The organism is Kitasatospora viridis, assembly GCF_007829815.1.
Lineage (GTDB): Bacteria > Actinomycetota > Actinomycetes > Streptomycetales > Streptomycetaceae > Kitasatospora > Kitasatospora viridis.
In genome coordinates this window covers 5263594-5378936 of the sequence record NZ_VIWT01000001.1, presented here as the reverse complement: position 1 = coordinate 5378936, position 115343 = coordinate 5263594, and the positions used below count along the sequence as shown (strand labels likewise).

Genomic DNA, 115343 nt, shown 5'->3' with positions numbered 1-115343 from the left:
CGTGCTGACGGGTCGCCAGGTAGGTCGCGCCGGAGCCGATCGCCAGGCCCAGCACGCCGGCCACCGCCGCCGCGACCATCGCCTTGCGGCCGAGCCGGGCGGCCAGCGAGGGCTTCTTCGGCGCGGCCGAGTAGGGGTACGGGTAGGGGTGGCCCTGCTCCGGGTGGGCGGCGCCCTCCGCCGCGCCGTCCACCGCCTCCGCCGGCGGTTCGGGGAAGCGCACGGTGCCGTCGTCGGCCAGCACCGTGCCCTCCAGCACGGTGGTCGGCTCGCCGTCCGGGTCGGTGGCCGGGGCGCCGGGGCCCGGGCGGGTGGTGGCCGTCCAGCCGTTGCCGTCCCACCAGCGCTCGGGGCGGGGGACGGTCGTGGTGTCCTTCGGGTCCGGGTACCACCCGGCCGGAATCTTCGTTTCGCTCACACCCGGAAATGTATGGCCCGATGGTTAAGCGGGAAATCAAAGCGACGGCACAATCGGCCCAATTCACCTGAGTTTTCCGTGAGAGTGCGCAGCGGGCGACGGGTGTGGCCGGGGTGGAAAGTGGAACGACAACGGTCACCAGTGCAGCCTTTGGATCTTTCTCCGATCTGGGGTTCACTTCCCTGCAGGACACCTGTCCTCGACCACCTTCGGCGTTTCAGGAGACCCCGCGATGGCCGGCCACCTCGACCAGCAGTCCGCGCTCGGCTCCGACCACGGGCACGAGCACAGCCACGACCACGAGGACGGTCACGACCACGAGCAGGAGCACGGCCACTCGCACGACCACGGCCACGGCCACGGCCACGGCCACGGCGGCCACTCGCACGGGGTCGCCGCCGACGCCGACCGGCGCTGGCTGACCAGCGCGCTCGCCCTGATCACCGCCTTCATGGCGGTCGAGGTGGTGGTCGGCTTCGCCGCCCGCTCGCTGGCGCTGATCTCGGACGCGGCGCACATGCTGACCGACGCCGCCTCGATCGTGCTCGCCCTGGTCGCCATGCGGCTGGCCGCCCGGCCGGCCCGCGGCGGCTACACCTACGGGCTCAAGCGGGCCGAGATCCTCTCCGCCCAGGCCAACGGCGTCACCCTGCTGGTGCTGTCCGCCTGGCTGGGCTACGAGTCGGTCCGGCGGCTGGTCTCGCCGCCCGAGGTGCACGGCTCGCTGGTGCTGATCACCGCGCTGGTCGGGATCGTGGTGAACATCGCGGCCGCCTGGTGCATGTCGAAGGCCAACCGCAGCTCGCTCAACGTCGAGGGCGCCTTCCAGCACGTGCTGACCGACCTCTACGCGTTCATCGCCACCGCCGTCGCCGGTGCGGTGATGCTCACCACCGGCTTCGCCCGGGCCGACGCGATCGCCTCGCTGATCGTGGTGGCGCTGATGCTGCGGGCCGGCATCGGGCTGGTCCGGGACTCCGGCCGGATCTTCCTGGAGGCCGCCCCCGCCGGGGTGGACCCGGACGCGCTGGCCGACCGGCTGGTCGCCACCGAGCAGGTGGAGGAGATCCACGACCTGCACGTCTGGGAGATCACCTCGGGCCAGCCGGCCCTGTCCGCGCACATCCTGGTGGCGCCCGCCGGCGACTGCCACGCCGTCCGCCGCGACCTGCAGCGCAAGCTGCGCGAGGAGTACCGGATCACCCACACCACCCTCCAGGTGGACCACGTGGGCGAGGACGACGACCAGCGGCTGCTGCAGATCACCGACCCCGGCGCGGGCCCCGCCGCCGACCACTGCGCCGACTCGCACGGCCCCGTGCACCGCAGCGGCCCGCACGAGCACTGAGTAGCCTGACGGACCATGACGGAGATACTGCGGTACGCGGCCTTCACCACCGATCCGGCCGGCGGCAACAAGGCCGGTGTGGTGCCCGCCGCCGACGGGCTGACGGACGAGCAGATGCTCGCGATCGCCGCCGAGCTGGGCTACTCGGAGAGCGCCTTCCTCACCGAGCTGGGCGAGCGGCACTACCGGGTGCGCTACTTCGCCCCGGCCATGGAGGTGCCGTTCTGCGGCCACGCCACGATCGCCACGGCGGTGGCGCTCGGCGAGCTCACCGGACCCGGCGACCTGGTCTTCGAGACCGGGGCCGGCACCGTGCCGGTGACCGTGGCCGCCGGCCCGGACGGGGTGCTGCGGGCCACCCTGACCAGCGTCGAGCCGCACACCGAGCCGGTCTCGCCCGCCGACCTCGCCGAGGCGCTGGCCGCGCTCGGCTGGTCCGAGGCGGAGCTGAACGCCGAGCTGCCGCCGCGGATCGCCTACGCCGGCGCCCGCCACCTGGTGCTGGCCGCCGGCACCCGGGAGCGGCTGGCCGACCTGGACTACGACTTCGACCGGCTGGCCGCCTTCATGACGGCCCGTGACCTGATCACCCTTCAGCTGGTCTGGGCGGCCGGGCCGACCGTCTTCCACGTGCGCGACCCGTTCCCGGTCGGCGGCGTGGTGGAGGACCCGGCCACCGGCGCGGCGGCGGCCGCCTTCGGCGCCTACCTGCGCGAGCTCGGCGCGGTGCCGGAGCAGGCCGAGCTGACCCTGCACCAGGGCGAGGACCTGGGCAGCCCCGGCGAGTTGCGGGTGGCCCTGCACGCCGGCGATCCCCGGGTGCGGGTGACCGGCGCGGCGGTGCGGCTGCCCGACTGACGGTGCGGGCCGCGATAATCGGGCCGTGACCGCACCGCGCCTGATGCTCCTCGACTCCGCCAGCCTCTACTTCCGGGCCTACTTCGGCGTGCCCGAGTCCATGAAGTCCCCGGACGGCATTCCGGTGAACGCCGTCCGGGGACTGCTGGACTTCATCACCCGGCTGGTCCAGGACCACCGCCCCGACCAGCTGGTCGCCTGCATGGACGCCGACTGGCGCCCGCAGTGGCGGGTGGACCTGATCCCCAGTTACAAGACCCACCGGCTGGCCCCCGAGGGCGAACCGGGCGAGGAGGAGGTGCCGGACACCCTCTCCCCCCAGGTCCCGGTGATCGAGCAGGTCCTGGACGCCCTCGGGATCGCCCGGATCGGCGTCCCCGGCTACGAGGCGGACGACGTGATCGGCACCCTGGCCACCAGGGCCGCCGGCCCGGTGCGGATCGTCACCGGCGACCGGGACCTCTTCCAACTGGTCGACGACGCCCGGGGCGTGCAGGTCATCTACCCGGTCAAGGGTGTCGGCAACGCCGAGGTCGTCGACGAGGCCGCCCTGCGCGAGAAGTACGGCGTCACCGGCACCGAGTACGCCGACATGGCCGCGCTGCGCGGCGACCCGAGCGACGGCCTGCCGGGCGTGAAGGGCATCGGCGAGAAGACCGCCACCCAACTCATCCGCGAGTACGGCGACCTGGCCGGCATCCGCGCCGCTGCCGCCGACCCGCTGTCCAAGCTCACCCCGGCCCGCCGCAAGAACATCCTCGAAGGCGCCGCCTACCTCGACGTCGCCCCCACCGTGGTCCGTGTCGCCACCGACGTCCCGCTGCCGGCCTTCGACCCGGCGCTGCCCGCCGAGCCGCTCGACCCGATCAGCCTGGAGGAACTCACCGCGCGGTGGGGCCTGGGCACCTCGGTGACCCGGCTGCTGGACACCCTGGCCGCGGGTTCTGTGTGAGGCCGGTGTTGGCCAGACAACTGGCCCTCCATCAGGGTGCCCTTGTACGGACACCTTCCCGCGGGGAAGTCGTCGTTTGCCGTTCGTCGGGAGGTACCCGCGAGTAGCTACGGTTCCGGGCGTCATGCACCGCTCGCCCCACACCCTCGGAGCCCTGACCCCATGACCCTGCGCCGCACCGCTGCCGCGCTGTTCGCCGCCGCCTCCGCCACCGCGCTGCTCAGTGGCACCCAGACCGCCTCGGCCGACACCCCGCACACCCTGTCGGTCTTCGCCTGGAACGTCGACCTCGGCACCTCGGTGGTGGACTGGAGCCAGAACGAGCAGGCCGCCACCCGGACGCCGGTGATCGAGTCGATCATCCGTCAGCACAGCGCCGACGTGGTGATCCTGGACGAGGCGTTCAACGACTCCTCGAACAGCGACATCAACAGCAACCTGGCCGACCTCTACCCCTACCGGACTCCGGTGGTCGGCGGCACCTGCTCGGGGGGCGGCTGGAACGGCACCAGCGGCAACTGCTCCAGCTCCCCGTTCGTGATCAACGGCGGGACGATGATCCTGTCGAAGTACCCGATCACCGCGCAGTACCAGCACGTCTTCTCGAACTCCACCTACGGCACCTGGGACTACCACGCGGACAAGGGCGCCGCGCTGGTCCAGGTGGACAAGGGCGGGGTGAAGACCTGGGTGGCCGGCACCCACCTGCAGGCCGACGAGTCGGACACCTCCACCGACACCACCCAGGCCACCCGGCTGGCCCAGCTGGGCGAGATCAAGGGCTGGGTCAACGGCATCGTCGGCAGCACCGCGCCGGTGCTCTTCGGCGGCGACCTCAACGTGGAGTACTACAACGGCCAGTCGCGCGGCGACTACGCCAACGCCCAGGCCGCGGTGGGCGGTGTGCTCGGCACTCCGGCCACCAACCCGAACACCCAGCTGACCACCATGGACTGCACCGTCTCCTCCTGGTGCCAGTACATGTCCGGCATCGAGACCTTCCCGTCGAACTACGACGACGACCTGGACTACCTCGGCTACCTCAACGCCCCGGGCCGCCCGGTGCCGGTGGCGCTGCCGCAGGTGAGCACGCTGTTCGACCCGCAGTCGGGCTGGACGGCCGGCCAGCTGGACACCAACGCGCCCAGCGACCACTACCCGGTCGAGGCCACCTTCCAGCTCGGCTGAGCGGACGTCGAGGGCCCCGGGTGCACGCACCCGGGGCCCTCGTGATGCCGCGTCAGCCCACCGAGGAGTAGGCGATGATGCCGCGCCGCAGCCCGTCCACCGCCTTGCGGGCGGTGCCGCGCAGCTCGGCGTCGTCGCCGGCCGCGTCCTGGATCTGGCCGAGCACGTCGATCAGCTGCTTGGTCCAGCGGACGAAGTCGCCGGCCGGCATCTCGGCGTCCCGCAGCACCTGGTCCAGCGAGTGGCCCAGCGCCCAGCGGTAGGCGGCCCAGGCGAAGCCCAGGTCGGGCTCGCGCTGGCCCACGCCCTCGGCGGTGCTGATCCGGTGCTGCTCCTCCAGCGCGTCCAGGTGGCCCCAGATCCGCACCATCCGGCCCAGCGCGTCCTTGGCCTTGCCCTCCGGCAGCCGGGGCGCGCCGGCGTCGTCCGCCTGGCGGGCCTCGTAGACCAGCGCCGAGGCGCAGGCGGCCAGTTCGGCGGCGGCCAGGCCCTGCCAGACGCCCTCCCGGATGCACTCCGAGGCGAGCAGGTCCAGCTCGCCGTAGAGCCGGCCGAGCCGCTTGCCGTCCGGCGTCACGGTGTCCCCGGAGAGGTAGCCGAGGTCGCCGAGCAGCCCGCAGACCCGGTCGAAGGTGCGCGCGATGGTGTGGGTGCGCGAGCGCATCCTGCGCTCCAGCACCTCGGTGTCGCGGTGCAGCCGGTGGTAGCGCTCGGACCAGCGGGCGTGGTCCTCGCGGTCGTTGCAGCCGTGGCAGGGGTGGGCCCGCAGCTCGGTGCGCAGCCGGGAGATCTCCGGGTCGTCGGCGGCCGCGGCCCGGCCCTTGCGGAACCGCTCGGGCTCCAGGTGGCCGGCCTTGGTGCGCAGCGTGGAGGCCAGGTCGCGGCGGGACTGCGGGCTGCGCGGGTTGAAGGACTTGGGGATCCGCAGCCGCTCGATCGGCACCACCGGGTGCGGGAAGTCGATCATCGCGAGCCGCTTGACCTGCCGCTCGGCGGTGAGCACCACCGGGCGCGGCCCGTCCTGGTAGTCGGGGTGCCGCAGGCCGCCGCGCGAGCGGCTGACCGGCGGCAGGCCCGGGTCGAGCACCAGGGCCAGGCCGGCGAACCGGCCGGTCGGCACGTGGATCACGTCACCCGGCTTGAGCGCCTCGATCGACTCGATCGCGGCGGACCGGCGCTGGCTGCTGCCCTCCCGGGCCAGGTCGTTCTCCCGGTCCTTCAGCTGCCGGCGCAGGCCCATGTACTCCTGGAAGTCGCCGAGGTGACAGGTCATCGCCTCCTGGTAGCCGGCCAGGCCCTCCTCGTTCTTCTGCACCTGCCGGGAGATCCCGACCACCGAGCGGTCGGCCTGGAACTGGGCGAAGGAGGTCTCCAGCAGCTCCCGGGAGCGGTGCCGGCCGAACTGGGCGACCAGGTTGACCGCCATGTTGTAGGACGGCTTGAAGGAGGAGCGCAGCGGGTAGGTGCGGGTGCCGGCCAGACCGGCCAGCACCTCCGGGTCCAGGCCGCGCTGCCAGAGCACCACGGCGTGGCCCTCGACGTCGATGCCGCGCCGCCCGGCCCGGCCGGTGAGCTGGGTGTACTCGCCGGGGGTGAGGTCGGCGTGCGCCTCGCCGTTCCACTTGACCAGCTTCTCCAGCACCACCGAGCGGGCCGGCATGTTGATGCCCAGCGCCAGCGTCTCGGTCGCGAAGACCGCCTTGACCAGGCCCTTGAGGAAGAGCTCCTCGACCACTTCCTTGAACCGGGGCAGCATGCCGGCGTGGTGCGCGGCGACCCCGCGCTCCAGCGCGTCCAGCCACTCGTAGTAGCCGAGCACGTGCAGGTCCTCGTCCGGGATCGCGGCGGTGCGCTCCTCGACGATCTCGCGGACCTGGCGGCGCTCCTGGTCGGAGTTGAGCCGCAGCCCGGAGTGCAGCACCTGCTGGACGGCGGCCTCGCAGCCGGCCCGGCTGAAGATGAAGGTGATCGCGGGCAGCAGGCCCTCGGCGTCCAGCCGGTCGATCACGTCGGCCCGGCCCGGGGTCCAGACCCGGTTGGGCCGGCCGTTCGGCATCGAGCGGCCCCGGCCGCGGCCGGCGAACCGCGGGTTGCGGTCGGCCTCGGAGCGGGCCAGCCGGACCAGCTCGGGGTTGACCGCCTTGCCCGGGTTCTTCTGGTTGCCGCGCGGGCGGCCGTCCTCGTCCGGGTTGGAGAACAGGTCGTACATCCGGTTGCCGGCCATCACGTGCTGCCACAGCGGCACCGGGCGGTGCTCGGCGACGATCACCTTGGTGCCGCCGCGCACGGTGTCCAGCCAGTCGCCGAACTCCTCGGCGTTGGAGACGGTGGCGGAGAGCGAGACCAGGGTGACGGACTCGGGCAGGTGGATGATCACCTCCTCCCAGACCGCGCCGCGGAACCGGTCGGCGAGGTAGTGCACCTCGTCCATCACCACGTAGCCGAGGCCGTCCAGGGTGCGCGAGCCGGCGTAGAGCATGTTGCGCAGCACCTCGGTGGTCATCACCACCACGGGCGCGTCGCCGTTGACCGTGTTGTCGCCGGTGAGCAGGCCGACCTTGGCGGCGCCGTAGCGCTTGACCAGGTCGGCGTACTTCTGGTTGGACAGGGCCTTGATCGGCGTGGTGTAGAAGCACTTGCGGCCGCCGGCCAGCGCCAGGTGCACGGCGAACTCGCCGACGATCGTCTTGCCGGAGCCGGTGGGGGCGGCGACCAGGACGCCCTGGCCCGCCTCCAGGGCCTGGCAGGCCTCCAGCTGGAAGGGGTCGAGCGGGAAGTCGTAGAGCTCCTGGAAACCGCGCAGCGAGGCGCTCTGCTGCGCGCGACTACGGGAGGCCGCATAGGCCTCGGCGGGGCTCATCTCTTCGGCGGACAGGGCGCTGCTCCTGGGGTCACGGGTGTGCTGTTCCTGCATCTCAGCCTGAGGTTACCCGCCTGGGCTGACATCGATCACACCGTTTTGCCCACCGCTGACGGTCACTTCCGGGCACTCCCGGTCGCAATCGGAACAGCTGTGTTCATCCGTCAACTCCGCGTTGCCGTGCTCCCTACAGTCGGGGCAGCCCGCAATCGAGGGCACCCGTGATCGAGAGGGGAACTGCCGTGGTGAACGTGGAGAGCGCGCTCAAGGACGCGATGACCATCGAGGGCGCGATCGGGGTGGCCCTGGTGGACTACAGCAGCGGCATGGCGCTGGGCACCCTCGGGGACAACGCCGAGCTCAACCTGGAGGTGGCCGCGGCCGGGAACACCGACGTGGTGCGGGCCAAGATGCGCACCATGGAGCTGCTCAACCTGCACGACAACACGATCGAGGACATCCTCATCACGCTCACCGGGCAGTACCACATGATCCGGCCGCTGACCCAGCAGACCAGCCGCGGGCTCTTCCTCTACCTGGCGCTCGCCCGCAGCCGGTCCAACCTGGCGATGGCCCGCCACCAGCTCAGGCAGATCGAGGCCACCCTGGAGGTGTGAGCAGCGCACCGAGGCCCTCGGCCAGCCGGCGGTACTCCGCGGGCCGGTTGTAGACCTGCGCGCTGATCCGCAGCACCCCGCCGCCCGGCCACGGCCGGACCGCGACCCGGGTGCCCAGTTTCGCCAGCACCTCGGCCATCAGCGGCCGGACCTGTTCCTCGGTCTCGGCCACCCCGGCCGGCAGCCGCACCGCGGCCATCGAGACCCCGGCGGTGGTCGGCAGCTCCCCCAGGCCCGCGTGCTCGACCAGCAGTCGGCGCCCGTACTCGGCCAGCCGCGCGTTGTGCTCGCGCACCCGCTCCGGGCCCAGCCGCTCCAGCAGCGCCAGTGCGGCGGGCGCGGCCAGCCAGCCGGTGTAGTCGGCGGTGCCGCGCCACTCGACGTTCCCGGGGAAGCCGCCCCCGTGCTCCCAGGAGTAGGTGAGCGGGCGCACCCGTTCGCGCCAGGCCGCGGAGACCGCGAGCACGGCGGTGGGGCGCGGGGCGAAGGCCCACTTGTGCAGGTTGCCGAACCAGAAGTCGGCCGGTTCGACCGCCAGGTCCACGGGCAGCATCCCGGGCGCGTGCGCGGCGTCCACCAGGGTGGTCACCCCGCGGTCGGCGAGGGCCCGGAGCAGGGCCGGGGTGGCGATCTCCCGGGCAGTCGGCGAGGTGATCCGGTCCAGCACCGCCGCCCTGGTCCGGTCGGTGACGGCGGCCAGCACGGCCTCGGCCGGGTCGGCGGCGTCCAGCGGCACGGCGGCCACCCGGACGGTGGCGCCGCACTCGGCGGCCCGGCGCTCGGCGGCCAGGTTGACCACGCCGTAGCCGTGGTCGGTCACCAGGATCTCGTCGCCGGGCTCGAACGGGATGCTGTCCAGCGCGACGGCGGCCGCCTCGGTGACGTTGGTCAGCAGCGCCAGGCCCGCCGGGTCGGCGCCGAACAGCCCGGCGACCGCCCGGCGGGCCTCGGCCACCCGGGCGGGGGCGGTGAGGAAGAAGCCGTCCGGGTCGGCCTCCTGCTCCCGGCGCAGCGCCTGTTGGGCCGCGGCGACCTCGCGCGGGACGGTGCCGTAGGAGCCGTGGTTGAGGTGGGCGACGGTGGGATCGAGGTCGAAGAGTCCGGCCGCGTCGACGATCGGCTCGGGCGGCTCTCCAGCAGTTGCTGTGTGACATTTCACACTGCACATTTCTAGCCGAACGGCCCGCACTGGGGCAACCATCGGGCCGTGACTGTTGACGACCACTTTCTCGCGCTGAGCGCCGCCACGGGCCGATTCAGCTACGGCGCGCCCCGCGCCTTCAGCTTCTCCGCCGACGGCGAGCGGCTGCTGCTGCTCCGCTCGGCCGGCCCCCGCGACGCCCACGACCGGCTCTGGCAACTCGACCTGACGACCGGTCAGGAGCACCTGCTGGCCGACCCCGCCCAGCTCCTGCCCGGCCGCACCGGCGACCCGGCCGACCTCCCCCCGGCCGAACGCCGACTGCGCGAGCGCACCCGGCTGTTCGCCCGGGGCATCGGCAGCTTCGCCGCCACTCCCGACGGGCACACCGCCGTCTTCGCCCTCGACGGCCGGCTCTTCCGGGCCCGCCGCGAGGGCGTCGAGCCGATCCCGGCGGCCGGCCCGGTCTTCGACCCGCGCCCGAACGCCGACGGCTCGGCGATCGCCTACGTCTGCGCCGACGCGCTGCACCTGACCGGCCGCGAGCAGCCGCTCAGCCCGGCCGACGGCGCCCGCTGGGGCGTGGCCGAGTTCGCCGCCGCCGAGGAGCTCGGCCGGCACCGCGGCCACTGGTGGGCGCCGGACGGCCGCGCCGTGCTGGCCGCCCGGGTGGACGAGTCCGCGCTGCCGCTGCGGCACTTCGCCGACCCGGCCCACCCGGACCGGCCCGCCGAGTCCTTCGCCTACCCGCAGGCCGGCGGGCCCAACGCGGACGTGCAGCTCTGGGTGCTCGGGCTGGACGGCATGGGGGCACCCCCGGCCGAAGGCTGGGGGAGGGTGCGGCTGGACTGGGACGCCGAGAGCTACCCGTACGTCTGCGCGGCCGACTGGGACGAGTCGGGAGAAATCCTGCTGACCGTCGCCGACCGGCTGCAGCAGCGGGTGCTGCTGCTCGGCGCCGACCCGGCCACCGGCAAGACGGTCGAGCTCTCCCGCACCGAGGACGCCTGCTGGGTGGACGACCTGCCCGGCACCCCGGCCCGGCTGCCCGGCGGTGCGCTGCTCACCTCCGCCGACACCCCGGACGGCGCGGCCCGCGCCCTCGCACTGGACGGCCGGCTGCTCACCCCGGCGGACGTCCAGGTGCGCCGGGTGGTCGGCCGGCTCGGCGGGCGGCTGCTGATCGAGGCCACCGACGGCGACCCGGCCGACCAGCAGGTGCTGGCCGTGGACCCGGCCGACGGCAGCCTGGAGCGGCTCACCGCGGGCCCGGGCCTGCACTGCGCGCTGGCCGCCGGCGAGAGCCTGCTGCTGATCTCCACCACCCCCGACGGCACCAGCCGCCGGGTCCTGCGGGCCGGCCGGGCGGTCGAACTGGCCGACCTCTCCGAGCCGCTGCCCTACCCGGTGCGCCCCCGGCTGGCCCGGCTCACCGAACTCGGCCTGCCCAGCGCCGTGGTGTTCCCGCGGGACCACCGGGCCGGCGAGCGGCTGCCGGTGCTGCTGGACGTCTACGGCGGGCCCGGCTTCCAGGCCGTGGTCAACGAGCCGCGCCGCTGGCAGCTGCGCCAGTGGTGGGCCGACCAGGGCTTCGCCGTGGTCACCGTGGACAACCGGGGCACCCCGTTCGTCTCGCCGGCCTTCAGCAAGGCGGTCTTCCGCGGCTTCTCCCAGGTCACCCTGGACGACCAGGTGGCCGGGCTGCTCGCGCTCGGCGAGCGGGAGCCGGACCTCGACCTCGGGCGGGTCGCGGTGCGCGGCTGGTCCTACGGCGGCTACCTGGCCGCGATGGCGGTGCTGCGCCGCCCGGACCTGTTCCACGCCGCCTCGGCCGGCGCCGGCCCGACCGACTTCCGCACCTACGACACCGCCTACACCGAGCGCTACCTCGGCCTGCCGCAGGAGCACCCGGAGGTCTACCAGGCCGACTGCCTGCTCCCCGACGCCCCGTCACTGTCCCGCCCGCTGCTGCTGATCCACGGCCTGGCGGACGACAACGTGCACCCCTCGCACACCCTGCGGCTGTCCGCCGCGCTGCACGCCGCCGGCCGACCGCACAGCGTGCTGCCGCTGCCGGGGATCAGCCACCTGACCCCGGAGGGCAGCAACGAGCTGATGGTCGCCGCCGAACTGGCCTTCCTGCGCTCGGCGCTGGGCCTCTAGCACGCACGGAAGGGGGCCCGGCCGATCGGCCGGGCCCCCTTTCGCGTTCGGTCGATCACCGACGCAGCGTCAGCAACGAGCCGCGCGGCGCCGTGACGGTCAGTTCGCCGCCGCAGTCGGTGACGTACTCGCTGAGCACCTCGCCCCGGGCGCCGTGCACCAGCACCGTCACCCGGCCCGGCGGCTCCGGGAAGCTGAGCCGCACCCCCGGATCCGGGTCGGCGTTGGCCACCAGCAGCAGCGACCACTCGGCGTCCGCCTCGATCGGCACCGGCGCGTAGCGGCCGAAGGCCCGGGCCGCGCCGTCCGCCGACTCCAGCAGGGGGTAGCCCAGTTCGGGGCGGTAGGCGCGGAACCGGCCGCGCTGCAGCAGTTCCACGTGCTCGCGGGCGACGCCCAGCCAGAAGCGCAGCGCGGCCAGCTGCTCCGGGCCCTGCGCCCCGAGGTCCACCGACACCTGCGGGGTGGCGAACAGCACCTGCTGGAGCAGCACCGCGATCTCGGTCGGCGACTCGTCCGGGTGCCAGGTCAGCGGGTCGGCGTGCACCGCGAGCGGGCCCGCGGTGAGCCGCAGGTCGGTGGTGCGCTGGCGGTTCTCGGCGGCGTTGTGCGGGCAGTCGGTGGCCCGCACCATGGTCGCGTACGGCCACAGGCCCGGGCCGACGTAGGGCTGGCGGTGCTCGACCAGCAGCCCGGCCGGCAGCACCTCGGCCAGCTCGGCGAGCAGCAGCCGCACGCCCTCGACGTCGCCGCCGCAGCGGGCGAAGGTGTCGATGAAGTCGAGCTTGAGCCCGTCCAGCCCGTACTTGCCGACCAGTTCGCCGATCCGGGCCACCAGGTGGGCCCGGACCTCGGGGACCGCCGGGTCCAGCACCGAGGTGTCCAGCTCCTCCCGGTGGGCCAGGTGCCGCCCGGCGAACCGCCGCCCGAGGGCGCTGCGGTCGCCGGCGAACGGCAGCGCGCACCAGAGCAGGTAGGCCAGGCCCAGGTCCTGCACCCGCTGCACGTGCTCGCCGAAGTCCGGGAAGGCCGGCTCCCAGTCGCCCGCGGTGGCGTAGCTGCGGGTGGTCTCCGGGGTCTGCCAGCCGTCGTCCACGATCACCGCGCCGAAGCCGAGCGGGGCGGCCAGCGCAGCCAGCCGCTCCACCTCGGGGGCGGTGATCTCCAGGTGCCTGGCGTACCAGGTGCAGAAGACCGGGTCGAAGGCCTCGTCCGGCACCCGGACCGTGCTCAGCGCCTCCCACCAGCGCACCAGCTCCCGCACGGTGTCGCTGAAGTGACGGCCCGTCAGGTCCAGGCGCAGCCGGAGCCGGCCCTGCTGCTCGACCCAGGCGGTGAACTCGCCGGTCTCCTCGACCACGCCCTCGCCGATCCGCACCGGGCCGACCGGCTCGGCCACCGCGTAGCTGCACAGCGCCGCGTCGCCGGCCCCGACCAGCGAGCCGATCGGGGCGCCGGCGGCCAGCGAGGCCTCGCGCGGCGTGCTCCAGGAGGGCGGCAGCCAGCGGCTGTCGGTGTTCGGGCGCCAGAGCGCGGTGGCACCGGTGCAGGGCAGCCGCCAGTCGATCCGGACCCGGGCCGGCAGTTCGTCCGTGGCACCGACCGGGTCGGCCTCGATCAGCAGCAGCCGGTCGGTGCCGGTCACCGTGACGGCCAGCTCCGGTGCGCCGATCGCGGTGGCCCGCAGGCGCAGGCCCGGGACGGCGGTGGCCAGCTCCCGGGTGGTCTCGGTCCGGCCGGAGGGCGGTGCGCTGCCGTCCCAGCTCAGGGTTGCCACAGGGGTGTTGCCTCTCTCGGGCTTGCTCGGGACGGATCCCGGTCGGGCGCGGTCCTCGTCAGGGTCCCCACCGCGCCCGACCGGGAGTGTGCGGGGCCGGGTGGGCCCGTCGTCCTCGTGTGGGGGGAAGTAGAAGGGGGCGCGGTACCCGGCCCGTGGGATGGCCGGGCCGGGTACCGCGTCGGTCAGCTCGCCGCGCTGTCCTCGTTCTCGGGGAAGTGGCAGGCGACCTGCCGCTCGCCCGGCCCGGAGGTCAGCTGCAGCAGGGGTACCTCGCTGCGGCAGATCTCCTGGGCCTTGGGGCACCGGGGGTGGAAGGTGCACCCGCTCGGCGGGTTCGCGGGGCTCGGCGGGTCACCGAGCAGCACGATCCGCTCCCTGGCCCGCTCCGCCGCCGGGTCGGGCAGCGGTACCGCGGAGAGCAGGGCCTTGGTGTAGGGGTGCGCCGGGTCGGCGTACACCTGGTCCTTCTCGCCGATCTCGACGATCCGGCCGAGGTACATCACGGCGACCCGGTGGCTGAGGTGCTTGACCACCGCCAGGTCGTGCGCGATGAAGACGTAGGCGACGCCCAGCTCGCGCTGCAGCCGCTCCAGCAGGCCGACGATCTGCGCCTGGATCGAGACGTCCAGCGCCGAGACCGGCTCGTCCGCCACCACCAGCGCGGGCCGGGTGGCCAGCGCCCGGGCGATGCCGATCCGCTGCGCCTGGCCGCCGGAGAACTGGTGCGGGTAGCGCTCCAGGTGCTCGGGGGCCAGGCCGACCAGCTGGATCAGCTCGCGGACCTCCTTGGCCTGCTGGGCCTTGGACACGCCCTGGGCCCGCAGCGGCGCGCTGATGATCTGCTGGACCGTCTGCCGGGGGTTCAGCGAGGCGAACGGGTCCTGGAAGATGATCTGCAGCTTGGCCCGCAGCGGGCGCAGCTCGCGCTGGCTCAGCCCGCTGATGTCCTGGCCCTCGAAGCGCACCTGACCCGCCGTCGGGTCGAGCAGCCGCACCAGCATCCGCCCGGTGGTCGACTTGCCGCAGCCGGACTCGCCGACCAGGCCGAGCGTCTCGCCGGCCCGGACCTCGAAGTCGAGCCCGTCCACCGCCTTGATCCCGGCGCCGCGCCGGCGGGCGGGGTAGGTCATGCCGAGGCCGCTGACCTGCATGAGGGGGGTCGTCATTCGGTCACCTCGGGGTGGCTGCAGGCGCTGCGGTGGGCCGGGGCCACCGTGATCAGCGGCGGGCGCTGGGCGGTGCAGGCCTCGTGCGGGGACTGCGCGTAGACGGCGCAGCGCGGGTGGAAGACGCAGCCGGCCGGCGGGGTGAGCAGCGAGGGCGGGCTGCCCGGGATGGCCCGCAGGGACTCGCCCTCGCCGTCCAGCCGGGGCAGCGAGTCCAGCAGGCCGCGGGTGTACGGGTGCCGGGGCGCCCCGAACAGGGTGTCCGCACCGGCCTGTTCGACGGCCGAGCCGCCGTACATCACCAGCACCTCGTCGGCCACCCGGGCGATCACCCCGAGGTCGTGGGTGATCATGATGACGCCGAGGCCGCGCTCGTCCTTGAGCTTGACCAGCAGGTCGAGCACCTGGGCCTGCACCGTGACGTCGAGCGCGGTGGTCGGCTCGTCGGCGATGATCAGCTCGGGCTCGCAGGCCAGGGCCAGCGCGATCATCGCGCGCTGGCGCATGCCGCCGGAGAACTGGTGCGGGTACTCCCCGGCCCGGCGGGCCGGCTCGGGGATGCCCACGTCGCCGAGCACCTCGACGGCCCGGGCCCAGGCCACCTTGCGGCTGGAGCCGTAGTGCTCCCGGTGCGCCTCGGCGATCTGGTCGCCGATGGTGAAGTACGGGTGCAGCGCGGTCAGCGCGTCCTGGAAGACCATCGCCATCCGGCGGCCGCGCAGCTTGCGCACGGTCTCCTGGGGGGCGCCGATCAGCTCGGTGCCGTCGAACTTCACCGAACCGGTCACCTTGGCGCCGCGGTGCAGGCCCATGACGGCCAGTGAGGTGACGGACTTTCCGGAGCCGGACTCGCCGACCAGGCCGAGCACCTGCCCCCGGTCGACCGAGAAGTCGACTCCCTTGACGGCCTTGACCAGGCCGTCGGGGGTCTTGAACTCGACTTCGAGGTTGTGGACTTCGAGCAGCGTCACGACAGCCTCGCTCGCGGGTCGATGAAGGCGTAGAGCACGTCCACGACCAGGTTGGACACGACGATGAAGAACGAGGCCAACAGCGTCACGCCCATCACCACGGGCTGGTCGGAGGTGCCCAGGGACTGGGCGAAGAGCTTGCCGACCCCGGGCAGGCCGAACAGCTGCTCGGTGATCACCGCGCCGGCCAGCAGGCCGCCGAGGTCCATGCCGAGCATGGTGACCACCGGGGTCAGCGCGGGCCGCAGCCCGTGCTTGCCGACCACCCGGCGCTCCCGCACGCCCTTGGCCCGGGCGGTGCGCACGAACGGCTCGTTCAGCGTCTCGATCACCGAACTGCGGGTCATCCGGGCGTACATGGCCGCGGTGGCCAGCGCCAGGGTGAGCCAGGGCAGCAGCATGTTCTGCGCCCACCCGCCCGGGTCGTCGGTGAAGTTGACGTACCGCGGGTACGGGATCCAGCCGAGCTGCGTGCAGAAGACGTAGAGCAGCACCATCGCGGTGAAGTAGACCGGCACGGCGGCGGCGCCGATGGTGCCGACCATCAGCAGCCGGTCGATCCAGCCGTTCTTCTTCAGCGCCGAGACCACGCCGGACAGCAGGCCCATGACCAGCCAGAGCACGGCGGAACCGATGGCCAGCGAGATGCTGACCGGCAGCCGACTGGTGATCATGGTCCAGACCGGCTGGCCGGTCTGGAAGGAGTAGCCGAAGCACGGGAACCCGCACTGCACGGCGTAGCTGCCGCTGCCCATCGTGCGGCCGGCGAAGATCGCCTTCACGTAGTTGGCGAACTGCTCGATCAGCGGCTGGTTGAGGCCCATCTGCTGGCGCACCTCGGCCACGTGGTCCGGGGTGCAGCTCTTGCCGCAGAACGCCAGCGCCGGGTCGCTCGGCAGCAGGTAGAAGATGCTGAAGGTGGCCGCGCAGATCACCAGCAGCGTGAACGCGATTCCGGCGAGCCGGCGGAGCAGGAAGGTGGTCATCCGTTACCGCCCTTCGGGTCGAGGACGTCGCGCAGTGCGTCGCCGAACAGGGTGAAGCCGAGCACCACCAGGAAGAGGCAGGTACAGGGCAGGACGAAGAACATCGGGTCGGACTTGTAGTACGTGTAGGAGTCCGAGATCATCTGGCCCCAGGACGGGGTCGGCGGCTGCACGCCCACGCCCAGGAAGGTCAGACCCGCCTCCGCACCGATCAGGCTCGGGATCGCCAGGGTGATGTAGACGATGATCGTGCTGCTGAGGTTGGGCAGGATCTCGGTCAGCACGATCCGGGCACTGGTGGTGCCGCTGGCCCGGGCCGCCTCCACGTACTCGCGGTGCTTCAGCGAGATCGTCTGACCCCGGATCACCCGCGCGATGTACGGCCAGGTGAACAGGCTCATCACGATGATCAGCAGCAGCACCCGGTTGATGTCCTTGGCCACCGAGAGCAGCGCCATCATGAAGATCAGGCTCGGGAAGGACATCATGATGTCCATGAACCGGCTGATCAGCATGTCGGTCTTGCCGCCGAAGTAGCCGGCCAGCACGCCGAGCGTGACGCCGACCACGGTGATCAGCACGGCGGCGCTGAACGCCACCAGCAGCGAGATCTGGGCCCCGTAGAGCAGCCGGGCGTAGATGTCGTGGCCGAGCCCCGGCTCGACGCCGAGCCAGTGGGCCCCGCTGATCCCGCCGAGGCTGCCGCGGGGCAGCCCGGCCAGGTAGGGGTCGACGGCCGACTGGTCGGTGTCGGTCGGCCCCCAGCCGGACAGGCCCGCCAGCACCGGGGCCAGCAGGGCCGCCAGCACGAAGAGGACGATGATGCCGAGGCCGAGCATGGCGATCGGCCGACGGCGCAGGTTGCGCCAGGCCGAGCGCCAGGGCGAGGCCGCGGCCTGCTCCTGACGCTCGGTCGGCTCCTGCAGGGCAGGAACGGTGGTGGTCACCTTTTCGCGGTCCCTCGGGCTACTTGGCGGACTTCAGGCCGATGGTGGCGTAGTCGATCTCGCCCTCCCAGATCGGGCTGCCGAACGCACCGGCGATGTTGGAGCCGACCAGCAGCGGCTTCTTCTGCCAGGACACCGGGATCTCGGGGGCCTCGTCCATGATCTTGGCGTCCAGCGCCAGCCAGGCCTGGTTGGCCGCGGTGGCGTCGGTCATGGCCGAGATCCGGTCGATCTCGGCGTCCACCGCCGGGTCCGAGAAGCGGCTGGTGTTGCCGCTGTTGCCGGTGTCCGTGATGATCCGGCTGTCGAACAGCATCGGCAGGAAGGTCGAACCGGCCGGCCAGTCCGGGCACCAGCCGTTCAGCGACATCCCGGTCTGCTTGTCCTTGTCGCCGATCGTCGCGGTCGCCACGCTGGCGTCCACGATGTTCAGGTTGACCGTGATGCCGACGTTCTTCAGCGCCGCCTGGATCGCCTCGGCCTGCGGCTTCTGGGCGTTGTCCGCGGTCAGGTCGGTGGAGAAGCCGTTGGGCGTGCCGGCGGCGGCCAGGTACTGCTTGGCCTTGGCCGGGTCGCCGGTGGGCGGGATCTTGAAGTGGTCCACCCCGGTGCCGCCGGTCAGCTCGGGCGGCAGGTAGGTGGTGGCGATGTCGGAGAGCGCCGGGCCGCCGACGGCGGTCTGGTAGGCCTGCTTGTCGAGGCCGTACTCGACCGCGAGGCGGGCGTTCTGGTTGTTGAACGGCGCCTTGGCGGTGTCCAGCGCCACCATCCCGGTGCAGTTCTCGCTCTCGCTGACCAGCCGGGCCTTGACGTCCGGGTTGGTGATCACGTCGGCGACCTTGGAGGCCGCCATGTCGGCGAACATGATCGCGCTCTGGTCGTCGCCCTGATCGGCGATCAGACGGTCGGCGATGCCCTCGGGGCTGCCGGTCTGGTCCATCACGATCTTGTCGGGGTAGGCCATGCGGACCGAGTCGGTGGACGGGTCCCAGTTCGTGTTGCGGACCAGGGTCAGCTGCTTGCCGCGGTCGTAGCTCTGGATCTTGTACGGGCCGGAGGAGAAGACGTGGGCACCGTAGGTGGTGCCGCCCTCGTGCGCCTTGGGCACCGGCGCGAAGGTCGGCAGCGTCACCGTGGAGCCGAAGTCGGCGACCGGGCGGACCAGGTGGAAGACGATGGTCTTCGCGTCCGGGGTCTCGATCGAGTCGTTGCCGAGGTCCCCGCCCTTCAGCGGGCCCTTGTAACCGGCCGGCGCGACCAGGTACTTGCGGGCGTAGTCCGGACCGCCGGACAGGTCGGGGTCGTAGGACCGCTCGACGTTGTACTTGATGTCCTGCGTGACGATCGGCGTGCCGTCCTCGTACTTGAGGCCGTCCTTCAGGTGGAAGGTCCAGGTCTTGTCGCCGTCGCTGGGCTCTCCAGTGTCGGTGGCCAGGTCGCCGACGACCTGCGAACCCGCCTGTCCGGGCGCGGCCTTGAAGGTGGTCAGCGTGCGGTAGAGCAGTCGGATGCCGAAGTCCATCTCCTGCTCGGTCCAGTTGCGGGCCGGGTCGAGCTGCGAGAGGTCCTGGTTCGACAGGATGTGCAGGGTGCCGCCCTTGACCGGGGTACCACCGACGATGCCGTCGCCCTGGGTGGTCAGCCCCGGCCCGCCGCTCGCCTGGCTGTTGTTGTCGTCGTGCTTGTTCTTGCCACACGCCCCGAGGCCGAGGGTGAGTGTCGCCGCGATCGCCGCCGCGAGGGCAGCGTGGGTACGCCTGGTCATGTGCAACTCCGCGATGGGGGGCCCAGATTGAGGCCGCGTGCTCGGGCGGGGCCAAGGGCTGGCCACCGTCGAGGTGTGACCCGTAACATAGTAATGTGAAATTGCACAGGCAAGAGGCAGTGGCTTCCGTTACCCATCCGTGTCCCGACGGATCCTCAACTTCTTCTTGCCGCAAGGACATCACCGCAGATCAGACCTCCCCCGCAGGACAAAAGCCGCACCCTAGAGGAGACGCCCCCGTGACCTCTCGCCCCACCGCTCTCAACACCGGCAGCCACGACCTGCCCGTCTCACCCGCGCTCGCCGCCTTCATGGCCGGCAACTGGGCCGCCACCCCGCTGCCCGCCGAGGCGCGCGTCGACGGCTACTCCGTGCTGCCCGCCCGGCGGGCCAAGCTCTCCGCCCACTACCCCGGCACCCGCCTGGTGGTGCCGGCCGGCCAGCTGCGGGTGCGCAGCAACGACAGCGACTACCACTTCCGCCCGCACAGCGCCTTCACCTGGCTCACCGGCCTGAGCGGCGAGGACCAGGCCGGCCACGTGCTGGTGCTGGAGCCCGGCGGCGCCGAGGGCCACGAGGCGGTGCTCCACCTGCGGCCCCGCTCGCCGCGCGACGGCTCCTCCGACGAGTTCTACCGGGACCGCCGGTACGGCGAGTTCTGGGTCGGCCGCCGCCCCGACCTGGCCGAGGCCGCCCAGCTCACCGGAGTGCGCACCGCCCACCTGGACGACCTGGAGAAGCTGCTCACCGGCCCCGCACCGGCCGGCGGCACCCTGCTGCTGACCGGCGTGGACCCGCTGGTCGACGCCCGGCTCCCCGACCTCGACCCGCGCCTGGGCGACGGCCTCGCCCAGACGCTCAGCGAGCTGCGCCTGATCAAGGACGCCTGGGAGGTCGAGCAGCTCCAACTCGCCGTCGACCACACCACCCTGGGCTTCCAGGACGTGGTCCGGGCACTGCCCGCCGCGCTGCGCCACCACCGCGGCGAGCGCTGGCTGGAGGGGATCTTCAACCTGCGCGCCCGGGCCGAGGGCAACGGCATCGGCTACGAGACCATCGTCGCCTCCGGCGCGCACGCCAACACCCTGCACTGGGTCCGCAACGACGGCGCGCTCGACCCGACGAAGCTGCTGCTGCTCGACGCCGGCGTGGAGACCGACACCCTCTACACCGCCGACATCACCCGCACCCTGCCGCTCGGCGGCACCTTCTCCCCCGTCCAGCGCCAGGTCTACGAGCTGGTGCTGGCCGCCCAGGACGCCGGCATCGCCGCGCTGCGGCCCGGCGCCGCGTTCCGCGAGTTCCACCTGGCCGCAATGCGGGTGTTCGCCGAGGGCCTGCACGACTGGGGCGTGCTGAAGATCTCCCCGGAGGAGGCGGTGCGCGAGGACAGCGGCCTCTACCGCCGCTACACCCTGTGCAGCAGCGGCCACATGCTCGGTCTGGACGTGCACGACTGCGCCAAGGCCCGCAGCGAGGCCTACCTCGACGGGGTGCTGGAGGCCGGCCAGGTGCTCACCGTCGAGCCGGGCCTCTACCTGCAGCCGGACGACGAGACGCTGCCGCCCGAGCTGCGCGGCATCGGCGTGCGGATCGAGGACGACCTGGTGATCACCGAGGACGGCGCCCGCCTGATGTCCTCCGCACTGCCGCGCACCCCGGACGCGATCGAGGCCTGGATGGGCGAGCTACTCGGCTGACACCGCGGCGGTTGATGCCGGTTCAAGGGGGCTTGACGGTCGGGGGCTAGGGTGGCGGCGTGGTGCCGTGGGGGTACCGCGCCGCCTCCGGAGGGACCCACCGATGAGCCTGTACGACATCCCGCTGCACACCCTGACCGGGCAGCCGGCCTCGCTCAAGGACTACCAGGGCAAGGCCGTCCTGGTCGTCAACGTCGCCTCCAAGTGCGGCCTGACCCCGCAGTACGCCGGCCTGGAGCGGCTGCAGGAGCGCTACGCGGAGCGCGGCTTCACCGTGCTCGGCGTGCCCTGCAACCAGTTCGCCGGCCAGGAGCCCGGCACGGCCGAGGAGATCCAGACCTTCTGCTCCACCAGCTACGGCGTCACCTTCCCGCTGCTGGAGAAGATCGAGGTCAACGGCGAGCAGCGGCACCCGCTCTACACCGAGCTCACCGCCTTCCCCGACGCCGAGGGCGCGGCCGGCGACGTGCAGTGGAACTTCGAGAAGTTCCTGGTCTCCGCCGAGGGCGCCGTGGTCGGCCGGTTCCGCCCGCGCACCGAGCCGGAGGACGCGGCCGTCACCGCCGCCATCGAGGCACAGCTGCCGGCCTGAGCGCGGCTGACGCCCCATCGGGTGCTGCCGGGCGGCTGTTCAGGCGTGCGGCAGCACCCGGCTCAGCCGGGCGAGCCGCGCCAGGCCCGGAGCGCGGCCGACCGCGCGGCGGCGGGCCGGCTGGACGGCGCGACGGCCGTGCGGGAACAGCAGGTCGGTCAGTTCGACGTCCAGGTGCAGGTCGAGGTCGAGGGCGACGAAGTGCTCGCGCGCGTACTGGCGGAACCGCTCCCGCCGGCCGCACGCGTCGGGCAGCCCCGGGGCGCCGGCCTCGACCGGCTCGCCGACACCGGGCAGCACGCGAGTTCCCATCGGCATGACCATCGGCATGACCTCCGCAGGCGGTACGACTGGTTTCCGCACCAGGAGACTCGACACCCCGTTAGGTGAACAATGGGTGCCGCTACCCATAGGGAGTACCTGAATCCTGGGTAACGCACCGGTCGGCGGGTGACCCGCCGGTCAGGGCACTCCTCCGGCGGCCTCCCGGGCCGTCAGGTCGCACCGCTCCCCGGGTCCTGGGCGGTCAGCGCGTCGCGCAGCTCCCGGCGCGGCACACCGAGCTTGCGCAGCACGTTCGCGACATGGTGCTCCACCGTGCGCGGGGAGAGGAAGAGCGCCTGGGCGATCTCCTGGTTGCCCGCGCCCTGCGCCAACAGCTCGGCCACCTGGCGCTCGCGCGGCGACAGCCCCTGGCCGTAGCCGCGCCGCCCGGGCGAGGCCGGCCGGCCCAGTCCGAGGTCGCGCCGCAGGTGCTGGCAGCGCGCCGCGTCCGAGGCCGCACCCAGCCGCTGGTACACCTCCTCCGCCGCGCCCAGCGCCTCCTGGGCCCCGACCGGGTCCGGCTCGGCCAGCGCGCGGGCCAGCCGCTCGGCCACCCGGGCCGACTCGTACGGCCGCCCGATCCGCTGCCAGCGGTCGCGGGCCAGCGCGAAGGCCGCCGCCGCGGCCCGCCGGTCGGCGGCGTCCAGCAGCAGACCGCGGGCGTGCTCCAGCGCGGCCAGCGCCGCCGGTGCGTCCACCTCCGCCAGGCCGGCCTGCGCCTCCTGGAGCAGCGCCTCCGCGCCCGCCCGGTCGTCCACCGCGAGCAGGCACTCCACCGCCACCGGCAACAGCTCGGCCGACCGGGCCCAGGCGCCGGCCGCCCGAAGGTTGGCCAGCACCGGCCGCAGCACGGCCGCCGCCGGCTCCGCCTCGCCGGCCGCCAGCCGGAGCGCGGCCAGTCCGGCCGCCCCGCGCAGCGCCGTGGTCACCTGCGACTCGCGCTCGCCGAACGCCATCGCGTCCGCGAACTCACGCTGGGCCAGCGCCAACCGCCCCCGCGCGGCGGCCAGCCGGGCGGTCAGCAGGGCCCGCTCCACGCCGGCCATGGCCAGTTCCTGGTACTCGGCGCCGAGCGCGGCGAAACGTTCCTCCAGGCCGTCCCAGTGCCCCGCCAGGCCGTCCAGCCGGAGCAGCACGATCCGGCTGTAGCACTCCAGGTAGGGGATGGCCGCGAGCCGGGCCAGCCGGCTGCTGTCCCGCAGCAGCCGGCCCGCCGACCGGTCGTGGCCCAGATCCACCGCGATGTCGCCCACGTTGTACAGCGCCCGGGTGGTCTGCCGCACCACCTCCGGGTCCTCGGCCGACTGCGGCAGCCGGTCCAGCTGCGCCCAGACCCCCGGGTCGCCCTGCCGGGCCAGGAAGGTCAGCCGGCTGGCCCGGACCGCCGCGGCCACCGCCTCGTCCGGCGCCCCGGCCAGCGCCCGCTCGGCCGCCTCCAGCAGCTCCCAGGCCCGCCGCTCGCCGCCCTCTCGCTCGTTCATCGCCAGCGCGACCATCGCCCGGGCGGCCCGGGCCGGACGCTCCGTCAGCTCGCCCACAGCCTGCTCGATCTGGCAGAAGCCGGCCCGGTCGCCGCCCTGGATCGCCATCAGCAGACCCAGCGTCAGCCGGATCTCGCCCCGGTCGGCCACCGAGAGCTGCGGATCCGCGATGATCCCGGCGAGCAGCTGGGCGCTGGCCCCCGCGTCCACCCCGTCCGCCGCGATCCGGGACAGCGCCAGCGCCACCCGGCCGCGCCGGCCCGCGTCCAGCCCCGGCTCGGCGAGCAGGCTGCGCAGCAGCGTGCCCGCACTGCCGCTGTCGCCCAGCGCCGCCGCCTGGGTGGCCGCCGCCTCGGCCGCCTCCTGCCAGGCCCGCCGGTCGCCGAGCGCCAGCGTGTGGTGCGCGATCCGCACCAGCGGGCGCGGGGACCGCCCCTCCAGCGCCTCGATCGCCCGGCGGTGCAGGGCGGCCCGGGCCGGCCCCGGGATCCGCCGGTACGCCACCTGCTGGGCCAGCACGTGGCGGAAGGCGTAGTGCGCGCCCGGCTGCTCGTGCAGCGCGGCGACCCGCAGCGCCTCGGTCAGGCCCTCGGCGGTCTGCTCCGGCGACAGGCCGGCCACCGCGGCCAGCAGCACCTCGTCGGCCGGCACGCCCAGCACCGCGCTGGCCGCCACCACCCGGTCGGCCACCGGGCCGAGCCCCGCCAACCGCTCGGTGACGGCGTCGGCCAGGCCGCGCGGCACCTCGGACTGCTCCAGGTCGGCCGCCAGCTCGGCGCCGTCGGCCAGCGCCGCCGGGTCGCCCTGCTCGCAGAGCGTGATCAGGTCCTCCTCCGCCACCAGCGGCAGGCCCTGGCTGCGCCGGAACAGCACCCGGCCGAGCGCCGGGGTGGCCTGCGGGCCGAGCGCGGCCCGGGCCAGCTCGTGCACCTCCGGCTCGGCCAGCGGGGCGAGCCGGATCAGCGCCCCGCCCACCCCCGGCGGGCGCCGGTAGGCGGCACCCAGCACCGGCGTGTCGGGGGGCAGGTCCTCGGCCCGGTAGGTGAGCACCAGGGCCAGGCCGGCGGGCAGGTCGCGGGCCAGCAGCAGGAGCAGCTCCCGGGTCGCGTCGTCCACCCAGTGCAGGTCCTCGATCACCAGCACCATCCGGCCCAGCGCGCCGAGCAGCGCCCGCACCGCGTGGACCAGCCGGTGCCGGCCGGCGGTCGGGTCGTCCGGGCCGGGGGGCGCCGGGGGCAGCCGGTCGGCGAGGTCCGGCAGCAGCGGTGCCAGCGCGCCGGCGCTCGGCGGGATTCGCTCCACCGGCGGCAGCATTGGGCCCACTCCGCGCAGCGCGTCCATCACCGGGCCGAACGGCAGCGGGTCGCGCAGCGGGTGGCAGAACCCGGTCAGCACCTGGCCCTCGGCGCCCGCCGCCAGCGCCTCGGCGACCAGCCGGGACTTGCCGATCCCCGCCTCGCCCTCGACCAGCACCACGGCCGGCGGGCGGCGCACGGCCGCGAGCAGCCGGTCGAGCTCGCGCTGCCTGCCGACAAAACCGAACCCCGCGCCCACCCCGGTCACGGCCGCCCCGCCGATCGGTCGGACCTGCCCCGGTCGGGCGCCGGAGTGGCTGTCAGCTGAGGTTCTGGTGCGGCCATACGCCAATGATGACGGCGACCACCGACCGGGCCGCCTTCGGGTGCCTGTTTGGTGAAGAGGGTTGGGCTGTTCAGGTTTGTTGAACTTTGATCAGAGTTGAGCCCTGGTGGTCGGAAGTGGGATTGCGGCTCGACCGGTCAGCGGCGGGCTGACCAGGTGCGGCCGGTCAGTGGCGGGCTGAGCAGGTGCGACCGGTCAGACCTGGGACCAGAGCTTTCAGACCTGGGACCACAGCTTGGCGGTCAGCTCCGCCGCCGAGCCCGGCCGGGCGGTGCGGAAAGCGGTACCGGCCCACAGGTGCATCGACTGCGCCTCGCCGGCCTTGGCGGCCGCCGCCCGCAGTGGGGCGGTCAGGTGGTGCACCTCGGGGTAGGCCGCCGGGGCCTGGCCGGCGTGGCGGTCGATGAACGCGTTGCGCAGGCCGCGCGCCGGGCGGCCGGTGAACGCCCGGGTCACGGCGGTCTCGGTGAACTCACCGGAGACCAGCGCGGCGCGGTGGCCGGCCGAGGTGCCGGCCTCCTCCGTCAGCAGGTAGGCGGTGCCGAGCTGGACGGCGGTGGCGCCGGCCGCCAGCGCGGCCGCGATCCGGGCGCCGTCGCCGATGCCGCCCGCCGCGACCAGTGGGAGGTCGGCGGCCGCCCGGACGGCGCGGACGGTGCCGAGCAGGTCGAGCAGCGGCTCGGTGCCCGGCTCGACGGCGGCACTGTGGGTCCCGCGGTGGCCGCCGGCCTCCGGACCCTGGACGCACAGCGCGTCCATGCCCAACTCCGCGGCCGCCCGCGCCTCGTCCGCGTTGGTGACCGTGGCCACCTGCGCGGTCCCGACCGCGCGCAACGCGGCGGCCTCCTCGGGCCGCGGCAGGCCGAAGGTGTACGAGACCACCGGGACCGGGTCGGCCAGCAGGGCGGCGATCTTGGCCGCCCAGTCCTCGTCGTCCGCCGGGATCGACTCGGGGAGCCGGGCACCGAGCGCCTCGGCCTCGGGGCGCAGCAGCTCCTGGTAGCCGGGAACGGCGGCGACGGCGGCCGGGTCGCTCGGCGACGGGACGAAGAGGTTGAGACCGAACGGACGGTCCGTCAGCTGCCTCGTCCGGGCGATCTGCTCGGTCATCGCGGCGGCCGTGCGGTACCCCGCGGCCAGGTAGCCGAAGCCGCCGGCCGCGTTCACGGCCGCGACCAGCTCCGGAGTGGAGGCGCCGCCCGCCATGGGGGCGGCGATGATGGGGAGCGCGAGATCCTGGAGTGAGAACACCCGCCCACTCTACGGACCGTCAGGGGACGTGCGGGAAGCGGTTCGAGGGTGGCTGCGCGGGGCGGAGCGGTAGCGCGGCGTGCGGGGTGCGGGGGGGCGGCGCGCGGGGGTGCAGGGCGCGGCGGGGGGGAACACTCGCGCGGGCGGCGTGGTGCGCGCGGGGCCGGCGCGCACGGATCGCGTCGCGGGCCGGCGTCAGAGCAGGCGGGCGCCGCTGCGGATCAGGGCGAGCCGGTCGGCGGGGCAGCCGTTGCCGGCGACCAGGCGGACCGCAGCGTCGGCGACCGCCTCGGGGACCGCCGCCGCGTCCTGCTCCGCGCACTCGCGGGCCACGGCCGCGGTGCCTTCGACCAGGCCCAGCACCAGCTCGGCGCGCAGTCGGAGGTCGGCCTCGGTGAGCGGTTCCAGCGGAGCGATCAACTCGCGGTAGACGACGGCCTTGCGGCAACGGGTCTCGCGGAAGGCGGCGAACCGCTCGCCACGCACCTCGGGCAGCTGGTGCAGGGCGACCAGGTTGGACAGACCGCTGACCAGCAGTTCGGTGTCGAAGCGCACCAGCGCCCAGAGCCGGGCACCCGGCACCGGGTCGGGGGTGTCGAGCAGGCGCTGGGCGTAGGCCAGCGACGGGGCGACGATGCCCTCCAACAGGGTCGCGAGGATGTCGTCCTTGCTCGCGAAGTGGTGGTACAGCGTGGACTGCCGGATTCCCGCCCGCTCGGCGACCGCCCGGGTCGTGGTGGCCGGATAACCGTCGCGACTGAACAGCTCGGCGGCGGCGGCCAGTACCTCGGCGCGGGCACTGCGCGGCGCGACGGGCGGCGCAACGGGCGGCGCGACGGGCGGCGATAGGTCGTGTGAGGGCATTGGGAGATCCTCCCACACCGGGGGTGGACATCAGGCGGAGTAACTGCGCAGAGCGATCCGCCCTGACCCTGCGTAGTTTCACAACGGGACCACGACGTCCCCTCCCCCACACCTCCCCCACGGAGTACCTCCCATGCGGATCCCCACGCTGCTCGCGGCTGCGGCCTTGCTGCCGCTGCCGTTCACCCAGGTCGCACAGGCGGCCGACACCAGCAGCTCCACACCGGCCACCGCCACGGCCACGACCGCGTCCACGACCACGTCCACGACCGCCCAGGCCGGTGGCCCTCAGGCCGGCAGCACCCAACCCGGCAGTGCCCAGAGCAATGCCACCCAGAGCGGTGCCGCGCAGAACGGCTCGCACAACCTCGGCCGACGCCCCGGGCTGCCGTCCACCGTCGGCGTCGCGCCGCACATGCTGGTCGGCCCCGCCGTGCGGTCGGCCGCCGGGGCGGAGCACCGCTCCGGCTACAGCAAGGACCTGAGCATCTCGGTCAGCCCGCCCTCCTTCCCGACCGCCCCCGGCGCCGTCGGCACGATCCTCGTGACCATCTGCAACAACGGCACCGAGACGCCGAGTTCGGCGACGCTGGTGGTGAACGGTCCGGCCAACCCTGGGCTGACCCTGACCAGCAACCACACCGGGGTGAGCGGCGGCTGGAACTGGACCCGCTTCCAGGTCGCCCAGAACCTCGCGCCGAGCCAGTGCGAGTCCGAGCAGATCTACGGCAGCACGATCACCGGGGCGCCCGGCCCGCGGAGCAACCCGGGCGGCACCGCCGTGGTCACCTGGGACCCGTCCCAGAACCCGAACGACAACTCCACCACCTGGAGCTTCGACACCTCGGGACCGGTCACCAACGCCGTGCTGGAGCTCTGGCGGCCGCCGAAGTCGGCCGGCCCCGGCAACCCGGCCGACTTCGAGGTGATCGAGCGCAACCTCGGCCCCTCCTCCGACTTCACGGGCCACGGCCAGGTGGTCGCCAAGCTGCCGCCGGGCTCGAAGTGGCTGAGCAGCGCGCCGACCTACCGGCCATGCACCATCTCGCCGGACGGCACCACCGCGACCTGCCCCGACCCGGAGGGCACCACCTGGGCCAACTTCAACCGCGGCTTCGCCCTCCAGGTGGACCCGGCGGCCACTCCCGGCAGCAGCATCCCGGTGACCCTCACCCGCGAGGCGCCGGACAACCCCAACCCGCACCAGTTCACCCTGACCGTGCTGATCCCGGTCTGCTGATCCCAGCCAACTGACGTTCAACTGAGTTCACTGCGCGGACACTTCCTCGGCTGACGCATCGTCAATCGACCCCCGCCGCCCGCACCAGATCCTTCTGGTGCGGGCGGCTTTGTCGGGACAAACTACCGTCATCTGATGTCATCTCAGTAAAACCTTTTGTTTTGTCATGTTCGAGGTATGGACGCCTCCTGGATCGAGCTGGTTGGGTAACCGCTGCACGACGCGCTTCGCCAGCGCGCGCACTCCCGCACCCCCGATCCCTCAACCGGGAGGACTCCCCCATGCCCATCCGCCCGTTCGTCTCCTCGCGCCGCGCCCTCGGCCTGCTCGGTGCGGCCGCGCTGGCCACGGCCGGCTTCGCCGGCGCCGGCGCGTCCCCGGCCTCCGCGTCACCCGAGGCGGCCCACTTCGGGGTCAAGCCGCTGCACTCCACCAGCCAGGGCGTGCAGGCCCAGACCACCAGGGCGACCAGCACCAGCACCCTGAGCGTCGGCTCCAGCGGCAGCCAGGGCGTGGTCTCCCCGACCCCGAAGGTCTACCTGGTCTTCTGGGGGTCGCAGTGGAAGAACGACCCCGCGGGCGTGGCCCCCGACATGCAGAACATGTTCAAGGGCCTGTACGGCAGCCAGGACACCTGGGGCACCATCCTCGACCAGTACTGCGAAGGCGTCGCCAAGGGCACCGTGACCTGTGGCACCAAGGGCACCCACGTCCAGCACCCGACCAGCACCCCGCTGGTCGGCACCTGGTTCGACAACTCCGCTGCCGCGCCGACCAACGCCACCGCGGCCCAGGTCGCCGCCGAGGCGGTGAAGGCGGCCGGGCACTTCGGCAACAAGACCCAGGCCCCGAACCTCAACGCGCAGTACGTGGTCCTCTCCGCCACCGGCACCCACCCGGACGGCTTCCCGAACAGCGGCTTCTGCGCCTGGCACGACAAGACCAGCTCGTCCTACGGCAACCTGGCCTACACCAACCTCCCCTACGTTCCCGACACCGGGATCGACGGCTGCACCACCCTCACCGACGGCCGCGCGCTCTCCGGCATCGAGTCCACCGAGACCCACGAGTACGCGGAGACGGTGACCGACTTCTGGCCGAGCATCGGCTGGAACGGCGGCAACGGCGAGATCGGTGACGCCTGCGTGAACCTGGACTCCTTCGTCAAGCTCTCCACCGGCAGCTTCGACCTCCAGGGCCTCTGGTCGAACGCGGCCAACAACTGCGTGACCAAGGGCTGACGCTGACGCTCCTGGTTCACCCGCTGCCCCGGTGATCCGGTCATCCGCATCACCGGGCCCGCTGCTCCGGGGCCGCTCCTCGCGTATCGACCACGCGACCGAGGAGCGGCCCCGGCCAGTTTCCGGGCCGGTTCGCCGGCCCCCGCTCCCGCTCCCACTCCCGCCGCGCCGCGCCGACGCCCCGTCAGGCCGGCCGGATCAGTCCGCTCGCCAGCCCGGCCGCGATGGCAGCGGTCCGGCTGTCGACTTTGAGCTTCTCGTAGATGTGCACCAGGTGCGTCTTGACCGTGGCCTCGCTGATGAAGAGCCGCTTGGAGATCTGACGGTTCGGCAGCCCTTCCGCGACCAACTGGAGGATCTCCGCCTCACGCGGCGAGAGGCTCGGGCGGCCCGCCCTGACCCGGCCGAGCAGACGGGCCGCGACCGGCGGCGCCAGGACCGTCTCGCCACGGGCAGCGGACTGCACCGCGGCGACCAGGTCCTCCGGCGGGGCGTCCTTCAGCAGGTAACCCGTGGCACCGGCCTCCACAGCGGTGAGGATGTCGGCGTCGGTGCTGTAGGTGGTCAGGATCAGCACCGCCGGCGGGTCCGGCAGCGCGGTGATCCGCCGGGTGGCCTCGACGCCGTGCATTCCACCGGTCATCTGGAGGTCCATCAGCACCACGTCGGGCCCGGGTTCGCCGGCCTGGGCCAACTCCTCCAGCAGTCGCAGTGCCTCGGCACCATCGGCCGCCTCGCCGACTGCGGACAGCTCGGGTACGTCGTCCACCAGGGCCCGCAGGCCCCGGCGGACCACCGGGTGGTCGTCCACCAACAGGACTTTGATCACCGGCGGCTCCCCTCATGGTTGGGGTGGGTCGGGGGACGGGAGGCGGCTGGAGCCGCGACCGGTCTGTGCCTGCCGTCGGCGGGATCAAGCGTCGGCTCCGTCACCGGGTCGGCAGCGCCATGGGCGCGAAGGTCGTCACCTCGGTCAGCCGCAGAGTCGATGGCGTTACCGGCACCGAGGTCGGCGCCTCCGTCATCGCCGTCACCGGCATCGTCTGAGTCGGGTTCGACCAGCTGGCCGGCACCGGGCCGTTCGAGGTCCAGCACGCGCAGCGGAAGCGCGACAGCGACGGCCGTGCCCTCGCCCGGCGCCGACTCCACGGCCAACCGGCCACCGAGCGCGGCGATCCGCTCCCGCATGCCGTGCAGGCCGAACCCGTTCCGCTCCCCCGGGCGCTGCCCGGAGGGCGAGAAGCCCACACCGTCGTCGAAGACGTCCAGGGTGACCTCGTCGTCCAGGTACCCCAGGGTGACCGCGATCCGGCCGGCCGCGGCGTGCTGCACCGCGTTGGAGAGCGCCTCCTGGGTCAGCCGGAGCAAGGCCACCTCGGCCTCCACCGGGAGCGCGTAGGGCTCGCCCTCCAGCCGGAACTCGGCGCCCCGCCGGTCGGAGAGCCGGCGCAGCGCCTCGGTGAGGGTGGACCCGTCCAGGGCGGGCGGCGTCAGCTCCTGGACGAAGCGGCGGGCCTCGGCCAGGTTTTCCGCAGCCGTCACCGCAACCTCCCGGATCCGGTCGGCGGCGACGGCCGGATCGGCGAGCAGCGCGGACTCGGCCGTGCGGGCCAGCAGCAGGATGCTGGAGAGCCCCTGCGCCAGGGTGTCGTGGATCTCGGCGGCCAACCTCTGCCGCTCGGCCAGCCGGCCGGCCTCGCGCTGGGTCGCGGCCAGCTCGTTGCGCGCCTGGGTGACCTCCTCCACCATTCGCATGGCGACGTCCACCGCCCGGGAGCGGGCCCGGCTCTCGCGGTAGAGCGCCGCGTAGCCGGCTGCGGTGAGCACCGCCACCGCCAGGCCGGCCAGCGGGCCGAGCACCTTGGCCATGGTCAGCCCGCCCTCGGTCTGGGCCTGGCTGGCCACCACGATCCCGGTCACCCCGAGCGTCCCCGGCACCGCCCAGCGCAGCGGCAACAGGTGGAGCAGGACGAAGTAGAGCGGGAAGGCGAGGTAGCCGAACTCCGGGTGGAGCACCGTGAGTCCGGTCCAGAGCAGCAGCACCACCGCGAGCCAGGCGCAGGCCCAGCGGCGGTCGGAGCGGAGCCGCTCGTCCATGCCGCCGAGGGCGTAGGTCGAGCCGAGCGCGATCGAGGCGATCAAGCTCGTCTCGCCCAGCCCGCCGGTCACGAGCCCGCGCACCACGAGGACCGCCAGCAGGGTGAAGAACAGCCCGTGCAGGGCGATGCTCATCATCCGCAGGGCGGGCGTGCTCGCAGAATGACCGGTGGACACCGGGTCGGCGAGGGCGGGGCGGTCGTAGCGGCTCACGGGTCCGAGATTACGGCGTGACCTGCGCGAATCCACCCCGCACGGCATCAATCGTTCGATGTATTCGCAGCTCCATCAAGCGATGGGCAAGGAAGCAGACCTTCTCGCCGATACCCCGGCGGGCGGCCGAAGGACAGAGTGGACGACGTCCCGAACCGACCGTTCCGACCCGAGAAGGTGGCCATGTTCGTCGCCCTGCGTGACATCCGTTTCGCGAGGGGCCGCTTCGCCCTGATGGGCGCGGTGGTGACCCTGATCACGACCCTGGTGGTCTTCCTCTACGGCCTGACCGGCGGCCTCGCTTCGGCCGCCTCCTCGACCGTCGCCCGGCTGCCCGCCGACCGGATCGTCTTCGGTGCCCCGCCGGGCGCCGCTCCCTCCGTCTCGTTCAGCTCCAGCAGCGTCTCGCCCGAGCAGCAGGCGGGCTGGGCATCGGCGCCAGGAGTGCGGTCGGCGAACGGCATCGGCCTGGCGATGACCAGGCTGACCGGCACCGGCTCGGCCTTCGCGGTGAGCGTGCTCGGCGCGCCGGCCGCGCTGCTCCCTCCGCTCTCCTCCGGCGCCGCTCCCGCCGACGGGCAGGTCGCCGTCGGCGCCGAGACCGCCGCGAAGAATCACCTGACGGTGGGTCAGCAGGTGCGGATAGCGGCGCGCTCCCTCACCGTCTCCGGGATCACCGCCGACCGCTCCTACGCGCACGCGCCGACGGTGTGGACCACCCTGCCCACGTGGCAGGCGGTGAGCGGGCAGACCCAACCGACCGCACTGGCCGTCTCGCTGGCGGCCGGGGCCTCGCCCGGCGCAGTCGACCAGGCGCAGAACACCAAGGCCGTTCCACTGGACGACGCGCTGACCGGCATCGACGGCTTCGCCGCCGAGCAGGGCAGCCTGCAGATGATCCAGGGGTTCCTGTTCGCGGTCAGCGCCCTGGTGGTGGGGGCCTTCTTCACCGTCTGGACGGTCCAGCGCAAGCCCGACATCGCCGTGCTGAAGGCGATCGGCGCCGGCAGCGGCTACCTGGTGCGGGACGCCCTGGCCCAGGCCGCCGCAGTCCTGCTGGGCGGTGCGCTGCTCGGCGGGGCCGTCGGAGCTGCCGGCGGGGTGCTGGCCACCGCCTCGGTGCCGTTCGACCTCAGTGCGGCCAGCGTGGCCGTGCCGGTCGGCGTGATGGTGCTGCTGGGCCTGCTCGGCGCCGCGCTGGCCGTGCGCCGCATCACCGCCGTCGACCCGATCACCGCCCTGGGGGCCTCCCGATGACCACCGCCCTGACCGACCGCGCCTCCCTCCACACCCGCAGCGGCCTCGCCCTGCACGGCGTGACGCTCACCTACCCCGACGGCGAGCAGCGCCTGACCGCGCTGGACGACGTCTCGCTCCAGGTCGCCCCCGGCGAGTTCGTCGCGGTGGCCGGCCCCTCCGGCTCCGGCAAGTCCAGCCTGCTCGCGGTGGCCGCCACCCTGCTCACCCCCGACCGGGGGCAGGTGCTGATAGACGGCCAGGACGCCGGAGCGCTCAGCTCCGCCGCCCGCACCGCGCTGCGCCGGGAGCGGCTGGGGATCGTCTTCCAGCAGTCCAACCTGCTGGCCTCGCTGACCGCCGTCGAACAGCTGCTGGTCCTGGCCCACCTGCGCGGGGAGCGCCCCTCAGCCGCCCGGGTCCGGGCCGAGCAGCTCCTCGCCTCGGTCGGCCTGACCGGTCCCAAGCAGCAGCGCCGCCCGCACCAGCTCTCCGGCGGCGAGCGCCAGCGGGTGAACATCGCCCGCGCGCTCTTCGGCAGCCCCTCGGTCCTCCTGGTGGACGAGCCCACCTCCGCGCTGGACCACGAGCGCGGCCGCCAGATCGTCGAGCTGCTCGCCGAGGTCACCCGGGAGCACCGCACCGCGACGGTGATGGTCACCCACGACCGCGAGCTGCTGGACCGGACCGACCGGGTCCTGGAGATGCAGGACGGGAGGTTGGAATGACGGCAGTCCGGGCGCCAGCGAGCAGCCGCATCGCCCTTCTCCGACCCGAACACGGCCAACGAGGGCGCCCCGTAGGGCTGTTCCACCGCTGCGGCCGGCCCGGACGTCCGGCGCGCTTCACCCCGTCCGCCGACCAGCCCCCGGGGCCGTTGCCGCCGGGGCCGTTGCCTCCGGGCTCAGCGCCGGCCCAGCCGCAGCCCCGGCTTCTCGGTCTCCCGGTCGGCCCAGAGCGAGCGGACGTGGCCGAGGTGCCGGGCCATGCAGGCCTCGGAGGCCTCGGCGTCACCGGTGAGCAGCAGGTCGAGTAGCTCCAAGTGCTCCTCGGCGGAGGAGACCAGTTCGCCGCGCTGGTCGAGGCGGGTCAGACCGTAGAGCCGGGAGCGCTTGCGCAGGTCGCCGACCACCTCGACCAGTCGGGAGTTGCCGACCAGGCCGAGCAACGAGAGGTGGAACTGGCGGTCGGCCTCCAGGTAGGCGATCAGGTCGTGCTTGCGGGCGGCGACGACGATCTCCTGAGCCACCGGCCGCAGTGCCTCCAGCTGCTCCTTGGTCGCGGTGCGGGCCACCTGGCCGATCGTCGGCACCTCGATCAGGGCACGGATCTCCGTGAACTCGTCCAGGTCGCGCTCGGTCATCTCGGTGACCCGGAAGCCCTTGTTGCGCACGGCCTCGACCAGGCCCTCGCGGGCCAGGTCGAGCATCGCCTCACGGACCGGCGTGGCCGAGACTCCGAAGTCGGCGGCCAACGCGGGCGCGGAGTAGACCACGCCCGGGCGCAGCTCTCCGGAGATCAGCGCAGCCCGCAGCGCGTGGGCGACCTGGTCACGCAGGCGCTCCTGGACGGAGATGAGGGGGCGGGGCTTTGACTCGGTCACTGCGGTCCTCCGGATGGTGCGGAGCACCAGCGTACAATGTCACGTTTCGTCGGGCGCTCACGGTCGGTCCATCATGCCGCTTGACGGGCCATCAGGGAACGTCGGGGGCCGGAACCGACCGATCGAGCTCACCCAGCGGACCGCCGGTGCACCGCGGCCGCCACCGCCAGATCCTGCCAGGCCATCCCCACGCTCTTGAAGAACCGGGGCCGGTCGGTCGGCACCGGAGCCCGGCCGGCGACCAGTTCGCCCAGGTTCGTCCACTCCTTCGCGGCGGCCTCCCGGGTCCTCGGGTCGGCAGCGTCCTGCTCCGGCAGTGCCAGCAGCAGATCGCCGGCCTCCCGCAACGCGACCGCCCGGGCCTCCACGTAACAGGCGGCCCGCCGCACCAGCGTGGTGTCCACCTCGCGGCCGACCGGGGAGTGCGAGCCGACGGCGGCCACGGCCGCGTGGTCCGGCACCAGGGCTCCGTCGAAGAGCGGCTCGGTCGCGGTGGTGCAGCAGACCACCAGGTCCGCCTCGGCCACCGCTTCCGGTGCGCCGGCCGCCGCGGCAAGCCCCAGCCCCCGGGCGTACTCGACCAGTTCGCCGACCGGCCCGGGCCGCCGCCCGACCACGGTGACCCGCTCCAGCGGCCGGACAGCGCGCAGCGCGTCCAAGTGCCCGTAGGCCTGCGGGCCGGTCCCGAAGAGCACCAGGTGGGCCGCATCCGCCCCAGCCAGCCGGTCCAGGGCCACCGCGGTCACCGCCGGCGTGCGCAGCGAGGTGAGCGCGATGCCGTCCATCAGCGCGAGCGGCATCAGGGTGGGCCCGTCCAGCAGGAGGTAGCTGCCGGTGATCCGGGGCAGTCCGGCGGCCGGGTTCGCGGGAGCCACCCCGGCGATCTTCACGCCGGCGTACTCGGGCGTGGCCGCGGGCATCAGCAGCAGCTCGCCCGCCGGCACCGGCACGTTGAGCCGGGCCGGGCAGTCCTCCGGGTCCAGCCCGGCCTGCAGCACCCCAACGAGCGCCTCGAACGCCTCGCCGGCCGTCAGGTCCACTGCCAGCACCGGCAGCGCGCCGCCCGCCGGCGCACCACCCGACGCACCACCCGTCACGCCACCACCCGTGCCCACACCACTCACCTCACCCATGCCACCCTCACCACTCACGTCACCCACACCACTCACGTCACTCACAACAGGAACCCCGTCCCCAACTCGTCGTGCTCGCCCAGCACGAACCGGTGCTCCCCGGTGCGGTGGGCGGTGCCGGTGACCTCGGTCAACCAGGCACCGTCCCGCTCGCCGAGCACCCGCCCGGTGAACACCGACCCGATCACCGACTCGTGCCGCAGCTCCTGGTCCACCGTCAGCCGCCCCTCCTCGGCCAGCAGCGCGAGCCTGGCCGAGGTGCCCGACCCGCAGGGCGAGCGGTCGATCTGGCCGTCCGCGAAGACGGTGACGTTGCGCTGGGCCGGCCCGGTCGGAGTGTCCGGCAGCTCCTGATGGAAGATCACGCCGTAGAGGTCGTGGTCCGCCAGCAGCTCGCCGCGCAGCTCCCGACCGAGCGCGGTCAGCTCGGGCAGAGTCTTCAGCGACACCTCGGGCACCCGGACCGAGGCGTAGACCGCCCCGGAGTCGGCCAGGTCGGCCAGCACCGGCCCGACCCGGCGGCCGCGCTCCAGCACCCGGGTGGGCACGTTGCGGAACGCCACCGAGGTGGTCCGCCCGGCTGCGCGGTTGACCACGGCGGTCACCCGCCCGGACGGCACGTCGATCCGCACGAGCGCCCGGCCGTCCGCCGGCGCGGCGACCAGTCCGCTGTCCACCGCCCAGGCGCCGAGCGCGATGGTGCCGTGCCCGCAGGCGGTGGAGTAGCCGTCCTTGTGGAAGAACAGCACACCGAGCTGGGCCTCGCTGTCGTCCGGCGGCACCAGGAACCCGCCGTACATCCCGGCGTGCCCGCGCGGCTCCCGGGTGAGCAGTTGGCGCACCGTGTCCAGCTCGCTGGGTCGCGGCCCGGTCGGGCTGCCGCCCGCACCGATCGCGATCGCCCGGCGCTCGGCCACGGTGTCCCCCGCCACCGTCGGCAGGCCCGCGGTGACGATCCGGAAGGGCTCACCAGCGGTGTGGTAGTCCACGGTCTCGACGGCCAACTCCCCGCCGCCCGACCCCGTCCCCGCCGTCCCCCGCGCACCCTTAGCACCCCGCGCCGCGCGCGCTCCCCGCGCCCCGGCCCCGCCCGCCGCACCGGCCCCGCCCCCCACACCGAGGCGCGCCGCCGCGTCCGCACCCCCGCTCACAGCCCCCCACCCCACCACCGCGTCCCCACTCATCACAGCGTCCCCGCCGGCAGCAGCGAGACGGTGCGGCTGGAGGTGTAGAAGTCCAGCGCCGCCTGCCCCTGCTCGCGCGGCCCGTAGGAGGCCGCACCCGAGCCGCCGAACGGCAGGTGGAAGTCGACCCCGCTGGACGGCGCGTTGATCCGCACCATGCCGGCGGCCAGCCGGTCGGCCGCGGCCATCGCCACGTCCAGCTCGGTGGTGTGCACCGAGGCAGACAGGGTGTGCCGGGTCGAGTTGGCCAGCGCCACCGCCTCGTCCAGGTCGGCGGCCGGCAGCAGCACCGCCAGCGGCCCGAAGAACTCCTCGCCGAGCAGCGGGTGGCCCTGCGGCACCGACTCCAGCAGGGTCGGCTCGATGAACCAACCCGCCCGGTCCGGCACCTGACCGCCCGTCACCGCGACCGCCCCGTCCGCCAGCGCGGAGGAGACCGCCCCGGCCAGCCGGTCCCGGGCCGCCTCGTTGATCACCGGCCCGCCCTCGACCGCCGGCAGCGCCTTGGCGAGCGCCTCCCGCAGCGGCTGGTAGGCGTCACCGACGGCGATCACCCGGCTGGTCGCGGTGCACTTCTGCCCGGCGTACCCGGCGATGGCGTAGGCCAGGTGGGCCGCCGCCTGCTCGATGTCCGCGCCGGGCAGCACGATCGCCGCGTTGACCCCGCCCATCTCCGCCTGCACCGGCACCCCGCGCTCGGCGCACCCGCGCACCACCGCGGAGCCGACGGCGGTGGAGCCGGTGAACGAGACGATGTCGGCGGCGCCGACCAGCGCCCCGCCCTCCTCGGCCCCGCCGGGCACCACGGTCAGCACGTCGGCCGGCAGGTCCATCAGCTCGGCGAGCCGCAGCCCGAGCGCAGTGGCCTCCGGCGCGGGCTTGAGCACCGCGGTGTTGCCGACCGCCAGTGCCGGTGCCAGCTTCCACACCGGGATGGCCAGCGGGAAGTTCCACGGGGTGACCAGCCCGGCCACCCCGTAGGGCCGGCGCCGGGTGAAGAGCAGGCCGGCCCCGGCCGCGGTCTCGTGCACCGCGCCACCGGCGGCGAACGGCGCCTGCGCGTAGTACCGCAGGATCGCGGCGGCCCGGGCGACCTCGCCGCGCGCCTCGGAGAGCGGCTTGCCGACCTCGCGCAGCATCAGCTCGGCGAGTTCCTCGGCCTGCCCGGCGATCGCGTCGGCGGCCTTGCCGAGCGCGGCCGAGCGGGCGGCGGCGCCGGACGCCAGCCAGCCCGGCTGGGCGGCCCGGGCACGGGCCACCGCGGCGGTGACCCCCTCGGCACCGGCGGCGGGGACCTCGACCACCAGGTCGGTCGGGTCGGCGGGGTTGTACGAGGTGACGCGGTGGGACGAAGCAGCGCGGTGGGACGAGGTGGCGCTCACAGCAGGAATCCTCCGGGGAAGGGGTCGCTCGGGTCGAGGAAGTACTGCGCGGTGCCGGTCACCCAGGCGCGCCCGGTCACGGTGGGGACCACCGCGGGCCGCCCGGCCACCTCGGTCTCCTCGACCAGCCGGCCGACGAAGGTGGTGCCGATGAACGAGTCGTTGCGGAAGTCCCGGTCCAGCGGCAGCTCGCCGCGGGCGTGCAGCTGCGCCATCCGGGCCGAGGTGCCGGTGCCGCAGGGCGAGCGGTCGAACCAGCCGGGGTGGATGGCCATGGCGTGCCGGGAGTGTTCGGCGGTGGAGCCGGGGGCGGCCAGGTAGACGTGGTGCACGCTGTGGAAGGACGGTTCCTCGGGGTGCACCGGCCGCTGCTCGGAGGTGTTGATCGCCTCCATCAGGGCCAGCCCGGCCTGCAGGATCTCCTGCTTGCGCGCGCGCTCGAACGGCAGTCCGAGCTCGGCGAGCGGCAGGATCGCGTAGAAGTTGCCGCCGAAGGCCAGGTCGTAGCCGACCGTGCCGTAGCCGGGCACCTCGATCTTGCGGTCCAGCGCGACCGAGAAGGAGGCCACGTTGCGGATGGTGACCGCGGTGGCGGCCCCGTTCTCCACCCGCACCTCGGCGACCACCAGCCCGGCGGGGGTGTCCAGCCGGACCGTGGTCACCGGCTCCACCACCTCGACCATGCCGGTCTCCACCAGCACGGTGGCGACGCCGATGGTGCCGTGCCCGCACATCGGCAGCAGGCCGGACACCTCGATGAACAGCACGCCGTAGTCCGCGTCCGGACGGGTCGGCGGCTGCAGGATCGCGCCGCTCATCGAGGCGTGGCCGCGCGGCTCGTACATCAGCAGGGTGCGGTAGTGGTCCAGGTTCTGCTGGAAGTGGATCCGCCGCTCGGCCATGGTGGCGCCGGGGATCACCCCGAACCCGCCGGTGATCACCCGGGTGGGCATGCCCTCGGTGTGCGAGTCGACGGCGTGGAAGACGTGGCGGGTGCGCATGCTGACCCTTCGTCGGAGGAAGGCCCGTCGCCGACGTCGGTGGCGGCGACGGGCCGCTGCCCGGCGCCGGCCCCCGGGCCGGCGCCGTCTGAGTGGAGCTCAACGCGGGCCGGGGGCCGGCGCCTGCTCCGCGGTGCTCAGCGCAGGCCCTCGGCCAGCGCCTTCTCGGTGGCGGCGCGGACGGCCGCCTCGATCTCGCCGGTCAGCGCGGTCCGCGGGGCGCGCACCGGGCCGCCGGGCCGGCCGGCGATGTCCATCGAGAGCTTGATCGCCTGGACGAACTCGGTCTTGGAGTCCCAGCGCAGCAGCGAGTGCAGCGACTTGTAGAGCGGCAGGGCGGTGTCCAGGTCCTTGGCGACGGCGGCCCGGTAGAGCGCGGCGCTGGCCTGCGGCAGGGCGTTCGGGTAGCCGGCGATCCAGCCGACCGCGCCGGCCACCGCGAGCTCCAGCAGCACGTCGTCGGCACCGATCAGCAGGTCCAGGCCCGGGGCCAGCTCGGCGATCTCGTAGGCCCGGCGGACGTCGCCGCTGAACTCCTTGACCGCGACGATGCTGCCGTCGGCGTGCAGCTGGGCGAGCAGCGAGGGGACCAGGTCGACCTTGGTGTCGATCGGGTTGTTGTAGGCCACGATCGGCACGCCGGCCTTGGCCACCTCGGCGTAGTGCGCGCGCACGGCGGCGGCGTCCGCCCGGTAGGCGTTCGGCGGCAGCAGCAGCACCGAGCCGCAGCCGGCCTCGGCGGCCTGCTCGGCCCAGCGGCGCGACTCGGCGCTGCCGTAGGCGGCGACGCCGGGCATCACCCGGGCTCCGTCACCGGCCGCCTCGACGGCGGTGGTGACGACCCGGGCCCGCTCCTCGGCGGTGAGGGTCTGGTACTCGCCCAGCGAGCCGTTGGGGACCACGCCGTCGCAACCGTTGGCGATCAGCCAGCGGACGTGCTCGGCGTAGGCGTCGTAGTCGACGGACAGGTCCTCGCGCAGCGGCAGCGCGGTGGCGACCATGATGCCGCGCCAGGGACGGGTGCTGTCGTGGGTGGGGTTGGTCACGATGGCATCTCCTTGATGAGGTGTGACATTTTATAGATAGGTGTACAGGGCGCGCAAGAGGCACACCGGTCGGCTTCTCGGTTCACCTCGAAGCAGCCCGGCTGACGAACCGTCAAGCGACCGCGATCAGGAGCCCGGGGCCCGCCGAACAAGCCCGCCGAACAAGCCCGCCAGACAAACCCGGCCGAACAAACCCGGCCGAACAAGCCCGGCCGAACAAACCCGGCCGGATGAGTCCCGCCGAACGAACATCAGTCCTCGGGCAGCGCCGCGAGGTCGCCGAGCCGGACGGGGCACGAGAAGGGACGACGGTCCGCGACCGGCTCCGCCGCACCGGACAGGCAGGCCACGGCAGGCCCGCACATCCGCCCCTGGCACCAACCCATCCCGGCCCGGGTGAGCAGCTTGACGCTGCGCGCATCGGTGGCACCCAGCTCGCCGACCGCCTCCTCGATCTGCCCGGCGGTGACCTCCTCGCACCGGCAGACCTCGGTCTCGGGCCGCAGCCAGCCCGGCCAGCCCGGACCGGGGCGGTGCGCGGCGGCCATCAGCTCGGCGAAGCCGCGCAGCCGGCGGCGGGCCGAGAGCGCCCCCGCGGTCGGCGGCCGATCGGCGATCGCCAGCGCGGCCAGCTCGCCCTCGGCGGCGGCCAGCTCGGCCCCGCCGACCCCGCAGGTCTCCCCCGCCGCCCAGAGCCCGGGCACGGTGGTCCGCTGCCGGTGGTCCACCCGCAGCGCCAGGGTGCCGTCCGGCACCTCCCGGACCTCGGCGCCCAGCTCGGTGGCCAGCTCCAGCTGCGGCACCAGGCCGTGGCCGATCGCCACCGCGTCGCAGGCGATCCGCCGCTCGGTGCCGGGCACCGGCCGCCAGTCGCGGTCCAGCCGGGCCACCGTGACGGCCGCCACCCGCACCGAGCCCGCGACCGCGGGGTCGTCCGTGGCGCCGTGCGCCTCGATCACCGCGCTGGAGCGGCGCAGCCGGACCAGGTGGCGGGCCAGCGCGGCACCGTGGGTGACCGCCTCGACGAGCTTGCCGGGGTTGGCCGCCAGCACCTCGGGACGGCGGGCGTAGCCGAGGTAGTTCCCGGCCTCGACGATGGCGGGCACCTCGGCGCCGGCCGCGGATAGCGAGGCCGCGGCGGCCAGCAGCAGCGGGCCGCTGCCCGCCACCACCACCCGGCGCCCGGGCAGCACCAGGCCGGCCTTGAGCATCGCCTGGGCGCCGCCCGCGGTCACCACCCCGGGCAGCGTCCAGCCGGGGAACGGCAGCTGGCGCTCGTACGCGCCGGTCGCCAGCAGCACCGCGTCGGCGGTCAGGGTGGCCCGGCCGGCGCCGTCGGCCCCGGTGGCGGCGTGCAGCCGCCAGGGTTCGCGACGCTCCAGCAGGTGCACGTGGTGGTGCGGCAGGTAGTCGATCAGGCCGGCGGCCCGGTGCTCGGCCAGCCGGTCGGCGAGCTCGGTGAAGGCCGACCAGTGGTGGTGCAGGCGGTCCGGGCGGGCGGCGTGCAGGCCCGGCGCCGGGTGCCGGTAGTACTGCCCGCCGGGTCGCGCACCGGCGTCCAGCAGCACGCAGCGCAGCCCCTGGTCGGCGGCGGTCACCGCGCCGCGCAGCCCGGCCGGGCCGGCGCCGATCACCGCGAGGTCGTACGGACGGCGGTCAGACGGCGAGGTCGGCATGGCCGTTGCCCTCCTGGGTGGTGACGGTGGTGCCGGGCTCGGCCGGGAGCAGGCAGGTGCGCTGATTGGGTCGGCCGTCGACGGTCGCCAGGCAGTCGAAGCAGGCGCCGATCCCGCAGAACGCGCCGCGCGGGCGCCCGGTGCCCCGGGTCCGGCGCCAGGCCATGATGCCCTGGGCCCACAGTGCGGCGGCGATGGTCTGCCCGGGCAGGGCGGGGATCGGGCGGCCGTCGAACTCGATGGTGTGGGCGGGCTCCGGCTCGGCGGCGGCCAGCCTGGCGGGGGTACGGCGCATGGCGTGGGGTCCGATTCTCAGGGGGACGGCGAGTCAGTCGGCTCTGTCAGCTCAGTCGGCTCTATCGGCTCAGTCAGCTCTATCGGCGCTATCGGCGCTATCGGCTCAGTCAACGAACCGGTCGGGCCGGAACGGCGCCAGGTCCACGGGCTTCGCCTCGGTCAGCCGACTGCCGGTCAACCGACTGCCGATCAACCGACTACCCGTCAGCTGTTCGGCGATCAGCAGTCCGGTGGCGGGCGCCAGGCCGATGCCCGCGCCCTCGTGCCCGCAGGCGTGCACCAGTCCGGGCACCCGGGGGTCGGCGCCGATCGCCGGCAGGTGGTCCGGCAGGTAGGGCCGGAACCCCCGGTAGGCGCGCAGCACCCGCACGTCCGTCAGGAACGGGAAGAGCGCGGCCGCCTGCCGGGCCAGCCGGCCGACGGCGGCCGTGGAGAGGGTGCGGTCGAAGCCCACCCGCTCCCGGGTCGCACCGATCAGCACGGTGCCGGACGGCGTGCCCTCGACCACCCCGGAGCTCTGCAGCGCGGCGGACCCGCTGGCCACGTCGGCCACGTAGTCGGCGGCGTAGACCTTGTGCCGGACGACTCGCGGCAGCGGTTCGGTGACCAGCACGAAGCCGCGCCGGGGCAGCACCGGCAGTTCCACCCCGGCCAGCCGGGCGATCTCGCCGCCCCAGGTGCCGGCCGCGTTGACCACGGTGCCCGCGGCCAGTTCGCGCCGCTCGGTGCGCACGCCGCGGACGGCGCCGTCCGCACCGAGCCGGATCCCGGTCACCCGCTCGCCCAGGTGCAGCTCGGCGCCGGCGCCTGCCGCAGCGCGCAGCAGGTGAGCGGCGGCCAGCGCCGGCTGCACCTGGGAGTCCTCGGGGTAGTGGAACCCGCCGGCCAGGCCGGGGGCGAGGTTCGGCTCGAACTCGTGCAGACGTTCGGCGGACACCTCCTCGGCTCGCACGCCGGCGGCCCGCTGGCCGGCGGCGAACTCGCGCAGCGCCTGCTGTCCCTCGGGTCCGGAGGCGACCACCAGGCCGCCCTTGGGCTCGTACTCGAAGCACGGGCCGAGTTCCTCGGCCAGGTCGCTCCAGAGCAGGGCGGACAGCTGGGCGAGTTCCAGTTCGGGTCCGGGGGCCTTGTCGGAGAGCAGCAGGTTGCCCTCACCCGCGCCGGTGGTCCCCCCGGCCACCGGTCCGCGGTCGATCACGGCCACCGAGAGCCCGGCGCGGGCCGCGTAGAACGCGCAGGCGGCACCGATCACGCCGGCACCGATCACCACGACGTCGTGGGAAGGTCTCGTGAGCACGTCAGTAATATGTCACATGGTTATCGCCCTGCCAAGCGGGCCACCCCGCCGCCCCGTGCCCAACCCCGACGCACAGCCCCCAAACCGCAGCCCGCAGCCCGCAGCCCGCAATCCACGGCCCCCGAACCACAGCCCCCAAAACACAGTGCCCCGGTCCGCAGCAGCGGAACCGGGGCACCGGGACGAACCGACCGACCGTCAGGTCACGTCGTCATCGGCATCCGCGTACGGGTTGCGGGCGGGCGGCACCGAGGCCACCGGGGCGGCCGACGCCTGCTCCGCTCCCCCGGCGGTCACCGCCTCCGCGCCGTCCACCTCGTCGACCGACAGGTCCACGTGCGAGGCCTCCTCGTCGGAGAGGTCGGCGTCCGGGTTGTTGCGCCGCCGGCGCCGGTCGTTCAGCAGCGAGAAGCCCACCGCGATGAAGTACAGCACCCAGATCGGCGAGGCCAGCGCCAGCATGCTGACCGGGTCGGCGCTCGGCGTGGCGACCGCGGCGAAGACGGTGATCGCCATCACCATGCCGCGCCACCAGCCCAGCATCCGCTTGCCGGAGAGCACTCCGCCCATGTTCAGCATGACCAGCAGCAGCGGGAACTCGAAGGCCAGGCCGAAGACCAGCAGCATCCGAACCGCGATGTTGAGGTAGTTCTCCACCGGCAGGATCTGGTTCGCCCCGATCGGGGTGAACGAGCCCAGCACCTCGATGGTGGTCGGCATCAGCAGGTAGGCGCAGGTGACGCCGCCGAGGAAGAGCGGGGTGCCCAGCCCCAGGAAGGCCAGCGAGTAGCGGCGCTCGTGCTGGTGCAGGCCCGGCGAGATGAACGACCACAGCTGGTAGAGCCAGATCGGCACGGCCGCCACCAGACCCGCCGTCACACAGACCTTCAGGGTCAGGTTGAACGGCTGGGTGACGCCGATCACCGCGATCTGCGCGCAGTGCTTGACGCCCGGCTTGGGGTCGCCGTTCGGCAGGCAGGCGGGCAGCGGTTTCATCAGGAAGTGCAGCAGCTGGTCCTTGAAGAAGAACGCCACGATGGTGCAGACCACCACCGCCAGTGCCGACTTGACCAGCCGGTTCCGCAGTTCGCGCAGGTGATCGCCGAGCGACATCCGTCCGTCGGGCGTCTTCGGCGGCTTGGGAGACTTGCTCAACCCCGGTCCTTGAAACTCGTGCGGCGTGGCCCGCCGGGCGGCGGCCACGGGGCGGTGCCGACCGGACGCCTAGCGGCGCGCGCGGTCGGCGGGTGGTTCGGTGGCGGCGCCGGGGGCGGACTTGACCACCCGGGCCGGCTCGACCGGGACCGGCTCGGCCGGGTTGGCCTCCCGCTCGTACTCCTCGCGCAGCGCGGCGGTCTCGCTCTTCAGGATCCGCATCGACCGCCCCAGCGCCTTGGCCAGATCGGGCAGCCGCTTGCCGCCGAAGAAGACGGCCGCCATCACGACGACGATCAGGAACGCCAGGATCCTGCCCATGGGCGACTACCTTCCTTCCGGCCGGAACGAGCGGGGGCTGCACCGGTGCTACCGGTGAGAGCCTAACCCGCTGGCCCGCGCCGCAGCAGACCCCCCGGTCGGCACGGACAGGTGAAGACTCGGCCACACCGCTGCGCCGCGCACCGGACGGGGACCCCTCAGCGCCGGGCCGCCGCCGAGAGCTCGTCGGCCGCGGAGGCGATCGCCAGCGAGGCCGCGTCGACCTGCTTCGCCAGCCCGCGCACCCCCGCCCAGACCCGCACCGAGAGCACCCCGAGCACCAGCAGCCCGGCGGTGGCCAGGCCGACCACGGCCAGCAGGATCCAGGTCATGGTCCGTCACCCCTCGATCGGCACGAGCCGCATGGTGGACACCCCGGCGCCGGTCAGCGCCTCGACGATCTTCTCCCCCGCCGGCTTGCGCACCGAGGCGCCGCAGGCCGGGCAGGTGAAGCTGTAGAAGGTGCGCTCCTTGGTCGCGCCCAGCGCGAGCCGGAAGTCGCCCGCCGGCACCTCCACCTTCTCCCGGCACTGCGAGCAGTAGACCTTGAACCGGGTGCCCGGTTCGGCCTCCTCCTCGTCCTGGGAGTCCGCCCGGTCGGTCACTGGGCGACCCCGTAGCCCGCGAGCGCCGCCAGCGCCGCCGCCCGGGCCTGCTCGGCCGGCGGCTCGGGCGCGACGATCCGCCCGTCCGCGCCGAGCCGCAGCGCCAGCGTGCGCAGGCTGGACGGGTCCGAGCTGCGCAGGGTGATCCGCAGTCCGCCGTCCGGCAGTTCCTCGGCCAGGTCGTGGGTGTAGTACTCGGCCACCCAGCGCCCGCCCGGACCCACCTCGACGACCACCTCGGGGTCGTCGGCGCCCGGGTTCACCAGCCCCTGGGAGAGGTCGCGCGGCTCCAGCCGCGGCGGGTCGGCCGGCTCGTCCAGCACCCGCACCTCGGCCACCCGGTCCAGCCGGAACAGCCGCCGGTCCTCCGAGGTGCGGCACCAGCCGTCGAGGTAGGTGTGACCCTCGGTCAGCAGCCGGATCGGGTCGACCTCGCGCTCGGTCATGCCGCCGCGCCCGTGCGAGTAGTAGCGCAGCCAGATCCGCCGGCCCTCGCTGAGCGCCCGGTCGATGTCGGCGAAGACCCGGCCCTCGGCCTCGAAGGTCACCCCGACCCGGGCGCTGCCCTCGGCCGACTCCCCGGCCGCGTTCTCGATCTTGGCGACGGCCCGGGTGAGCGCCTGCCGGTCGCGCTCGCGCAGTCCGGGCAGCGAGGCCACCGCGCGGGCGGCCACCAGCAGCGCGGTGGCCTCGTCGGCGGCGAGGCGCAGCGGCTGCGCCACGTCGTCCACGTTGTGCCACCAGATCCGCTCGCCGTCGGTGTCGATGTCGAGCAGGTCGCCGCCGCGGAAGCTGGTGCCGCACATCGGCAGCACGTTCAGGTCCGCGATCAGCTCGCGCTCGGTGATCCCGAAGGCCCGGGCCACCTCGGCCACCTCGGCCCCGGGGCGCTCACGCAGGTAGGTGACCAGCGAGAGCATCCGCCGGGTCTGGTCGATCGCGTTGCTCACGCCGAAACCCCCTCGTCCACGAGCCCGGCCACCGCGCGCAGCCGCTCGATCAACTCGGCCCGCAGCTCCTGCGGCCCCAGCACCACCACGTCCGCCCCGTACTCGGCCAGCTCGGCGTCCAGCCCGAAGCCGTACGGGATCTCCAGCTCGTCCCAGTCCGCGTCCAGCTGACGCTCGGCCAGCGCCTTGGCCCGCAGCGGGTAGGCCGCGCCGCGGCGCAGCCGCACGGTCGCGGTGGCGGTCGCCCCCTCGCCGGCGAACCGGGCCACGGTGGCCCGCACGTCCACGTGCTCGGGCACGGGCGCGGTGAAGGCGCCCTGCCGGGAGCGGACCTTGCCGACGATCCGGCTCAGCCGGAAGACCCGGGAGGCCCCGCGGTCCCGGTCCCAGCCCGCCAGGTACCAGTGCCCGCGCCAGCACTCCAGCGCCCAGGGCTCGACCGAGCGCGGCTCGCCCACCGCCGCGCCGGCCTTGCGGTAGTCGAAGGCCACCGGCCGGCGGTCCCGGGCGGCCAGCAGCAGCGGCTCGAACGCCGCCTCGCGGACCGGGATGTACGGTTCCAGCGCGGTGCCGGCGGCGGATCCGGCGGGGTCGGTGAACGGCACGCCGGCCGCCCGCAGCTTCTGCAGCGCGCCGCTGGCGGCGCCGGACAGCCGGGCCTGCTGCCAGACCTTGGCGGCCAGGCTCAGCGCGGCCGCCTCCTCGGCGTCCAGCGCGATCTCCGGCAGCCGGTTGCGGTCCCGCCGGGCCAGGTAGCCGGCCTCGCCGTCCAGGGTGTTCTCGTCCACGTCGATCACCAGGCCGAGTTCGCGCAGGTCGTCCTTGTCCCGCTCGAACATCCGGTTGAAGGCGTCCTCGCTGCCCTGCGCCCCGGCCTCCCGGTAGGCCTCGATGGACTCCCGCAGCTCCCGCTTGGAGAGCGGTCGTCTGGTGTTCATCAGGCACAGGGCGAGATTCATCAGCCGCTCTGCCTTGGCGATCGCCATCGCTGACCCTTCATGGTCGTCCCGTACCGGTGACCCCGGCGGGCTCGACCGTACCGGTAGCGGGACCTGCGGCGAAAGCCGAGGCGGCGGTGGCGGGCCGGAGCCCGTCACCGCCGCCTCGCGGTCCCTGTCGGCCCGGATCAGACCGAGATCAGGTCGACCACGAAGATCAGGGTCGAACCGGCCGGGATCAGCGGGCTCGGCGACTGGTTGCCGTAGGCCTTGTGGGCCGGGATGATCAGCTCGCGCCGACCGCCGACCTTCATGCCGACGACACCCTCGTCCCAGCCCTTGATGACGCGGCCGGCGCCCAGCGGGAACTTGAAGGTCGAGCCGCGGTTCCAGCTCGCGTCGAACTCCTCGCCGGTCTCGAAGGTGACACCGGCATAGTGGACCTCGACGACCTGGCCGGCCTTGGCCTCCTCGCCGGTCCCGACCTCGATGTCGCGGATCTGGAGCTCGGCCGGCGCGTCGCCGCCCGGGAAGTCGATCTCCGGCTTGGTCTTCTGGCTCACAACTTCCTCATCTCGTCGTCTGTGCACAACACGGCGGCGGACCGCCGCAGGTAAGGCTCCGTCAGGAACCACCGTACGGCTGTCCGCCGCCCACGTTGATCAGGCCCGGCCGGGGGCGCCCACGCCCGAAGGGTGGGGGCGGGTCGCCCGACCGGTACCGCCCTATCTTGTCACTGCTGCGGCGGCGAGCCGACCCCGGCGTCCAGGATGTCGATCACGAAGACCAGCGAGGCGTTCGCCGGGATGTTGCTGCCCTGCGGCGGGGTGGCGCCGTAGGCCAGGGCGGCCGGGATCTCCAACTCGATCCGACTGCCGACGTTCTGGCCGACCACGCCCTTGTCCCAGCCCTGGATGACGTTGCCGCCACCGGTCACGAACGGGAAGGCGGTCTTCTTGTCCAGCGAGGAGTCGAACTCCTTGCCGTCCTTCAGCGTGACGCCGGTGTACTGCACCACCGCCATCTCGCCGCTCTCCACCTTCGGGCCCTTGCCCTGGATCAGCACCGCGGTCTTCAGGTCGGTCGGGTCGGCGGCGCCGGCCGGCGGGGTGATGGTGTCGGCCTTGCCGTCGCCGTTCACCTTCACGGCCGCGAAGTCGGAGGGCGGCGGGGTCACGTCGCCGGCCACCCGGGAGTCAGGGGTGTTCACCCGCTGGATGTCCACCACCAGCACCAGGTCGTCCTTCGGGCCGATGCCCAGCTGCTGGTTGCCCTGGTCACCGAAGGCCGCGGCCGGCGGGGCCACCACGAGCAGCCGGCTGCCCGCCTTGTGGCCGACCACCGCGGAGTCCACGGCCGGGATCAGCGAGCCCATGCCGGCCTGGAACAGCTGCGACTTGCCCTGGTCGTAGGAGCCCTGCAGGTCCTTGCCGGTGGTCCAGTCCTTCAGCGTGAAGTCGGCCGAGACCCAGTTGCCCTTGTCGGCCTTGGTGCCGTCGCCCTCGGAGACCGGCTTCACCACGAAGCTGCCGTCCGACTTGCCGGCCGGCAGCGTGATGTCCGCCTTCTTGCCGAAGTCGCCGGAGACCGTCGGCAGCACCTTGGCGTCCGCCTTGATCGGCGGCACCGGCTGCTGGGTCGGCGTGCTCGGGGCGGCGCTCGGGGTGTCCGAGGCGGAGGCGCTCTTGCTGTCGTTGTTGTTGTTCACCACGTACAGCCCGATGCCGCTGCCGACCAGCAGCACCGCCAGCACCACGCCGAGCACCACGCCCAGGCGGCCGCCGCTGCCGACGTTCTCGTAGTCGGCCTCGGACTCCTGCTGCTTGCGCACCGTGGAGGCGAAGACCTGCGGCTCGTCCGGCTTGCCGGTGGCCGGGACGGGCGCCTCCGGCTCCTCCGGGTTCGACCACCCGGCCTGGCGGGCGATCATGGCCGGCGGGATGACGATCGACTCCCGGTCGCTCGCGGCCGAACCAGTGGGGCCGGAGACCACCGGGTCGGCGAGCGCGCCGCTCGGACTGTCGGCCTCGGTCGGGCCCGACGGATTCTCAGCCATTTCTCCCCATCCTCGCCATCGGAGCACTGAACGCTGTGCGAATCGCCAGCAGTATGGCAGCTCACCATGAGGGCGAGCACTCACCGGGTGTCCATGACACACCGGGAGTACCCGCCCGCGTGAAGCAGCCGAACCGCAGCGGACGTCGCGGTTACACAGCTTCCAGGATGTCGATCACGAAGACCAGGGTGGAGTTCGCGGGGATACCGTTCTGTGCTGTTGTGCCGTAGCCCAGCGACGGCGGGATCACCAGTTCCACCCGGCTGCCGACCGGCTGGCCGACCAGCCCCTTGTCCCAGCCCGGGATCACCGCACCGGTGCCGATCTGCAGCACCTGCGCCCCGCCGTGGGTCCACGAGGAGTCGAACTGCTGCCCGTTGCTCCACAGCACCCCGGTGTACTGCAGTACCAGCGACTGGCCCGCCTGCACCGGCTTGCCGTCGCCCTTGATCAGCACGTTGGTCTGCAGGTCGGTCGGCGCCGGGGTGTTCGGCGCGACGGTGATCGTCGGCGCCGCCTTCCCGTTGTCCTTGACCTGCGGTTGCCCGGCGGCCGGCTGGGTCATCGGCCCGGTCAGCACCGAGTCCTGCGGCACCGACTCCATGACGTCCAGCACGAACACCACGGTGTCGTCCTTGCCGACGCCCAGCTGCTGCGTGGTGTTGGTCCCGAACGCGACCGACGGCGGAGCCACCACCAGCAGCCGGCTGCCCACCTTCTTGCCGACCACGCTCTGGTCGAAGGCCGGCACCAGCTGGCCGAGCCCCGCCTGGTACAGCTGCGGCTTCGCCCCGGCGTCGTAGGAGCTCGGCACGTCCTTGCCGGTCGTCCAGTCCTTCGCCGTGTAGTTGACGGTCACCCAGTCGCCCCGGCCCACCGTCGCGCCGTCGCCCTCCACCACCGTGCTCACCACGAACTGCCCGGTCGGCTTGCCCGACGGCAGGGTGATCACCGCCTTGCTGCCCACCGAACCGCTCACCGTGGGCATCGGCGACGCCGAGGAGACCGCGGCCGGCACCGACGGCGCCGAACTGGTCGGCGCCGGCGACGGGCCGCTCTTCACGGAGGAGCTGCTGCTGCACGCGGCCAGCAGCGCCAGCATCGGCAGGAGTACGAGCAATCCGGCTCTGCGGCGCACGGGGACGGTTCCTCACTGTCGGTCACATTTACGGATCAGCAAACGTGACCAGAGTAGAGCCGGCCCGCCCCGTCACCGTGGAGGACGGGGCAGACCGGCCGGATGAACCCGCTCACACACCCTCAGGGCGCCGCTCACATGCCGGCGATGAGCTTCTCCACCCGCTCGTCCACCGAACGGAACGGGTCCTTGCAGAGCACCGTGCGCTGCGCCTGGTCGTTCAGCTTCAGGTGCACCCAGTCCACCGTGAAGTCGCGGCGCTGCTCCTGCGCCCGGCGGATGAAGTCGCCGCGCAGCCGCGCCCGGGTGGTCTGCGGCGGCACCGACTTGGCCTCGAACACCTTCAGGTCCGTGGTCACCCGCTTCGCCTGGCCCTTGTTCTGCAGCAGGTAGAAGAGCCCGCGGCGGCGGTGGATGTCGTGGTACGCGAGGTCGATCTGCGCGATCCGCGGGTTCGACATGCTCATCTGGTGCTTCTCCCGGTACCGCTCGATCAGCTGGTACTTCATGATCCAGTCGATCTCGGTCCCGGCCTTGGCCAGGTCCTCGGTGCGCACCGCCTCCAGGGTCCGGCCCCAGAGCTCCAGCACCCTGCCCACCGTGCCCTCGTTCAGGCCCTTGCGCTCGGCGAACTCCAGCGCCTTCTCGTAGTACTCCTCCTGGATCTCCAGCGCGCTGGCCTCCCGTCCGTTGGCCAGGCGCACCTGGTGACGGCCGGTCAGGTCGTGGCTGACCTCGCGGATCGCCCGGATCGGGTTCTCCAGCGTCAGGTCCCGCATCACCACGCCGGCCTCGATCAGCCGCAGCACCAGGTCGGTCGCGCCGACCTTGAGCAGCGTGGTGGTCTCCGACATGTTGGAGTCGCCGACGATCACGTGCAGCCGGCGGTACCGCTCGGCGTCCGCGTGCGGCTCGTCCCTGGTGTTGATGATCGGACGCGACCGGGTGGTCGCCGAACTGACGCCCTCCCAGATGTGCTCGGCCCGCTGGCTGACGCAGAACACCGCACCCCGCGGCGTCTGCAGCACCTTGCCCGCCCCGCAGATCAGCTGACGGGTCACCAGGAACGGGATCAGCACGTCCGCCAGCCGGGAGAACTCCCCGTGCCGGGCCACCAGGTAGTTCTCGTGGCAGCCGTAGGAGTTGCCGGCCGAGTCGGTGTTGTTCTTGAAGAGGTAGACGTCGCCGGCGATGCCCTCCTCGTGCAGTCGCCGCTCGGCGTCGACCAGCAGGCCTTCGAGGATGCGCTCCCCGGCCTTGTCGTGGGTCACCAGCTCGGTGACGTCATCGCACTCCGGAGTCGCGTACTCGGGGTGCGAACCGACGTCCAGATAGAGCCGTGCACCATTGCGCAGGAACACATTGCTGCTGCGGCCCCAGGAAACTACGCGGCGGAAGAGGTACCTGGCCACCTCGTCCGGAGACAGACGCCGTTGTCCCCGGAACGTACACGTGACGCCGTACTCGTTCTCCAGCCCGAAAATTCGGCGGTCCATGCAGGGACTTTACGCTTCCGGCGGCCTTCTGAAACCGTTTTCGGCGGCTCAATCGGATGACGGAAAGCAACCCGCCGGATAAAGCACGGTGACGCGGACACGGCTGCGGGGTGCGGCGCCAGCGCGCCGCACCCCCGGCCCTGACGGGGCCTCAGGCCTCCCCGGCGGTCTCCTCCGGGCCCGCAGCGCCCGCAGCGCCCTCGGCGCCGTCGGAGTCCTCCGCGGCCTCCTCCTCGCCGTCCAGCAGCCGGCCCAGCTGCGCACCCAGGATCCGCTTGAACTTGCGCTGCTGCGGGCGCGCCCGGTCCAGCACCGCGACCTCCAGCTGGTCCGGCGTGAGGGTCCGCGGCGTGCCGCCGTTCGGGTCCCGGGCCAGCGACTCGACGGCCACCTTCAGCGCCTCGGCCAGGCTCATCCCCACCCGGTGCCGCTGGCTCAGGTAGGTCCCGATCGAGTCCGCGTTGCCGCCGACCACGACCGAGTTCTTCTCGTCCACCACCGAGCCGTCCGGGGTCAGCCGGTAGATCTGGTCGTCCTCGGCCGACCGGCCCACCTCGGCGACGATGAGCTCGACCTCGTACGGCTTCTCGCCGACCGAGGAGAAGATGGTGCCCAGCGTCTGGGCGTACACGTTGGCCAGGCCCCGGGCGGTCACGTCGGCCCGGTCGTAGGAGTAGCCGCGCAGGTCGGCGTAGCGCACCCCGCCGATCCGCAGGTTCTCGAACTCGTTGTACCGGCCGACCGCCGCGAAGGCGATCTTGTCGTAGATCTCGGACACCTTGTGCAGCGCCCGCGAGGTGTTCTCGGCCACGAAGGCGATGCCGTCGGCGTAGGTGAGCACGACCACGCTGCGGCCGCGCGCGATGCCCTTGCGGGCGTACTCCGCGCGGTCCGCCATGGCCTGCTGGGGCGAGACGTAGAACGGTGTGGACACCGGCGGTCGTCCCTTCTGGAGATAGGGCGCCCCCGGCCCCTCGGGGGCCGGGAGGGCTGGCTGGCGGACTTAGAGGAGGGGGGCCTGCGGGCCGTCGGGCTGGTTGCGCCGGCCGTCGGTGACCGAGACCGCGATCCGGGTGACCTCCTCCTCGGAGAGCCGGTGGAAGCCCTCCTCGGTGATCAGCCCGACGATCGGGAAGATCCTGCGCGCCAGGTCCGGGCCACCGGTCGCCGAGTCGTCGTCGGCGGCGTCGTAGAGCGCCTGCACCACCAGGGTGGCGGCCTGATCGGCCGTCAGGTCCGGGCGGTAGAGCTTCTTCATCGAGCCGCGGGCGAAGACCGAGCCGGAGCCGGTGGCCGCGAAGCTGCGCTCCTCGGAGCGGCCGCCGGTGACGTCGTAGGTGAAGATCCGGCCGCGGCCGAGGTCCAGGTCGTAGCCGGCGAACATCGGCACCACCGCCAGCCCCTGCATCGCCATGCCGAGGTTGCCGCGGATCATGGTGGTCAGCCGGTTGGCCTTGCCCTCCAGCGAGAGGGTGGTGCCCTCGATCTTCTCGTAGTGCTCCAGCTCCAGCTGGAACAGCCGGACCATCTCGACCGCGAGGCCGGCGGTGCCGGCGATGCCGACCGCGCTGTACTCGTCGGCCGGGAACACCTTCTCGATGTCGCGCTGGGCGATCACGTTGCCCATGGTGGCCCGCCGGTCACCGGCGAGCACCACTCCGCCCGCGAAGACCGCGGCCACGATGGTGGTGCCGTGCGGCGCCTCGACGGTCAGCCCAGCCGGAAGCGCACGGCGCCCCGGGAGCAGATCGGGCGACTGCTCGGCCAGGAAGTCGATGAACGACGAGGATCCGGGGGTGAGGAAGGCCGCCGGTAGACGCCCGGTGCCACGAGTGTTGGCTTCCACACGATTCCTTCCAGGTAGTCGGCAGCCCGCCGCAGGTTGTCGGGCCGGTCCCGCATCTGTCCCAGCGCCGCGTTGCAAGCGAAGCAGAGGATGCCACGGACCCTACCCGTTTCGTGGTCGTGATCCACATGCTCTGCCGGTTTGTCCAGACAGATCGGGCAAGTGCCGGCCTGGGCTTCGAGCATGGCCTGGAGGTCGGCCTCGGAGAGGCCGTACTTTCGGCGGAAATAACTCTCTCGATTCCGTGCGGCAGTACAACTCTTGCAGTAGGCCGCGAGCCCGCTGACCTGACTGGAGTTCCGGTCCCACTCGGAATGCGGCTTGATCTGTTCGCACTTCGCGCACCGCTTGTGCCCTTCGGGCACTTCAACGCGCGGCCTCGGGACTTTCCCCTTCGCCCGCTGCCGCGCGTCGTAGTACTGAGCCGAACACGCGCGGCAATAAGCCTGAAGACCGTTCTTCATGGACTTATTGCGTGCGAACGACTCACATTCGAGCCATTGCTGGCACCTACTGCACCAGGCTCGACTTTCAAATTCGGACATTAAGGACTATTGCCCACCTTTCTGAACAAAGCCCCTCACGAAATCCTCGGCATTCGACTCGAGGACCTCGTCGATCTCGTCGAGCACCGCGTCGACGTCGTCGCTGAGCTTCTCCTGGCGCTCCTTGAGCTCGGCGGACTGGGTTTCCTCCGCCGCCTGCTCCTCGGTCTCCTCGGTGGCGCGGTTGGCGCGCTGCTGACCGCCGTCGGTGTCCTTGGTAGCCATGCCCCTCACCCCTCTGCATCGTCGGTCGGTACTACTTGTGGAACGTTCGACTCGCACCGGGATGATTCCCCGTCAGCGGGCCTTTCACTCACCGTAGTGGATCACTCACCCGCCGCTGAGCACCCGGACCAGGTCCTCCGCGGTGCGGCAGCGGTCCAGCAGTTCCTTCACGTGGTTGCGGGTGCCGCGCAGCGGCTCCAGGGTGGGCACCCGCTGCAGCGAGTCGCGCCCGGGCAGGTCGAAGATCACCGAGTCCCAGGAGGCGGCCGCGACGTGCTCCGCGTACTGCTCCAGGCAGCGGCCGCGGAAGTACGCCCTGGTGTCCTCCGGCGGGTGGTGCACGGCCCGCTGCACGTCCTCCTCGGTGACCAGCCGCTCGAACCGGCCGCGCGCCACCAGGCGGTTGTACAGGCCCTTCTCCGCCCGCACGTCGCTGTACTGCAGGTCGACCAGGTGCAGCCGGGGGTTGTCCCAGTCCAGTCCGTCGCGCTGGCGGTAGCCCTCCAGCAGTTCGCGCTTGGCGATCCAGTCGAGCTGCTTGGACAGGCTCATCGGGTCGCGCTCCAGCCGGGAGAGCACGTCCTCCCAGCGGACCAGCACGTCCTTGGTCTGCTCGTCGGCGTCGTGCCCGTAGCGGTCCTCGACGAACTTGCGGGCGAGTTCGTAGTACTCCATCTGGAGCTGCACCGCGGTGAGCTTGCGCCCGTTGCGCAGCGTGACCAGTTGCTTGAGGGCGGGGTCGTGGGAGACCCGGTGCAGGGTGCGCACCGGCTGGTCGACGGCGAGGTCGACCGCGATGAAGCCGGCCTCGATCATCGAGAGCACCAGCGAGGTGGTGCCGAGCTTGAGGTAGGTGGAGATCTCGGAGAGGTTGGCGTCCCCGATGATCACGTGCAGCCGGCGGTACTTCTCGGCGTCGGCGTGCGGCTCGTCGCGGGTGTTGATGATCGGGCGCTTGAGCGTGGTCTCCAGGCCGACCTCGACCTCGAAGTAGTCGGCCCGCTGGCTGATCTGGAAGCCGTGGGCGGAGCCGTCCTGGCCGATGCCGACCCGGCCGGCGCCGGTGACCACCTGGCGGGAGACGAAGAACGGGGTGAGGTGGCGGACGATGTCGGCGAACGGGGTGGCCCGCTGCATCAGGTAGTTCTCGTGGGTGCCGTAGGAGGCGCCCTTGTTGTCGGTGTTGTTCTTGTACAGGTGGATGGTCTGCCCGTTGGGCAGTTCCAGGGCGCGGGCGGCCGCCTCCGCCATGACCCGCTCGCCGGCCTTGTCCCAGAGCACGGCGTCGCGCGGGTTGGTCACCTCGGGCGAGCTGTACTCGGGGTGGGCGTGGTCGACGTAGAAGCGGGCGCCGTTGGTCAGGATGATGTTGGCCAGTCCGATGTCCTCGTCGGTCAGCTGGCTGGCGTCCGCGACCTCGCGGGCGAGGTCGAACCCGCGGGCGTCGCGCAGCGGGTTCTCCTCCTCGAAGTCCCAGCGGGCGCGGCGCGCCCGGTGCATCGCCGCCGCGTAGGCGTTGACGATCTGGGACGAGGTGAGCATGGCGTTGGCGTTGGGGTGTCCGGGTACGGAGATGCCGTACTCGGTCTCGATGCCCATCACGCGCCTTACGGTCATCCGGCCCTCCTTGCCCGTGCTGCCCGTCCGTCCCGCCGGCGGCGGGGCGCCGCGATCTCCCTGGAGTGCACCGCGGCTGACGGATCGTCGGTTCCGTCAGCCGCGGTCTTGGTGGTGGTTCCGGCGCCGCTGTCGCAGGCAGCGCTGTTGCAGGCGGTGCTCTTACGGGCAGTGCTTTTACAAGTACTGCCCGGTGTTGGCCACGGTGTCGATGGAGCGGCCGGACTCGGCGCCCTGCTTGCCGGTGACCAGGGTGCGGATGAAGACGATCCGCTCGCCCTTCTTGCCGGAGATCCGCGCCCAGTCGTCGGGGTTGGTGGTGTTGGGCAGGTCCTCGTTCTCCTTGAACTCGTCCACGCAGGCGGCGAGCAGGTGGGAGACGCGCAGGCCGCGCTGGCCGTGGTCGAGGAAGTCCTTGATCGCCATCTTCTTGGCCCGGTCCACGATGTTCTGGATCATGGCGCCGGAGTTGAAGTCCTTGAAGTACAGGACCTCCTTGTCACCGTTGGCGTAGGTGACCTCCAGGAAGCGGTTCTCCTCGGTCTCGCTGTACATCCGCTCGACCACGGACTGGATCATGGCGGCGACGGTGGCGTCCAGCGAGCCGTCGTGCTCCTTGAGGTCGTCCGGGTGGAACGGCAGCGAGTTCTTCAGGTACTTGGAGAAGATGTCCTTGGCGGCCTCGGCGTCCGGGCGCTCGATCTTGATCTTGACGTCCAGGCGGCCGGGCCGCAGGATCGCCGGGTCGATCATGTCCTCGCGGTTGGAGGCGCCGATCACGATCACGTTCTCCAGGCCCTCGACGCCGTCGATCTCGGCGAGCAGCTGGGGGACGATGGTGTTCTCGACGTCGGAGCTGACGCCGGAGCCGCGGGTGCGGAAGAGCGACTCCATCTCGTCGAAGAAGACGATGACCGGGGTGCCCTCGCTGGCCTTCTCGCGCGCCCGCTGGAAGACCAGGCGGATCTGCCGCTCGGTCTCGCCGACGTACTTGTTGAGCAGTTCGGGGCCCTTGATGTTGAGGAAGTAGCTCTTGCCCTGCGGGCGCCCGGTGACCTCGGCGACCTTCTTGGCGAGCGAGTTGGCCACGGCCTTGGCGATCAGCGTCTTGCCGCAGCCGGGCGGGCCGTAGAGCAGCACGCCCTTGGGCGGGCGCAGCTCGTACTCCTTGAAGAGGTCGGCGTGCAGGTAGGGCAGCTCGACCGCGTCGCGGATCTGCTCGATCTGGCCGCCGAGGCCGCCGATCTGCCGGTAGTCGATGTCCGGGACCTCTTCGAGGACGAGCTCCTCGACCTCGGCCTTGGGCACGACCTCGTAGACGTAGCCGGAGCGGGACTCCAGCAGCAGCGAGTCGCCGGGGCGCAGGGTGACGCCGCGCAGCGGTTCGGCGAGCCGGACCACCCGCTCCTCGTCGGTGTGTCCGGTGACCAGGGCGCGCTCGCCGTCCTCCAGGACCTCCTTGAGGGTGACGAGTTCGCCGATGGACTCGAAGGCGAAGGCGTCGACGACGTTGAGCGCCTCGTTGAGCAGCACTTCCTGGCCGCGCTGGAGCGCCTCCAGGTCGATGGCGGGGCTGACGTTGACGCGGAGCTTGCGACCGCCGGTGAAGATGTCGGCGGTGCCGTCCTCGTTGGCCTCAAGGAAGGTGCCGAATCCGGCCGGCGGCTGGGCGAGCCGGTCCACCTCTTCCTTGAGGGCCACGATCTGGTCGCGGGCCTCGCGCAGGGTGGCGGCCAGTCGCTCGTTCTGGGCGGTCACTCCGGCCAGGTTGGTCTGGAGCTCGACGATCCGGTCTTCCAGGATCCTGGAAGAACGCGGTGCGTCGGCCAGCTTGCGTCGCAGCACGGCGATCTCCTGCTCCAGGTACGAGAGCTGTGCGGCCTCGTCGGAACCACGGGCGGGCTTGCCGGCACTGCGGTTGTAGTCGTCATCGTGGGCTGCCACGGTCCTCACCTCCTCCGGGGAGCGGGATGCTTCCAGACCCTACCTGTACCAGGGGTCGTGTAAACCCCTAGATCAAGAAAGACGGAAGGGGTGTGTCCGATCTTCACCCGTGTGTGCTTCCCCTCGGCAGGTGGATACCCACCGCGCCCCTCCGGAAAGCGGGCTGGGGGTAGGGTCGAGCGAGTCAATACCCGATCGTGACCGTATCTAGGCAGGGAACCGATGTCAGTGACCAGTGGGGCGGAGTCCGCCGAGCCGCTTGAGGTGTGGATCGATCAGGACCTGTGCACCGGTGACGGGATCTGTGTCCAGTACGCGCCCGAGGTCTTCGAACTCGATATCGACGGACTGGCCTATGTGAAGGACGGGGACGACGAATTGCGGCAGGAGCCGGGGGCGGCGGTTCCGGTTCCGCTGACGATCCTTCAGGACGTGGTGGACTCGGCGAAGGAGTGCCCGGGCGAGTGCATCCACGTGCGCCGGGTGTCGGACCGCGTCGAGGTGTTCGGCCCGGAGGCCGACTGACCTGCGGGGTGGGCCACCTGACGGTGCGTCGGCCGACGCCGGGTCAGGTGGTCGCCGCGGGGAGGCTGTGCTGGCTGCGGACCAGCGAGTCGCCGTGCCGGGTCCAGCTGAGGTCGACGGTGACGTCCGGGCAGCAGCGCGGGACGTCGGAGGTGGAGTAGCCACTGGCCCGGGCGGTGATGGTGCCGTCGGCGCGCAGCGCCAGGGCGGTGACCGTGTAGTCCTCGTGCCAGTCGAGCAGGGTGTCCCGCACCTGGGGGGTGCCGTCGGGGCCGGCGGTGAGGACGAAGACGCCGTCGGGGGCGGTTCCGTTGCCGGCCTGGCAGTGCGCGGCGGCGACGGTGGCGGGCCGGCCGTCGCCGAGGTCGGCGGCGAAGCTGAGCGCGACCTGGCTGGGGAACGGCCCGCAGTCGAGCGGCAGGACGGCCTTGGCGGGGTCGGGAGCGGCGGCGGCCGGCAGCGGGTGCGGCGTGCCCGGGGCGGCCGTGGCCGCGTCGGCGGGGTGCGCGGTGGGGGCGACGGCCAGCGCGGCGGCCACCAGGGCGGCGCAGCCGGCCGCGACCGCGCTCCAGCGCCAGGGTCCGGTGCGGACCGGCGGGTGTCCGGTGAGCGGCCCGGGGTGGGGCGCCGTGCTGTCCGTGACGTCCGCTGCGTTGGGCAAGGAGGTCCCCTCCACCGGCCGGGTTGTCTGCGTTCGGGCAGCATCGTCGCACATCAGGGGTGCCCCGTCCGCACCCGGGTCGGCATGCCGAAGGCCCGTCGCCCACGGGAATCCGTGGGCGACGGGCCTTCGGTGCGCAGCGGCCGGGTCAGTCCTGCTCGATGACCGGGGTCGCGGCCTTGGCGGCGGCGCGGGCGGCGGCCCGCTCGGCCAGGCTGAGCTGCGTCGGCTTGTCGTTGTCGAAGTCCTCGCCGTAGGCGCCCTTGGCGGGGCGGCGCTGGCGCAGCGGGGGCTCGACGCCGTCCGCCATCCGGCGGGCGGTGAGCAGGAAGCCGGTGTGGCCGATCATCCGGTGGTCGGGCCGGACGGCCAGGCCCTCCAGGTGCCAGGTGCGGACCATGGTCTCCCAGGCCTGCGGCTCGGTGTAGGCGCCGTGCTCGCGCAGCGCCTCGACGGTGCGCGACATCTGCGTGGTGGTGGCCACGTAGCAGCAGACCAGGCCGCCGGGGACGAGGGCCTTGGCGGCCACGTCCAGGCACTCCCAGGGCGCCAGCATGTCGAGGATGACGCGGTCCACGTCGGTCTCGACCAGGTTGTCCTGGAGGTCGCCGACGGTGAGCTTCCAGGCCGGGTGCGGGCCGCCGAAGTAGCGCTCGACGTTGCCCCGGGCGATGTCCGCGAAGTCCTGGCGGCGCTCGTAGGAGGCGAGCGTGCCGGTGTCGCCGACGGCGCGCAGCAGGTAGGTGGAGAGGGCGCCGGAGCCGACGCCGGCCTCGACCACCCTGGCGCCGGCGAAGATGTCGGCCATGGCCAGGATCTGCCCCGCGTCCTTGGGGTAGATCACGGCCGCTCCGCGCGGCATGGACAGGACGTAGTCGGGGAGCAGGGGTCGCAGCGCGAGGTAGGGCACGTTTCCCGTGGTGCGAACGACGGTGCCCTCGGGGGCGCCGATCAGTTCGTCGTGCGGGAAAGCACCCTTGTGGGTGTGGTAGTTCTTCCCGGCTTCGAGCGTGAACGTGTAGTGACGGCCCTTGGGGTCGGTCAGCTGAACCTGGTCCCCGACCTTGAATGGCCCCCGCCTGCGGGTGGCACCGGTCGGTTCGGACATGCGGACAATCCTATAGCGAACCGGACCACCGCCCGGACCACCGCGGTCAGTGGCGGGCCAGCGCGGCGCTGAGCCGGCGCTCCACGTCGGCCACGGCGAGCACGCCGTAGACCGAGCCGTCGGGGGCGAGCACCAGGTACTCGCTGGCGGGGGTGGTGCGCAGGGCGGCGAGCAGTTCCTCGCCGTCCAGGCCGGCGTCGAGCCGCAGGCCGGGTTCGAGCGTGCGGGCCAGCGCGCCGGCGGCCACCCAGGGGCGGCGGTGCTCGGGGACCTGGAGCACCGCGGCCTCCTTGACCAGGGCGATCGGGTCGCCGTGGCCGTCGCCGATCACCACGGCGCCGGCCTGGGCCTCGCGGGCCTGGCGCAGCGCCTCGGCGATCGGGGTGTCGGCGGGCACCAGGACGGCCCGGCGGGTGAGCGAGCGCACGGTGAGCCCGGGCAGCGCCTCCTTGAGCCGGGCGTTGCGCACGGCGTTGCCGGCGCCGTTCCAGATCACCACGGCGAGCACCGCGGCGAGCGTGGTGTCGAGCAGCGACTGGGCGCCGCTGCGGGTGCCGCCGGACTGCGCGTTGGCGTAGGCGGGCAGGCCGAAGAGCACGGCCAGGGCGAGCACCCGGCCGGCCCAGGCGGCGGCGACGGTGCCGGCCATCTGGCGGCCGGTGATGCCCCAGACCACGGCGCGCAGCATCCGCCCGCCGTCGAGCGGCAGCCCGGGCAGCAGGTTGAAGGCGGCGACCACCAGGTTGGCGACGGTGAGGCCGGCCAGCAGCACGCCGGGCACGGTGTCGAGCTCGACGGTGCGGGTGAGCAGCCAGCACAGGCCGCCGAGCACCAGCGAGAGCAGCGGGCCGACGAAGGCCAGCCAGAACTCCCGGCCGGGGGTCTCGGCCTCCTTCTCGATCTCCGAGACGCCGCCGAAGAACTGCAGCTGGATCCGCCGCACGCCGAGCCGGTAGCGCAGCGCGACCAGGGTGTGGGCGAGTTCGTGCACCAGCACCGAGGCGTAGAAGGCGACCGCGAAGGAGAGCGCGACCAGGTAGCGGGTGTAGCCGAGGTCGGGCAGCAGGCCGCCGAGCTGGTCGCCGAAGAGCCAGGTGATCAGTGCGGCGATCAGGAACCAGGACGGGCCGACGTAGATCGGCACGCCGAACGGACGGCCCATCAGGATGCCGCCGCCGGGCCGCCGGCCGCGCTCGGGGTCCTCCGGCGCGCGGTGCGGCGCACCGGGTGGCCCTGGCGGCTGCTGGGATGTCTGCTGCCCCATGGTGTCGCTCACCGTGGCCCCTTCACCGGTCGTCGGTCCCGTCTGTTCCCGCACTGCCCATCGGTCCTGCTGGCACCGCTGTCCCCGAACGCTACGTGATCCGGACCGGCGGTGCCGGGGACCCCGTCAGGTGTCCTACCCAGTTCGGACCGCCCGGCCGCTGTCAGCGGTCTGGCAGCCGGATGACAGCCGGACCCCATAGGGTCGTGGTCATGCAGCAGACCGAGACCGCCCGCGAGGCAGTGCCGCCGAGCGGCCTGTCGCCCTCGCGGGCCGGCGACTTCCTGACCTGCCCGCTGCTCTACCGGCTGCGGGTGATCGACCGGCTGCCGGAGCCGCCGAGCGCCGCCGCCACCCGCGGCACGCTGGTGCACGCCGTGCTGGAGCGGCTGTTCGACCACCCGGCGACGGACCGCACGCCGGATCGGGCGCTGGCCCTGCTGCGGCCGCAGTGGGAGCGCCTGCTGGGGGAACGGCCGGAGCTGGCCGGACTGTTCCCGGCCGATCCCGAGCAGGGCGGCGCCGAGCTGGCCGGCTGGCTGGCGGACGCGGAGAAGCTGCTGGGCCAGTGGTTCCGGCTGGAGGACCCGACCCGGCTGGAGCCGGTGGAGCGCGAGCTCTACGTGGAGACGGTGCTGGAGTCCGGCCTGAAGCTGCGCGGCTACATCGACCGGGTGGACGTGGCCCCGACCGGTGAGGTCCGGCTGGTGGACTACAAGACCGGCCGGGCGCCCTCGCGGGACTTCGAGGGCAAGGCGATGTTCCAGATGAAGTTCTACGCGCTGGTGGTGTGGCGCTGGAAGGGCGTGCTGCCCAAGCGGCTCCAGCTGGTCTACCTGGGCGGCGGCGGGGAGGTGGTGACCTACGACCCGGACGAGGCGGACCTGCGCTCGGTGGAGCGCAAGCTGCAGGCGCTCTGGGAGGCGATCGGCCGTGCGGTGGCCACCGGCGACTTCCCGGCCACCCGCAACCGGCTGTGCGACTGGTGCGACCATCAGGCGAGCTGTCCGGAGTTCGGGGGGACTCCGCCGCCGTACCCGCTCCCCCTCCAGAAGACTGTGACGAGCATGGAAAGCAAGGAGTCGTAGTGACGATCCGTGTGCTGCTGGTCGACGACCAGCCACTGCTGCGCACCGGTTTCCGGATGATCCTGGAGGCCGAGGCCGACCTGGTGGTGGTGGGCGAGGCCGGGGACGGTCAGCAGGCGCTGGAGCAGGTCCGGGCGCTGCAGCCGGACGTGGTGCTGATGGACATCCGGATGCCGCGGATGGACGGGGTGGAGGCGACCCGCCGGATCGTCGGCCCGATGCGCGACGGTCCGGTCAGAGTGCTGGTGCTGACCACCTTCGACCTGGACGAGTACGTGGTGGAGGCGCTGCGGGCGGGGGCCAGCGGGTTCCTGCTGAAGGACGTGCCGGCCGAGGAGCTGGTGCAGGCGATCCGGGTGGTGGCGGACGGCGCGGCGATGCTGGCGCCCTCGATCACCCGGCGGCTGCTGGACATGTACGCCACCCGGCTGCCGGCCGGCGAGGAGGCGCCCTCCCCCGCGCTGACCGCGCTGACCGAGCGGGAGATGGAGGTGCTGCGGCTGGTCGCCAAGGGCCTGTCGAACGCGGAGATCGCGGCCGAGCTGTTCGTCAGCGAGACCACCGTGAAGACCCACGTCGGGCACGTGCTGACCAAGCTGGGGCTGCGCGACCGGGTGCAGGCGGCGGTCTTCGCCTACGAGAGCGGACTGGTCCGGCCGGGCGCGATGTGACGCGGCGTCAGGGGCCCTCCCGAGCAGGCGCTCGGGAGGGCCCCTGACGTTCGGTCAGCTGCGGCCGATGGCCCCGAACCGGAAGATGCCGGTGGAGTCCACCGTGGCGTCCACGCCGGTGATGTTCGGCTTGGCCGCGTAGAACGCGGTGTTCTGGAACAGCGGCAGCAGCGGCACCTGGGTGGCGATCGCGTTCTGGATCGCGCCGAAGGTGGTGGTGGCCGCGCCGCGGTCGGCCTGCTTCAGCGTCTGGGGCACCAGCTGCTGGCTGATCTGCGGGTCGTCGAAGCCGTTGTGGAAGGCGCCGCCGTCCACCACCAGCGGGACCACGAAGTCGTCCGCGTCGGGGTAGTCGGCGCTCCAGCCGACCGTGTAGGCCTGGTAGCTGCCGTCCGCCCAGCCCTTCTTGAAGGCCTCCCAGTCGGGCTGCTCGGTGACCGTGACCTGGAACAGGCCGGTGGCCTCCAGCTGCCGCTTGATCGCGTCGGCCTCGGCGTTCTTGGCCCGGGTGCGCGACCAGGTGAGGGTGAACTTCACCGGGGTGGTGATCTTGGCGGCGGCCAGGATCGCCTTGGCCTTGGCCGGGTCCGGGTCGCCGTAGTGGTCGTAGAAGGCGGTGTTGTGGCCGGTGACGCCGGCCGGGACGACCGAGTAGAGCGGCTGCGCGGTGCGCTGGTAGACGTCCCGGGTGATGGTCTGCCGGTCGAGCACCTGGGCGATCGCCTGGCGGACCGCGACCTGGCCCATGGTGGCGTCCTTGGTGTTGAACACCATGAACCGGGTGTCGCTGCTGTCGGAGGTGGTGACCTTGACGCCGTCCTGGCCCTTGTTCTGCTCGCTCAGCATCCGGGCCGAGACGGCCGGGTCGAGGCTGTTGTCGGTGAGGTCCACCGCACCGCTGTCCAGGGCGCTCTTCAGGTCGTCGGGGCTGGTGAAGAACCGCACCGCGAACTTCTTGTTGTGCAGTTCCTGGTCGCCCTTGTACTTGCCGTTGGCCGACAGGGTGACCTTGTCGATCGACTTGGCGGCGCCGCTGCCGCTCTCGTCCACCGAGTCGATGGCGTAGGGGCCGGAGCCGACCAGCTGGTCGTTGGGCAGTTCCTTGTCGGCCGGGAAGACCTGGTGGTCGACGATCGAGCCGGCGGCGCTGGCCAGCTTGTCGGGCAGCACGGCGTCGGCCTGGGAGAGGTGGAAGACCACCTGGGTGGCGCTGGTGGCCTCGACCGACTTGACGGTGGAGAAGAGGTCTGACGGGCCGTTCGGGTCGGCGATCTTCTTCATCCGGTCGATCGAGAAGGCCACGTCCTGGGCGGTCAGCGGGTGGCCGTTGGAGAAGCTCAGACCGGTGCGCAGGGTGCACTGGTAGGTCATCGCGTCGGCGCCGGTGAAGCCGCACTCCTGGGCGGCGTCGGGCTGCGGCACGGTGGCCCCGGCGGGGTAGCGCAGCAGGGTCTGGAAGGAGTTCTCCAGGATCATCCAGGAGCCCAGGTCGTACGCCCCGGCCGGGTCCAGCACGCTGGTGCTGTTGGTGGTGCCGAGGGTGATCGGGGCGGAGTCGCCGCCGCCGGTTATCGACTTGACGGAGCCGCAGCCGGTCAGGGCGGTGGCGAGCAGGGCGCCGCAGCCCATGGCGGCCAACCGGCGGGGTACGCGTCTGGTGGCGGGACTCATGCGTTCCTTCTCGGTGCGGGCCGGCCTGGGCCGGCGGGCGGCGGCTGCCCGGGCCCCTGGTGGGAGCGCGGGTCGGCGCGGACCGCTGCGGTGTCGGGATAGACCGCAGCAGCCTGCCACACCATGGGGACCCGGCAGACCGCCCAGCGGACGGATCGTTAGGGAACCCCCAGGAAATCGGAACGAGTTGTCAGCTGTTGTCCCGTTTCGCCCGTAGGGTCAGGTACCTGACATATCGTCCGGATGTCGAGAAAGAGACGAGCGTCACACGGGGCGCGGGTCAGGGCGGATCACGGCGAATTACGGTGGGTCAGACCCGGGCCGGCACCAGCGAGCGCAGCAGGGTCAGGTCGAGCTCGGCCAGCGAGCGCAGCACCACCCGGCCGGGCGCGGCGGGCACCGGCGCCACCGAGGGCACCGCGACCACCGGGCAGCCGGCCGCCTCGCCCGCCTGCACGCCCAGCGGCGCGTCCTCGATCACCACGCAGCGGGCCGGGTCGGCGCCGAACCGGGCGGCGGCCAGCAGGTACGGGTCGGGGTTGGGCTTGGTCCGGGCCACCTCGTCGCCGGCCACCGAGAAGGCGAACGGGTGGTCGCCGAGGTTCTTCAGCACCAGGTCGATGATCCGCCGGTGCGAGGCGGAGACCAGCGCGGCCGGGATCCGGTTCTCCCGCAGCAGCGCCAGCAGGTCGGCGGCGCCGGGCATCAGCGGGGCGCCGCCGTCCAGCAGTTCGGTGAACCGGCCGTTGATCCGGTCGGCCAGCTCGGTGCGGTCGATCTCCAGGCCGGTCAGGTCGAGCAGGTAGTCCATCACCCGGGTCATCGGGCCGCCGACCAGGTGCGCCCGGTGGCTGCGGTCCAGCGGGTGGCCGAACTCGGCGAAGAGCGAGGACTCGGCCTGCCACCAGAAGTCCTCGGTGTCCACCAGGGTGCCGTCCATGTCGACCAGGACCGCCTGCAGGCCGCTCCCCCCGCCCTCGCCGAGGGCCGTGCTGGTGGTGTCGACCGTGGTCATGCGGCACTCCCCTTCGCTGCGCGACCCCCGCCCGGTGGGACGGGGGCCGTCCAGCATACGTCCAGTTCAGCGAAGGGAGCGTGATCCCCGGGTTACCGCGCGTTGAAGTACTTCGCCTCCGGGTGGTGGATCACGATGGCGTCGGTGGACTGCTCCGGGTGGAGCTGGAACTCCTCGGAGAGCACCACCCCGATCCGCTCCGGGCGCAGCAGCTCGGCGATCTTGGCGCGGTCCTCCAGCTCCGGGCAGGCGCCGTAGCCGAGCGAGAACCGGGCGCCGCGGTACTTCAGCTGGAACATGTCCCGCACGTCCTGCGGGTCCTCGTCGCCGAAGCCGAGCTCGAAGCGCACCCGGGCGTGCCAGAACTCGGCGAGCGCCTCGGCCAGTTGGACGGACAGGCCGTGCAGCTCCAGGTAGTCGCGGTAGGCGTTGGCCTGGAACAGCTCGTTGGCGGCCTCGGAGACCCGGTTGCCCATGGTGACCACCTGGAGGCCGATCACGTCCCGCTCGCCGGACTCCTCCGGGCGGAAGAAGTCGGCCAGGCAGAGCCGCCGGCCGCGGCGCTGGCGCGGGAAGGTGAAGCGGGTCCGCTCGGTGCCGTCCTCGTGGTAGACGATCACGTCGTCGCCCTTGGAGGCGGCGGGGAAGTAGCCGTAGACCACGGCCGGCTCCAGCCAGCCCTCGGTCTGCAGCCGGTCCAGCCACATCCGCAGCCGCGGCCGGCCCTCGGTCTCCACCAGCTCCTCGTAGCTCGGGCCGCCGGACCGGGCGGCCTTCAGGCCCCACTGGCCCTTGAAGAGCGCGTCCTCGTCCAGCCAGGAGGCGTAGTCGGCGAACGGGATGCCCTTGATGATCCGGTCGCCCCAGAACGGCGGCTGCGGCACCCGGTTGTCCACCGCCACGTCGGAGCGGATCTGGCCGAGGTTGACCTCCTCCGGCTCCTCCACCTCGACCCGGGCGTGCCGGCGCTGGCGCAGCTCCGGCAGGCTGGCGCCGGGCACGCCGCGCTTGACCGCGATCAGCGCGTCCATCAGGCGCAGGCCCTCGAAGGCGTCGCGGGCGTAGCGCACCTCGCCCTCGTAGATCTCGTGCAGGTCCTGCTCCACGTAGGCCCGGGTGAGCGCGGCGCCGCCGAGGATGACCGGGAACCGGGCGGCCAGCTTGCGCTGGTTGAGCTCCTCCAGGTTCTCCTTCATGATCACCGTGGACTTCACCAGCAGGCCGGACATGCCGATCACGTCGGCGGCGTGCTCCTGGGCGGCCTCCAGGATGGCCGAGACGGGCTGCTTGATGCCCAGGTTGACCACGGTGTAGCCGTTGTTGGACAGGATGATGTCCACCAGGTTCTTGCCGATGTCGTGGACGTCGCCCTTGACGGTGGCCAGCACGATGGTGCCCTTGCCCTCGTCGTCGGACTTCTCCATGTGCGGCTCCAGGTGGGCCACCGCGCTCTTCATCACCTCGGCGGACTGCAGCACGAAGGGCAGCTGCATCTGGCCGGAGCCGAACAGCTCGCCGACCGTCTTCATGCCCTCCAGCAGCACCTCGTTGACGATCTCCAGCGCCGGACGCACCGTCAGCGCCTCGTCCAGATCGGCTTCCAGGCCCTTGCGCTCGCCGTCGATGATCCGCCGGGCCAGGCGCTCCTCCAACGGCAGTGCGGCCAGCTCCTCGGCCTTGGAGGCGGCGTTGGAGGCGGCGGAGACGCCCTCGAACAGCTGCAGCAGGCGCTGCAGCGGGTCGTAGCCGTCCCGGCGGCGGTCGTAGACCAGGTCCAGGGCCGTCTCGCGCTGGTCCTCGGGGATCCGGGCGATCGGCAGGATCTTGGAGGCGTGCACGATCGCCGAGTCCAGGCCGGCCTGCACGCACTCGTGCAGGAAGACCGAGTTGAGCACCTGACGGGCCGCCGGCGAGAGGCCGAAGGAGATGTTGGACAGGCCCAGGGTGGTCTGCACGGCCGGGTGGCGGCGCTTCAGCTCGCGGATCGCCTCGATGGTCTCCAGGCCGTCGCGCCGGGACTCCTCCTGGCCGGTGGCCAGGGTGAAGGCCAGGCAGTCGACCAGGATGTCGTGCTCGGCGATGCCGTACTCGCGGCCCAGCTGCTCGATCAGCCGCTCGGCGATGGCGACCTTGGCCGCGGCGGTGCGGGCCTGGCCCTCCTCGTCGATGGTCAGCGCGATCAGCGCGGCGCCGTGCTCCCGGGCCAGCGCGGCGATCTTGCCGAACCGGGTGTCCGGGCCGTCGCCGTCCTCGTAGTTGACCGAGTTCAGCACCGCGCGGCCGCCGAGCATCTCCAGGCCGGCCCGCAGCACCTGCGGCTCGGTGGAGTCCAGCACGATCGGCAGGGTGGAGGCGGTGGCGAGGCGGCCGGCGATCTCCTTCATGTCGGCCACGCCGTCCCGGCCGACGTAGTCCACGCACAGGTCGAGCAGGTGCGAGCCGTCCCGGATCTGGTCCCGGGCGATCTCCACGCAGGCCTGCCAGTCGCCGGCCAGCATCGAGTCGCGGAACTTCTTGGAGCCGTTGGCGTTGGTGCGCTCGCCGATCGCCAGGTAGGAGGTGTCCTGGCGGAACGGCACCGGCTGGTAGAGCGAGGCGGCGGCAGGCTCGGGCCGGGGGTCGCGCGCGGCGACCGGGCGGCCCTGCACCCGCTCGACCACCTGGCGCAGGTGCTCGGGGGTGGTGCCGCAGCAACCGCCGACCAGCGAGAGGCCGTACTCGCGGGTGAAGGTGTCGTGCGCCTCGGCCAGCTCGGCCGGGGCCAGCGGGTAGTGCGCGCCGTCCTTGCCGAGCACCGGCAGACCGGCGTTCGGCATGCAGGACAGGCCGATCCGGGCGTTCTTGGCCAGGTAGCGCAGGTGCTCGCTGTACTCCTCGGGGCCGGTGGCGCAGTTCAGGCCGATGTAGTCCACGCCGAGCGGCTCCAGCGCGGTCAGCGCGGCGCCGATCTCCGAGCCCAGCAGCATGGTGCCGGTGGTCTCCACGGTCACCTGGACCACCACGACCAGGTCGAGCCCGGCCTCGGCCAGCGCGTCCTTGCAGCCCAGCACGGCGGACTTGGTCTGCAGCAGGTCCTGGCTGGTCTCGATCAGCAGCGCGTCGGCGCCGCCGGCGATCAGGCCGGCCGCGTTCTGCCGGAAGCCCTCGCGCACGGCGTCGAAGCTGATGTGGCCCAGCGTCGGCAGCTTGGTGCCGGGGCCGATCGAGCCGAGCACCCAGCGCTGCCGGCCGTCGGCGGAGAACTCGTCGGCGACCTCGCGGGCGATCCGGGCGCCGGCCTCGGCGAGTTCGAAGATCCGCTCGGGGATGTCGTACTCGCCCAGCGCGGCGAGGTTGGTGCCGAAGGTGTTGGTCTCCACGCAGTCGACGCCGACCGCGAAGTACTCCTGGTGCACCCCGCGGACGATGTCCGGCCGGGTCACGTTGAGGATCTCGTTGCAGCCTTCCAGGTCCTGGAAGTCGGCCAGCGTCGGGTTCTGCGCCTGGAGCATGGTGCCCATGGCACCGTCGGCGACCACCACCCGGGTGGCGAGGGCCTCGCGCAGCGCGCTCGCGCGGGACTGCTGGTCGGGAACGGAGAGACTGGTGGCCATGGGGCTACTCCCTGGGTGCGACGGCTGTCGGCTATGCGCTCCCCCCGATCGGGGGCGCACCCGGTCAGGGTATCCGCCCGGGGCCCCGGTGACGCACGGCGTTCCGTATGGTGAACCGTTCAAGGGGAGGGGTTCACCGTTGAACGGACGGGTCATCCGGCAGGTGGGGGCGTGGATACGGCTGCGGCGCCGGCGCCTGGCACTGGTTTCGGCCATTCTCGCGACGCTCCTGGTGCTCCCGCCGGCGCTCGCCGCGGGGGCCCTGTGGTGGGCCGGCCAGGGCGATCCGGCCGGCTCGGCGCGCACCCGGGGGGCGGACGCCGCCTGGCTGGGACACGCCTGGGTGGACGGGCGCAAGGGCCCGGCCGACCTCGCGGCGCTGCCGCAGCTGGTCCGCGGCGGGGTGCGCGACCTCTACGTGCACGCCGGCCCGCTGGAGCACGACGGTTCGCTGCCCGCCGACCGCTACCCGGCGGCGCGCCAGCTGCTGGACGCGGTGCACCGGGAGCTGCCCGGGGTGCGGGTGCAGGCCTGGCTGGGCGACGTGGTGGCGCCGGAGCACCCGGACGGGATGCACCTGGACGACCCGGCGGTGCGCGCCCGGGTGGTCGCCTCGGCCCGGCAGGTGCTGGACGCCGGGTTCGACGGGGTGCACTACGACCTGGAGCCGCTGCAGTCCGGCTCGGCCGGCTACCTGGACCTGCTGGACGCGACCCGCGCCGTCACCTCCGCCCGGCACGCCGAGCTCTCGGTGGCCACCCCGCAGATCGACCCGCTGCCGGGCCTGCACGCGGTGGCGGGCGCGCTGACCGGCCACCCCAAGTGGTGGTCCCAGGAGTACTTCGGGCAGGTGGCCCGGCGGGTGGACCAGATCGCGGTGATGTCCTACGACACCGCGATGCCGGTGCAGTCGCTCTACCAGGGCTACGTGGCGCAGCAGACCGAGCTGGCGCTCCAGGTGGTGCCGGGGTCGGTGGACCTGCTGATGGGGCTGCCCGCCTACTGGGACGACACCTGGGGGCACCGCGGCTCGGCCGAGACGGTGCCCGCGGCGGTGCGCGGGGTGCGGGCGGGGTTGAGCGCCCAGGCGCCCGGGCGGCAGAACTTCGGCGTCGCGGTGTACGCCGACTTCTCGGCCACGGACCGGGACTGGGAGAGCTACCGCCGGGACTGGTGCGGGCTGGCGGACTGACCGTCCGCCGGGCGGCCCTGACGCCGCGTCGGCCGACGCGGCGTCAGGTGGGCGGTGCCCGACGGGATCAGCTGAAGTCCAGCTCGCCGGTGCGGGTGCGCTTGAGCTCGAAGAACTTCGGGTAGCCGGCCAGCAGGCGGGCGCCGTCGAAGACGTTCAGCGCGTCCTGGCCGCGCGGGATCGCGGTCAGCACCGGGCCGAAGAAGGCCACCCCGTCGATGTGCAGGGTCGGGGTGCCGACCTCCTCGCCGACCGGGTCCATGCCCTCGTGGTGGCTGCGCTTGAGCGCCTCGTCCCACTCGGTGCTCCGGGCCGCCTCGGCCAGCTCGGCCGGCAGGCCGACCTCGGCCAGCGCCTCGGCGATGACCGCCTCGCGGTCCTCGCTCTTCTCGTTGTGGAACCGGGTGCCGAGCGCGGTGTAGAGGTCGCGCAGCACCTCGGGGCCGTGCTTCTCGGCGGCCGCGATGCACACCCGGACGGGGCCCCAGCCGGAGTCCAGCAGCTCCCTGTAGCGCTCGGGCAGGTCCTCCCGGCCCTCGTTCAGCACCGACAGGCTCATCACCTTGAAGTGCAGGTCCAGCGGGCGCAGTTGCTCGACCTCCAGGATCCAGCGGGAGGTGATCCAGGCGAACGGGCAGATGGGGTCGAAGTAGAAGTCGACCCGGGTCGGCGTGGTCTGGTCGTCGATCGTCATGGGCCCACCATAGGACCCGCCCGCGACCGGCCGACAGCTCGCCCGGCAAAGTCGCCCGGCTCGCCGGAACCGGGGCGCCGACACCTCGCGTTCAGGACCGGAGCTGTCCTGATCCGGTCGTAGCGTGAGGGCCGGACACCGACCGAGGAGGCCGTCATGAGCAGCACGTTCGTCCTGGTACCCGGCTACTGGCTGGGCGCGTGGGCCTGGGAGGGCGTGGCCGGTCCGCTGCGCGAGCGGGGCCACCGGGTGCACGCCGTCTCGCTGCCGGGGCTGGCCGAGCGGGCCGGCGAGGGCGGGCCCGAGGTCGACCTGGAGGCCCACACCGCCGACCTGGTCCGGCTGCTGGCCGGCCTGGACCAGGTGGTGCTGGTGGCGCACAGCGGCGCCGGCGCGCCGGTCTCGGTCGCGGCCGACCGGGTGCCGGAGAAGCTCCGCCGGGTGGTCTACCTGGACAGCGGCCCGCTGGCCGACGGGATGTCGGCGCTCGACCAGGGCGGGGCGGCGAAGCGCGAGCGGATCGAGGCCTCGGTGCTGGACGGCTGGCGGTACCCGATGCCGTCCTGGGAGCGGCTGGCGGCCGACGGGGCGAGCACCGAGGGGCTGGACGCGGCGCGGCTCGCCGCCGTCCGGGAGCGGGCCACCGACCAGCCGATCGGCGCGCTGCGCCAGCCGGCCCACCGCACGGGCGGCGCCGCCGCGCTGCCGAAGACCCTGGTCAGCTGCTCCTTCCCGCTCGACCAGGTGCGCGCCATGATCGCCCAGGGACACCCGTTCTTCGCCGAACTGGCCGGCCCCGAATGGGACTTCGCCGAACTGTCGACCGGCCACTGGCCGATGTTCTCGCGCCCGGCGGACACCGCCGACCTGCTGGCCGAGCTGGCCGGGCGCGGGACTGCCTGAGCCACGGCGCGGGCAGGCTCGCCGCATGACCCCCTCGCTCGCGCACCTCAGCGACCCGCACCTCACCACCGGCCCGGCCGACGGGCTCCACCGGGCACTCGGGCGGGTGCTCGCGCTGGACCCGCACCCCACCTGCGTGGTGATCACCGGCGACCTGACCGACCGCGGGCGCCCGGCGGAGTACGCGGCGCTGCGCGAGGCGCTCGGCGAGTTTCCGCTGCCGCTGCACCTGCTGCCCGGCAACCACGACGACCCGGCCGCGCTGGCCACCGAGTTCGGCGGCTCGGCGCTGCTCGGCGGCGGCGAGTCCACCCACTACGTGGTGGACCACCCGGGCCTGACCGTGGTCGCGCTGGACTCCGCGGTGGCCGGCTCGCCGGCCGGTGAGCTGGGCACCGGGCAACTGGCCTGGCTGGACGGGGTGCTGGCGGAGCGTCCGGAGACCCCCGCGGTGGTCTGCCTGCACCACCCGCCGGCGCCGGTCGGCATCCCGTTCCTGGACCGCATGCGGCTGGCCGACGGCCCGGCGCTGGCCGAGGTGCTGGCCCGCCACCCGCAGGTGGTGCGGGTGCTGGCGGGCCACGCGCACCGGCCGATCACCGCGCAGTTCGCCGGCGCCCTGCTGGCGGTGGCGCCGAGCGCCTCCGGCCCGCCCCCGAGCGGCGCCCGCAAGGCGGGCCGCCCGCAGGAGCCGGCGGGCCTGCTGCTGCACCTGGCCACCGCGGACGGGCCGTGGGTCACCCACCACCTCCAGCTCGCCTGACGGTCCGTCAGTGGTGGAACAGCCGCAGGCCGGTGCGGACCAGGGTGATGCCGAGCTCGGCGCAGGCGCCGGCCACCTCGTCCGAGCGGATCGAGCCGCCCGGCTCCACGATCGTGGTCACCCCGTGCCGGTGGGCGTGGTCCACGTTGTCGCGGAACGGCAGCGCGCCGTCCGAGGCGAACAGCACCCCGTCGAGCCGGGCCAGCCAGTCGGCCCGCTCGGCCGCGGTCAGCGGGGAAGGCGGCGCGGTCAGCGCCTCGGCGAACCGGCCCTGCTCGTCGGCGGTGAGGTCGCCGTCCAGGTAGCGGATCTGCCAGTTGATCCGGTCCTGGCGCCGAACCCCGTCGCGGAAGGCCAGGCCGCGCACGGCGGGGTGGCGGCGCAGCCACCAGGTGTCGGTCTTCGCGCCGGCCAGCCGGGTGCAGTCCACCCGGGACTGCTGGCCGGCGCCGATCCCGACCGCCACCCCGTCGTGCAGGTAGCAGACCGAGTTGGACTGGGTGTGGCGCAGCACGGCCAGGCCGAGCAGGGCGTCCGCGGTGGCGGCCGGGGTGAGCGGGGCGCCGGACACCGGGGTGAGCAGGGCCGGGGTGAGCTCGGCGGCGTCGCGCTGCTGGGTCAGCCGCAGGCCGAGCACCTCGCGGGTCTCCTCGGCGGGCGGCTCCAGCTCCGGGTCGGCCTCCAGCACCAGGAAGCGGCCGCCCTTCTTGCGGCTGAGCCGCTCCACCGCGCCGGGCGCGTAGCCGGGGGCCACCACGCCGTCGCAGACCAGAGTGCCGAGCAGCTCGGCCAGTTGGAGGTCGACCGGGTGCGAGACGGCCACCAGGTCGCCGTAGGAGGACTTCGGGTCGGCGTCGCGGGCCCGCAGGTAGGCGGCGGTGACCTCGCTGAGCGCGGCCGGGTCCAGCCCGTACGGCTCGGCGACGGCCGCCTCGACCGGGCCGGCCAGCGCCGCGCCGGCCGGCGAGACGTGCTTGAAGGAGGCGGCGGCGACCCGGCCGGTGGCCCGGTGCGCCTCCCTGACCAGCTGCCAGGCGTTCAGCGCGTCCAGCAGGTTGATGAAGGAGGGGGCGCCGTTGACCACCCGGACCGGCCACCGGCCGGGGTGGACGGGCTCGGCGGGGGCGGCCTGCTGGTGCGGGTTCATGCCGTAGCGCAACTGCATGCGGGGGCTCTCCTGGTCGGCGTGGCTGACGGTTCGACAGTTCGCTGACACAGGCGCCCAGGCGGTCGACGCTCGCATCCGGTGACCGGCCGCTTCCCGGTGGTGGTCCACCCTCGCCAGTCGCGACCGCTCCGGAGTATACGCAGCGGGCGTTCCGCCGGAATCCGGGCCCGCGATGGGCGATGATGCCCACGGGGGGCCGCGGTGCAGGGCGGCCACGAGCGATCGGAGGGGCCGTGAGTGACGCGTTGCTGGTGCTCTGGGACATCGACCACACCTTGATCGACGGCGGCGGGGTGGCCCGCCGGGCCGTCGAGGCCGCCTTCCGGCGGGCCACCGGGATACCGCTGAGCTGGGAGCTCACCTACCAGGGGCGGACCGAGATCGCCGCCACCACCGAGCTGCTGCGGGCGCACGACCTGGAGCCGGCGGACGGGCTGATGGGCAGCTACCTGGAGCTGCTGGTCGCCGAGATGCGGGACCGGGCCGGCGACCTGGCGGACGAGGGGCGGGCCCTGCCCGGGGCCCGCGAGGCGCTGGCGGCGCTGGCCGGACTGGCGGGGGTGCGGCAGTCGGTGCTGACCGGCAACCTGCTCGCGCTGGCCGAGCTCAAGCTGGCCGCCTTCGACCTGACCGAGCACCTGGACCTGCGCCTGGGCGCCTACGGCGAGGACGCCTACGAGCGCACCGACCTGCCGGCCCACGCCTTCGACCGGGCCGAGCGGGTGCTCGGCCGGCGCTTCACCGGCCCGGAGACCGTGATCATCGGCGACACCGTCCGCGACGTGCACACCGCGCACGCGGTCGGGGCGCGGGCCGTCGCGGTGGCCACCGGACTGGTCCCGGCCGCCGAACTCGCCGCCGCCGGCGCCGACGTGGTGCTGCCCGACCTCGCCGACACCGCGGCCGTGCTCGCGGCGGTCACCGGGCGGTAGCCGGTAATCGGGTTGCCCGCCGTCCGGCCGGATGCTGAGCTGTGCGGATGGACAAGGATGCGGCATTGGCGTTGTACGACCGGGAGCTGCGCCGCGAGGCGGGGCCGATGGAACCGGGCGCGGTGGTGGAGCGGGACGGCTCGGTGGTGCGGCACGTCGCCGCCGCGAACGGCTGGTCGGCGGTGCTCTGGTCGGACCTGGACGAGGCCGGCGCGGACGCCGCGATCGCCGCGCAGGTGGCCCGGTTCACCGAGCTCGGCCAGGAGTTCGAGTGGAAGCACCACGACCACGACCGCCCCGCCGACCTGCCCGAGCGCCTGCTCGCCGCCGGCTTCACCGCCGAGCCGGCGGAGACCGTGATGGTCGCCGAGACGGCCGCCCAGGCGGTGCCCGTCGAGCTCCCGGCCGGCGTGCACCTGCGCACCGAGAACGACGAGGAGGCGCTGCGGCTGGTCGCCGAGGTGCACCGGGTGGCCTTCGAGGACGACCCGAGCCGCCTGGTGGAGCGGCTGCGGGTGCAGCTGGCCGAGGCGCCCGACACCCTGCGGCTGGTGGTCGCGATGGCCGGCGACCGGCCGGTCAGCGCGGCCCGGCTGGAGACCGTGCCGGGCGTCTCCTTCGCCGGCCTGTGGAGCGGCGGCACCCTGCCCGAGTGGCGCGGCCGGGGCATCTACCGCGCGCTGGTCGCCCACCGGGCGGCCGTGGCCGCCGAGCTCGGCTACCCCTACCTCCAGGTGGACGCGGCCCCGACCAGCCGCCCGATCCTGCAGCGGCTCGGCTTCACCCCGCTGACCGTCACCACGCCGTTCACCTTCACCCCCTGACGGTCCCTCACCCTGGGCCTCCGAGTGGCTACGCTGAGCGTCCATGAGGACGCTCAGCCGCACCTGCGCCACCGCCCTGACCGCCACCGCCCTGCTGCTCGGCGGCGCCGCCCCCGCACCCGCCGCCCCGGCCGCCGGATACGCCGCACTCGGCGACTCCTACGCCGCGGGCGTCGGCGCCGGCGGCTACGACCCGGCCGCCGGGGACTGCCACCGCAGCGCCAACGCCTACCCGGTGCTCTGGGCCGCCGCGCACCCCGGCACCGCCGCCACCGACCTGGCCTGCAACGGCGCGGACACCCACGCGGTGCTGACCGACCAGCTGCCGAAGCTGCCGCACGGGCTGGCCCGGGTGTCGCTCACCGTGGGCGGCAACGACCTCGGCTTCACCGACGCGGTGCTGGCCTGCCTGCAGCCGCTCACCACCGACGAGCGCTGCGACCGGGCGCTCGCGCACTCCGCCGACCTGCTGGACCATCAGCTGCCGTCCCGCTACGACCAGCTGCTGACGGCGCTGACCGCCGCCGCCCCGGACGCCCGGGTCGTGGTGACCGGCTACCCGGACCTGCTGGCCACCGAGGCCTCCGGGCTGTGCTGGACCGGCACCGGGCACCGCCGGGCGGAGTTCAACGCGCTGACCGACCGGGTGGACGAGCTGATCCACCGCCAGGCCACCGCGCACGGCGCCCGGTTCGCCGACCCGCGGCCCGCCTTCGCCGGCCACGGCGTCTGCGCCGGCCCGGGCGGCGAGTGGATCACCGGGATCGTGCTCCGCACCCCCTGGGAGTCCTTCCACCCCACCGCCGAGGGCCAGTCGCACGGTTACCTTCCGGTCGTGTCCGACGCACTCTCCTGAACCCTGGACCCTGAGGGCATCAAAGCCCGTAGGCTGGGCAGGTACGGTCCGTGGAACGGGGCGTTCCACGTGCGGAGGGAGACGCTGGGTGATCGAGCTGGAAGATGTTCCCGAGTTGATCGACCCGGTCATGGTCTGTGCCTTCGAGGGCTGGAACGACGCGGGCGACGCCGCCTCCTCGGCGGTCGGCCATCTGGACGAGACCTGGGGCGGGAAGGTGTTCACCGCCCTCGATGCGGAGGACTACTACGACTTCCAGGTCAACCGGCCGACCGTCTGGCTGGACGGCGGGGTGCGCCGGATCACCTGGCCGACCACCCGCCTGTCGGTGATCCGGGTGACCGAGCCGACCACCCGCGACCTGGTGCTGGTGCGCGGCATCGAGCCGAGCATGCGGTGGCGCTCGTTCTGCAACGAGCTGCTGGGCATCGCGCACGAGCTGGGCGTGGAGCTGGTGGTGATCCTCGGCGCGCTGCTCGGCGACACCCCGCACACCCGCCCGGTGCCGGTCAGCGGGGTCACCTCGGACGCGGCGCTGGCCCGCCGGCTCGACCTGGAGGAGAGCCGCTACGAGGGCCCGACCGGGATCGTCGGCGTGCTCCAGGAGGCGTTCGCGCACGCGGGCGTGCCGGCCGTGACGCTCTGGGCCGCGGTGCCGCACTACGTGGCCCAGCCGCCCAACCCGAAGGCCACCCTGGCGCTGCTGAACAAGCTTGAGGACCTGCTGGACCTGCGGATCCCCCCGGGCGAGCTGCCCGAGGACGCCCGGGCCTGGCAGGTGGGGGTGGACCAGCTGGCCGCGGAGGACAGCGAGGTCGCCGAGTACGTGCAGCAGTTGGAGGAGGCGCAGGACACCACCGAGCTGCCGGAGGCGAGCGGCGAGGCGATCGCCCGGGAGTTCGAGCGCTACCTGCGGCGCCGGGAGAACCAGGGGCCGGCCGGCGAGAAGGGCGAGAAGTCGCCCGGCGGCCGGCCGGTGCTGGACCGCTCCGGCGAGCCCGGCGCGGCCGGCGAGGAGGCTGCGGCCGAGGGCGCCGACGAGTCCCCCGCGGCGGACTCCGGCGAGGGGCGGCCGGAGCCGGCCGGCGAGGACGCCGGCGGCGGTGCGGAGCAGGAGGCCGACGGGAGCAGCGAGGACCAGGAGGCCGACGGCCGGGACGGTCGGCCGCGCGGCTGACCCCGGTCGGGGCGGGCGGCTGATCCGCCGTCAGGAGCACTGCGGCGATGAGCCGATGACCGGCGTCGGGCAGCCGCCGGTCATCGGCCAGGACCAGTGCACCGGTCCGGACCGTGTCCTGTCAAGGGTCTAGACCAGTCCACAGAAGGGCCGCACAACCGGAGCACCTCCTTCCGCCCGTCCGGGGGCCCACCGCACCGGAGTACCGTGGAGAGTCCGCCGGACTGATTCGCTGGTGGCGGAAGTGGCCGAGGTGACGCCATGGTGGTCCTGGATGCGGTGCTCGGGGCGCTGGCCGGACTGGCCGCGCTCGGGGGCGCCTGGGCAGCGTTGAGCATGCGCGTGGTGCAGCAGTGGCAGCGCGGGGTGGTGTTCCGCTTCGGCAGGGTGCGCGAGGAGGTCCGCTCCCCCGGCATGGTCTTCCTGGTGCCGGCCGTGGACCGGCTGCGCCGGGTCAACGTGCAGATCGTCACCATGCCGATCCCCGCCCAGGAGGGCATCACCCGGGACAACGTGACGGTCCGGGTGGACGCGGTGGTCTACTTCAAGGTGGTCGACCCGGTGCGGGCCACCGTCACCGTGCAGGACTACCAGTTCGCCATCTCCCAGGTCGCCCAGACCTCGCTGCGCTCGATCATCGGCAAGAGCGAGCTGGACGACCTGCTGGCCAACCGGGAGCCGATCAACCAGGGCCTGGAGCTGATGCTGGACAGCCCGGCGCTCGGCTGGGGCATCCAGATCGACCGGGTCGAGATCAAGGACGTCGCGCTGCCCGAGTCGATGAAGCGCTCGATGGCCCGGCAGGCCGAGGCGGACCGCGAGCGGCGGGCCCGGATCATCACCGCGGACGGCGAGTACCAGGCCAGCAAGCAGCTCTCCGAGGCGGCCCGGATCATGAGCAGCACCCCGGCCGCGCTCCAGCTGCGGCTGCTGCAGACCGTGGTGGAGGTCGCGGCGGAGAAGAACTCCACCCTGGTGCTGCCCTTCCCGGTGGAACTGCTGCGCTTCCTGGACACCGCGACCACCAACCAGGCCGGCGAGGTGGCGGCGTCCTTCGCCAAGGCGGTGGCGGCGGCCGGCACGATGGGCGCGCTCGGCACCGCGGGGGCGGCGGCCGGCGACGGCTCCGCCGCGGGCGCGGGCACGAGTGCGAAGAACGGCGGGGCCGCCGTCAAGGAACGGCGGCCCCACGAGTGACGGTCAGGCGCTGACGGTCGGTCAGGCGCCGGGCTAGAGCGCCACGCCCAGCAGCGCGTCCACGGTGCGCGAGACCAGTCCGGGCGCACCGGCGTCCTCGCCGCCGTCGGCCTGCTGCAGCGCGGCCCAGCGGTCCACGGCGGCCAGTGCGGCCGGCGCGTCCAGGTCCTCGGCGAGCGCGGCCCGCACCTCGGCGAGCAGCTTCTCGGCGGACGGGCCGTCCGGCCGGGAGACCGCGGCCCGCCAGCGGTCGAGCCGCTCGACGGCCTGCGCCAGCACCTCGTCGGTCCACTCCCAGTCGCTGCGGTAGTGCTGGGAGAGCAGCGCCAGGCGGATCGCCGCCGGGTCCACGCCGTCGCGGCGCAGCGCCGAGACGAACACCAGGTTGCCGCGCGACTTGGACATCTTGTGCCCGTCCAGCCCGACCATCCCGGCGTGCACGTAGGCCCGGGCGAACGGGTGCGCGCCGGTGGCGGCCTGGGCGTGCGCGGCGCCCATCTCGTGGTGCGGGAAGGACAGGTCGCTGCCGCCGCCCTGGATGTCGAAGCCCATGTCCAGGTACTCCAGGGCGATCGCCACGCACTCGATGTGCCAGCCGGGCCGGCCGTGGCCGAGCTCGGTGTCCCAGGCGGGCTCGCCCGGGCGGGCCGAGAGCCAGAGCAGCGCGTCCAGCGGGTGGCGCTTGCCCGGACGGTCCGGGTCGCCGCCGCGCTCGGCGAAGACCGGCAGCATCTGCTCCCGGGTCAGCCCGGAGACCTCGCCGAAGTGCGGGTCGGCCTCGACCGAGAAGTAGACGTCGCCGTCCAGCTCGTAGGCGGCGCCACTGGCCAGCAGCTTCTTGACCAGCGGGACGATCCACGGGATCGACTCCACCGCGCCGATGTACTGCTTCGGCGGCAGGATCCGCAGCGCGGTCATGTCCTCGCGGAAGAGCGCCGTCTCGCGCTCGGCCAGCTTGGTCCAGTCCTGACCGGTGGCGACCGCGCGCTCCAGCAGCGGGTCGTCCACGTCGGTCACGTTCTGCACGTAGTGCACCTGCCGGCCGTGGTCCAGCCAGACCCGCTGGACCAGGTCGAAGGCGTTGTAGGTGGCGGCGTGACCCAGGTGGGTGGCGTCGTACGGGGTGATCCCGCAGACGTACAGCCGGGCGGTGTCGCCCTCGGGAACCACCTCCCGGATGGTGCCGGTGGCGGTGTCGTGGATACGCAGAGGGTGTCCCTGACCTGGTAGGGCGGGAACCTCGGAGGCTGGCCAGGCATGCATGGAAGGGACTCTAACCTCGCGATCATTTGTAAGGCCAACCTGTTGCAGGAAACGGCCGAAATGAAGTGGAGTCGGTCACTCCCGGACGTTCAACACGCCTGCGGGGGAATAATCAGACGGGTGGCCAGGGGATGGACGGCCACTCCTGGGAGGGCAGCGGGTGGCGCCCGGTGGACAGCAGCTCCGCGGTCCGCCGCCGAGCCGCCGTCAGCTCAGCCGGCGTCAGGTGCTCGGCCAGCCGCGCGCCCAGCGCGCCGTCCAGCTCGGCCGCCAGCCGCTCCAGCACCGCCACCGCCTCCTCGGTCAGCGGCTGCCGGGCCCAGCCCCAGAGCAGGGTGCGCAGCTTGCCGGAGGCGGCGAAGGTCACCCCGTGGTCGATGCCGTAGATCCGGCCGTCGGCGGCCGCCAGCAGGTGGCCGCCCTTGCGGTCGGCGTTGTTGAGCACCGCGTCCAGCACCGCCATCCGGCGCAGCCGCTGGTCGTCGGCGTGCACCAGCAGCGCCTCCCGGCCGTCCGCCACCTCGGCCCGCAGCACCGGCAGCCAGCCCGGCTCCGGCCCCTCGGGGTCCTGCAGCGCGAGGATCGGCCCGGCCTGCGGGTCCGGCTCCACCCAGACCTGCGCCATGCCCGGGCCGAACGGGCCCTCGCGCAGCACGGTCGGCGGCACCAGCGCCCAGCCGGAGGCGGCCGACAGCTCGTAGGCGGCCACCTCGCGCCCGGCCAGCGTGCCGTCCGGGAAGTCCCAGAGCGGGCGCTCGCCGCGCACCGGCTTGTAGACGCAGGGCGCGCTCACCCCGGCCAGCGCGACGGAGCAGTAGAGCACCGTGTTGGAGGCCTCGGTCAGCTGCCCGTGCACGGTGAGCTCGCCGGAGCGCAGCAGCTCCAGCGCGGTGGCCGGGTCGGCGGCCAGCGCCGCCGTGCCGGCCGGGTCGGCCTGCGGTATCGCGGCGCCGGTGTCGGCGGGCTGGTCGGCGTTCAGCGCTTGTACCCGTTCTGGCGCGGGCAGATGTGGCCCTCCGGGTCGAGCGGCAGGTTGCAGAACGGGCAGGGCTTGCGGCCGGCGGCCACCAGCTCCAGCGCCCGCTTGGCGAAGACCCGGGCCATCGCGCCGGTGAGCCGCACCCGCAGCAGGTCCGGGCCGTTCTCGTCGTCGAAGACCGGCTCCTCCTCGTCCTCGGTCTCCTCCAGCGCCGCCTGCGCCTCGACCACCAGGCGGCCGTCGCCGGCGTCCCAGGCCAGCGCCATCGTGCCGACCCGGAACTCCTGCTCCAGCGGCAGGTCCAGCGGGGCGCTGTCGATCAGCTCGGCGGGCGCCACCGCCGGGATCGACGCCTCGCCGCCGCTGCGCCGCAGCGCCTCGTCCAGCACCTCGTCGACCCGCTCGGCCAGCGCCGCCACCTGGGTCTTCTCCAGCAGCACGCTGGTGATCCGGCCGCGCGCGCTGGCCTGCAGGAAGAACGCCCGCGAGCCGGGCTGGCCGACCGTGCCGGCCACGAACCGCTCGGGCTGGTCGTAGTAGAAGACCTGTCGGGGCACTCTCTCGCTCCGGTTGTGTAGAACGTAGAACTGGGTCTGGAACGGGGTCTGGCAGGGCGGCTGCTCCGGGCTCCGGGCGCCTCCTCACCCTACGGCGTGCGGGCTAGCGCCCGGTGGAGCCGCCGACCGCCGCGTCGCCCTCGGCCACCGGCTCGCCGCCCTCGCGGGCGGGCGCGGGCCGCAGGCCGGTCAGCGTGCCGGTGTCGCCCATCCGCAGCAGGAACGGCCGCAGCGGGGTGTAGCGGATCGCGGTGACCGTGCAGGGGTCCACGTTGATCCGCTGGAAGTGGTCCAGGTGCAGGCCCAGCGCGTCGGCCACGATCGCCTTGATCACGTCGCCGTGGGTGCAGGCCAGCCAGACGGCGTCCGCGCCGTGCTCGGCGGCGACCTTCTCGTCCCACTCGCGGGCCGCCGCCACCGTGCGGTGGCTGAGCGCGCGCAGCGACTCGCCGCCCGGGAAGGCCGCCGCCGAGGCGTGGTCCTGGACGGTGCGCCAGAGCGGCTCCTTGGCCAGCTCGCCGAGCTTGCGACCGGTCCACTCGCCGTAGTGGCACTCGCCGAACCGCTCGTCCACGGCCGGCTCGCCGAGCTCCGGACGGGCCGCCAGCAACGGCTCCAGGGTCTGCCGGCAGCGCTCCAGCGGGCTGCTCACCACCTTCGCCAGCGGCACCCCGTCGAGCCGGCCGACCAGCCCGGCGGCCTGCTCCCGGCCCGCCTCGTCCAGCTCCACTCCCGGGGTCCAACCGGCGAGGATCCCCTCGGAGTTCGCGGTCGACCGGCCATGGCGTACCAGCAGCAGTGTGGGCATGCCCCCAGCCTAAGGGGTGGCCGCGAGCCGTTCCCGGCCCCGGGGCCCCGCCCGGGCCACAATGAAGCGTGATCACCGACTCCGCCCGCTACCAGGACGGTCGCCGGCTCGCCGCCGCCGGCACCCCGGGCACCGACGGCGGCTTCGTGTGGATCGGCCTCGCGGACCCCGGCGAGGCCGAGTTCACCCAGGTCGGGGCGGTGGCCGGGCTGCCCGCCGGGACCGTGGCGCAGGCCCTGCGCGCGCCCCGCGCACCGGGCGTGACCCGGCTCGCGGACGCGCTGCTGGTGGTGCTGACGACCGTTCAGCGCGACGGCGCCGCCATGACCACCGGTCAGCTCGTGCTGCTGGTCGGCGAGGGCTTCGTGCTGACGGTGCGTCACGGACCGCCCGGGCCGATGCGCGGCCTGCGGGCCCGGCTGGAGCAGCAGCCCCGGCTACTGGCGCACGGGCCGGTCGCGGTGCTGCACGCGGTCTGCGCGGCCACCGCCGACGAGTACCTGGCCGCGCTGGCCGAGCGCCCCGGCTCCCGGGTGCTGACCGCCGCGGCCCGCCAGGTGCTCGGCCCGCTGCACGAGCTCTCCACCGGACTGCTGCCCGCGCTGCGCGAGCCCACCGAGCGGCTGGCCGCCGCCTGCGCACCACCGCCCGCACCGGCCGGCGCCACCGCGCGCCCGCCCGCGGCCCGGCCGGCCGGACCGCGCCGCGGGACGCCCGGCAGCACCGCGCAGCGGGCCACCGCCTGGGCCGCGCTCGCCGTGCCGCCGGTGCTGCTGGCCGGCTACGCGCTGGTGGACCGTCAGGCGGCGGTGCCCTACGGCTACCCGCTGGGCGCCGGTGCGACCGCGCTGGCCTGCGGGGTGCTGCACCGGCTGTTCAAGCGCTGGGGCTGGCTGTAGCCCGGCCGGGCCGTCAGGCCAGGCCGGCCAGCTCCAGGGCGGCCACGCCGGTGCGCAGCGCGGTGATCCGCTCGTCCAAGGTCCAGCCGGCCGGGGCCAGGGTCAGCGTGGTGACGCCCGCGTCGGCGTAGGCCCGCATCCGGTCGGCGATCCGCTCGGTGCCGCCGAGCAGCGAGACCGAGTCGATCAGCTCCTGCGGCACGGCCGCCGCCGCGCCCTGCTTGTCGCCGGCCAGGTAGCGCTGCTGGACCTCCTCGGCGGCCTGCTCGTAGCCCATCCGCCGGGCCAGCTGGTTGTAGAAGTTCTTCTCCTTGCTGCCCATGCCGCCGATGTAGAGCGCCACGTAGTCGCGCAGCGAGTCGGCCAGCGCCGCCACGTCCTCGCCGACCGCGATGTTGACGGTGGGGCACAGGTCGAAGCCGTCCAGCGTCAGGCCCGCCTTGGCCCGGCCGGCCCGCAGCGGCTCCAGCGACTGGTCGGCGTGCTCGGGCGAGAAGAAGATGCCCAGCCAGCCGTCGGCCAGCTCGCCGGTCTGCTCCAGGTTCTTCGGGCCGATCGCCGCGATGTAGAGCGGGATCCGCTCGCGCACCGGGTGCACCGTCAGCTTCAGCGCCTTGCCCGGGCCGCCGGGCAGCGGCAGGGTCCAGTTGGCGCCCTGGTGGACCAGCCGCTCGCGGGACATCGCCTTGCGGATGATCTCCACGTACTCCCGGGTGCGGGCCAGCGGCTTGTCGAACCTGACGCCGTACCAGCCCTCCGAGACCTGCGGGCCGGAGACCCCGAGGCCGAGCCGGAACCGGCCGCCCGAGAGGGTGTCCAGGGTCGCGGCGGTCATCGCCGTCATCGCCGGGGTGCGGGCCGGGATCTGGAAGATCGCCGAGCCGACGTCGATCCGCTCGGTCTTGGCGGCGACGTAGGAGAGCACGGTGGCCGCGTCCGAGCCGTACGCCTCCGCGGCCCAGCAGACCGCGTAGCCGAGCCGGTCGGCCTCCTGGGCCACCGCGATGTTGTCGGCGTCCAGGCCGAGTCCCCAGTAGCCGAGGTTGATGCCGAGTCGCATGGGTGCGCGCCTTTCCCGAGGGGCCGTTGCAGGGTCACGCTAGCCGGGTCGGCGACCGGCATGCTACTGACCGGTAGGCGTGGCGCGCGTCACATTGCGCCGACCGGCGGCTACGCTCGGACTCACCGAATCGAGGGGGTGTCCTGTCGCCGTGCAACAACGCAACCTGGGCCACACCGGCCTGCGGGTCTCCCGGCTGGCGCTGGGCACCATGACCTGGACCGCGGACACCGACGAGGACGGCGCCGCCGAGCAGCTCAAGCAGTTCGTCGACGCCGGCGGCACCCTGGTGGACACCGCCGACGTGTACTCCGACGGCGGCGCCGAGTACCTGCTCGCCCGCCTGATGGAGAGTCTGGTCCCGCGCTCCGAACTGGTGATCGCCACCAAGTCCGGCGGCGCCCACGGCGCCGACCGCCGGGTGGACACCTCCCGGGGCCGGCTGCTCGCCGCCCTGGACGCCTCGCTGCGCCGGCTCGGCACCGACTACGTGGACCTCTGGCAGGTGCACGCCTTCGACCCCGCCACCCCGGCCGAGGAGACCCTGCACGCCTTGGACCTCGCCGTCGGCTCCGGCCGGGCCCGGTACGCGGCGGTGGCCGGCTACAGCGGCTGGCAGCTGGCCAAGGCCGCCACCTGGCAGCGCGCCGTGCCGGGCCGGGTGCCGCTGGCCGGCTGCCAGATGGAGTACTCGCTGCTCCAGCGCGGGATCGAGCGCGAGCTGCTGCCGGCCGCGCTGGACGCCGGGATCGGCCTGCTCGCCTCCTCGCCGCTCGGGCGCGGAGTGCTCACCGGCAAGTACCGGCACGGCATCCCGGCCGACTCCCGGGCAAGCTCGCCGTACCTCTCCGGGTTCGTCCAGCCCTACCTCGGCGAGCGGTCCCGGCGGATCGTCGACGCGCTCGCCACCGCCGCCGACGGGCTGGCCAGCAGCCCGCTGGCGGTGGCGCTCTCCTGGGTGCGCGACCGGCCCGGGGTGTCCGCCGCCGTGCTCGGCGCCCGCACCGGGGCCCAGCTGGCGGCGGCCCTGTCGGTGGAGGCGCTTACGCTTCCGGATGAGATCCGCGGCGCGCTGGACGACATTTCGGCGCCGGTGCGCCGCTACCCCGATCAGGACTGGAACGAACTGTGAGTCAGACGCAGGACCCGGCCGGCGGGCCGGTGCCCGAACCCCGGAGCGAGGCGGACGGGGGTGCGGCCGCCGACGGAGCCCCCGGGCAGGCGGCCGAGGGCTCCGAGCAGGCAGGCGAGCAGGCGGCGGCTGCTGCTGGAAGTGAGGCCGGTGCCCCCGGGCAGGCCGCTCGGTTCACCTCCGCACCGGACCCGGCGCGCAAGGCCGCCCAGCTGGCCGCGCTCGCCGAGGCCGTGCGGGCGGTTGAGCAGCGCGACGGATCCGACGGACCGTCAGCCCGCTCCCGCGCCACCGGGCCCGCGTCCACCACCGGCGGCGAGCCGCAGCGGCCCGCCGCGGAACCGCAGCAGGCGACTGCCCCCGCCGCCCCCGTGCTGGAGCTTCCGGCGGACGCGCTGCGCGCCACCGTGCAGCTGCTCACCCACGGCGGTGCGCCCGCCGCGGCCGCCGACGGGCTGGCCAAGGCCGCGCTCACCGCACTCGGCGAGGACGCGCCCGCCCTGCTCCAGCAGGACCCGTGGGCGCTGCTCGGCCTGCCCGGGGTCCGCCCCGAACAGGCGGACGGCTTCGCCCAGGCGCTGCTCGGCCCCGCCGGCGGCCCCGGCGACCCGCGTCGCGGCCGGGCGCTGGCCGGCTGGCTGCTCGAACAGGCCGCGCTGCGCGGCCACTCCGCGCTCACCGTCGACGAACTGCGGGCCGGCCTGGCGAAGTTCTCGCTGCCCGATGCGGACGAGGCGGTGCAGGCCGCCGTCGAGGACGGCCGGATCCTGCCCTACCAGGAGGAGGAGACCGGGCCCGGCGCCCGCCCCGTGGCCGAGGACGAGGAGCCGCCGATGCGGCTGCTGTTCGCGCTGGAGCGGATCGCCCAGGCCGAGGAGGAGGCCGCCGAAGGGCTGGCCCGACTGCTCGCCACCTTCACCGGCGACCCCGAGGGCGCCGACAGGGAGGACGGTGCCCAGGGCGGCATCGACTGGGAGCGGGCCGCCGAACAGGCCGGCTCGGCCTCGGCCGCCGCCCTGGTGCGGGCCGTCGCCGCCGCGCCCCTCGTGCTGCACACCGGTGACGCCGCCGCGCTCGGCGAGTCGGCCGCCCTGCTGCGGGCCGCCCGCGGCCTCGGTCTGCGGGTCCGGGCCGCCTCCTGGACCGACTACGGGCGCCAGGCGCTCGGCGAGCCGGAGTCGGTCACCCTGGCCGAGCTGCTCGGCACCGTGGACCGCACCGAGGACGGCTTCCTCGCGCTCGACCTGCTGATCGTCCAGGACGCCCCGCTGCTCGACCTGGAGCAGGCCGCCACCCTGCTGGAGGCGCTGGCCGACGGCACCCGGCTGGTGCTCAGCGGCGACCCCGGCCAGCTCTGGTCGGCCGGCCCCGGGCGGCTCTTCGCCGACCTGCTGGCCGCCAAGGCCTGCCCCGTGGTGGCCTCCCGCACCCCCGACCTCGGGCCGATCGGCGAGCTGGTCTCCGGCATCGGCGTCGGCGAGCTGACCGCGGTCGAGGCGCCGGAGAAGGAGGTGGTGATCCTCACCGCCCGGGAGTCCGGCGAGGCCGTGCACCGGGCCGTGCAGCTGCTCACCGACTCGATCCCGCGCGCGCTCGGCATCCCCGCCGAGCAGACCGTGCTGCTCACCCCCGGGCACGGCGGCCCCGGCGGCACCCGGGCGCTGAACGCCGCCGCCAAGGCACGGCTGAACCCCGGCCCCGGACGGTTCGCCGGCTTCGACCCGGGCGACCGGGTGGTCTACTCGCCGGTGCCCGGGATCAACCACCCCGGCCGGGTGGCCGGTGGCGACCAGGCCGGGCTGCGGCTGCGGCTCGACGACGGCTCCGAGCTGGTGCTGGCGCCGGACCGGGTCGACCGGCTGCGGCACGGCTGGGCGCTGACGGTGCACCAGGCGCTGGGGCGGCGCTGGCCGGCCGCCGTGGTGGTGCTGCCGGAGGAGGCCGCGGCCGGGCTGACCCGGCAGTGGGTGTACACCGCGTTCGGGCGGGCCGAGCGGCACCTCTCGGTGGTGCACGCGGCCGGGCCCGCGCTGGCGCAGGCCGTCGCCGAGCGGCCCGCCGCGCCCCGCACCACCCGGCTGCGCGGGCTGCTCGCGGAGCAGGCGCAGCAGGGCTGAGCCGCGCGGGGCGTTTCGCAGGTGCAGGGCACGTCGGGCACGTCGGGCGTGTCGGGCGTGTCGCCGGCCTGCTGAGCTGCCGCGCGAACGGCCTCGCGAACGGCCTCGCGAACGGCCGAGGGCGCTCCCCCGTCGCGGGGAGCGCCCTCGGCCGTGCTTCCGGCACCTGCCGTCAGCTGTCCGCCTCGTCCTCGTCGTAGACCTCGCTGACGTCGAAGCGGCAGAGCAGCAGCTGCGGGTCCGGGCTGTCGAACGGCTCGGAGAGCCACTCCCCCGGCTCGGCCGGCTCGGTGGCCGTCACCCAGAGCGTCGCGTCGCCCTCCTCCAGGCCGAACTCCTCGGCCCGGGCGGCGATCTCGTCCGGCTCGTATTCGCCGAAGACCACGCCGACCGCCGCCGTGACGCCCTGCCCGGGCTGCTCGACCGCCTCCAGCGACTCGTCCAGGCGCTCGGCCTGGGCGCGCAGCCGGCGCGGATCGGCGATCCGGTAGTCCCGGCGGATCAGCACGCTGATCGCTTCCGGCTCCTCCGGCCCCGCGTAGCTGTCCGGGCCACCGTCGCCCGGCACCTCGAACGGGGTGACCTCGTCGTAGACCTCGTACAGCAGTTGGTCGTAGTGGATCGCGGCCGCAGCCAACTCCTCGTAGGCGGCGAAGACCGCCGGGTCGTCTGCGGTGTGAGTGCTGGACACCGCTTCCAGATGGCGGTCGATGGCGGCCTTGACCGCCTCGGCGGCTTCGCGTACCTCGGACCGGGTGAGCTGCGCGGCATCAGACATGGGACAGACGCTATCCGTACCGGGGCCCGAGGTGCACAGGGGTTGGCGTCTCAGTTTGCCAAAGCCCGGCAATTTGAACCGGGATGTCCGAACCGTGTGCATCTGTGCCCAGCGTGGCGTTTCCACTTCCCGGCCCCGGGAATTGATTACGCATCAGTTCGCTTGTCGGGCGAGGATGGCGGGGCGGGTGGTGCGACGACGGCCGGCGGCCCCGGCGTGCCGCCCGCAGGGCGCCGCGTTCCGGTTCGGTCGGACCGGTGTCACCGTCAGAGGCAGGTCGTAGGCTTGCCGCAGACAACGCCGAGGAGGCGACCTTGACCCCACCGAAGCAGGTCCGGCAGCCCGAGTACGAGTACCAGTCCCTGCGCATGCCGCGCGGCACCTCGCGCAACGCGGCCCGCCAGTTGCTCACCGACCACGCCGAGTACGGCCACTGGGAGCTCGACCGACTGAGGCTCGACCCGGACGGCAGCCGAACGGTCCTGCTGCGGCGGCGGATCATCCGGCAGGTGCGGAGCTGGTGAGCCACCGGAACCGGTGAGCCACTGAGAGCGGTGTGCCGCGACCGGGGGGCGGTCGCGGCACACCAGGGGCCCACGAGGCACAGCCGCGCGCGGTCAGGCCGCGGTGCGCGCCTTGCGGTAGAGCAGACCGCCGGCCAGCAGCAGCCCGAGGCCGGCCGGGGCCAGCACGTCCAGCCCGTCCACGCCGGTGAACGCGAGCTTGGTCGCGGCCGCCGGGGCCTGCGCCGGGGCGTTCTGCGCCTGCGGGGCCGCGGGCGCCGCGGCCGGGGGCTGGGCGGAGGTCCGGGTGCCGGTCACGCCCGCCACGGTCGGCGGGGTCGCCGGGGTGGAGCTCACCGGCGGCGGGGGCAGCGGGTGGCCCGGGGTGACCTGGTTGACGCAGTCGTTGCCCATCGCGGGGTTGAGCAGGCCGATCACGTTGACCGAGTCGCCGCAGGCGTTGACCGGGACGCTGACCGGCACCTGTCCGTTGTTGCCGGAGCCGACGCCCGGGGAGCCCTGCGCGACGCCGGAGGCCGAGCTGCCGGCCACCGGGGGCATCGGGACGCCGGGGCCGCCGCCCGGACCGTTCTGGGAGCCGCCGCCGTTCTGCGAGCCACCGTTCTGCGCACCGCCGCCCTGGGAGCCACCGTTCTGCGCACCGCCGCCCTGCGAACCACCGTTCTGCGAGCCGCTGCCGCCCTGCGAACCACCGTTCTGCGAGCCGCCGTTCTGGGAGCCGCCGCCCTGGTGGTGGGCCGGGGCACTGGAGTTGCCGCACTGGTTCCCGTAGGCCGGGTTGAGCAGGCCGACCACGTCCACCGTGTTGCCGCAGACGTTGATCGGCGCGTCCACCGGGACCTGGACGGTGTTGCCGGAGCCCACTCCCGGCGATCCGGCCGCCGCACCCTCCGCGTCGGCACCCGCCGCGTAGGCGTAACCGGCGGTCGAGGCCAGCACGGTGCCGGCGGTCATCGCCGTGAGGATTCCTTTTCTGGCAACCTGTCGCATACGTACCCCTGACATGTGATGGTCGGAAATTCCGACGAATGCTTTTACCGCCCACAGTTCAACGAGTGTTCTCCCAAAAGGTTGAGCCAACCGGCGGTCAGTCACTCGATCGGGTGGTTTGAAACGCCGAGAGGGGCGCCCCGCCTGGGGCGCCCCTCGGTGTTCCGGCTCTTGGTCAGCCGTTGAAGCAGGCGTCGCCGAACGCCGGGTTCAGCAGGCCGATCACGCTCACGGTGTTGCCGCAGATGTTGACGGGCACGTGCACCGGAACCTGGACCAGGTTGCCGGAGACCACGCCGGGCGAGTCGGTGGCGGCACCCTGGGCACCCGCGCCGCCGTTCGCCGCGGCGACGCCGGCACCGGCCAGCATCAGGCCACCGGCAGTAACCGCCACAGCCGCGATCTTCTTGACGTTCATGCATTCCTCCTGATTTTCCGGGCGGCCAGGTCATCCCTGCCGCCATAGGAGTGAACGACGCTCTGCCGAATGGGGGAACGGAGGCAGATCGTCATTCACTCCTACCGGTGATGATTCGCTCGCCTTATCGACGGAAAATCAGAGAATTCAACACGCGTACGACGGCCCAGGACCTCAGCAGGCGTCGATGAACCGGTCCAGCACCCGGACCCCGAACTTGAGCCCCTCCACCGGCACCCGCTCGTCCACGCCGTGGAACATCCCGGCGAAGTCCAGCCCCGGCGGCAGCTGCAGCGGCGCGAAGCCGAAGCACCGGATGCCCAGGTCGGTGAAGGACTTGGCGTCCGTGCCGCCGGACAGGCAGTACGGCACCGCCCGGGCGATCGGGTCCTCGGCCCGCAGCGCGGACTGCATCGCCGCCACCAGCGGACCGTCGAAGTCGGTCTCGATCGCCTTGTCGTGGTGCAGGCTCTCCCGCTTCACCCGGGGACCGAGCACCGCGTCCAGCTCGGCCAGGAACTCCTCCTCGTAGCCGGGCAGGAACCGCCCGTCCACGTGCGCCGTGGCCTGACCCGGAATCACGTTCACCTTGTAGCCGGCGCCCAGCATGGTCGGCTGCGCGGTGTTGCGCAGCGTGGTGCCGATCATCTTGGCGATCCCGCCGAGCACCCGCAGCGTCTCGTCCATGTTCTCCGGGTCGAGCGGCACGCCCAGCGCGTCCGACAGCTCGTCCAGGAAGGACCGCACCGACTTGGTGATCCGCAGCGGGAACTCGTGCCGGCCCAGCCGAGCCACCGCCTCGCACAGCTCGGTGATCGCGTTGTCGTTGTTCATCATCGAGCCGTGCCCGGCCCGGCCGTCGACCGTGAGCCGCATCCAGTGCATGCCCTTCTCGGCCGTCTCGACCAGGTAGAGCCGCGCCTTGTCGTTCACCGTGAACGAGAACCCCCCGACCTCGCCGATCGCCTCGGTGACGCCCTCGAACAGGTCCGGGTGCTTGTCCACCAGGAACCGCGCACCGTACGTGCCGCCGGCCTCCTCGTCGGCCAGGAACGCCAGCACCAGGTCGCGCGGGGGCTTGCGGCCGGTGCGCAGCCGGTCGCGCACCACCGCCAGCGTCATCGCGTCCATGTCCTTCATGTCGACCGCGCCGCGACCCCAGACGCAGCCGTCCGCGATCTCCCCCGAGAACGGGTGGTGCGTCCAGTCCTCCGCATTGGCCGGCACCACGTCGGTGTGCCCGTGGATCAGCAGCCCCGGCCGCGACCGGTCCTCGCCCTCGATCCGCACCACCGTCGAGGCGCGCCCCTTGGCCGACTCGAAGATCTGCGGCTCCAGCCCGAACTCGGCCAGCTGCTCGGCCACGTACTCCGCCGCGGCCCGCTCCCCCGGCCCCGGCTGGTCCCCGTAGTTGCTGGTGTCGATCCGGATCAGGTCCCTGCAGATCTCCGCGACCTCGGACTCTCCGGTCACCCGCGCCTCGCTCATGCACCCTCCTCGTCCCACCGGCCATCCAGGCCACGTGCCGCCATCCTCCCCCACCCCCTTCGTTCCCCCAAGGAATTCACCCGACAACCTCCCCGATCCCAGCCGTCCACCCACCGGCCACCCCCACACCCCCAGGCTTTTGGGCCCTCAAGCCATCCTTTGCTACAGTTATCCATGTCAGCGCGGCCGAGCACCGGAAGGTCCGGTCGAGCGGACACCACCTAGTCCGGGTGGCGGAATGGCAGACGCGCTAGCTTGAGGTGCTAGTGCCCTTTATCGGGCGTGGGGGTTCAAGTCCCCCCTCGGACACAAACAGTTGCCCCACGGGGTGACGCCAAGTGCTGGTTGAGATTCATCTCAACCAGCACTTTCTGCTTTCCGTGGTCGTAGGTCAGCATCAAGCCAGGTTGCTCGTACAGGGCTGCCCGATCCGCATGCTCGGCGACTCGCAGGATCTCCACCAAGTCCGTGTTGGCCCGGACCAGGGCTGCGACGTCATCACGGGTGAGTTGGCCGGCCCGCGCCGCCTGGACGGCCCGGAGTTCGGATTCGGCACGGGCCCGGACCTCCTGGGTCTGGGCGATCCATTCGGTGACCACAACCGGGTCGGCGCCGGCCTCAAGGGCCGCGCGGTAGGTGGTCAGCTTCCGGTCGCAATCGGCGAGGGTGCGCTTGGCCCTGTCGGCGCGGACCGCTTGATCGTCTGCCGGGGCCTGGGCGCTCTCGGCCAGGAGATCGATGGTGCCATCGATGCGGTGCGGGGAGAACACCTTCGCGAGCCAGTGGTCAAGCGGTCCGAGGACGTCCCGCTCCCGCAAGTAGATGTTGCGCGGGTGCTGGATCGTGTTGGCCTGGGCGTACTCGGCTGGGAATCGGCAGCGGTAGTACGCCTCCTCGTGAGCCCAGTGGCCCTCCATCTTCCGCCGGCAGTCCGAGCAACTGAAGGCTCCCCGGAGGAGGTAGGGGTGGCTGGCGCGTTTGCCGCCGTGGGGCGCGGCGGTGCGGCTGCGGGAGGCCATGATGTCCTGGGCCTGGGCGAAGGTCTCGTCGTCCACGAGCTGCGGGTGGACGACACGGTCGGAGACGATCCACTGCTCCCGGGAGTTCCAACGCAGGGTCGTCGTGAAGCCGAGAGTCACGTCCTCGATGTCGAGGAGCGTCTCGTCCTTGCGCTGCTTGTTCCAGATCTGGCGTCCGGTGTAGCGCGGGTTGGTCAGGATGACGCGAATGGCGCTCTTGGACCAGGCGATACCGGATCGGTGCCGGTTGCGTTCAGGGTCCTCCGCCGACGGGCAGGGGACCCCGTCGGCGGTGAGTCGTTCGGCGATCGCCAAGTAGCCTCTGCCCGCGAGAAATTCGCGGAAGATCCGCTGGACGGTCACTCCCGTGACCGGATCGAGGGCCAGGCCGTGCAGCCGCTTGCCGTCGCCGGCCTTGGCGGGGTGGGGGTGCGGGCCGAGGTCGGTGAGCGTGTACCCATAGGGCGGGCGGCCGCCGAGGAACCGGCCTTCGAGTCGGGCTTGGGCTCCCATGGCGCTGCGGACCCGGATCCGGACCCGGTTGCGCTCGCCCTTGGAGACTCCACCGAAGACGGACATGATCACGTCGTGGGCTTCGTTGTCGGGGTCGATCGGGCCACCTGGGCTTTACCCCGAACAGTGGACACTTCTGAGAAGCGGATCTTGGGGTCCGTGGAGAGGATGTCCTCATGGGTACTGCGAGGTACTCGGGGGAGTTCAAGCGGGATGCGGTGGCGCTGGTGGAGTCCAGCGGGCGGCGGATCCCGTCGGTGGCGCGCGAGCTGGGTGTCAATCCGGAGTCGCTGCGTCAGTGGATTGCGCGCTCGCGTGCTGCCGCGGCGTCGAGCGCGAGCGGTGAGGGCCCGTTGACCCCGGCCGAGCGCGAGGAGCTGCGTCAGCTGCGCAAGCAGGTCCGTGAGCTGGAGCTCGAGAAGGAGATCTTGCGGAAGGCGGCCGCGTATTTTGCCAAGGAGATGGGTCGATGACCGGCCGCTGGCGGTTCATCTCCGAGTTCCGTGACCTGTACGGAGTACAGCGGCTGTGCCGGGTGCTGGGTGTCTCGGCGTCCGGGTTCTACCGGTGGATCGCCGCGGCCGCCGCACGCGCCGCGCGCAGGGCGGCCGACGAGGAGACGGCCGCGCGGATCGAGGAGATCCACGAGGAGTCGAACGGCGCCTACGGCGTCCCGAGGGTCACCCGGGAGCTGCGGGAGCGACACGGCGTGGTGAACCACAAGCGGGTGGCGCGGCTGATGCGCGAGCGCGGGCTGGCCGGCCGCCACCTTCGCCGCAGTGTGCGCACGACGGTCGCGGACCGCAGCGTGCCGCCGGCGCCGGACCTGGTCGGGCGGGTGTTCGCCGCGCCGGAACCCGACCTGCGCTGGTGCGGGGACATCACGTATCTGCCGGTCGGCGGGGCGTGGATGTACCTGGCCACGGTCATCGACATGCACTCGCGCCGGGTCGTGGGCTGGTCGCTCGCGGAGCACATGCGCGCTGACCTGGTCGTGGACGCCGTCCGGTCCGCCGTCGCTGTCAGGGGCGGTGACGTGCGCGGCGTGGTCTTCCACTCCGACAGGGGCGCGCAATATACGTCCGCGGCGTTCGCCGCGGCCTGCCGAACGCACGGGATACGGCGCTCGATGGGTCGGGTCGGCTCAAGTTACGACAACGCCCTCGCCGAGTCCTTCTTCGCTACCCTCAAGCGCGAACTGCTCTACGGCTCACGCTGGCTGACACGGACACAAGCCTGCCTGGCGGTCTTCGCGTGGATGGCCTGGTACAACCGCCGGCGGCGACACTCCGCCCTCGGCTACCGCAGTCCGGTCGACTACGAGCAACAACACGCCAGCAGCGTCACTACCCTGGACTTGGTTGCATAACAGGCGAGTGTCCACGAAATAGGGCAAAGCTCGCATCACGTGGTGGAGGGGGATCGCCCGGGACTCGAACCGATGTCCTCTGTGGCGACCCGATTGGTTCGGCCCTGCCGGTGTAGCGTCCGAGGCGCGGGGTTGAAGTCGGTTACGGCCCGCTCAGGCACGCGGACTCGAGAGCGCGCCCGGCACTGTCGCCATCCGACCACGGCTCGCCACGCCCTGGACGGGCGTGGCGAGCCGTTGGTGTCCGGTGGGGGCGCGGTTATGCGGTGGCGGTGATGGTCCAGCGTTGGTTGGCGGCGCCGGGAACGCAGTCCCAGAGCTCCAAACGGGTGCCGTCGACGAGGTTGCCGGCCGGGTCGTCAAGGCAGCGGCCGGAGGCAGGGTTGTAGATGCTGCCGTCGGCTCGGGGGATCCACTGCTGATTGAGTGCCCCAGACACGCAGGTCCAGTATTCGATCAGGGTTCCGTCGGCGGTGCCGGCGCCAGTCGCGTCGAGGCAGCCTCCGCCGACGTTGACGGTACCGTCGGGCTGGAAGCTCCACTGCTGGCTCGGGGTGCCGTTGCAGTCCCAGACCTGGACGATGTTCCCGGGAGTTGTGTTGTCCTGGTTGAGGTCCACGCACTTGGTGCTGGCCGAGCTGACGGCGATTGCGCCGGGGACGGTGCCGGGCGTGATGACCCCGGTGTAGGCGGCGACTCCGCTGATTCGTCCGTTGAAGTAGTTGCTGGTCCGGCCGTTGTTCAGCCAGCGGCCGATGCCGAAGTTGCCGTTGAACGGGATGGGGTTCTGGTGGGTCCCGGTGCCGGCGAGGCTGCCATTGACGAAGAGTGACATTTGGCGTGTCGTGGCGTTGTAGCTGGCGGTGAGATGCGTCCAGCTCCCCAGTTGGACAGCGGCGTTGTTGTTGGTGAGGTTGGTGGTGTCGTACGGCCAGCCGCTGGTGTCTGCGGTGGCCATGGCGAAGCGCCAGGTCCCGTTGTCGGGCCAGAGCATGAACCCGGAGGTCGAGCTGCCGTCTTGGGCGAGTACGACGCCGCCGTTCGAGTTCGGCTTGGCCCATGCGTCGACGGTGAAGGACTTGGTTGTGTCCACCACGGGTCCGTTGGTGTCGATCCTGCTGGTGGAGCCGTCGAAGGACGCGACGTTGGCTACGTTGGTGGTTGGGGTGTCGGGGGTGAAGGTCACGCCGTTGAGGCTGCCAGGGTGTGCTCCTAGCGGTGTGCCAGCGACCTGGTTGAAGGCGTCCGGAGTCCTGGTCTGATCAGTGTTGGCCGTGCCGGTGAGCGTCCAGACGCCCAGGGCGGCCGGCATCGAGGTGGGCGAGGTGGGGTTCTTGAAGCCGTTGACCGGGGTGCCTGCGGTGTTGTCCTGGCTGGTGCCGCTCCAGATGGTGACCTGGCCCGACGGGTTGGCGGCCCAGAGGTCAGCTACACCGTCTCCGTTGAGGTCGCCCGAGGAGCCGACCCTTGGGTAGCTCGCGACCGGCAGGTTGATGCCGCTCAGCACTGTGCCGCCGGTGGGGTCGGCGAGGGCGCTGTAGTTGGGGGTCGCGCCACCGGTGATCGGATAGGCGTGGATGGTGCCGTCGGTGCGGTTGCGGGCCCAGAGTGTCGGTTGGTTGGTGCCGTTTGCCGGGCCGGGGTTGATGAGGTCGTAGTTGCTCCAGTCGGCGCTGGAGAGCAGTCGGGCGGTGCCGTCGAGTTTCTGGATCAGTGTCTTGCCGGAGTGGAAGAGCCAGAGCTGTTTGTTGACGACCGCGATGAGCGAGGTCCTGGTGGCGCCGGGGCTGGTGTTGACCTCACCCTCCGGAGTGCCGAGCGCCACGACCTGACTGGCGTTCGCCCAGGTGTCGTTGGCGTCGGTGTAGCCGCCGGGGCAACCGTTCGGCAGGGGAGCGCCGGTGGCGTCCTGGCAGTTCATCGGGATGGTGCCGAGGGTTGTCTTGGTGAAGAGGTTGCCGCTGCCGTCGTTGACGTACAGGTAGACGTCCACCCCGCCGGCTGCGTGCGCAATCAGGTCATCGGTGTAGATCCCGCTCTTGAGCGAACCCCGATGGCTGATCTGGACGTTGGTCCAACCTGAACCATCGGTGACCGGCGCCATGCTGGCGCCGGCCGCGATCGCGTTCGCCGGGTCCTCGGCGGTGTTGACCACCTTGAGGTTGCCCGAGCTGTCCGGCAGCACGATGTTCGGCTTCTTGCCGCCGGTGATGTCACCGAAGACGGTCGGGCTCTTCGGATTCCATGGAGCATAGAAGGCGTAGGCCGTCGGCTGGCTGTAGTTGCCGGCGTTGTCCTGGGCCTGGGCGTAGAGGATGTTGGTACCCCAGTTGCCGGCCTGGAACGGGAAGTTCACAGTGTTGGTCGCAGTGTTGTTCGGGTACACGCCGTTGCTGGTGCCGTCGGTGCACTTCCAGCCGGTGGCCGGGCTGGGCTGGGTGCTCACCCGGTAGCAGGCCACGCCCGAGGCCGAGCCGCCGCTCGGTGCCGGGTCAAAGCCGTGGAGCGTGAACGCCCCCGTGTCGCCGGCCCACTTGGCGGGGCTCGGGTTGGGAGTGCCGGACATCGGGAAGTCGGTGGAGCTGATGGACACGGTGGGTGGGGTCCGGTCCACGCCGAAGTAGCACAGCTCGCTCCAGGGCGCGCCGAGACCGTTGCCGGCCGGGTCGGCATCGTAGGAGCCGGCGTGCCAGCCGTACACCTGGCCGTCGGTCAGCTGGGAGACCGGGACGGTGACACTCTGGGCTCCCGCGCCGACGTTGTAGCTGCCACCCCATCCGCTGTCGAGGTTGAGGTTGCCCTGAGTGCCGCCGGAGTTCCAGAACATGTTGAACGCGGTGTGCAGGTTGAGTCCCGCTGGCGACCAGCTGTCAACCGCCAGTTGGACGTTCTGGTTGGCGCCGATCCAGCCGACGTTGTCCCAGGGGTTGCCGTTGTGGCTGTTGCACGGGAAGTAGGTGTTGGTCGATGCGAAGCCCGGCTGGGGAGTGGTGCTGGCTCCCCAAGTGCTCGGCTGGATGTCGTAGTTGGTGGTGATGTGGGGAGCGCTGCCCGGGCTGATGCTGATGTGGTGGCGGTAGTACTTGTTGTTCTCGTCGTCTGGGGCGATTCCCACCGTCCAGTTCGCCCAGTGCTGTTGCGCGGCCTGCTGCATCTGGGCGGTGACGTCGAAGGAGATCGGGCCGGTGCCGGTGAGCGGGAAGGAAGGGCCGATCTTGCTGCACCCGGCCATGGTGCCGTTGGTGCCGCAGGGCTGGTTGTTCCAGGTCGTGTTGCCGTCGATCGGAGGTGTCCAGTAGAGCCCGAACGGCGTCTGGCTCGACGGGCTGGAGGCGTCCGAAACCTGGGCGTAGAACGTCGAGTTGTACACGGTGGGCGGGCTGGGCGCTCCACTTGGCTGATTGTAGATGTTCGGGTTGATGCCGATCTGGAAGTAGCCGCGGTAGCGGCCGTAGCCGGTGCAGTCCGAGTAGCCGCAGTAGCCGGTGCCCACGGGTGACTGGACGTCGTAGTTCTTGGTGTCCGGGTGGTTCTCCTGGACCTGGACCCAGTGCTGTGTGCCGCTGTCGGCACTGATGCTGGGGTCGATGAACCACGGGCCGGTGCCCTTGCCGAGTACGCTCTGATCGGGTGTCAGGGAGAGATCGTTGCCCGCTGTGCTGACGGCGATCGGCGCGACGTTGGCGCTGTCGCCCGGTCCGTCCGGAGTGGATGTGGCCGCCCCTGAGGCGTCACCGGCGGCCGTGGGTGCGGCCTGGGAAAGTCCAGTCCGGGTACTGGTGGTCCCCGAGGCGGCGGGCGGCGGAGTGCTGGAGTCCCATTCCATCGGCGTGGGAGCGTGCAGCCAGACAGTGCCGAAACCGTCCTTGAAGGTGACATTGCCGGAAGCGTCCGACGACGCCGTCAGGCCCGAGGCGGCGATCGGGAAGTTCAGTGACTCCAGGGCCGGATTGGCTGCTGCCGCAGCGGTCTTGACGACGATGACGTCGCGCCAGCCGCCGTCCGGCAGCGCGGTGACCTGCAGGTCGACGTCGGACGTGAGGACACCGCTGTACGTGGCCGTGGCTCCGGAGACGCTGGGGGCGGGCAGGGGGAACGGGGCGGTGACGGAGAGCTGCTGGCCGCTCGCGGTGGTGACGGTTGCCAGCGGACCGGCGCCTCCGCCAGAGAGTTTCAGGGCGGTCGGCGCCACGGCGGGGCTGAGTGTTCCGTCGTTGTTGCTGCGCAAGGTCGTGTCGATTGCCGCCCAGGTCGACCCCTGCCGCACGCGGACGGGCGCCGTGTAGTCGGTGGTGGTGAGGGTGCCGTTGGGATTGACGGAGGTTGATGATGTCGCTGTGGTGAGGGCGTCCACCGGCGCGGGTAGTCCGCTGGCCTTTGCCTTGGCACGGGCGTCGGAGATCGCCTGCGCGGTCGGCGAGAGCGGAGGCGCCGCGTTCGATGCTGAGGTCAGTGCGGGCGCACCCGACGGCGGTTGCGGCCCATCGGTGGCCCTGGCCGTCGGTGCGAACAAGAGACCGAGAGACAGCACGCTACCCATGCTCAGCGCAATCAGCCGCATCCGACCATGACTTCGCAGGTGGGGGCTGTAAATGCGGATCCCTGGTGTCGAATTTTCCATGATTTGCGAATGTCCTCCCTCGTACCCGTCCGGCGGGGTGAGCGTTCGAGTCGGAACCATGCGTGGCCAACCGCCGTGCGGTCAAGTCGCCTTGCAGGTTGTAGGGACATGTCCGACTAGTTCCGGTGGATTGGTCAAGGATTTACAAATTCCGTCCTCCGTCAAAGCTGCAGAGGTGGCCCCGACGACCTGGGTTCGCATAAGGTCCAGCAGCGATTGCCTTGCAGGCATGTATATGTGACGACCAATCAGTCTTGCTCTGGGAGTAGCTGTGAGTGCTTGGCGGGCACGTTCGTCGATCGGTCGCTGGATGTGGGGGCGACACCGTGCGGCGAGCATCTCGGTGGTGTTCGCGGCCCTGCTGACCCTGGTCGTTGCGCCGTCGACCACCGCGTTCGCCGCGGCCCGGCTGCGGGCGGACCGGATCTGGAACCCGCCGAACACTCCGCTGGGCTCAGCGACCAAGCCGGTCAAGGGCGTGAATCTCAAGCCGACCGGCGTCCAGCCGCCCCGGTTCCCCGTCCCGACGACCTGGAAGCCCGTACCGGTCCCAACCGGGCGCGCCGGAAAGTCGACCGTCACAGTCGGTGCCGACTCCCCGGAGGCGCGGGCAGCGCGCGCCGCGACCGGCGGGACGTCATCGGCCTCGGCGGGAGGCACTCCGGTCCAGGCCGGCGAACTGCCGGTATTCGTCAGTGCGGCGCCGGACACCGCCGCCGTCACGCGCTCCGTGGCCGTGGCGGTGACCGATGCCGGAGGGGGCAGCGCAGCGGGAGCCGAAACCCCGCTGGTCAGCCTGACCGGCCAGGCAGCCGATCGGCTCCAGGTGAAGCTCGACGTCAACGCGCTCGGAGGAGGGCCCTGGGCCGACCGGGCCCGCCTTGTGGAACTCCCCGCCTGCGCGCTGACGACCCCAACGGCTGCCCAGTGCCGGACCCAGACCCCGGTAGCGGCAACGCTGGACACCGTAGCGGGCACGCTGACCGCCGACGTCGCACTCCCAGCCGCCAAAGCGTCGTCAGAGGCAGCCGGTACGGCGCAACCCGACACCGCACAGGGAGCGAACGGTGCGGCTGACCCAATGGTGCTCGCCGCCGCTCCCACGCCGAACGGGCCCGCCGGCAACTACGCCGCGACGTCGCTGAATCCGTCGATGTCCTGGACCGCGGGCTCCAACGCGGGCACCTTCACCTACTCCTACCCGATCCAGCTGCCGCCGCCGCTTGGCGGTTCGGCGCCCACGGTGGCGCTCTCGTACGACTCCTCGGCGGTAGATGGGAAGACGTCGGCGCAGAACGCGCAGTCCTCCTGGATCGGAGCGGGTTGGGACTACCAGCCCGGGTTCATCGAGCGTTCCTACAAGCCCTGTTCGAAGGACGGCATCGCGAACAGCGGTGACCAGTGCTGGGCCGGACAGAATGCCGTCATCAGCATCGCAGGCCACTCCGGACCGATCGTCCGGGACGATGCCACCGGTGTCTGGCGTCTGCAGAGCGACAACGGTTCGAAGATCGAGCAGCTCACCGGTGCGCCGAACGGCCTCCCCACCGGCGAGTACTGGCGGCTGACCACCAGCGACGGAACGCAGTACTACTTCGGCCAGAACCACCTGCCCGGCGGCGACGGCTCCGATACGGCGACCAACTCCGCCTGGGGCGTGCCGGTCTACTCACCGAATCCGGGTGACCCCTGCTACAGCTCCAGCTCCGGCCAAGCCTCGTCCTGCACCATGGGCTGGCGCTGGAACCTGGACTACGTCGTCGACCCCCACCAGAACCTGACCACCTACACCTACACGCCCGAGACCAACCAGTACCTCCAGGGCGGCGGGCAGAACAGCGGCAAGGGAACGGCCGTCGGCTACACCCGCGGTGGAAACCTCAAGACGATCGCTTACGGCCAGAGGCTGTCCGAGCAGGTTGCCGCCAAGGGCATCCTGCAGGCTGCGGCCCTGGTGACGTTCAACACCTCCGAGCGCTGCCTGCCGTCCGGCACGATCACCTGCGACCCGTCGCAGCGCACCAAGGCCAACCAGAGCTACTGGCCCGATGTGCCCCTCGACCAGGTCTGTGACGGCACGACCAGTTGCTCCAACTACACGCCGTCCTTCTTCACCACCAAGCGCCTGACCTCGATCACCACTTCGGTCCTGGTCGGCAATTCCTACAGCTCGGTGGACACTTGGGCGCTTTCGCAGTCGCTGCTCGACCCCGGTGACGGCACGCCCGCCTCGCTCTGGCTGTCCTCGATCACCCACACCGGCTCCACCGGCGGGACCACGACGAGTCTGCCTGCCGTCACCTTCACCGCCGTTGAGAAGCCCAACCGGGTCGCCGGGCTGGTTCCGGCCGAGCCGGCCTTCAACCAGCCCCGGATCCAGCAGATCACCACCGAGACCGGCGGCCAGACCAACGTGATCTACTCCGACCCGGCCTGCACCCAGACCAGCAGCCCGGTGGAGGACAGCAACACCAAACCGTGCATGCCCGTCAAGTGGTACCTTCCTGGGTCGAGTTCGACGACGCCGGTGAGTGACTGGTTCAACAAGTACCTGGTCACCGAGGTGACCCAGCAGGACGGAACTACCGGCGCGGTGCTGGTGAGGACCGACTACACGTACAACGGCGACGCGGCCTGGCACCGGGACGACTCCCCGTACATCGACCCGGCCACCCGCAGCTGGGACAGCTTCCGCGGCTACCAGTCCGTCACGATCACCACTGGCGGCGCGCTGCCCGGAGAGGCCCCGAAGACCCAACAGACCGTCACCTACCTGCGCGGCATGGACGGTGACTACAAGGCCGACGGCACACAACGCAGCGTTTCCGTGGCCAGCCCGCTGGGTGGCACGGTGACCGACAGCAACTGGCTGGCCGGCTCCACTCTGGCGACCCAGGCCTTCAACCAGGCCGGCGGACAGCCGGTCTCCATGACCGGCAGCAGCTACGGCAACCAGCAGACCACCGCGACGCAGGCCGAGCCCGGCGGCATGCCGCCGCTGATCGCCCGCTACGGCGCCTCCCAAGCCACCAGCACCTCGCAATCGGCGCTGGCCAACGGAAGCTGGCGCACCACCAAGGTGGTGACGACCACCGACCCGGCACACGGCAACCGGGTGCTCACCAGCGACGACCTCGGCGACGGCACGAACGCCACCCCGGAGATCTGCACCACCGACAGCTACGCGACCAGCAGCAACCCGAGCATCACCAGCCTGCTCGACGAAACGAAGGCAGTCGCGGGCTCGTGCGGCACGGCCCCGACCGCGACCAACACGGTCTCCGACGCACGGACCCTCTTCGACAACCTCCCCTTCGGCCAGGTCGGACCTGCGGGCGACCCGACCAGCACACAGAAGCTGGACCACTACGACACCAGCGGCAACCCGGTGTACACCAACACCGGGGCGGCGAGCTACGACATCTACGGCCGGCTGGTCGGCACCAGCACGAGCGACGGTTCGACCTACGGTCCCTCGGGTACCCAGCTGACCTCGCCCAGCGTCGTGGTGGCGACCACGACCACCGCCTACACCCCGGCGACCGGAGCGCTGCCGACCAAGGTGGCTTCCACCGGGCCGACCGGCTGGGTGCAGTCCATCACCCAGGACCCGGGCCGCCTGCTCCCGCTGACCAGCACCGACCCGAACGGTGAGGTGACGACCGAGCAGTACGACGGTCTGGGCCGGCTGACCGCGATGTGGGCACCTGATCGCGCCACCAACCTGAGCGCGACCGTCGCCTACACCTATGCGGTCAACGGCACCAGCGCCCCGTCGACCGTCACCACTCGGACCCTGCGCGAAACCCTCCCCGGCAGCACGGACTTCTCCTGGCAGACGCAGATCTACGACGGCCTGGGCCGACTCCGGCAGACCCAGCAGACCAACCCGACCGGTGGCGCGGGCCGCCTGATCTCGGACGCCGTCTACGACTCCCACGGCTGGACGGTCAAGAGCTCCGCACCCTACTGGGACCCCAACACCCTGCCCAACAGCACGGTGTTCTCGCCGCAGGACTCGCAGGTACCGGCGCAAACCTGGAGCACGTACGACGGCATGGGACGCGTCACCAACAGCGCGTTCATGTCCTATGCCCAGCCGCAGTGGAGCACCACGACCAGCTACCCGGGCGTGGACCGCACGGACACCACGCCGCCCCAGGGCGGCGACCCGGTCAGCAAGATCAGTGACGCCCGGGGCCGCACCACCGCACTGTGGCAGTACCACACCACGAACCCCACCGGCCAAGCCTCGGACGCCGACGTCACCACTTACGGCTACACACCAGGCGGCCAGCTCGCGAGCCGTACCGACTCGAGCGGCAACGCCTGGACCTACCACTACGACCTCCAGGGCCGCCAGACCTCCGCAACCGACCCGGACACCGGCACCAGCCAGGTCTTCTACGACGTCAACTCCCGCGTGGACCACACCGTGGACGCGAAGGGCGGCACCATCGCCTACAGCTACGACACGCTCGGCCGCAAGACCGGCACCTACACAGGCAGCGTCAGCCCGGCCAACCAGCTCGCGGGTTGGACCTACGACACCCTGGCCAAGGGGCAGCTGACCTCATCCACCCGCTACGTCGGCGGCAGCAGCGGCCAGGCCTACACGGAAGCCGTCACCGGCTACGACACCGCCTACCGTCCGCAGGGGACAAGCATCACCATCCCGTCCTCGGAAGGCGGCCTGGCCGGCACCTACACCACGAGCACCACCTACAACCCCGTCCTCGGCACCGTGGCCACGACCACGCTTCCCGCCCTCGGCGGACTACCCTCCGAGACCGTCGGCTACGACTACACCGTCACCGGCAGCCTGCTCGACTCCGCGGGCAACGACTACCTGGTGGACCGCGTGGTCACCGACGCCTACGGACGCCCGACACGCACCACCGTGGGCGCACCGGGGAACCAGGTCGTCTCCACCCAGCAGTGGGACCAGGCAACCGGACACCTCATCACCTCCTGGATCGACCGGCAGACCGAGACGGTCTCCGCCGACAAGATCGGCTACACCTACAACCCCGCCGGAGCCGTCACCTCGGTCACCGACAACCAGGACGCCACGACCACTGATCGGCAGTGCTTCACCTACGACTACCTCGGCCGGCTCACCAACGCCTGGACCGACACCGGCGGCACCACCACCCGTCCCACCGGTGCCTGGACCGACAGCTCCGGTGCCACCCAGGGCTCGGGCGCCTCCGCCTCGGTCCCCGGCATCGGAGGCTGCACGAACGCCAACGGCCCTGCGGGCAGCGGCAGCAGCCTGAGCATCGGCGGCCCCGCACCGTACTGGCAGACCTACGGCTACGACGCCACCGGCAACCGCAAGACACTGGTCCAGCACGACCCGACCGGCAACACCGCGAAAGACATCACCACCACCGAGACCTTCGGCGCACCCGGCAGCCTCAACACCCCGACCAGCGCCCCGAACACCGGCGGCGGCACCGGCGGCCCGCACGCACTGCTCAGCAGCACCACCAGCGCAGCGACCGGGAACAGCACAGCGAGCTACCAGTACGACCCGCTCGGCAACACCACCTCGGTCACCGGCACAAGCGGCACCACGACGCTGACCTGGGACGGCGAGGACAAGCTCAGCTCCGCCACCACGACGGGCCAACAAGCCGGCACCACCTACCTCTACGACGCCGACGGCAACCAACTGATCCGCCGCGACCCGGGAAAGACCACCGTCAACCTCGGGCCCGACGAACTGACCCTCGACACCAGCTCCGGCTCGACGAGCGACGTGCGCTACTACGGCTCGCCCGGGGGCATCACCGTCACCCGGGTCACCGCGGCGACCGGCGGCGGCACCCTCGTCTACCAGGCCGCCGACCCGCACGGCACCAGCAGCATCCAGATCGCCAACGACGCCGCACAAACCGTCACCCGCCGACTCAGCGACCCCTTCGGCAACCCGCGCGGCACCCAACCCGCCACCGGCACCTGGTCCGGGGACAAAGCCTTCGTCGCAGGCACCCTCGACCCGGCGACCGGCCTGACCAACCTGGGAGCCCGCGAGTACCAGCCGGCCACCGGACGCTTCCTCAACCCCGACCCCGTCATCGCCGACGCCGACCCCCAGCAGTGGAACGGCTACGCCTACGGGGACAACGACCCGACCAACCTCAGCGACCCCAACGGCACCTGCCCCGCCGACATCTGCGGAGCCGGCACCCCCATCGGCGGCACCGGCACAGGCGGCACACCCGTCCGATACGTAGCCGACGGCAGCGGAATCCCGTCCCAGAGCCTGACCTTCGGACAGCCGGCCCACGTCACCACCTCGACCGCCAAGAACCCCTACGACGTCCCCTACAAGGAAGACAAGGGCGACATCTACATCTGGGGCGTCCGGGTCCCCAGCCAGAAGGAGCTCGACGCGAGGGCCGAGACGGACTCCAAGGACTACGGCCACAACCTGACGGTGTGGGCCCAGGGCGTCTGCGATGGCGGCTTCGATGATCCGCAGTCGCCCTCACCGGTCGACAACTTCTGCAACGCCGCCAGCAAAGTCGGATTGCTCGGCGGCAACATGACCGGTCGCGATCCGTTCGGCATCGCCGATGTCATCGACTGCGTGGGCCACGGCAAGAACTGCACCGCCGCGGTGGTCGACGTCGCGCTGTTGGCGGTTCCGGCAGGGCTTGGAAAGGTGGCGGAGGCCCTCCGCGGAGCCGACGCAGTCGGCGCGGCAGCGGACGCTGCCGGGGGACTCGCTGCGGACGGGGAGAGGTCGATCGTTGAACAACTAGCCGGCTGCACCACCAACAGCTTCCCAGGCAACACCCAAGTCGTCCTTGCGGACGGCAGCAGCAAACCCATCGACCAGGTTCGCGTGGGCGACCACGTCCTGGCGACGGACCCGCAGAGTGGCCAGACCAAGGCCGAGCCGGTCACCGCAACCATCACAACCCCTGACGACCAGGACCTGACCGACCTGGCAATCCAGGACCCGCACGGCACCACTACCGGGGCTCTCACCACGACTTGGCACCACCCGTTCTGGGACGTCACCGAGGGCAAATGGGTTGACGCCAGTCAGCTCAAGCCAGGCGAGCAGCTCCGGCGCCCGGACAGCAGCACGACCGAAGTGGTGTCAGTACACAACCGTCACGGCGATCTGGTCACCCACAACCTGACCGTAGCCCAGATCCACACGTACTATGTACTCGCCGGAAATACGCCAGTCCTTGTGCACAATTCGGATGGTCCTTGCGGCACCCATCTCGCACTCGGGTTGACGCAGGAGAGGGCAAGCGGCGCGAACCTGGCGCAATTCGCTGGGGAGCAGGGGGCGGTGATATGGAAGGATCCTCAGTTCGCGGATCTCTTTCCCAATGGCTCCTGGAGTGACACTGCACTTAGGTCCATGATCGATAGGGTCGTTTCAGGGGGCGGCAAGATTAGCTTTAACCTTCAAGGTGTGCAGGATGTTGAGGGAGTAATCGCTGGAAGGACGGCGCCTGGATTGCCGACATCGATTGAGCTGCAACATATTTGCGGCAGTGCTGGAGTGCGAGCAGCAACCACATTCCTCAACGGGTCGGCGCCATGCTAGCGACTGGGAAGGATCTAACAGTGACAGTGGAAGGTCCGGAGTCCGACTGGAGATATCTACTCGATACGCACAAGCCGCCACACGGCGAAAATGACTGGTTCGGTCCGCTTTTTTGGCCGCTTCTGCGGGCGGCTGCAGAAATTCCGACTCTTCGCAGGGTGTTTCCTAGTACCTCTGTAAATAGCCTAGTGGTGTTTCGTGACGATGAGGCATGGAAAGCCCCAGTAGAGGAGCAGTGGCCGGCTGTCGCAGTTGGATCCGATGGGTCGTACACCGTTCGCTCGAAAGCATGGCCCCGTGACGCTCGGGAGCTCCTGGTTACGCAGGACCCAAGAGAAGCCGCCAGGTGTCTTGCGGGGCTGATCGAAAGAATCATGGGGGAGACCGGTCGAGATCTAACCTGTTAATGGGCTGGGATGGGCCGCCGTGCAACGCGGCGGCGCATCCCAGCCCATCTGGCGCGTCGGAATAGCCTCAGGGGGTGGGCCTGTGGATTCTCCCGAATCCTATCGATGCCGGATTCGCTTCCCGCTGGGACAGGTCAGGTCTCGGCCTGGGCTGCCAAGAACTCTCTCTGGTGTCTGAAAAGGTTAGCGAAGAGGTTTGACTGCTCCAGGAGATCGAGCAGGTTCTAGCCGAGGAATCACCTACGCGCTCCAGATGCGCCCGGTGGTGGCCTGACAGCAGGCCCAATGATGGGGCCAGCCAGGGAAGGCGGGATCGGCCAGTATCCGAGTCGCATCTCCGGGCTGATGCTGACCGGAGGGCCGACGGGCTCGCCGTCGGCAGGGTGGCCCAGCACTGACGCACCATGGCGAGGCTCGGTGCTCAGGCACGGGGCGGGCGGCGAAGCGTGCTCTACTCACTACCCGGGCCGGGGTCCGCGTCGGGCAAGGCCAGAGGGCCACTCGGCCAAATTGAAGGCAGGCCCAAAGCCTGCCCGAGATCGCAGCCAAGCTTACAGCCCCCTGACCATGCCCGGCCCCAACCCGGGCGGGACACCAAGCAAAGCCCGCTCCACCGCTCTCACTGCAGCCTGCCTCGAAACCGCGACTGGTGTAGACCTCTGACGGCAACGCTGACGGCAACAGGGTCGGACAGCAGTGCACTTCCACGGACCTTGACGGACCGGTAGATTGCCACTCACCTGCGAAAATGCAGTCAGCAAGGAGTCGCCTATCACACGTACTATGTGGTCGCAGGCAGCACACCTGTCCTCGTCCATAATGCTGGCTGTGGTCCTTCGACGATCGTGCTCGGAGTCGATGGCGATAATTTGGCCCAACTAATTGCGGGACATAAGTTCGGCAGTGATCCCGGCGCGGTGTCGTTCCATGATTACTCCGACGGCTTTGGCGGGCCCGGGCCGGCTGGTGACTACGCTGACTTCTTCAATCATTTCAGAGCTGCCCTGAAGCCGGATAGTGGTACGAACCTCGTATTTGACCTCAGCGATGTCGAAGGAGGATCATCAGGCGCAAGAGAATGGGCTTATAGTATGCGTGCAAGCGACCTTGCAGGCAACCCGTCGGATCAGTTCACGGGATGGGAGTTGGGGCAGATCAAAGCGGCACCTAAGTCGGTCCGAGACAGCATCACATGGATTGGTGGACCAAATCCGTTCGCCGACATACCATAATCCTATGGGGCGCTAATGAAGAGCTCTGAGATGATCCGTGGAATCGTCAAAAATCCGGCAGCTCCTGCGAGCGTGCTCCTGCGATTGCTTTCCGATGAGGCATCGAGCATCTGGGAAACCCTGGCCTGGCGCTTGCTGCCCGATCAGGTCGTCGATGGGATCGTGACTTCTCAACACGCGGCATTGCGTGCGGCATTCGCGGAGAGCAAATACGCTTCCGGCGATTTACGAGCACGGCTTGTGAATGATCCTGATCCGACGGTTAGGGCCGCAGTGGCAATTGGACCGCGGTGGTTTAGGAGCCCAGTGGATTCATTGCCGGAGTGGGCCCAGCGCGCCTTGCTTCGCGACCAGGATGCACAGGTACGCGCACGAGCGGAGGAGAGCCTCCCGCCTTCCCGTGCACTAGCCGAGTTGGCGTTGGACGCCGACCCCCAGCGGCGCCGTGCTGCATGTCGAGCCTGGAAGTATCTCGATCCTGAGCGTCGCAGGCTGCTGTTGATGGATGCTGCATACTCCGTGCGGGGCGATGCTGCAAAGGAGGCCAGCATCCATGATGCCGACGCCACTGATCTGTATCTTCTATTCACGGATGACGTGCCTGTCCAGCGCGCCCAGGTGCTCATGAGGGCCGAATTGCACCCAGTGACAGCGCGGCGCTTGGCCGAAACTGGTGACAAACATGAACGCGCTGCCATTGCCGGCAATCCAACGGTTTCGCTGGACACTGCACGTCTTCTTGCTGACGACCTGGAGCCCACAGTACGTCTACAGTTTGCTTCTCGACCGGACCTGACAGAGGCGCAGCGCGCAGAGATCGACTATCACGTGTCGGAATCCGATCGAATCGGAGCGGTGCCTTGGGTTCTTGATTCGACTGACGTCGAGATGCTACGGAGGTGCGCAGCGTCCACGAACACGCTGCTTCGTCGCAGCGCCGCCTGTAACAAGCATCTGCCTCAGGACGTTATTGATCTCCTTGGCCGCGATGACGACTTCCCGGTGTGCATCCTGCTCTGTGAGAACCAACCCACCGTCGATGGTGAGGTTGTTCTCACAACTTTTTGCCGTTGGGCTAGTCCGCTGAGTGGCATGCTTCTGGATCATCCAAACTTCCCGCGCGTCGGTCTCGCGCGACGATTCGGCGATGCTCCCGAGTCGTCACAACGCTATCTCGCTACACATGACCCCGAGGCTCCGGCCGAATTGTTGCTGCGCCTCAGTCACGATTCCGATGTCCGATTTCGGCGTGCTGTCGCCTCGCACCCGAACCTGCCTTATGGGCGGATGGTAGAACTGCTCGGAGACGAGGATTCGCAGACCTCGATTCGGGCAGCAGCCAATCCGGCACTGCCTCAGCCCCTCATGAATCAGCTGCTCGACGCCGCAGGGGTTCCTCGACTGACCTGCTGAGATTGAAAGGGTGACTGTCCGAAGCTTGGCGAAGTTGCTGCGGCCAGCCCTGCGTGGCGTGCTTCATCTTCAGGCGTTTTATGCTTCTAGTAATTCATTGGTGCCACGTGATGGCCCACAAGTTGCGTCGGCCAGAGTTCGCGAACGAGTTCATTCCCGCATACATGGCGCGCCGTCGACTTCCGCTGGCCAGCCCCAGAGAGGCTGCCGTCGCAGCCCAGAAAGCCGCTGGGCTGCGACGACGGCGTGTGCTTGCCACCAGTTGGCGCCGGTCCACTGGTCACGCCAGCATCAGCACCCCCACCACCCCCGACCGCCGTGGGGCAACGGTGCGTGTCCCCCCTCGGACACGACCGTAAGCCCACGGCTTACACCCAAGTGCTGGTTGAGATTCATCTCAACCAGCACTTTCTGCTTTCCGGAGTCGTAGGGGCTGCCCGAAAGCCGTACGCCGCCGCGACAGGCTGATCGTCCCCGGGCCGAGTGGTCTACCCGTGCAGGTCGGCCAGCAGGTCGTCGATCAGGAGTTCCTCCTCGACCCGTGTGCTGTGCCGCAGGATGGCCTCTCGCAGGGGTGGGTTCCACGGGGTGGGCGAGGAGGTGCCCGTTGCGAGCGGGCTGCCGAGGCCGTTGTTCACGGCGGCGAGGTACGCGGTGGCGTCGTAGCGCCAGGGGGCGGTACCGGGCATGGCCAGGATGCTCGCGGCGATGCGGACGCCGCCCCAGTCGAAGTCGCCGTGGTAGGCGAGACAGCTGCCCTGGGCGGTCAGTCGGGGGAGGAGGGCCCGGGCCGCCAGCGAGACGTTCCCCTCCACACAGACCAGCGGCGGGCAGTCGGTGCCGAGGGTGGCGGCCGCCGCCGCAACCACGGCCGGGTTCTCGCAGACTCGGACCAGTGGGCCGGCGTCCCCGAGCTCGCAGTCGGGTCGGACGAGTTGGCGCAGCGTCAGGACGCACGGCTCGCCGTCCTCCCGCGCGGCGGCGAGGACCCGGCCGGTGACGCCCCGGTCCGTACCGGGTAGGCCCAGGGTGAGTACGCGTGAGGAGAGGTCGTCGACGGCCACGCCGACGGCGGCCCACAGAGTACGGCGGCCCTCGGCCCCGGTGGTCGCGAGGTCCGGTAGGTCGGCGAGTGCCTTGACGGCGGAGCGGACGAGCGCGGCCAGCGGGCGCCCCTCGTCGAGTGCGTGGGCGTCTGACAGGCAGCGTGCGGCGAGCACAGGCACGGTCAGCGCGGCCGCCGGGTCGGCAGGCAGCTCGGCGAGGACGCGGGCAGCGTGGTCGGCCAGTTGCCGGGCCGCTCCAGGGTCCGAGCCGGCCAGGCGTTTGAGCAGGCCGGTGGAGACCAGCCCGGCCCGCCAGTCGGCGAGTGCGGGCCGGTCGCAGGCGGCGTCTAGCGGTGCGAGTGCCGCCTCCCACGCCTCGGCCGATGCCCGGGCCGCGGCTCGCCGATCAGCGACCGGCCCGGTGAGGAGGACGACAGCGACCGCCAACCCGTCGGGGCAGGCCAGTGATTCGCGCAGCACCCGGTCGACCTCGGTCAGCGGCACCGACAGCGACCGGCCGGCCCGCAGCCGCCGACCGAGCAGTAGCTCGATCGCGCGGCGCTGCTCGGCCGAAGCGGCGGCCAGGACCGCGGCGGTGTCCAGCGAGCGCCCAGCGGCGATCCGTTCGCGGACCCGCTCGACCAGCCAGGCGGTTTCCGGGCCACCGAGCAGTCGGCGCAGCCGGGGCAGGTCTGTCACCGGGTCAGTCCTCCCCGAGCAGGGTGGGCTGCTCGGATGTTGCGGCCTTCGGGGGCACGAACGGCACCGCCTGCTGCTCGCGCACCCGCTCGCGCCCGTCCCAGCGCCAAGGGGTGACGAGGACCGCGTCGATGCCCTCACGGCGGGTCAGCTGCGCGATCCCGATACCGGGGACGGTCGGGTAGCAGGCCCATTCTCGTTCGCTGGTCATCACCACGTCGAGGTCGAAGGAGGCGAGCAGGCCCAGGCACTTGGCGCGGGAGTCGTCGTCCACGCCGGCGAAGGCCTCGTCGAGGGCGATCAGGCGGGGTGCGTGCGGGCTGCCCGAGGAGTAGTGCGAGGAGGCCGCGGCGAACAGCGGCACGGAGGCTGCCAGCACCCGCTCGCCGCCGGAGGCCGGGCCGGTGGCGGGCTTCCATTGGCCGTCCTGCCGGCGCTGGATGGTGAACGTGTGCCAGCTCCGGTAGTCGAGCGCGCGGTTGAGCTGGTCGGCCCACGAATCGCCGGGGTGGTCGGCACGGTCCTGCCCGATCCTGGCCTGCAGGAACTCCCCCACCAGGGCACGGTCAGCCGGTCGCCAGGCGTCGGAGGACTGGCGCAGCAGGCGGGTGCGGACGGCTTCGAGTCCCTGGGGTGCGTCCTTCGCGGGCTGCCACAGCAGACGCAGCGTCATGCCGGTGGAGGTCGGACGGTCCGCCAGGTCCCGGTTCATCGCCTGGACCTGCTCCTCGGCACCGGCGATCAACTCCTGCAGGGCCCCGGCCACCTCGCCGACCAGGTGGTTCTCCAGCAGTTCGCGCTCCTTGGCGGAGAGCAGGCGGGCTCGCTGCTCGACCTCCTCGCGCAGCGAGGAGGTCAGCGCCGGGACGTCGTGGGTGCGGCCCTGGAAGACGACGTCGACGATCATGACGCCCTCGTGCAGGGTCATGCCGACCGAGTGGCCGTGGCGGGCGAGCGCGTCGGTGAGGATCTTGTGTTCGGCAGTGATCTTCTGCTGGATCAGTTCCCAGGGACGGTCGGACTCTTCGACGGCGTCGAGCTCCTGGTGGACGGTTCTGGCGAGGGCCACCGCAGGGGTCGGGGCCCAGGACTCGTCCGACGGTGGGACGGCGAGCTCGGGCAGGGCGGTGGCGAGCAGGCCGGTGGCGGCGAAGGCGCGCAGTGCGGTGACCGCGCGGTCCCGCTCCGTCGTGGCCTCGGTGATCCGGGCACGGATCTCGGACCGGCGGCCTTCGGCACGTGCCCGGGCCGACAGAGCCGCATCGCGCGCGACGCGGGTGGTCTTCTCGGCGACGTCGCGTCGCTCCAGGGCGGCGTCCGTCTCGGCAAGGCGGCGGAAGAGCACCTCGACGTCGGCGCCGACGGTCTCGCCGAGCACACGGTGCCGTTCGGTGGCCGCTTCAGCGGTCCGGCGGGCCTGTTCGGCGGCCTCGGCGGCCTCGGTCAGGGCCTGCCCGGAGGTCCGCGCCTCGGCGGCGGCCTCGGCGGCGTCGGCGGCGGAGCGGGCGCGGGCCGTAGCCGCCGGCAAGAGCGCGGCCAGCGCGGCGCGGTAGCCAGACAGCGCTTCGCGAACCTCGTCGAGGCACTGGCGGGTTGCGGTCAGGCCGGTGTCGGAGGCGTACTCCTCGGCCCGGGCCGCGGCCTCGGACGCCGCCTCCTGACTGGTCACGGCCAGCTCCTGCGCCTGTGCCTGACGCTCCGACAGACGCCGTACCGCCTCGGCCTCGTGGCCGTGGCGGGCGTGGGCCTCACGCAGCGGCTGGTCGGTGGGCAGGGACCGCAGCTCGGCGGCGAGGACGGCGGCACGGTCGCGTACCGCGGCCCGCTGCTCGTCCAGGGTCGTCAGGGCATCGACGAGCCCGGCCCGGCGGTCCGCGAGTTCGGCGAGCCGGGCACGGCGCGCCGCCTCCCGGGAGCCCTCGCCGATGAAGTGGGCGGCGGGCTTGCTCCAGGAGCCGGCCAGCGCACCGAGCCGGTAGCGGCCGTCCACGGCGACCCAGCTCGGGTGCTGCGCGTCCGCCCCCAGCGCGATCGAGGCGAGCACCGCCGAGACCGCCTCGTCGCCGAGGGCGGCGGCCCTCGGATCGGCCCGGTCGACGGCTGGGCGCAGCACGGCGGCGAGCGACGTGCCGCGCGCCGGACCGTCGGGCAGCAGCACGGCGTCGTGGGTGTCGGCGGCGAGCAGTGCACCGTCGGGTGTGAGCCAGGCGTCGAGCAGGCCGGCGGCCTCCAATGCCGCCTCGATCCCGGCGCGGTCGGCGGCAGGAACATCGGCGGTGAAGTCGACGGCCCGCCACAGCGGCGCACCCGGCCGACCGGTGCGACTCTCCTGATCACGGGTGTGCGGGGCGGGCGGAGCGTCGTGTCCGCCGGACTCCAAACGGGCGATCTCCTCGTTCACCGCGTCCCGCTCACGCGCGGCGGCAGCGCGCTCGGCGTCGAGTTCGGTCTCCTGACGGGTGAGGCGGGCGGCATGCTCGCGGTGGGCCAGTGCGGCGGCCTCGACCGCCGGGTTCGGGCCCGCCAGGGTCTCGGTCCAGCCTTCCAGGGCTGCCAGCGCCTGTTCCGGGTCCGCGAGGAGGAGTTCGGCGGTGCTCGTGCTCCAGGCTCGGAAGTCCGCCACGAGTTCGGTGCC

The 115343-nt window shown here is 72.3% G+C and carries 91 protein-coding genes, 1 tRNA gene, 1 pseudogene and 1 riboswitch (2 of these 94 only partly in view); of the genes and pseudogenes, 32 read left to right on the top strand and 61 right to left on the bottom strand.

From position 1 onward, the window contains the following. Positions 1-418, bottom strand: partial view of a DUF2510 domain-containing protein gene (locus tag FHX73_RS24095; RefSeq protein WP_145906998.1) — the 5' end (the start) only. Its footprint begins 791 nt before the window's first position; only the first 418 of its 1209 coding nucleotides appear in the window; it begins with the start codon at positions 416-418; its stop codon lies off the left edge, out of view. A gap of 232 nt (positions 419-650) precedes the next feature. Here FHX73_RS24095 and FHX73_RS24090 point away from each other — a divergent pair, with 232 nt between their 5' ends. From FHX73_RS24090 to FHX73_RS24075, 4 genes are all read left to right on the top strand, one after another. Further along, the gene (locus FHX73_RS24090) at positions 651-1766 is read left to right on the top strand and encodes a cation diffusion facilitator family transporter (RefSeq protein ID WP_145906997.1); all 1116 of its coding nucleotides are present in this window, start codon (positions 651-653) and stop codon (positions 1764-1766) included. Between the two features lie 15 nt (positions 1767-1781). Further along, a complete protein-coding gene (locus FHX73_RS24085; RefSeq protein ID WP_145906996.1) occupies positions 1782-2624 on the top strand; it encodes a PhzF family phenazine biosynthesis protein in 843 nt (280 codons plus the stop codon). A gap of 43 nt (positions 2625-2667) precedes the next feature. Then, the gene (locus FHX73_RS24080) at positions 2668-3576 is read left to right on the top strand and encodes a 5'-3' exonuclease (protein ID WP_145908485.1); all 909 of its coding nucleotides are present in this window, start codon (positions 2668-2670) and stop codon (positions 3574-3576) included. 162 nt (positions 3577-3738) lie between these two features. Continuing rightward, positions 3739-4764: a sphingomyelin phosphodiesterase gene (locus tag FHX73_RS24075; RefSeq protein ID WP_145906995.1), complete on the top strand. Its 1026-nt coding sequence runs from the start codon at positions 3739-3741 to the stop codon at positions 4762-4764. A 52-nt stretch (positions 4765-4816) separates the two neighbouring features. Here FHX73_RS24075 and FHX73_RS24070 read toward each other — a convergent pair whose 3' ends face one another. Further along, positions 4817-7678, bottom strand: coding sequence for a DEAD/DEAH box helicase (locus FHX73_RS24070; RefSeq protein ID WP_145906994.1), 2862 nt, complete (start codon positions 7676-7678; stop codon positions 4817-4819). A gap of 188 nt (positions 7679-7866) precedes the next feature. On the opposite strand from FHX73_RS24070, the gene FHX73_RS24065 reads away from it, so the two are divergent. Further along, positions 7867-8241 (top strand): hypothetical protein, encoded by a 375-nt coding sequence (locus FHX73_RS24065; RefSeq protein WP_145906993.1) that lies wholly within the window; start codon positions 7867-7869, stop codon positions 8239-8241. Here FHX73_RS24065 and FHX73_RS24060 read toward each other — a convergent pair. Further along, a complete protein-coding gene (locus FHX73_RS24060) occupies positions 8210-9400 on the bottom strand; it encodes an aminotransferase class V-fold PLP-dependent enzyme (protein WP_246213685.1) in 1191 nt (396 codons plus the stop codon). The genes FHX73_RS24065 and FHX73_RS24060 overlap by 32 nt on opposite strands. Before the next feature lie 48 nt (positions 9401-9448). Between FHX73_RS24060 and FHX73_RS24055 the strand changes: the two genes are divergently transcribed. Further along, positions 9449-11545: a S9 family peptidase gene (locus FHX73_RS24055; protein WP_145906991.1), complete on the top strand. Its 2097-nt coding sequence runs from the start codon at positions 9449-9451 to the stop codon at positions 11543-11545. Between the two features lie 55 nt (positions 11546-11600). On the opposite strand, the gene FHX73_RS24050 is transcribed toward FHX73_RS24055, so the two are convergent. The 6 genes from FHX73_RS24050 to FHX73_RS24025 form a co-directional block, all read right to left on the bottom strand. After that, the gene (locus FHX73_RS24050) at positions 11601-13322 is read right to left on the bottom strand and encodes a glycoside hydrolase family 36 protein (protein ID WP_170305016.1); all 1722 of its coding nucleotides are present in this window, start codon (positions 13320-13322) and stop codon (positions 11601-11603) included. Between the two features lie 185 nt (positions 13323-13507). Further along, complete coding sequence (locus tag FHX73_RS24045) at positions 13508-14491, bottom strand: ABC transporter ATP-binding protein (protein ID WP_145906989.1); 984 nt, start codon at positions 14489-14491, stop codon at positions 13508-13510. Beyond that, the gene (locus FHX73_RS24040) at positions 14488-15462 is read right to left on the bottom strand and encodes an ABC transporter ATP-binding protein (RefSeq protein ID WP_145906988.1); all 975 of its coding nucleotides are present in this window, start codon (positions 15460-15462) and stop codon (positions 14488-14490) included. The genes FHX73_RS24045 and FHX73_RS24040 overlap by 4 nt, the downstream gene beginning before the upstream one ends. Further along, positions 15459-16448, bottom strand: a complete 990-nt coding sequence (locus FHX73_RS24035) for an ABC transporter permease (RefSeq protein ID WP_145906987.1) — start codon at positions 16446-16448, stop codon at positions 15459-15461. Before FHX73_RS24035 ends, FHX73_RS24040 begins: the two co-directional genes overlap by 4 nt. Next, positions 16445-17395: an ABC transporter permease gene (locus FHX73_RS24030; RefSeq protein WP_246213684.1), complete on the bottom strand. Its 951-nt coding sequence runs from the start codon at positions 17393-17395 to the stop codon at positions 16445-16447. The genes FHX73_RS24035 and FHX73_RS24030 overlap by 4 nt, the downstream gene beginning before the upstream one ends. 19 nt (positions 17396-17414) lie before the next feature. Further along, positions 17415-19160 (bottom strand): ABC transporter substrate-binding protein, encoded by a 1746-nt coding sequence (locus tag FHX73_RS24025; protein ID WP_145906986.1) that lies wholly within the window; start codon positions 19158-19160, stop codon positions 17415-17417. Between the two features lie 239 nt (positions 19161-19399). Here FHX73_RS24025 and FHX73_RS24020 point away from each other — a divergent pair, with 239 nt between their 5' ends. Both FHX73_RS24020 and FHX73_RS24015 read left to right on the top strand, forming a co-directional pair. Continuing rightward, positions 19400-20860 carry an aminopeptidase P family protein gene (locus FHX73_RS24020; protein ID WP_246213683.1) on the top strand — a complete coding sequence of 487 codons (1461 nt, stop codon included), beginning with the start codon at positions 19400-19402 and terminating at the stop codon, positions 20858-20860. 103 nt (positions 20861-20963) lie between these two features. Further along, the gene (locus FHX73_RS24015; RefSeq protein WP_145906985.1) at positions 20964-21452 is read left to right on the top strand and encodes a glutathione peroxidase; all 489 of its coding nucleotides are present in this window, start codon (positions 20964-20966) and stop codon (positions 21450-21452) included. Between the two features lie 39 nt (positions 21453-21491). On the opposite strand, the gene FHX73_RS24010 is transcribed toward FHX73_RS24015, so the two are convergent. The 4 genes from FHX73_RS24010 to FHX73_RS23995 form a co-directional block, all read right to left on the bottom strand. Further along, the gene (locus tag FHX73_RS24010; RefSeq protein WP_145906984.1) at positions 21492-21764 is read right to left on the bottom strand and encodes a hypothetical protein; all 273 of its coding nucleotides are present in this window, start codon (positions 21762-21764) and stop codon (positions 21492-21494) included. 182 nt (positions 21765-21946) lie between these two features. Further along, positions 21947-24820: an ATP-binding protein gene (locus FHX73_RS47290; protein WP_281292696.1), complete on the bottom strand. Its 2874-nt coding sequence runs from the start codon at positions 24818-24820 to the stop codon at positions 21947-21949. Positions 24821-25114: 294 nt separating this feature from the next. Then, positions 25115-26149, bottom strand: coding sequence for a nitronate monooxygenase (locus tag FHX73_RS24000; RefSeq protein ID WP_145906983.1), 1035 nt, complete (start codon positions 26147-26149; stop codon positions 25115-25117). 195 nt (positions 26150-26344) lie between these two features. Then, positions 26345-27013 (bottom strand): TetR/AcrR family transcriptional regulator, encoded by a 669-nt coding sequence (locus FHX73_RS23995; protein WP_145906982.1) that lies wholly within the window; start codon positions 27011-27013, stop codon positions 26345-26347. Positions 27014-27146: 133 nt separating this feature from the next. Here FHX73_RS23995 and FHX73_RS23990 point away from each other — a divergent pair, with 133 nt between their 5' ends. Together FHX73_RS23990 and FHX73_RS23985 are read left to right on the top strand one after the other, a co-directional pair. Next, positions 27147-28253: a COG1361 family protein gene (locus FHX73_RS23990; protein ID WP_145906981.1), complete on the top strand. Its 1107-nt coding sequence runs from the start codon at positions 27147-27149 to the stop codon at positions 28251-28253. A 281-nt stretch (positions 28254-28534) separates the two neighbouring features. Beyond that, entirely contained in the window at positions 28535-29494 is a 960-nt protein-coding gene (locus FHX73_RS23985) for a hypothetical protein (protein ID WP_145906980.1), read from the top strand. A 184-nt stretch (positions 29495-29678) separates the two neighbouring features. On the opposite strand, the gene FHX73_RS23980 is transcribed toward FHX73_RS23985, so the two are convergent. Together FHX73_RS23980 and FHX73_RS23975 are read right to left on the bottom strand one after the other, a co-directional pair. Beyond that, entirely contained in the window at positions 29679-30323 is a 645-nt protein-coding gene (locus tag FHX73_RS23980; protein WP_145906979.1) for a response regulator, read from the bottom strand. Continuing rightward, positions 30320-31804 (bottom strand): sensor histidine kinase, encoded by a 1485-nt coding sequence (locus FHX73_RS23975; protein ID WP_246213682.1) that lies wholly within the window; start codon positions 31802-31804, stop codon positions 30320-30322. The genes FHX73_RS23980 and FHX73_RS23975 overlap by 4 nt, the downstream gene beginning before the upstream one ends. A gap of 183 nt (positions 31805-31987) precedes the next feature. Here FHX73_RS23975 and FHX73_RS23970 point away from each other — a divergent pair, with 183 nt between their 5' ends. Further along, positions 31988-33061 (top strand): ABC transporter permease, encoded by a 1074-nt coding sequence (locus tag FHX73_RS23970; protein ID WP_145906977.1) that lies wholly within the window; start codon positions 31988-31990, stop codon positions 33059-33061. Beyond that, the gene (locus FHX73_RS23965) at positions 33058-33768 is read left to right on the top strand and encodes an ABC transporter ATP-binding protein (RefSeq protein WP_145906976.1); all 711 of its coding nucleotides are present in this window, start codon (positions 33058-33060) and stop codon (positions 33766-33768) included. The genes FHX73_RS23970 and FHX73_RS23965 overlap by 4 nt, the downstream gene beginning before the upstream one ends. A 176-nt stretch (positions 33769-33944) precedes the next feature. Here the strand turns inward: FHX73_RS23965 and FHX73_RS23960 are convergent, their stop codons facing one another. From FHX73_RS23960 to arc, 25 genes and pseudogenes are all read right to left on the bottom strand, one after another. Further along, the gene (locus FHX73_RS23960) at positions 33945-34643 is read right to left on the bottom strand and encodes a GntR family transcriptional regulator (RefSeq protein WP_145906975.1); all 699 of its coding nucleotides are present in this window, start codon (positions 34641-34643) and stop codon (positions 33945-33947) included. A gap of 128 nt (positions 34644-34771) precedes the next feature. Next, positions 34772-35776 carry an ornithine cyclodeaminase family protein gene (locus FHX73_RS23955; protein WP_145906974.1) on the bottom strand — a complete coding sequence of 335 codons (1005 nt, stop codon included), beginning with the start codon at positions 35774-35776 and terminating at the stop codon, positions 34772-34774. A 41-nt stretch (positions 35777-35817) separates the two neighbouring features. After that, on the bottom strand, positions 35818-36780 hold the full coding sequence (locus FHX73_RS23950) for a proline racemase family protein (RefSeq protein ID WP_170305015.1): 963 nt from the start codon (positions 36778-36780) through the stop codon (positions 35818-35820). Positions 36781-36959: 179 nt separating this feature from the next. Continuing rightward, a complete protein-coding gene (locus FHX73_RS23945) occupies positions 36960-38342 on the bottom strand; it encodes an aldehyde dehydrogenase family protein (RefSeq protein ID WP_145906972.1) in 1383 nt (460 codons plus the stop codon). Next, complete coding sequence (locus FHX73_RS23940; RefSeq protein WP_145906971.1) at positions 38339-39343, bottom strand: proline racemase family protein; 1005 nt, start codon at positions 39341-39343, stop codon at positions 38339-38341. The genes FHX73_RS23945 and FHX73_RS23940 overlap by 4 nt, the downstream gene beginning before the upstream one ends. Before the next feature lie 137 nt (positions 39344-39480). Beyond that, positions 39481-40344, bottom strand: a complete 864-nt coding sequence (locus FHX73_RS23935; RefSeq protein WP_425461449.1) for a dihydrodipicolinate synthase family protein — start codon at positions 40342-40344, stop codon at positions 39481-39483. 296 nt (positions 40345-40640) lie between these two features. Then, positions 40641-42065 carry an NAD(P)/FAD-dependent oxidoreductase gene (locus FHX73_RS23930; protein WP_145906969.1) on the bottom strand — a complete coding sequence of 475 codons (1425 nt, stop codon included), beginning with the start codon at positions 42063-42065 and terminating at the stop codon, positions 40641-40643. Further along, positions 42046-42360, bottom strand: a complete 315-nt coding sequence (locus FHX73_RS23925; protein ID WP_145906968.1) for a (2Fe-2S)-binding protein — start codon at positions 42358-42360, stop codon at positions 42046-42048. The genes FHX73_RS23930 and FHX73_RS23925 overlap by 20 nt, the downstream gene beginning before the upstream one ends. Before the next feature lie 105 nt (positions 42361-42465). After that, complete coding sequence (locus FHX73_RS23920; protein WP_145906967.1) at positions 42466-43659, bottom strand: NAD(P)/FAD-dependent oxidoreductase; 1194 nt, start codon at positions 43657-43659, stop codon at positions 42466-42468. A 198-nt stretch (positions 43660-43857) separates the two neighbouring features. Continuing rightward, on the bottom strand, positions 43858-44814 hold the full coding sequence (tatC, locus tag FHX73_RS23915; protein ID WP_246213681.1) for a twin-arginine translocase subunit TatC: 957 nt from the start codon (positions 44812-44814) through the stop codon (positions 43858-43860). A 69-nt stretch (positions 44815-44883) separates the two neighbouring features. Further along, complete coding sequence (locus FHX73_RS23910) at positions 44884-45135, bottom strand: twin-arginine translocase TatA/TatE family subunit (protein WP_145906966.1); 252 nt, start codon at positions 45133-45135, stop codon at positions 44884-44886. A gap of 158 nt (positions 45136-45293) precedes the next feature. Further along, positions 45294-45467, bottom strand: a complete 174-nt coding sequence (locus FHX73_RS44890) for a hypothetical protein (RefSeq protein ID WP_170305014.1) — start codon at positions 45465-45467, stop codon at positions 45294-45296. Between the two features lie 6 nt (positions 45468-45473). Beyond that, entirely contained in the window at positions 45474-45740 is a 267-nt protein-coding gene (locus tag FHX73_RS23905; RefSeq protein ID WP_145906965.1) for a zinc ribbon domain-containing protein, read from the bottom strand. Beyond that, positions 45737-46660, bottom strand: a complete 924-nt coding sequence (locus tag FHX73_RS23900) for a helix-turn-helix transcriptional regulator (RefSeq protein WP_145908481.1) — start codon at positions 46658-46660, stop codon at positions 45737-45739. Before FHX73_RS23900 ends, FHX73_RS23905 begins: the two co-directional genes overlap by 4 nt. 26 nt (positions 46661-46686) lie before the next feature. After that, complete coding sequence (locus FHX73_RS23895) at positions 46687-47676, bottom strand: helix-turn-helix transcriptional regulator (RefSeq protein WP_145906964.1); 990 nt, start codon at positions 47674-47676, stop codon at positions 46687-46689. 140 nt (positions 47677-47816) lie between these two features. Then, on the bottom strand, positions 47817-48191 hold the full coding sequence (locus FHX73_RS23890) for an FKBP-type peptidyl-prolyl cis-trans isomerase (protein ID WP_145906963.1): 375 nt from the start codon (positions 48189-48191) through the stop codon (positions 47817-47819). Between the two features lie 170 nt (positions 48192-48361). Beyond that, positions 48362-49684, bottom strand: coding sequence for an FKBP-type peptidyl-prolyl cis-trans isomerase (locus tag FHX73_RS23885; protein WP_145906962.1), 1323 nt, complete (start codon positions 49682-49684; stop codon positions 48362-48364). Positions 49685-49835: 151 nt separating this feature from the next. Beyond that, on the bottom strand, positions 49836-50822 hold the full coding sequence (locus tag FHX73_RS23880; protein WP_145906961.1) for an FKBP-type peptidyl-prolyl cis-trans isomerase: 987 nt from the start codon (positions 50820-50822) through the stop codon (positions 49836-49838). Positions 50823-50956: 134 nt separating this feature from the next. After that, on the bottom strand, positions 50957-52318 hold the full coding sequence (gene pafA, locus FHX73_RS23875) for a Pup--protein ligase (protein WP_145906960.1): 1362 nt from the start codon (positions 52316-52318) through the stop codon (positions 50957-50959). Between the two features lie 151 nt (positions 52319-52469). Further along, positions 52470-53252, bottom strand: coding sequence for a proteasome subunit alpha (gene prcA, locus FHX73_RS23870; RefSeq protein WP_145906959.1), 783 nt, complete (start codon positions 53250-53252; stop codon positions 52470-52472). Positions 53253-53321: 69 nt separating this feature from the next. Continuing rightward, on the bottom strand, positions 53322-54164 hold the full coding sequence (prcB, locus tag FHX73_RS23865; RefSeq protein ID WP_145906958.1) for a proteasome subunit beta: 843 nt from the start codon (positions 54162-54164) through the stop codon (positions 53322-53324). Between the two features lie 20 nt (positions 54165-54184). Continuing rightward, positions 54185-54628: pseudogene (locus tag FHX73_RS23860) on the bottom strand (endonuclease VII domain-containing protein); the annotation flags it as partial. Between the two features lie 87 nt (positions 54629-54715). Beyond that, positions 54716-54934 carry a ubiquitin-like protein Pup gene (locus tag FHX73_RS23855; protein ID WP_145906957.1) on the bottom strand — a complete coding sequence of 73 codons (219 nt, stop codon included), beginning with the start codon at positions 54932-54934 and terminating at the stop codon, positions 54716-54718. A 105-nt stretch (positions 54935-55039) separates the two neighbouring features. Continuing rightward, on the bottom strand, positions 55040-56551 hold the full coding sequence (gene dop, locus FHX73_RS23850; protein WP_145906956.1) for a depupylase/deamidase Dop: 1512 nt from the start codon (positions 56549-56551) through the stop codon (positions 55040-55042). Positions 56552-56728: 177 nt separating this feature from the next. Next, a complete protein-coding gene (arc, locus tag FHX73_RS23845; RefSeq protein ID WP_145906955.1) occupies positions 56729-58495 on the bottom strand; it encodes a proteasome ATPase in 1767 nt (588 codons plus the stop codon). 222 nt (positions 58496-58717) lie between these two features. Here arc and FHX73_RS23835 point away from each other — a divergent pair, with 222 nt between their 5' ends. Beyond that, entirely contained in the window at positions 58718-59020 is a 303-nt protein-coding gene (locus tag FHX73_RS23835; RefSeq protein ID WP_145906954.1) for a ferredoxin, read from the top strand. Between the two features lie 43 nt (positions 59021-59063). Here the strand turns inward: FHX73_RS23835 and FHX73_RS23830 are convergent, their stop codons facing one another. The 3 genes from FHX73_RS23830 to FHX73_RS23820 form a co-directional block, all read right to left on the bottom strand. Then, positions 59064-59681: a hypothetical protein gene (locus tag FHX73_RS23830; RefSeq protein WP_145906953.1), complete on the bottom strand. Its 618-nt coding sequence runs from the start codon at positions 59679-59681 to the stop codon at positions 59064-59066. Positions 59682-59829: 148 nt separating this feature from the next. Further along, positions 59830-60789: a tRNA (adenine-N1)-methyltransferase gene (locus FHX73_RS23825; RefSeq protein ID WP_145906952.1), complete on the bottom strand. Its 960-nt coding sequence runs from the start codon at positions 60787-60789 to the stop codon at positions 59830-59832. A 46-nt stretch (positions 60790-60835) separates the two neighbouring features. Next, positions 60836-62065: a site-2 protease family protein gene (locus tag FHX73_RS23820; protein WP_246213680.1), complete on the bottom strand. Its 1230-nt coding sequence runs from the start codon at positions 62063-62065 to the stop codon at positions 60836-60838. 200 nt (positions 62066-62265) lie between these two features. Here FHX73_RS23820 and FHX73_RS23815 point away from each other — a divergent pair, with 200 nt between their 5' ends. Together FHX73_RS23815 and FHX73_RS23810 are read left to right on the top strand one after the other, a co-directional pair. Next, entirely contained in the window at positions 62266-63141 is an 876-nt protein-coding gene (locus FHX73_RS23815; RefSeq protein ID WP_145906951.1) for a RecB family exonuclease, read from the top strand. After that, the gene (locus FHX73_RS23810; RefSeq protein WP_145906950.1) at positions 63141-63812 is read left to right on the top strand and encodes a response regulator; all 672 of its coding nucleotides are present in this window, start codon (positions 63141-63143) and stop codon (positions 63810-63812) included. The genes FHX73_RS23815 and FHX73_RS23810 overlap by 1 nt, the downstream gene beginning before the upstream one ends. A 54-nt stretch (positions 63813-63866) precedes the next feature. Here the strand turns inward: FHX73_RS23810 and FHX73_RS23805 are convergent, their stop codons facing one another. The 3 genes from FHX73_RS23805 to metH all read right to left on the bottom strand — a co-directional run bounded on the left by FHX73_RS23805 (position 63867) and on the right by metH (position 70091). Further along, positions 63867-65483: an ABC transporter substrate-binding protein gene (locus tag FHX73_RS23805; RefSeq protein ID WP_145906949.1), complete on the bottom strand. Its 1617-nt coding sequence runs from the start codon at positions 65481-65483 to the stop codon at positions 63867-63869. 310 nt (positions 65484-65793) lie between these two features. Continuing rightward, a complete protein-coding gene (locus FHX73_RS23800; protein WP_145906948.1) occupies positions 65794-66498 on the bottom strand; it encodes an HAD family hydrolase in 705 nt (234 codons plus the stop codon). A gap of 92 nt (positions 66499-66590) precedes the next feature. Continuing rightward, complete coding sequence (gene metH / locus FHX73_RS23795; protein ID WP_145906947.1) at positions 66591-70091, bottom strand: methionine synthase; 3501 nt, start codon at positions 70089-70091, stop codon at positions 66591-66593. Positions 70092-70230: 139 nt separating this feature from the next. Between metH and FHX73_RS23790 the strand changes: the two genes are divergently transcribed. Beyond that, on the top strand, positions 70231-71283 hold the full coding sequence (locus tag FHX73_RS23790; protein WP_145906946.1) for a glycoside hydrolase family 18 protein: 1053 nt from the start codon (positions 70231-70233) through the stop codon (positions 71281-71283). A gap of 67 nt (positions 71284-71350) precedes the next feature. On the opposite strand, the gene FHX73_RS23785 is transcribed toward FHX73_RS23790, so the two are convergent. Next, positions 71351-71977 (bottom strand): mycothiol-dependent nitroreductase Rv2466c family protein, encoded by a 627-nt coding sequence (locus FHX73_RS23785; RefSeq protein WP_145906945.1) that lies wholly within the window; start codon positions 71975-71977, stop codon positions 71351-71353. A 156-nt stretch (positions 71978-72133) separates the two neighbouring features. Here FHX73_RS23785 and FHX73_RS23780 point away from each other — a divergent pair, with 156 nt between their 5' ends. Together FHX73_RS23780 and FHX73_RS23775 are read left to right on the top strand one after the other, a co-directional pair. Further along, a complete protein-coding gene (locus tag FHX73_RS23780) occupies positions 72134-72880 on the top strand; it encodes an alpha/beta fold hydrolase (protein ID WP_145906944.1) in 747 nt (248 codons plus the stop codon). A gap of 25 nt (positions 72881-72905) precedes the next feature. Next, positions 72906-73643, top strand: a complete 738-nt coding sequence (locus FHX73_RS23775; protein WP_145906943.1) for a phosphodiesterase — start codon at positions 72906-72908, stop codon at positions 73641-73643. Between the two features lie 7 nt (positions 73644-73650). Here the strand turns inward: FHX73_RS23775 and FHX73_RS23770 are convergent, their stop codons facing one another. Beyond that, positions 73651-74808, bottom strand: coding sequence for a phosphoribosylaminoimidazolecarboxamide formyltransferase (locus tag FHX73_RS23770; RefSeq protein WP_145906942.1), 1158 nt, complete (start codon positions 74806-74808; stop codon positions 73651-73653). Positions 74809-74856: 48 nt separating this feature from the next. Continuing rightward, positions 74857-74942, bottom strand: a riboswitch (ZMP/ZTP riboswitch). 102 nt (positions 74943-75044) lie between these two features. Between FHX73_RS23770 and FHX73_RS23765 the strand changes: the two genes are divergently transcribed. The 5 genes from FHX73_RS23765 to FHX73_RS23745 all read left to right on the top strand — a co-directional run bounded on the left by FHX73_RS23765 (position 75045) and on the right by FHX73_RS23745 (position 79797). Further along, on the top strand, positions 75045-75743 hold the full coding sequence (locus tag FHX73_RS23765; RefSeq protein ID WP_170305012.1) for an HAD family hydrolase: 699 nt from the start codon (positions 75045-75047) through the stop codon (positions 75741-75743). Between the two features lie 47 nt (positions 75744-75790). After that, positions 75791-76567, top strand: coding sequence for a GNAT family N-acetyltransferase (locus FHX73_RS23760; RefSeq protein WP_145906940.1), 777 nt, complete (start codon positions 75791-75793; stop codon positions 76565-76567). 43 nt (positions 76568-76610) lie between these two features. Beyond that, entirely contained in the window at positions 76611-77423 is an 813-nt protein-coding gene (locus FHX73_RS23755) for an SGNH/GDSL hydrolase family protein (RefSeq protein ID WP_145906939.1), read from the top strand. 88 nt (positions 77424-77511) lie between these two features. Beyond that, positions 77512-78600: a PAC2 family protein gene (locus FHX73_RS23750; RefSeq protein ID WP_145906938.1), complete on the top strand. Its 1089-nt coding sequence runs from the start codon at positions 77512-77514 to the stop codon at positions 78598-78600. Positions 78601-78861: 261 nt separating this feature from the next. Then, entirely contained in the window at positions 78862-79797 is a 936-nt protein-coding gene (locus FHX73_RS23745) for a slipin family protein (RefSeq protein ID WP_145906937.1), read from the top strand. 33 nt (positions 79798-79830) lie between these two features. On the opposite strand, the gene mshC is transcribed toward FHX73_RS23745, so the two are convergent. The 4 genes from mshC to FHX73_RS23725 form a co-directional block, all read right to left on the bottom strand. Further along, positions 79831-81060: a cysteine--1-D-myo-inosityl 2-amino-2-deoxy-alpha-D-glucopyranoside ligase gene (gene mshC / locus FHX73_RS23740; RefSeq protein WP_145906936.1), complete on the bottom strand. Its 1230-nt coding sequence runs from the start codon at positions 81058-81060 to the stop codon at positions 79831-79833. A 112-nt stretch (positions 81061-81172) separates the two neighbouring features. Then, on the bottom strand, positions 81173-81916 hold the full coding sequence (locus FHX73_RS23735; RefSeq protein ID WP_425461416.1) for an SCO1664 family protein: 744 nt from the start codon (positions 81914-81916) through the stop codon (positions 81173-81175). Positions 81917-82035: 119 nt separating this feature from the next. Next, entirely contained in the window at positions 82036-82596 is a 561-nt protein-coding gene (locus FHX73_RS23730; protein WP_145906935.1) for a DUF3090 domain-containing protein, read from the bottom strand. Between the two features lie 103 nt (positions 82597-82699). After that, positions 82700-83404, bottom strand: a complete 705-nt coding sequence (locus FHX73_RS23725) for a histidine phosphatase family protein (protein ID WP_145906934.1) — start codon at positions 83402-83404, stop codon at positions 82700-82702. A gap of 68 nt (positions 83405-83472) precedes the next feature. Between FHX73_RS23725 and FHX73_RS23720 the strand changes: the two genes are divergently transcribed. Next, positions 83473-84303 (top strand): CorA family divalent cation transporter, encoded by an 831-nt coding sequence (locus FHX73_RS23720; RefSeq protein WP_145906933.1) that lies wholly within the window; start codon positions 83473-83475, stop codon positions 84301-84303. 13 nt (positions 84304-84316) lie between these two features. Here the strand turns inward: FHX73_RS23720 and FHX73_RS23715 are convergent, their stop codons facing one another. Then, positions 84317-85363, bottom strand: a complete 1047-nt coding sequence (locus tag FHX73_RS23715) for an LLM class F420-dependent oxidoreductase (protein WP_145906932.1) — start codon at positions 85361-85363, stop codon at positions 84317-84319. Between the two features lie 151 nt (positions 85364-85514). Here FHX73_RS23715 and FHX73_RS23710 point away from each other — a divergent pair, with 151 nt between their 5' ends. Both FHX73_RS23710 and FHX73_RS23705 read left to right on the top strand, forming a co-directional pair. Continuing rightward, positions 85515-86495, top strand: coding sequence for an aldo/keto reductase (locus tag FHX73_RS23710; RefSeq protein WP_145906931.1), 981 nt, complete (start codon positions 85515-85517; stop codon positions 86493-86495). Beyond that, a complete protein-coding gene (locus FHX73_RS23705; protein WP_246213679.1) occupies positions 86492-88612 on the top strand; it encodes an AAA family ATPase in 2121 nt (706 codons plus the stop codon). Before FHX73_RS23710 ends, FHX73_RS23705 begins: the two co-directional genes overlap by 4 nt. 172 nt (positions 88613-88784) lie before the next feature. On the opposite strand, the gene FHX73_RS23700 is transcribed toward FHX73_RS23705, so the two are convergent. Next, entirely contained in the window at positions 88785-89390 is a 606-nt protein-coding gene (locus tag FHX73_RS23700; RefSeq protein WP_145906929.1) for a hypothetical protein, read from the bottom strand. Between the two features lie 314 nt (positions 89391-89704). On the opposite strand from FHX73_RS23700, the gene FHX73_RS23695 reads away from it, so the two are divergent. Next, positions 89705-89914: a DUF5703 family protein gene (locus tag FHX73_RS23695; protein ID WP_145906928.1), complete on the top strand. Its 210-nt coding sequence runs from the start codon at positions 89705-89707 to the stop codon at positions 89912-89914. A gap of 93 nt (positions 89915-90007) precedes the next feature. Here FHX73_RS23695 and FHX73_RS23690 read toward each other — a convergent pair whose 3' ends face one another. From FHX73_RS23690 to FHX73_RS23680, 3 genes are all read right to left on the bottom strand, one after another. Beyond that, complete coding sequence (locus tag FHX73_RS23690; RefSeq protein ID WP_342795312.1) at positions 90008-90868, bottom strand: chaplin; 861 nt, start codon at positions 90866-90868, stop codon at positions 90008-90010. Positions 90869-91079: 211 nt separating this feature from the next. Next, positions 91080-91322: a chaplin gene (locus FHX73_RS23685; RefSeq protein ID WP_145906926.1), complete on the bottom strand. Its 243-nt coding sequence runs from the start codon at positions 91320-91322 to the stop codon at positions 91080-91082. A gap of 174 nt (positions 91323-91496) precedes the next feature. Continuing rightward, complete coding sequence (locus tag FHX73_RS23680; RefSeq protein ID WP_145906925.1) at positions 91497-92810, bottom strand: M20/M25/M40 family metallo-hydrolase; 1314 nt, start codon at positions 92808-92810, stop codon at positions 91497-91499. A gap of 224 nt (positions 92811-93034) precedes the next feature. On the opposite strand from FHX73_RS23680, the gene FHX73_RS23675 reads away from it, so the two are divergent. Next, positions 93035-93119, top strand: a tRNA-Leu gene (locus FHX73_RS23675). On the opposite strand, the gene FHX73_RS23670 is transcribed toward FHX73_RS23675, so the two are convergent. Then, positions 93101-94408: a recombinase family protein gene (locus FHX73_RS23670; RefSeq protein WP_145908478.1), complete on the bottom strand. Its 1308-nt coding sequence runs from the start codon at positions 94406-94408 to the stop codon at positions 93101-93103. The genes FHX73_RS23675 and FHX73_RS23670 overlap by 19 nt on opposite strands. Positions 94409-94518: 110 nt before the next feature. Here FHX73_RS23670 and FHX73_RS23665 point away from each other — a divergent pair. Further along, positions 94519-95711 (top strand): IS3 family transposase gene (locus FHX73_RS23665; protein ID WP_246213678.1). Its coding sequence is split into 2 segments (ribosomal slippage): positions 94519-94794 and positions 94797-95711, totalling 1191 coding nucleotides; the frame shifts between segments, so codons are not numbered across the junction. 259 nt (positions 95712-95970) lie between these two features. Here FHX73_RS23665 and FHX73_RS23660 read toward each other — a convergent pair. After that, positions 95971-100272, bottom strand: coding sequence for a ricin-type beta-trefoil lectin domain protein (locus tag FHX73_RS23660; protein ID WP_145906924.1), 4302 nt, complete (start codon positions 100270-100272; stop codon positions 95971-95973). Positions 100273-101485: 1213 nt separating this feature from the next. Here FHX73_RS23660 and FHX73_RS23655 point away from each other — a divergent pair. The 3 genes from FHX73_RS23655 (at position 101486) to FHX73_RS23650 (ending at position 110963) form a co-directional block, all read left to right on the top strand. Next, positions 101486-107911, top strand: a complete 6426-nt coding sequence (locus FHX73_RS23655) for a polymorphic toxin-type HINT domain-containing protein (RefSeq protein ID WP_145906923.1) — start codon at positions 101486-101488, stop codon at positions 107909-107911. Continuing rightward, the gene (locus FHX73_RS47675; RefSeq protein WP_425461415.1) at positions 107905-108318 is read left to right on the top strand and encodes a DUF6193 family natural product biosynthesis protein; all 414 of its coding nucleotides are present in this window, start codon (positions 107905-107907) and stop codon (positions 108316-108318) included. Before FHX73_RS23655 ends, FHX73_RS47675 begins: the two co-directional genes overlap by 7 nt. Before the next feature lie 1262 nt (positions 108319-109580). Further along, positions 109581-110963 (top strand): hypothetical protein, encoded by a 1383-nt coding sequence (locus FHX73_RS23650; protein ID WP_145906922.1) that lies wholly within the window; start codon positions 109581-109583, stop codon positions 110961-110963. A 488-nt stretch (positions 110964-111451) separates the two neighbouring features. Here FHX73_RS23650 and FHX73_RS23645 read toward each other — a convergent pair whose 3' ends face one another. Both FHX73_RS23645 and FHX73_RS23640 read right to left on the bottom strand, forming a co-directional pair. Next, on the bottom strand, positions 111452-112708 hold the full coding sequence (locus FHX73_RS23645; protein ID WP_145906921.1) for a TIGR02679 family protein: 1257 nt from the start codon (positions 112706-112708) through the stop codon (positions 111452-111454). Between the two features lie 4 nt (positions 112709-112712). Further along, a protein-coding gene (locus FHX73_RS23640; protein WP_145906920.1) for a TIGR02680 family protein crosses the window boundary here: on the bottom strand, positions 112713-115343 show its 3' portion. It continues 1470 nt past the right edge of the window; 2631 of the gene's 4101 nt are visible here — the last part of the coding sequence; its start codon lies off the right edge, out of view; it ends in the stop codon at positions 112713-112715.

What these genes read in the sequence shown, in the direction of transcription:
- FHX73_RS24090 (WP_145906997.1), top strand. Translation starts at nt 651, where the DNA reads ATGGCCGGCCACCTCGACCAGCAGTCCGCGCTCGGCTCCGACCACGGG.
- FHX73_RS24085 (WP_145906996.1), top strand. Translation starts at nt 1,782, where the DNA reads ATGACGGAGATACTGCGGTACGCGGCCTTCACCACCGATCCGGCCGGC.
- FHX73_RS24080 (WP_145908485.1), top strand. Translation starts at nt 2,668, where the DNA reads ATGCTCCTCGACTCCGCCAGCCTCTACTTCCGGGCCTACTTCGGCGTG.
- FHX73_RS24075 (WP_145906995.1), top strand. Translation starts at nt 3,739, where the DNA reads ATGACCCTGCGCCGCACCGCTGCCGCGCTGTTCGCCGCCGCCTCCGCC.
- FHX73_RS24070 (WP_145906994.1), bottom strand. Translation starts at nt 7,678, where the DNA reads ATGCAGGAACAGCACACCCGTGACCCCAGGAGCAGCGCCCTGTCCGCC.
- FHX73_RS24045 (WP_145906989.1), bottom strand. Translation starts at nt 14,491, where the DNA reads ATGACGACCCCCCTCATGCAGGTCAGCGGCCTCGGCATGACCTACCCC.
- FHX73_RS24035 (WP_145906987.1), bottom strand. Translation starts at nt 16,448, where the DNA reads ATGACCACCTTCCTGCTCCGCCGGCTCGCCGGAATCGCGTTCACGCTG.
- FHX73_RS24025 (WP_145906986.1), bottom strand. Translation starts at nt 19,160, where the DNA reads ATGACCAGGCGTACCCACGCTGCCCTCGCGGCGGCGATCGCGGCGACA.
- FHX73_RS24015 (WP_145906985.1), top strand. Translation starts at nt 20,964, where the DNA reads ATGAGCCTGTACGACATCCCGCTGCACACCCTGACCGGGCAGCCGGCC.
- FHX73_RS24010 (WP_145906984.1), bottom strand. Translation starts at nt 21,764, where the DNA reads ATGGGAACTCGCGTGCTGCCCGGTGTCGGCGAGCCGGTCGAGGCCGGC.
- FHX73_RS23995 (WP_145906982.1), bottom strand. Translation starts at nt 27,013, where the DNA reads ATGCCCTCACACGACCTATCGCCGCCCGTCGCGCCGCCCGTTGCGCCG.
- FHX73_RS23990 (WP_145906981.1), top strand. Translation starts at nt 27,147, where the DNA reads ATGCGGATCCCCACGCTGCTCGCGGCTGCGGCCTTGCTGCCGCTGCCG.
- FHX73_RS23985 (WP_145906980.1), top strand. Translation starts at nt 28,535, where the DNA reads ATGCCCATCCGCCCGTTCGTCTCCTCGCGCCGCGCCCTCGGCCTGCTC.
- FHX73_RS23970 (WP_145906977.1), top strand. Translation starts at nt 31,988, where the DNA reads ATGTTCGTCGCCCTGCGTGACATCCGTTTCGCGAGGGGCCGCTTCGCC.
- FHX73_RS23965 (WP_145906976.1), top strand. Translation starts at nt 33,058, where the DNA reads ATGACCACCGCCCTGACCGACCGCGCCTCCCTCCACACCCGCAGCGGC.
- FHX73_RS23955 (WP_145906974.1), bottom strand. Translation starts at nt 35,776, where the DNA reads ATGGGTGAGGTGAGTGGTGTGGGCACGGGTGGTGGCGTGACGGGTGGT.
- FHX73_RS23940 (WP_145906971.1), bottom strand. Translation starts at nt 39,343, where the DNA reads ATGCGCACCCGCCACGTCTTCCACGCCGTCGACTCGCACACCGAGGGC.
- FHX73_RS23935 (WP_425461449.1), bottom strand. Translation starts at nt 40,344, where the DNA reads ATGGTCGCCACCGCGCTGCCGCTGCGCGAGGACCTGTCCGTCGACTAC.
- FHX73_RS23930 (WP_145906969.1), bottom strand. Translation starts at nt 42,065, where the DNA reads ATGCCGACCTCGCCGTCTGACCGCCGTCCGTACGACCTCGCGGTGATC.
- FHX73_RS23925 (WP_145906968.1), bottom strand. Translation starts at nt 42,360, where the DNA reads ATGCGCCGTACCCCCGCCAGGCTGGCCGCCGCCGAGCCGGAGCCCGCC.
- FHX73_RS23910 (WP_145906966.1), bottom strand. Translation starts at nt 45,135, where the DNA reads ATGGGCAGGATCCTGGCGTTCCTGATCGTCGTCGTGATGGCGGCCGTC.
- FHX73_RS44890 (WP_170305014.1), bottom strand. Translation starts at nt 45,467, where the DNA reads ATGACCTGGATCCTGCTGGCCGTGGTCGGCCTGGCCACCGCCGGGCTG.
- FHX73_RS23900 (WP_145908481.1), bottom strand. Translation starts at nt 46,660, where the DNA reads ATGCTCTCGCTGGTCACCTACCTGCGTGAGCGCCCCGGGGCCGAGGTG.
- FHX73_RS23895 (WP_145906964.1), bottom strand. Translation starts at nt 47,676, where the DNA reads ATGGCGATCGCCAAGGCAGAGCGGCTGATGAATCTCGCCCTGTGCCTG.
- FHX73_RS23885 (WP_145906962.1), bottom strand. Translation starts at nt 49,684, where the DNA reads ATGGCTGAGAATCCGTCGGGCCCGACCGAGGCCGACAGTCCGAGCGGC.
- pafA (WP_145906960.1), bottom strand. Translation starts at nt 52,318, where the DNA reads ATGGACCGCCGAATTTTCGGGCTGGAGAACGAGTACGGCGTCACGTGT.
- FHX73_RS23855 (WP_145906957.1), bottom strand. Translation starts at nt 54,934, where the DNA reads ATGGCTACCAAGGACACCGACGGCGGTCAGCAGCGCGCCAACCGCGCC.
- dop (WP_145906956.1), bottom strand. Translation starts at nt 56,551, where the DNA reads ATGACCGTAAGGCGCGTGATGGGCATCGAGACCGAGTACGGCATCTCC.
- FHX73_RS23835 (WP_145906954.1), top strand. Translation starts at nt 58,718, where the DNA reads ATGTCAGTGACCAGTGGGGCGGAGTCCGCCGAGCCGCTTGAGGTGTGG.
- FHX73_RS23825 (WP_145906952.1), bottom strand. Translation starts at nt 60,789, where the DNA reads ATGTCCGAACCGACCGGTGCCACCCGCAGGCGGGGGCCATTCAAGGTC.
- FHX73_RS23815 (WP_145906951.1), top strand. Translation starts at nt 62,266, where the DNA reads ATGCAGCAGACCGAGACCGCCCGCGAGGCAGTGCCGCCGAGCGGCCTG.
- FHX73_RS23805 (WP_145906949.1), bottom strand. Translation starts at nt 65,483, where the DNA reads ATGAGTCCCGCCACCAGACGCGTACCCCGCCGGTTGGCCGCCATGGGC.
- FHX73_RS23800 (WP_145906948.1), bottom strand. Translation starts at nt 66,498, where the DNA reads ATGACCACGGTCGACACCACCAGCACGGCCCTCGGCGAGGGCGGGGGG.
- metH (WP_145906947.1), bottom strand. Translation starts at nt 70,091, where the DNA reads ATGGCCACCAGTCTCTCCGTTCCCGACCAGCAGTCCCGCGCGAGCGCG.
- FHX73_RS23785 (WP_145906945.1), bottom strand. Translation starts at nt 71,977, where the DNA reads ATGACGATCGACGACCAGACCACGCCGACCCGGGTCGACTTCTACTTC.
- FHX73_RS23780 (WP_145906944.1), top strand. Translation starts at nt 72,134, where the DNA reads ATGAGCAGCACGTTCGTCCTGGTACCCGGCTACTGGCTGGGCGCGTGG.
- FHX73_RS23775 (WP_145906943.1), top strand. Translation starts at nt 72,906, where the DNA reads ATGACCCCCTCGCTCGCGCACCTCAGCGACCCGCACCTCACCACCGGC.
- FHX73_RS23770 (WP_145906942.1), bottom strand. Translation starts at nt 74,808, where the DNA reads ATGCAGTTGCGCTACGGCATGAACCCGCACCAGCAGGCCGCCCCCGCC.
- FHX73_RS23760 (WP_145906940.1), top strand. Translation starts at nt 75,791, where the DNA reads ATGGACAAGGATGCGGCATTGGCGTTGTACGACCGGGAGCTGCGCCGC.
- FHX73_RS23755 (WP_145906939.1), top strand. Translation starts at nt 76,611, where the DNA reads ATGAGGACGCTCAGCCGCACCTGCGCCACCGCCCTGACCGCCACCGCC.
- FHX73_RS23745 (WP_145906937.1), top strand. Translation starts at nt 78,862, where the DNA reads ATGGTGGTCCTGGATGCGGTGCTCGGGGCGCTGGCCGGACTGGCCGCG.
- mshC (WP_145906936.1), bottom strand. Translation starts at nt 81,060, where the DNA reads ATGCATGCCTGGCCAGCCTCCGAGGTTCCCGCCCTACCAGGTCAGGGA.
- FHX73_RS23725 (WP_145906934.1), bottom strand. Translation starts at nt 83,404, where the DNA reads ATGCCCACACTGCTGCTGGTACGCCATGGCCGGTCGACCGCGAACTCC.
- FHX73_RS23715 (WP_145906932.1), bottom strand. Translation starts at nt 85,363, where the DNA reads ATGCGACTCGGCATCAACCTCGGCTACTGGGGACTCGGCCTGGACGCC.
- FHX73_RS23700 (WP_145906929.1), bottom strand. Translation starts at nt 89,390, where the DNA reads ATGTCTGATGCCGCGCAGCTCACCCGGTCCGAGGTACGCGAAGCCGCC.
- FHX73_RS23690 (WP_342795312.1), bottom strand. Translation starts at nt 90,868, where the DNA reads ATGACCGCCGGCACCGTGCTGGCCTCGACCGCCGGTTACGCCTACGCG.
- FHX73_RS23685 (WP_145906926.1), bottom strand. Translation starts at nt 91,322, where the DNA reads ATGAACGTCAAGAAGATCGCGGCTGTGGCGGTTACTGCCGGTGGCCTG.
- FHX73_RS23680 (WP_145906925.1), bottom strand. Translation starts at nt 92,810, where the DNA reads ATGAGCGAGGCGCGGGTGACCGGAGAGTCCGAGGTCGCGGAGATCTGC.
- FHX73_RS23670 (WP_145908478.1), bottom strand. Translation starts at nt 94,408, where the DNA reads ATGTCCGTCTTCGGTGGAGTCTCCAAGGGCGAGCGCAACCGGGTCCGG.
- FHX73_RS23660 (WP_145906924.1), bottom strand. Translation starts at nt 100,272, where the DNA reads ATGCGGCTGATTGCGCTGAGCATGGGTAGCGTGCTGTCTCTCGGTCTC.
- FHX73_RS23655 (WP_145906923.1), top strand. Translation starts at nt 101,486, where the DNA reads ATGTCCTGGACCGCGGGCTCCAACGCGGGCACCTTCACCTACTCCTAC.
- FHX73_RS47675 (WP_425461415.1), top strand. Translation starts at nt 107,905, where the DNA reads ATGCTAGCGACTGGGAAGGATCTAACAGTGACAGTGGAAGGTCCGGAG.
- FHX73_RS23650 (WP_145906922.1), top strand. Translation starts at nt 109,581, where the DNA reads ATGATCCGTGGAATCGTCAAAAATCCGGCAGCTCCTGCGAGCGTGCTC.